This window comes from Pseudoalteromonas sp. KG3 (genome assembly GCF_030436385.1).
Lineage (GTDB): Bacteria > Pseudomonadota > Gammaproteobacteria > Enterobacterales > Alteromonadaceae > Pseudoalteromonas > Pseudoalteromonas prydzensis.
In genome coordinates, this window is the sequence record NZ_CP098523.1 from 3,341,372 (window position 1) to 3,456,714 (window position 115,343).

Here is a 115,343-nt window from a genome sequence, read left to right on the forward strand (position 1 = left end):
CTCAGCTTCTTTATCCGCATTTTTGATTTCTTTAAGTGCCTGCTGAGCGCTGTTACTCACAGTTTGTGATGTGCTGCTCATTTCTGTGGTTGCAGTGGCGGCTTGCTCTACTTGCGCTTGTTGATTGCGAATAGCTTGGCTTGACTCACCAGTAATTGCTGAGGTTTCTTCTGATGCGGCAGCAAGCTGTGTAGAGCGCGATATAATGCCTTGGATCAAACTGCGTAAACTTGTTATTAATGTATTACAGCTGCGCGATAGCTCACCAAATTCATCTTTTGCGCTATCATCAAGGCGCTGTGTCATGTCACCACTGGCAACGATATCGAGAATACGATTAACTTCAGCTAATGGTTTGATGATGCGATTGACCGTAATATAAGCCACAATGATAGCTAACAGAGTGGCGCTGATCATACCAATCCAAGTCCACAGGTTTGCTGCAGCAACATCACTGCTGACCTCTTTTTGTAACTCAAACGCGACATTACTGGCTTGGCTAACTAATTCATTGAGTTGTTTTAATGCAGTTGTTGTCGCTTGCTCTGCTTGAGCGAGCTCTGCTTCGGTGGTCGCAATGACATCAATTAAACGTTTTTTGTTGGCCGAAATACTATTATTGCCGAGAATGTTATCGCGAATAGAAGTAAAATAATTATTTAGGTCATTGTATAAACCGGGCTCTACAGCTTCCACCGCTGGTCTCAGTAGGTTTAAGCTACGTTCAATTTCTTCTAAGTAATAAAGTTGCTCATTTTTAACGATATCTAAGGTATTCTGAGTTTTCACTGTCAGCATATCAGTGCTATTTGTTACTAACGATAAAAAGTTATTTTCTAATTTATTAGCAGCTTGATACGCTCTACTATCATTAGCTTCTAAGCCATCTATATCGATGATATCTAACACTACTGAGTTAGCGTCCTCCGCCGCAAGCTCAATGGCTTCTAATTGCGCACGCAGTGATTTATTGAGCTTTAGTTGATTACTTTTATCTTGTAATAAATTTTCTACCGATTTAATAAAGCGTTTGTAAGTTTGCTCAACGTTTTGGCTACTTTTATTAAGTTCTGGGTTGTCGTGAACAACTTGCTGTAATTGTAAGTAAGATTTATCAAAGCGTTGTTTTTGTTCTAATACAGATTGTTGAATTGGCGCAAGTTCGGCGACTGATTCGGTGTAAAAACTTGCTTGCGCAGCTTTACTCATTAAAATAAATTCAACTTGCAGATCTGAGCTTTGCTCTAAAGCAGGCAGCGATAATTGATTGACTTGCTGTGCTGAATTATTAATATTTGCGATTCTGAACAGTGAATTACCCCCAATTAAAAGAAGCAATAAGGTGATACAAATAAATCCACCCCAAATACGCTGGCTGACAGTTAAGTTCATATAAAATTCCATAAAGAGAGTAGCAATTAGACTTTATCGGCTTTATTGCGGATAAGTTAAGTAATTAAATTTAATTACTTTTAACATTCATAACAACAAATCTAGCAGAAGATGAATTATTTTTCAGGTTATTTAGATAGAATTAACTGAATTAATACTGAATCGTTGTTTGTTTTTTAATTCCAACAAGGTCATTGCTCCACCCCACACGCAGCCTGTATCCAAAGCGTGGATATTTGCATGATTAGTTACCCCTTCAAGTGCTGCCCAATGACCAAAAACAATATGTTTCTTAAAACTGTCAAATCGTGGATGTTTAAACCAAGGGATCATTACATTAGAGTCAGTAATGCCACCTTTAAAAGTCAGCTCTAATTGTTCATCAAGGGTTAAAAAACGCATTCGTGTAAAGTAATTTACTATATAGCGAAACTGTTCAAATTCAGTAAGTTGCTCATTCCAAACCGGTGGATGCTGATCATACATATGCTTAAAGTAGTCACGTGCATCTGCACCTTGATAACAGTGTTGTGCAAATTGTGCATACTGTAGAGCTTGCTTAATAGACCAAGCCGGATTGAGGCCCGCATGGCTAATAAATACTTGTTCTTGCTTAAGCCATAGCGCGAGTGGTTGCTGCTGCAACATGGCGATATAAGCAGGTAGCTTTTCTGAGCTCAGTAGGGCGGCGAGTTTATCTTTGGGGTTAGCTGGTTTGTTTAGCATGTAGTTGGCAATAAGGTGCAGATCATGATTCCCTAAGGTCACAGTGATACTATCTTGGTGTGTATATAAGTAATCTAAACAGGCGAGTGAGTCGGGGCCACGGGCGACAATGTCGCCCACTAAATAGAGGTGATCTTTACTTGGGTTGAAGTCAACTTGCAGCAATAAAGCCTGAAATTCTTGATAACAGCCTTGTAGATCACCAATTGCATAGTTTGCCATTATTTAATGCAAAATATTAGGCTGTGCTAAACGAAAAACGTTAATGGGTGCATCAAATTCAGTGCCGAATTCATTTTTCAAAGTGTAATAACCTTGCATGGTGCCTACTGGCGTATCCAATACAGCGCCGCTGGTGTATTTGTAGCTTTCGCCAGGACCAATCGTTGGTTTTTCACCGACCACACCTTCACCTTGTACTTCGACTTCTTTACCATTTGCATCAGTGATCAGCCAATAGCGGCTAATTAGCTTAGCACTGCATAAGCTGTGATTTTTAATGGTAACTGAATAGGCAAATACATACTTATCAAGCTCAGGTTGTGACTGGCCTTCAACATAAAATGTTTCTACTGAGACTTTAATGGGTGAACCCAAATTACTGCTTGTTGTCATAAATCCAATTAGCTATATCAATAAATTGTTGTAACGAAAGGCTTTCCGCGCGTAAGGTGATATCGATCCCGATACTTGTTAATTCATCCGCAGTGACTAAATTAGCTAAGCTGTTACGCAGTGTTTTACGACGTTGGTTAAAAGCCTCTAAGCACACAGTGTTAAGAATTTTAGTGCTTTTTGCTGTGCGTTGCTCAGGTTTCTTCGGAATTAAGCGAATAACGGCGGAATCAACTTTAGGTGCAGGTTTAAAGCACTCCGGGGGTACTTCAATAACAGGCATGGCATTGCAGTAATACTGCGTCATCACACTTAAGCGGCCGAAAGTTTTGCTACCGGGGCCTGCTACCATGCGTTTTACCACTTCTTTTTGCAGCATAAAGTGCATGTGCTCTATGTTGTCAGCAAACTCAAATAAGTGGAATAGCAATGGTGTTGAAATATTGTACGGTAGATTACCAAACACTTTTAATTTACGCTCATCTTTCATCAAGCTTGAAAAATCAAACTTCATGGCGTCGCCTTGATGCACGCTAAGCTTTGGCCCTAAAAATGGGTGTTCAGTTAAGCGTTGGGCTAAATCTTTATCGAGTTCAACAACCGTTAAATGACCGCTTAATTCGCTCACAGGCTCAGTGATAGCCCCAAGGCCTGGACCGATTTCAACTAAGTTATCTTGCGGTTTAGGATCAATTGCACTGACGATTTTATCGATGATCATTTCATCGCATAAAAAGTTTTGCCCAAAACGTTTACGGGCGCGGTGTCCTAAATGTATTTTATCTGTCATTGATTTTGTGCTTTTTCATGGGCGAGCTTAATTGCTTCGCGGATCGCTAATTCAAAACTACCAACATCAGCATCACCACTGCCGGCTAAATCAAGCGCGGTACCGTGATCGACTGAGGTGCGTATAAACGGTAAACCAAGAGTAATATTCACTGATTTACCAAAACCTTTGTATTTTAGCACAGGTAAACCTTGATCGTGATACATTGCTAACACTGCATCTGCTTGCGATAGATATTTGTCTTGAAACAAGGTGTCAGCCGGTAAAGGCCCAATTAAGTTCATTCCTTCGCTGTTCAGTTTTTCTAGCGTAGGGGTAATAGTGTCAATTTCTTCACGGCCTAAATGGCCATCTTCACCCGCGTGAGGGTTAAGGCCACACACTAAAATACGTGGTTTATCGATACCAAATTTAGTTTGCAAATCGTGATGTAAAATACCAGCCACTTTACTCAGACGTTCACTGGTAATTGCACGCGATACATAAGCCAATGGAATATGCGTTGTCACAAGGGCAACACGTAACCCTTCAGTGGCTAATAGCATAACTACATCAGGCGTATTTGACTGCTGTGCAAAATATTCGGTGTGACCGCTAAATGAAATACCGGCTTTATTAATAATACCTTTATGGACCGGGCCTGTTACAACTGCTGCAAATGTCCCATTCATATTCATTTCACAGGCGATGCGCAAAGTATCAAGCACATATTGACCATTGGCATCATTTAATACGCCCATTTCAACGTCGGCACCTAGATCAACTTGATGCAGGTAAACACTGCCAGCAGGAGCAAGTGCTGCTGGGGCATTCTCATCAAACGGGATCAAGTTGATTGTTAAACCAAGTTGTTTGGCTCGCTGCTGTAATAATTGTTTATCAGCAATCACTACCAGCTGTGCTGGCCAGTCATGTTGAGCAAGTTTTAACAGTAGGTCAGGGCCAATCCCGGCAGGTTCGCCGGGAGTAATTGCAATACGTAGAGTCATTGGTTATTCATCAATTGGGAAAATTTCAACATGGGCTTGTTCACGCATTTCTTGCTGCCAGTTAAAGCTTTCTTCTTTAAATTTACGATTAAATAGCATGCCGTGGGCGCGGTTGCGTTTCGCTATTTCGGTTTTATCAGCTACGCGTTTATCTAATAATTGCACTATATGCCAACCAAATGTGGTTCTAAATGGTTCACTTATCTCGTTTTTATCAAGCGATAACAGGGCATCTCTAAACTGCGGTACATAGGTTGTAGGATCTGTCCAATCGTACTCGCCGCCTTTAAGTGCAGAACCTGGATCTTCTGAATATTCTTTCGCAAGCTCGCCAAAGTCAGCAGTGCCAGCACGTAACTCTTTAGCAAAGCCATTAAGCATTGTGCGGGCTTTTTCTTCGCTTAAGATAATTGATGGCTTGATCAAAATATGACGAGAGCGTACTTCAGTTGTTTCAACAACTTGGCGGCCGCGAATATCTTGTACTTTAATGATATGAAAGCCAGCGCCAGAGCGAAGAGGGCCGATAATAGCATCTTTTTTGGTGCCTTTTACCGCTTCAGCAAATAGTGATGGCATTTCATTAATGCTCATCCAGCCTAATTGACCACCTTCAAGTGCCTTTGAACCACTTGATGAAGAAATCGCGATACGCTTAAATTCTTTGCCTTCTTGTAAAAACTCGATAACTTTATCTGCACGGGTTTTTGCGCTTGCAATTTCGTCTGCGGTAGCGTTGTTAGGAATATCAATTAAAATATGACCAATATCGTACTCTTCAGTATTTTGACCTTGGCTTTCCATTATTTTTAATAGGTTATCGACTTCTTGCGGGCTGATGTAAATACGACGGTCAACGTTTGCACGCATTACTTGTTGGGTGGTAATTTCTTTACGAATTTCTTCACGGTAAGATTGAAAACTCTCACCTGCGGCCTCGATTGTACGACGTAAATCTGCGATCGAACCACCTTGCTCTTTGGCCATGCTAACTAAAGTTTGATCAAGTTGGCTATCCGAAATTTCTAAGCCCATGCGATCTGCCATTTGCATCATCAGTGTTTGATTTACTAATCGTTCCATTGCTTGGATACGCAAAGTTTCATCGGATGGCAATTCTTGACCTTGTTCTTTGGCTTGCGCTTTTACACGGTTAACAATAGTGTCAACTTCACTTTGTAAAATAACCCCTTGGTTTACAATACCCACCACCTTGTCTATTTCAACAGGGGCTGCGAAGACGCTTTGACATAAGCCAAGCGTTAATAATGCGGATGCTAATAGTTTTTTTAAATTCATACTTTTTCTAATACTCTTGCTAATAGTACGATAATACTAGTTATTAAGAAAATACGGTCTACGATAGCCAAAAATACCTTGTTGTAATAATTTTTGTGCATCATAACGGCTTTTACTACCTAACCCTTTTAAGACAATATTAAATCCAATACTTGAATCAAAAGTGGCTTGTTCTTGGCCTATCGCTTGATTTAAATCAGTTTCAATTTGACGACGGGCAGTAACTTGAAAGGCCCAACAGCAAGATTCATATTGCAATCCACTGAATACCTCGATGCTACGCCCGCTTTCTAAATCGCGGTGATAGCTACTTACAAATTGCCATTGCTCACTTAGCGGGAAGCTAGTAAATAAGCCAACTTGCTCGATTGTATTGCCTGAGACATCATTTGCATAGCGATGGTTCAATTGTACCAGCTGATTATCGTCACCTTTATAATCTAAGGTCACATTCGACTGGATGATTTGCTTACCATCAGTGTCATATTGGATCCCGCCAGATAAATACCAACGACGGTGCCAATGTAACATGGTTTGCGCGGCAAACAAGGCATTATAGTTAGTATCTGAATCTAAGTTTTGTGCGGTTGGCTTGGCTGAATCGCTTAAGTAGAAGATTTGCCCGGCACTAAAGTTAAACAGTTCTTCGCTATTATCGTTAAATAATCGCGTAGTGGCGCCAAGTGTAAATTGATTTGCAGCAGCTATACGGTCGACACTTGAGAAACGGCTATCACGAAACAAACCAAAAAAGTCATCTTGTAATTTAGTGGTGTCATAGAGGCCGATATCGGATTGATCTTTGTCTGGTGTGTAAAGGTACTGTACTTGCGGCTCTAACGTTTGAATACCATTGTCGATCATGCTGGTATCACGTTCAAAATTTAGTTGGCTATATAAACGTACTTTAGGCAGGGTACGCGATACTGTTTCAGCATAGTCAGTATTCGATAAATCGCCTTCTTGATTATAATTAGTGTGCAATACACTAAACTCAGACAGAAACGACCAAGCATGCTCTTGATAGCCATAGCTGGCTTTAGGTTCGATATGTACCCGAGTTGCTTTTTCTATTATTGCCGTATCATTGGTAAAATGGCTTAATTCACCATTGAATGTTAATTCAATATCGCTAAAGCGAAACGGTGTGGTTTGCGAAAAGCTAATTTGCGGTAACGCAGCATAAGATTCGGTATGATCGCCCAAAACTTCAAAGTTTTGGACTTTAATATCCGTGCGCCATGTTTCACCTAAGTAAGACAGTGAACCAGTACGATAAAGTTGCGTATCTGTACGTGTTGCGTAATTCGAGCCTAAATCAGTGAGATAGTTATCATCACTGACATTGGTTATATCTATAGCTGCACGCCAGTTTTCATTAAAATAGCTTTGTTGTTGCCAGTGAAATAGAAAACGTTCTTCGAGTTCTGGCTCAGAGTCATCTTTATCTAAATACTCTAGTGCAACCAATCCTTCGTTACTATCGCTTAAATATCTAAATTCGCCTTGTAATTGCAGGCCTTTTTTTGACATATAGCGTGGTGTTATGGTGGCATCGTAATTGGGCGCTATATTCCAATAGTAAGGTGTGATGCTTTCAATACCATAACGGTCGGAACTGGAAATATTAGGCGTTAATAGGCCTGACTTTCTTCGCTCATCAATTGGAAAAGTAAAATACGGTAGGTACAGCACTGGCGTATCCATAATGCGCAACACCATATCATGGGTTTCACCCCAGCCTTCTTCACGAGAAAGTAAAATTTCTTCAGCTTGAATTGCCCATAATGGCGTTTCATTTGGGCAGGTAGTAAAGCTTGCGTTCAGTAGCTCTAGGCCAGACTGGTTTACTGTGAGCTTCTCTGCACCGCCGTGGCCTTGTTGTTCGGTTAATTTATAATCGGCACCGAGCAAACTGATTTCAGAACTATTTAAATCAGCATTGAGACCAGAGCTATTTACTTCACTGATAGTATCACGGTAAGTAATAGGGCCTGTTGCATTAAGTAACCCACGCTGTTTGTCAATTAGCGCACTTTGTGCGGACAAACTCATAGTAAGGGTGTTAATATCAACATTACCGGTAAATTCTGCGCTTTGGGTACCAAGCAATTCAATATCATCTGATTGGATATCGACCATGCCTAAATCAAGGCCAGCAAGCGGTTGCCAAGCTCTGGTTTGCATTGAATTGCCACAAAAGTTGTGTGTCAGTTCAGTTTCGGCAAGCGATGGTGCGCTGATCACACTTAGCATCATTATGCCCCAGGTTTTGCTCATTTATTAACCTTAATACGCTGTCGTTGAATATAAGAGTGACATAATAAAGGAAAACAATGGCAAATACAGTAATTGACTTAGTGAAAAATAGATATCTTACGAAATGAACCGTTATAAAAGTTTACAGCAGTTTTTAAATCCGCACTTCGAAGATGAAGTATATCAGCTTGCTGCGATCACTGGAGATGCGAGTTTTCGCCGCTATTTCCGTTTAAATCGTGGCCAAGATAGCTATATCGTGATGGACTCAGATCCCACTAAGCTGGATAACACTCCTTATATAGAACTCAATAAAGTTTTTTCTGAGCATGGCTTCAAATTACCAAAAATATTACATGCCGATGAAAAGCAAGGGTTCTTCTTATTAAGTGATTTAGGCAATGTACATCTTGCTGATATGCTCAATGATAAAGAACGCATTAACCATTATAAACATTTAATAAAACTCAGCGCACAGTGGGCAAAAATGCCTGCAGTTGAACACATGAAAGATTTTGATCGTGCGTTTTTAGAATTAGAACTGAGTATTTTTTTACAGTGGCTAGTTGAAGCGTTTCTACAACTGCAAATCAGCCCTGCGGAGCGCAAATTATGGCAAACTAGCTGTGAATTACTGATTGCTAACGTGCTTGCCCAGCCAAGAGTGACAGTGCATCGCGATTTTCATAGCCGTAATATAATGCGTAGTGAGCAGCAATGGGCGATTATTGATTATCAAGACGCAGTGCAAGGCCCTGTTTGCTATGATCTGGTTTCGCTACTGCGAGATTGTTACTATAAGTTACCTCACGACGAGCTTGAATGCCTGCTTGAGCATGCATTTAGCGAATTTGAGCAACAAGGACTGATCAGTAATATTAGCTTTGCAACCTTTAAACAGTGGTTTGATTTAACCGGTATTCAGCGTCATTTAAAAGCCGCGGGTATTTTTTGCCGGTTGAATTTACGTGATGGTAAATCCGGTTATATGGACAACGTACTGCCAACTCTAAATTATATTAGTGATGTTGCCCAAGATCACCCGTCCTTAGTGGAGTTGGGTCAGTGGATCAACAACACCATTATCCCAGCCACGATAGTGGCACTTGATAAAGCATCAGATAAATAATGAAAGCGATGATTTTAGCCGCGGGTCGCGGTCAGCGCATGATGCCATTAACCGCAGAATTGCCTAAACCGATGTTAAAGGTGCAAGGTAAACCATTAATTGAACATCATATTGAACGCTTAAAAAGAGCTGGGATCACTGATTTTGTTATCAACCTTGCGTGGCAAGGCGATAAAATTCGTGATTACTTTGGCGATGGTTGTCAATTTGGTGTGCATATTGAATATAGCCAAGAACCCGAGCAGGGGCTGGAAACCGCAGGCGGTATTATCCAAGCTCTGCCTTTACTCGGCGAGCAATTTATTGTTATTAATGGCGATATATTTACCGACTATGATGTGAGCTCATTGCTACATATTCACTTAGATGATGGGGAAGGGCACATAGTGTTAGTTGAAAATCCGCCTCATAACCCAGATGGTGACTTTACGTTGCGCCATTTAGATGGCAATAGCCCGAAATATACATTCTCAGGTATTAGTCGTTTTCATCAGCAATTTTTTGCCGGAATTGCTCCAGGTTCTCATCGCTTAGGGGCACTGTTAAGAGAAAAGTTGGCTGAGCAGCTTGTTTCAACTGAGCTGTATATTGGTCGCTGGGATGATATTGGTACGCCTGAACGACTCGCGCAATTGAATAATTCGTTAGCAGCGCAACAAAATGAGTCTTTCAGTCATTCACAGATTAAAGGAGCACCTTATGTGGGGTAAAATTTTAGGTGCCTGTTTTGGCTTTATGTTTGGGCGCATTATAGGTTTATTTATAGGCTTATATTTGGGCCATATGTTTGACAAAAGTTTAAAACAAAATTTTGATAAAGCCGGTGGTTTTTCAAGTTTATTTAAAGGTGACGATGATATTCATCAGCGCCAAGCATTATTTTTCACCAGTTGTTTTGGGGTAATGGGGCACATTGCTAAATCAAATGGACGGGTAAGTGAAGTCCATATTCGTGCGGCCAGTTTGTTTATGGATGAAATGGGCCTCAAAGGCGATGATCGTAAAGAAGCACAAGATGCTTTTAAAGCGGGAAAAGACAGCGACTTTTCGCTCAAAGAAACTGTCTTTGATTTTAAAGAACGTTTTGCTCGTCGCCATGATTTATTGCAGTTATTTCTAGAAATTCAGATCCAAATGGCGTTTTCTGACGGAGTGCTTGCTGCACAAGAAAAGGAATTGCTGCAAGAAGTCAGCAAATTATTGGGGATATCTAAAACTCATTTTGCGTTTGTACTTAAGCGTTACCAAGCAGAATTTTCATTTCGTCAGCAACAGCAACGCTATCAACAACAGCAGCAACGCCAACAAGGGCAAAGTAGTAGTTACCGAGAGGGCTCAGGGCATCATGTGCCGCCAAATAGTGGCATGAATCGTACTCAAGCTTTGGCACTGTTGGGGTTAAATAATGAAGCAACTGAGCGCGAAATAAAAGTAGCGTATCGTAAGTTAATGGCTCAGCATCATCCAGATAAGCTGGTTTCACAAGGGTTACCTAAGCACATGATGGAATTAGCGGTAAAGAAAAGCCAAGACATTCAAGCTGCTTACGAGTTTTTAAAAAAGGCGGCGTAAAAAACCGTCTACTTCTTTGGTGAGGCGTTCATGTTGCTGCGGCTCTGAGCGCAAACCAAATAACTCACGTTGGCGGTAATCATATTTACTGTGACGTTTTACCCAGCGTTTTCTATCTTCCACACTGAGTAATAAACCCGGGTTATCAACACTATAGTAAACATCCAATAATGGTGGACTAATTGTCGATACAATGGCGTTAAGTTGTTGATTACGTTTGCTGTTTGGTAAATAACTACTAATGCTGATAAATGCATCTATATTGGTATTTGGATATTCACCATAGTGCTCAAGTAACACTGCGGCACTCGCGCCTTGGGCAATGACCACTATTTTACCATCTTCATTCAATGCACTTTGATACAAGGCATTAAAGCGTGCAATTAAGCTCTGTTTGTAATTATCGATTATCGCATTGCTTATTTGAGCAATCGCATCAACATGTACAGGGGCTTTGAGGGGAGCTTCAGAAGCGGCCGATTCGCTGTTGTCTGCTTGGTTATTCTCAGCTGGCTCACTTTGGGAGTTTTCCGGATCAGCAGGCACAGCTTGCCAGTCAATATCAGGTACCGTCATCGCCAATGTGGCATAGCCTAAATCATTAAGCTGGGTACGTAAAAAGTTAATGCCGTCATTATTGGTAGGTAAATGCTGCCAGTCAGGAATGATCAATACCACACCTCGCTGCTGGGCACTCATATGTTCACGATACAAACTCAAAAATTCAGTGTCACCCGCAAGCAGCGGCTTTAGTTCATCTTGCGGCATTAAACGTGATAAATCACTACTGACAACAGTCGACCAGGGCGTTGGTGCTATAAAGTCGGCAGCTTGAATAGGCATCGTCAGTGCAATACCTATAGCCAAGCTCATTAATTGCGGTATTTTAAATTGTTTACCAGTAAACATATCAGCCACCAAGATGAATCAATAAGTCGTTATCGGCTTAAATGGCTAAAAGTTTAGGCTGATTTTAGAGTTTAAAAGTCAGGCTCAGCCGTAAATGTCATGACTTGACCTGTTACCGGGTGCGCTAGTTGCAACATTTGAGCATGTAATTGTAGCCGTTGTGCAGCAGCTAATGCATCGTCATGAGCATAGAGCCTATCGGCTAGAATTGGGTGCCCTAGTGATAGCATATGTACACGTAACTGATGAGAGCGTCCGGTGATTGGGGTGAGTTCGACCCGTGTTGCTTGCGCTTCATATTCAATAACGCTGTAGTGGGTTAAAGATGGCTTACCATTTTCATGATCAACCATTTGTTTTGGCCGATTAGGCCAATCGCAGATCAGCGGTAAATCGATGGAACCAGTTAAAGGTTCAAGTTTTCCATAAACCCGCGCTATATAACGTTTAGCCGTTTGACGCTCTTGAAACTGCATACTTAAATTACGATGCGCGGCTTTATTCATCGCTAAACAAATGATGCCAGAGGTTGCCATATCTAAGCGGTGTACTATTTTAGCGGTAGGAAATACGCGATTAACGCGCGCAATCAAGCAGTCTGCGTGCTTAGGATCTTTTCCTGGTACGGTTAGCAGTTCACTGGGCTTATTCACAATCAGCAAATCATCATCTTGAAATATAATGCTTAAATACGGATCTAATGGGGGATTGTAGTTGATTAACACGGCCGACCTCAGTGATTTATAAGCGCGCTATTTTAGAGAAATCGTCGCTTATATACAATGAGTTGTTTTTCAGACAAAAGAAAAGCGCGAACTATCTCTAGTCGCGCTTGCGGAATCTTCTAATTTTGCATCCTGCAATTGAACTTAATCAACTCCTAAACTTTACAAATCCATGTGATCACGCTGTTACTTGTTCGTTCTGCGTGATGAAGGCGCTCCGAGCCTATCTCCTGTGTGCATCCTTGTCATCCCTATTGGTAACCGTCTATTACCGATCCTTTACGCATCATCCTGATGCTATCCTTTAATTAACAGTTCCATTGCGTTACCCTTTAGGGCCTGTCCATTTGTCCACTTCTATAACATCCTGTCTAACAACCCTCTTGCGAGCCATGTTGTTCGTCCTTTTCGCATCATCTTGACGCTGTCCATTTACTTACTATCCTTAGTGCTACTCATCCTGAGCCTGTCCGTGAGTCCATTTTTTCCTAACGTAACCTAAAATTCGAGGTTTATGAGTAATCAATCCTTGTCCGTTTACTCATTTAAGCGTCACTGCTTAACCGATGAAATAAGTATAGAGGGAATTTACAAACAAAATAGGCTGAAAATAGTAACGAAAATAAAGTCATTTTTTTGTAATTTAATGAAAGCTCTATTATTTCATGTGGTTAGTGTATTTTAAGAATGTTTTTGTAGTGCGTTATACTCAATAGCTGTCATAACCGTGAGATATATCGCACAACTGATTTCCATAATGGGCGTGGTCATCTTTGATTACCATTTAATGAGTGCGTAGATCTGAGGGACACGTTATCATTGCATGATAATAGTTATTATTAATATGGAAGCGATTTATGAAAAAGACATTAGCAATTTTAGTTGGCTTAGTGGTTACTGCCCCAGTATTGGCAGAGGAGGCCGTTAATATTTATTCTTTTCGTCAACCGTTTTTGATTCAGCCAATATTAGATGACTTCACAGCGCAAACAGGCATTAAAACTAATGTGGTATTTGCTAAAAAAGGTTTGATTGAGCGACTCAAGCGTGAAGGAAAACATAGTCAAGCTGATTTAGTGCTCACGTCAAATTTTAGTGATTTAATTCAATTAGAGGATCTCGCGTTAACCCAGACAATTAACAGTGAGGCTGTGAATGCCAATGTGCCTGTTAGCTTTCGAGATGCTGATGGTCAGTGGATTGCGTTAACTAAACGGGTACGAAATGTTTATTCATCAAAAGAGCGCGTGGGTGCATTACCGCATTTAAGCTATGAAGAACTGGCCTTGCCTAAATACAAAGGTAAAATTTGTACTCGCTCAGGTAAGCACCCTTATAACTTAGGGCTAGTGGCATCAATGATTGCCCATCATGGTGAAGCTCAAACCAAAAGCTGGCTTGAAGGGGTGAAAGCAAATTTAGTGCGTAAACCACAAGGCAATGACCGTGCACAAGTAAAAGCAGTAAAAGAAGGCCTATGTGATTTGGCGCTGGGCAATAGTTATTACTTTGGCAAAATGATTGAAGATCCAGAGCAAAAACCATGGGCTGATGCTGTGCACATTAACTTTCCTAATCAAGATAACAGAGGTTCACATATTAATGTCTCTGGTGTAGTTATGACCAAGTACGCTAAAAACCCAGAAAATGCCTTGAAACTTATCGAATATATGACCGACAATAAGGCACAAAACATGTACGCTTCGGTCAATATGGAATATCCGGTAAAACCGGGCGTTGAATTATCAAGCTTAGTAGCATCGTGGGGCAGCTTCAAGGAAGACAGTTTACCACTTGATGAAATTAGCAAATATCGTCCTTTAGCACTTAAGCTAATTGATGAGGTGAAGTTCGATCTTTAATGCGTTTTAAATTCTCGCTGTCACGATGGCAGTTTTTTGCGTGGGTTATTGGCATAGTGCTAATAACCCCGTTATGTTTTTTGCTGTTTGAATCTCTGCAAGGTGATTCCGAGGTGTTTAGTCATCTCTGGGATACAGTGCTGTGGGATTATACTCGCAATACACTATTACTTATTTTAGGAGTTGGCGCTGTCAGCTGTCTAATCGCTTTGCCATTGGGTTGGTTAACAGCTTATTGTGATTTCCCTGGCCGCAGACAGTTTGAATGGGCGTTAATGCTGCCCTTAGCAATGCCCACGTATATTATCGCCTATGTGTATACTGACTTGTTTGATTATGCTGGACCGGTGCAAATAACACTGCGAAACTGGTTTGATTGGCAATCCCCCTCCGATTACTGGTTCTTTGATATCCGTACCTTACCGGGTGCAATTATGATGATTGCTTTAGTGCTGTATCCATATCTGTATTTGATTTTTAAAACGGCACTACGCGAGCAATCATTTAAGTTAGTACAGGCGAGTCAGTTAATGGGCTTATCGCCAAGGCAAAGTTTTTATAAGGTCAGTTTACCGCTGGCGCGAGGTGCTATTGTGGCGGGCCTTGCGCTGATCAGTATGGAGGCAATGGCCGATTTTGCCACGGTAAATTACTTTGCAGTCAGCACGTTAACAACGGCGGTATACGATACGTGGTTAGGCTATTACTCATTAACAGCAGCCGCAAAAATATCAGCAATTATGCTGCTTATTTTATTCTTAGCACTGGCGATGGAGCGCTACAGTCGTCGCAACCAAGCGGTATTTGAACGCCAATCTGGCGTTAATAGTGAAACGCTTTATAACTTAACAGGTAAAAGTGCTTGGCTCGCAACGGGGTTTTGTTGTGCTGTGCTGTTTTTTGCCTTTGCATTACCGGTTGCAGTGTTGATTGGTTATGCAGTTTCTTACGCTGAGCAAGCATGGAATAGCGCCTTTTTCCTTTATGCGTGGCAAAGTTTTAAGATCGCGATGATTGTTAGTGCAATCACAATCGTACTGAGTTTATTTGTGGTGTTTTATCAACGTATCGCTAAGCAAGCCTATCCGCTTATTCCAGGGCGTTTAGCCAGCACCGGTTACGCGCTGCCCGGTACCGTATTGGCCATAGCAGTGTTGTTACCTTTAAGCTTATTCGATGATAAATTAAACATTTGGTTAGAGCCGATGGGCTTTTCACCGGGCTTATTATTGAGCGGTACTTTATTTGCTATTATTTTTGCTTATGTAGTGCGTTTTTATGCCATTGCCCACGGCGCCGTTGAGGCAAGCTTTATGCGTATAAGCCCCTCTTTGGATATGGCAAGTCAATCAATGGGTAAAAGCCAAGGGCAAACATTACGTAAGGTGCATATTCCGTTATTACGGCGCGGCATTCTAACCGCCGCACTGTTGGTTTTCATTGAGTGCATGAAAGAGTTACCAGCCGCTTTGTTACTAAGACCGTTTAATTTTGAAACGCTAGCCACCCATGTTTTTCAGTATGTTAGTGATGAGCAATTAGAGCTAGCCTCAATTTCAGCGTTAGCAATCGTGGTGGTGGGGCTTGTGCCTTTGTATTTTGTTAATCGCTCAATGGAGCAACGTAGCTAAATGAGAAGTTAAATGAGCAGTTTAGTGTTAGAAAATTTATCGTATCAGTATAACGGCACTGCAGTCATTGAGGGCTTGGATTTAACCGTCGCAAAAGATGAAATTGTCTGCTTACTTGGTGCCAGTGGGTGTGGCAAAACGACGACCTTAAAAGCGATTGCAGGGCTCATTACAGCACAGCAGGGTAAAGTCTTTATTGATGCTAAGTTGATCAGCGATGAACAGCGGTTTTTAGCACCTGAACATCGTAATATTGGTATGATGTTTCAAGACTATGCGCTATTCCCACATTTAACGGTGGCTGACAATATTGCCTTTGGCTTAACAAAAATGAGCAAAGCACAAAAACAACAACGTGTTAATGAAATGCTTGAGCTGGTGCATTTAGTTGGTTGTGCTGAACGTTTTCCTCATCAACTATCCGGTGGTCAGCAGCAACGTGTTGCCATTGCCAGAGCGCTTGCTTATAACCCGAGTTTACTGTTATTAGATGAACCGTTTTCAAATATTGATACCCAAGTGCGCTTTGAGCTTATTGCTGATATTCGGCGCATTATCAAAAATCAGCAAGTATCCGCAGTGTTTGTCACCCATTCCAAAGAAGAGGCGTTTGCATTTGCAGATACATTGGCAATTATGGATTGCGGTAAAATTGTTCAACAAGGCACGCCGGAGCAGCTTTTTAACACGCCAAACTCAAAGGTAGTTGCAGAATTTCTTGGTCAGGGCATATACTTAGACGCAGAAGCATTAACAGCAACTGAATATACTACTGCTTTTGGGCGAGTTGAATCATTGCTTGCACAAAGCCATGCAAAGCATGTTGGGCAACTCTATGTTCGCCCACATCATCTTGAACTAATGCCTTTGCAACCACAAAGCAGTCCTGCAAACACGGTGACTATATTAAACCGCCGATTTGTTGGCTCACACTTTGTGTATAAGGTTATCATTGCTGGGCAAGAAATTGATGTTGCTGCTCAGTTGGGTCAATCATTTTTAGTAAATGACGATGTAACTATAAGAATAACACCGCACACGGTTAACTTTTTCGCTGAATAACTACATTCACGTTCTACCGTGTAGGACTTTTGAGTTAAGGAAATACCATGGCGCAAGCGCAGTCAGGGATTTGTGCTGAAGCAAACTTGCACGGTTTACATTTATTTTTTAATGTACTTGATGGCCACGATGAGTCATTACGCAAAAAATTAAAATATGTGAGTGCTATTCAAGATGAGTTTTCAGATCAGTTCTCTGAATCTATGCTCTCTAGTGTGGTGGCTGTAGGGGCGCAGTATTGGCCGCATATTTTGCCTGAGTTTCTGCCGAGTCAATTACAGAGTTTTCCTAATATTACCCATAGCGATCATGTTATGGGTGCACAGCCGTTTGATTTGTTTGTGCAAATTCGCTCCGACCGAGAAGATGTCAATCATCTGTTTGCATTACAAATACTGAAATTATTCTCCCCTGATGTTGAACTCGTTGAACAGGTAAGAAACTTTCGTTTTCTTGATGGCCGTGATTTTAATGGTTTTATCCTCGGTGGTGACACACCACATGGCCGCCAAAAACGCCTCACTGCGTTAATTAATAAACCGGATCACTTTGAAGACCAAGGCAGTTATGTGCATATCCAACGTTATAAACATGACTTGAGTGTATGGCAAAATCTACCATTGAGTGAACAAGAACAAATAATGGGCCGTACGCGCTTAGATAATAACTTAATTTTCCCCGCAGTGGAAAATAGCCATGCAGTACGCACTGAGCTTAAAGATGAGCAAGGTCAACCACTGCAGTTGAATCAAAACATGCCTTATGGCGATGTGTATGAGCAGGGAATATTGGCGATCAGTTATGCGGCGCAGGGTAATGCGTTTGAGCAAATGTTATTGAGTCGATTGGGGCAGGGCGATTGCTATGACCACTGGCTCGATTTTACGCAAGCTGATATGGGTTCAGCATTTTTCGCCCCATCAATTAGCTTTTTAAAGCAGCTATAACTGTTTAAACCGTATCAAATAAAACGCGCACCCGCTCGAGTGTTACATCAATCTCGGAAATTTTTGCTGGGGCGATAAAAATCGTATCGTCACCGGCGATAGTGCCAAGTACACCATCTGCTTTACCTAATGAGTCTAACAATCGAGCGATCAGCTGTGCAGCACCTGGGCTGGTACGAATGATGATCATCATTTCGTTATGCATAATATCAATCACTAACTGGCGTAACGGGCTTTTTGCCGTTGGAACACCCATTTCCGCAGGCAAACAATAAACCATTTCTTGTTTGGCATTACGTGTGCGAACTGCGCCGAACTTGCTTAACATGCGGGAGACTTTACTTTGGCTGATATTATCAAAGCCCTGTTCTTTTAAAGCATCGACTATTTCGCCTTGAGAACCAAAATTTTCTTCTTTTAAAAGTGCTTTAAAGGCTTTAACTAACGCTTCTTGTTTATCTTGTGGTTGCATGTTGTTGTTCTGCTCTGTTATTTGATGACCTAAATTCTACACAAAAATGCATATTTATGCAGTAGTTGTTTAGCTTTGCTTACTCTTTGGCCTTTGTAAATAAAAAAAATTTACAACTATGGTCGAAATTATATGCAAAATAAGCAGGATAAATTTGTCTTTAGGCGCTAATTTCTTTATCTTAGTGCCACAAATATTTTCTACCTTAAATTACGGAGAATTCCAATGAAAGTTGCTGTATTAGGTGCTGCTGGCGGTATCGGTCAAGCGTTGTCTTTATTATTAAAAACAGGCTTACCAGCTGGTTCTGAATTATCACTTTATGATGTTGCTCCAGTTGTTCCTGGTGTTGCTGTTGATCTTTCTCACATCCCAACTGACGTTAAAGTTGCAGGTTTTGGTGCTGATGCACTAGATCAAGCATTAACGGGTTGTGATATCGTGCTTATCCCTGCTGGCATGCCACGTAAGCCAGGTATGGACCGCGCTGATTTATTCAACGTAAATGCTGGTATCATTAAAACATTAGCTGAAGGTATTGTTGCTAACTGCCCTAAAGCATTAGTAGGTATCATCACTAACCCAGTAAATGGCACTGTGCCAATTGTTGCTGAAGTATTCAAAAAAGCGGGTACTTACGATGCGAAACGTGTTTTCGGTATCACTACTTTAGATGTGATCCGTTCTGAAGCGTTTATCGCTGAGCTTAAAGGTGTTGATGTTGCAACTGTGAAAGTACCAGTAATTGGTGGTCACTCAGGTACAACAATTCTACCGCTTCTTTCTCAAGTTGAAGGTGTTACTTTCACAGATGAAGAAGTTGCTGCATTGACTCCTCGTATCCAAAATGCCGGTACTGAAGTAGTTAACGCTAAAGCGGGCGGGGGTTCTGCTACATTATCAATGGGCGCTGCTGCTGCTCGTTTTTGTATGTCGCTAGTTAAAGGCTTACAAGGTGAAGACGTAGTCGATTACGCATACGTTGCTGTTGAAAATGGCGATGCTGCATACTTTGCTCACCCAGTACGTTTAGGTAAAAATGGCGTAGAAGAAATTCTTTCATACGGCGAGCTAAGCGCATTTGAACAGCAAGCTAAAAATGATATGCTTGATACGCTTAAAAAAGATATCCAAGAAGGTGTTGATTTCATCAACGCATAATCTTGATTTACCTCGGCAGTTCGTTGAGGTAAAGATTAAAAAAGCCTGCATTTGCAGGCTTTTTTGTGCTCGAAGGGTTGTTGTTCGCTAATAATTACGATCAACAGCAATACGTGCCAAGCTGATCAAGGCTTCTTTATATGGCGATTCATCTAATACCGCTAAACAGGCAATCGCCTTGTCAGCTTCTTCGTTGGCTTTATCCATTGTGAATTCAAGCGCTTTAGTTTCGTTTAGGGCTGTTAAAATTGCCTCTAAATGATCCATACCGTTATTGTGTTCAATGGCATCGCGAATTAATTGTACTTGCTCTGCACTCCCGTGACGCATCGCATAAAGTAGTGGTAGGGTTGGCTTACCTTCAGCTAAATCGTCACCAATATTTTTACCTAACTGCTCTGCATCTGCATTGTAATCAAGTACATCATCGACTAACTGAAAAGCGGTGCCTAAGTGCATACCATATAAGTTAAGTGCTTTTAAAGTTGCTTCGTCTTGCTCGGTAATGATTGCAGCAAGACCGGTTGCAGCTTCAAAGAGCTTTGCTGTTTTCGAGTAAATAACCTGCATATAACTGTCTTCAGTGGTATCAGGATCATTACAATTCATTAGTTGTAACACTTCACCTTCGGCAATTACATTGGTGGCATCGGCAAGTATTTGCATCACTTGCATTTTACCGAGGCCCACCATCAGCTGAAATGAGCGAGTGTAAATAAAGTCACCAACCAGTACGCTTGCAGCGTTACCAAACTCAGCATTTGCTGTAGGTGTACCGCGGCGTAAATTTGATTCATCGACGACATCATCATGCAATAATGTGGCAGTGTGAATAAATTCAACAATAGTTGCTAAAGTGACATGATCTTTGCCTTCATAGCCAAGCGCCTTAGCCGCTAAAATAGCCAACATAGGGCGAACACGCTTGCCGCCGCTGTTAACTATATATAAGCCGAGCTGATTGACAAGTGCTACATCAGAGCGCATTTGTGCGTAAATTAGTTGATTGACGTCATTCATATCGTTTTCGATTAACGCCTGGATAGCTTTTATATCCATTGATCTCCGAGCCAATTTTAATGGGTATACGGGGCTGATTGTACAACAAAAAACAGCTTTGCTCGACAGTTTGTGACGATTCGCTGAAAAAACACGGTTAAGCTGCTTAATTTAACCTTAATTTGCCAAGATAACTTTTTAATTTAAGAAATTAACGTCAATTCAACATGATTGTTTTTTATTCTCAGAGTGCGTTTATCTGTGGTGTAATTTATTTGTCATCAAACGCTAAAAAGGCTTGGCATAATGCCAATTTAATATAAAATAGAGGAAAATATTGAATCGCTCTCAATGCAGCTATTTTTTATTCATTTAATTAATAAAACAGGCTTGCTAGTTTTTGCACATTAGCGTAAACTTCGCGCCCTATTGAATAATATTTTAGTTGCGTCGATTTGAGGGCGCACAGACGGAGTTAATTATGTACGCGGTTTTCCAAAGTGGTGGTAAACAGCACCGTGTGACTGAAGGTCAAACAATTCGTCTTGAGAAATTAGACGTTGAGACTGGTGCAGCAGTTGAATTTGATTCAGTACTTTTAGTTGCTGATGGTGAGAAAATCGAGATCGGTGTACCGTTCGTAAACGGTGGTAAGATAACAGCTGAGGTTGTTTCACATGGTCGCGGTGAGAAAATTAAGGTTGTTAAATTTAGACGCCGTAAGCATTCTCGTAAGCAAATGGGCCATCGTCAATGGTTCACAGAAGTTAAAATCACTGGCATTAGCGCTTAATTAGAGGTACTTAGAAATGGCACATAAAAAAGCAGCTGGTAGTACTCGTAACGGTCGCGATTCAGAAAGCAAACGCCTTGGTGTTAAGCGTTTTGGTGGCGAATCAGTTCTAGCGGGTAGCATCATTGTTCGTCAACGTGGAACTAAATTCCATGCTGGCACAAACGTAGGTATCGGTAAAGACCACACTATCTTCGCAAAAGCAGATGGTAAAGTTCAGTTTGAACAAAAAGGTCCTTTAAACCGTAAATACGTAAGCATCGTATCTGAGTAATCAGAATCGGTTCTTAAAAAACCCCGCCTTTGCGGGGTTTTTTGTTTTAAGCAAAAATATATACCTAAGCCAAGCCTGCAATCAGCTTGGCTTAGGTATATAATAGTGAAATTAACAAGCCAATCCCTAAAGTGAGTAATCATGAAGTTTGTAGATGAAGTAGAAATTCGCGCAGAAGCTGGAGACGGTGGTAGCGGCATCGTATCTTTCCGTCGTGAAAAATATGTCCCAGATGGTGGACCTGACGGCGGTGACGGTGGAGATGGTGGTAGTGTTTATCTACAAGCTGATGAAAACTTAAATACCCTTATCGATTATCAGTTTGAGCGTTTTCATAGAGCTGAACGTGGTACTAACGGCCGCAGCCGTAACTGTACAGGTAAAAAGGCTGATGACCTCTATGTAATGGTGCCTGTTGGTACTCGTATCACTGATGTGGATACGCAAGAAGGCTTGGGTGATTTAACTCAACATGGTCAAAGGATTTTGGTTGCAAAAGGCGGTTTCCACGGCTTGGGGAATGCGCGTTTTAAATCAAGTACTAACCGAGCACCTCGTCAAAAAACGTTGGGCACACCAGGTGAAGTACGTAACCTTAAACTAGAGCTATTATTATTAGCTGATGTAGGTTTATTAGGTTTGCCTAATGCTGGTAAATCGACCTTTATTCGCAGCGTGTCTGCTGCACGTCCTAAAGTGGCTGATTACCCGTTTACTACGCTTATTCCAAATTTAGGTGTGGTACGCCCTGAAGCAAATAAATCATTTGTTATTGCTGATATTCCAGGCTTGATCGAAGGGGCTTCTGATGGTGCTGGTTTAGGCATTCGCTTCTTAAAACATTTAGAGCGTTGTCGTGTATTACTGCATATCATTGATGTGATGCCAGTTGATGGTTCAAATCCGGTAGATAATGCCTTTGCTATCATCAATGAGCTGCATCAATATAGCCCTAAGCTGGCTGAAAAGCCGCGCTGGTTAGTGTTTAATAAAATTGACTTGTTACCAGAAGAAGAAGCTCAGGCGCTGTGTGAGAAAATCGCAGAAGAGCTAGGTGAGACTGAAAATATCTATCATATTTCAGCTATCAATAAATTAAACACGCAGCCGTTGATCCATAATATTATGACTCTGCTTGAAAGCATGCCGAAAGAAAAGTTTGTACCAATTGAAGATGAAGAAGTTGAATTCAAATGGGACACTTATCATAAAGATGCAACTAAGAAGAATGACGACGATGACGACTGGGATAGTTGGGATGATGACGACTATGACGTTGAAGTTATCTATGAGCGTTAATAATAAATAGAATATTATAAAAGGAGCGGGTGCTCCTTTTTTCTTGTTTAATGAAAAAGTATTAGGTGTTAATGTGAAAATTTCAATGATTGCAGCTATGGCTAACAACCGTGTGATTGGTCAAGATAATAATATGCCATGGCATTTACCGGCTGATCTACAACACTTTAAAGCAGTCACTATGAGTAAGCCGGTGATCATGGGGCGCAAAACGTTTGAGTCAATTGGTCGTCCATTACCTGGTAGACGCAATATAGTTATAAGCGGTAATGCCGATTACGAAGCTGCTGGGGTTGATGTGGTTTCATCGCCAGAGGCCGCTATTTCATTGGTTTGTGAGCTTGATGAAGTGATGGTTATTGGTGGTGGTAACGTATACCAGCAATTCTTAGAACGTGCAGATACCCTCTATTTAACGTTTATAGATCTTGATGTTAAAGGGGACACTCAGTTCCCTGATTATGAGAAAGTAGCCAACTGGCAAGTTGTAGAAGAGCAACATAATCAACCTAATGAAAAGAATTTACATGCATATACCTTCGTTACATTGGATAAAATTAAGTAACATTATTGCGAATAGGCTGATAGGTTGGTACAATATTAGCCAACTAAGGTAGTTATAAAGTATTACACAAGGGTATATAATGATTAAATTGTCAACATTCCTAATCGCTTCGGCTGTTTTTTCTGGCTCTGTTTTTTTCAGTGCACCTGCTAAAGCAGACGATCAGTTAGCGGTTTCAATCTGTGAATACATAGCTGCAGATGATAAAAATCGCCTACGTGATAAATTAAAAAGTTCACGTGTAAAAATTCGTAATATTTACGATGCAGTACAATGTAATGGCCTTAATTTACTTCGCCATGCAATTGCTAGTAATGCAGCAGATGCGGGTGAGTACGTTGTGAAAAATTTATCTAAAAGCTCTTTAGAAGATGGTGCTGATATCGCATGGGCTGAATCAAATGGCCATGCAGGATCTGCATTGATACCTGTAATTAAAGATCGTGCAGGTTTATAAAAGCAAATTTTGTTGAAAAGCCGCGTTTATCGCGGCTTTTTTGTATTTGAAACAAAAGTTTAACAGATTCGACCTCTATTGTATTTTTATCTGGTAGAATAGGCAGGTTATAAGCAGTTTAAGCAGTGAACAACTATGTTAAGTCCTTTTTATCAGCAACATGCTGATCATATCTCTATATCGCGTGAGCAAGGCTGTCGTTTCGCAAAATGTGTTGCCGATGATTACAACCCACTACACGATAAAGATGCAAAGAAATTTTGTGTCCCTGGAGATTTACTATTTTCATTGGTATTGAGCCGTTATGGTATCAGTGAAAAAATGGAATTTACCTTCGCAGGCATGGTTGATGAGAATACTAAACTCACCTTCCCTGAGGGCGCCGATGAGTTTGATATTACCAGCGGCGAAAAAGTCATGCTAAAGGTAAAGCGTGAAGGTAACACCAGTCAGTGTCAAACACTCACCGACAGTCTAATAAAAAATTACGTTGAGTTTTCCGGCACAACTTTCCCGCATGTGATTATTCCACTTATGGGCAAGCAAGATGTGATGATCAACCCAGCTCGTCCTATGGTTATCTATGAGTCAATGTTAATTAACCTTGATACTTTAGATATTCATGCGCCTACTTTAGAGTTTGCTGAGCCGAGTTTTGAATATACGGGTAAACGTGGCAAAATTACCTTACGCTTCAACTTACTTGAAGACGGTAAAAAAGTAGGCAGTGGTGAAAAGCACATGTTAGTTTCTGGTATTCGTGACTATTGCCAAGATACTGTTGATGATCTTATTTCGTTTTATAATCAACGTAAAGAAACGCTCAAGCCAGCTTAAACATTTAGCAAGCTTAAAAAGGCGCCGCAAAGCGCCTTTTTTGTTGCTCATTTTGTGCGTACAATAGCGCCATTATTAGTTATTTCAAGTCTATGCCATGTCTGCTGCAACCTTTAGTGATCTCCACCTTAACCCTTTACTGCTTAAAGCGCTTGAGCTAAATGAATATCAAACGCCTACGGCTATTCAACTACAAACAATTCCATTAATTTTAGCCGGTCACGATGTGATGGGCAGTGCGCAAACGGGCACAGGTAAAACAGCGGCATTTGTGCTTCCTTTACTGCATAAACTGTTAACCAGTAACAAAAAAGATGAGCAAGGTACTGCACGGGTATTAATTTTAACGCCAACCCGAGAGCTTGCTCAGCAAGTATTTTCCAGTTTTGAGAAATACGCACAAGGGTCTGATATTAAAGGCGCATTGGCATATGGCGGCGCAAGTATTGGACCTCAAGTAAAAGCAATGAAAGGCGCGCAAGTTGTCGTAGCAACGCCAGGGCGATTACTTGATCACATCATTAAAGGCAGTATTAAACTATCAAGTGTTGATTCACTGGTATTTGATGAAGCTGACCGCATGTTAGATATGGGCTTTATTGATGAAATTAAGCGTATTTTACGCCATGTGCCAAGCGATCGGCAGACCTTATTATTTTCAGCAACGTTTGATGACAGTGTGTTTGAACTCAGTAAAAAATTACTGAAAGACCCTAAGTTAGTTGAAGTTGATAAGCGTAACTCAGCTGCTGTTGAAGTTGAGCAAATCATTTACGCAGTTGATGAAGACCGTAAACGTGAACTTGTTTCGCATATGATTGGCATGAAAAACTGGCGCCAAGTACTGATTTTTACCCGTACCAAGCAAATGGCCGACAAGCTTGCTAAAGAAATGTGTAAAGACGGGCTTAAAACAGAGTCAATCCACGGTGATAAATCACAAGGTGCCCGAGACAGAGCGCTACAAAACTTTAAAGAGGGAACCACCCGCGTATTAGTGGCAACCGATGTTGCTGCCCGTGGTTTAGATATTGTCTCACTAAAATATGTGATTAACTTTGAGTTGCCGTATATAGCAGAAGACTACGTTCACCGAATAGGTCGTACAGGCCGAGCTGGCGAGCAGGGGCTAGCTATGTCACTCGTGAGTTTAGATGAGCAATGGCTACTTGAAGAAATTGAAGTGCTGCTTGATACCCGTTTAACGCCGCAGTGGTTAGCGGGCTATGAGCCCGATCCAAATAAAAAGCCAAAAGATAATCGTAAAAATAACAATAAATCGCGAAAAGAGCGGGATAAAAAACGTATTACAGGACAAAGAGCACCCAATAGACGACGTAAATAAAAGCTTTCAGTTTTTAGCTATCAGCTGTCAGTAAAGCTCTAGCACGGCGCTAAAACGAGCGCCGTAGCTTTATTGTTTTATATGCTAAATTCAGTAGTCAAAAGTATTAATAATAAAGCGCGATATAACTTTACTAAGCTAGAGTGCCCTCTAAAAAGATAAATTTTTAAATTAAAATCGCAGCTAAAGGTTCTTACTTCAATTTAGTGTAGTTATTTCATATGGTTTATCTGCGGATTCTTTCGTAACCATAATAAGCTTAAACCCTTTACCAAATGCATCAATTACCTGCCAGTCAATACGAATTAATGCGTCTTGAACTTTATCAGCATTGAAATCGCCTGTGGCAACAACGTAGTAAAACATCTGATCTGTTTCTGTCTCAACCTTTATTGCTCCACTAATGTCCAATGATGTATTAAACTTTTTATGGTATTCACTTAGTGTTTTACCTCTCCTTTGGCTTTTATCATGTTTATTAACATAAGGGTAAGCTGTAGCAGGAAGATTGCTAATATCCTTTTTATCAAGAATTTCCTGTAAATAACTGACGTTTGAACTTTTAGCTTGGGAGTACTGTTTTAATGCGGCACAGTTCGCTTTCAACATCTGTAACAAATGAAATTCGCTCACTGCTATATCATCAGAAGCGGTTTCTTCTACTTGTTTACAGGTAGAAAAGTGTACATTCTTCTCTGAACGTAAAGTTAAATCATAATTTAATTTAATGCTCTGGTAATCCATCACAATTTCAGATTCTAAACCTGTAAAATAATTAGTAAATAATTTAGGTTTTATTTCATTAGCAGATAATTTTGAGCAGCTAACACAGATAAATATCGATAATACTAATGATAAGTTTTTCACGGTGTCGTTACCTTTATGCTGTTAGCCGCAGATAGCTTTGCTCTTACGTAGTTATTTCTTTCTGCGCTGAGTTGAGGACGATAGCTTTCTTTAGCTGCTTTAATCCAATCTCCAGTTTTGATTGCTTTATCAAACTCAGTAAACTTCGTGACAATTTTTACTGCACCTAAGTTAAAAATCATATCAAATAATGCGACTTGTATATTTTTGTCTAATTTATCAAAATCATCATAATAACCATTAGACTTTTTATATAGAGTAGAAAGCTCTCTGTAAAAAGAATCCATATGTTTGTCTAGTTGGCGTGTAATTTCTACATCTTTAATTATGAGTGTAGTAAATTGCTTATACCATTCAGCTTTATAATTTCTTTTTTGTTTAGCTATCGTTTCAAATTCTTTTTGCTTTTCTAGAGGAGTTGCAGGAGGACCCGGTTGATTGTTAACTACTTTATTCATTGGGAGCAGGGTTGCAGCTTGTTTGTTTTTTATCATATGACCTACGCCTGTGGTTACATAGCCCTGAGAGTCTAGATAAAAGTGATTAATTTTCTTCTCATATTTTATAATGTTTTTAATTACTTCTGCTTTTACCTGTGGATTTAACGGCATTTAAAATTCCTTTTAATAGTATTACCTAATTAGCATACAAGAATACTTGGAATTACCTAAAAAAACAACAATCATGAACACTAGTTCACTTAAAAATGATGGACAGGCTCAAGTTTAACTCTATTAAGCAATCTGCTTTTCAGCTAGATTCAATTCCATTGTCGCTTTTAATAAACGATAAAGGTTTATTGACGCATCAATTTCTTCTTTACGGTTAGTTAAGCTTTCAATGTTTAACCCCAGTGGAACATCTAAATGGGCGCAACTTTTTAGAATAGAGTCTAAATTTTCGCGGCAAATACGCACTGATTCACTAAGTGGATTTTGTGAATCTAACATACGCCATTTGGTTGCCTCAGGTACTGAAATACCAAGCCACTGCATAAACTCAAGTGTTTTTTCACTGCCGCATGGTGTAAACGTTAAGATGATACGGTTTGGTTTAATCCCCTGTGCTTTACAGCTGCGTGCGTAACTGGTGATCAAATCAATGGTCGCTTGGGCGTTGTAAACTGCTTGTGAGATGAAAAATTGACACCCTTGTGCGGTTTTTTTAAGTAGGCGTTCATGCTCGTTACGTTTACTCGCATGGCGCTCGGCAATGGTGACTCCACCTAAAAAGAAGTCATCCGCTTGCTCTGCCAGTACTTTATAAGCATTGGGCAGGCTTAATTTTATATCACCGGCTGATGATGGGCTGCCAACTAGCACTAAGTTCTTTAAGTCATAGTCGTTTTTAGTCTCATCAAGCCACTGTTTAAACTCCGCTTCGCCACGCTGTGCAACACTTTTATACGTGATCACATCAAGGTGCGATAAGCTACGTAACAAGTGGCTGTATTCACGTGGATCAACCGTTTTTTTAAACGGAAAAGGGCGTGGCTTATCAGTGCGGCTGCTTTCATCTTGAATGTCGTAAATAATTACGCCATCGTATTCAATTTCATGTAAACGGTCCAACAGCTTTTGAGCGATTGTTTCAAGCTGCGCTTTATCAGTACCAATACGTGGCGGGGTAGTACCAATTAAGTACACACCTTGATTGGTATCTTCAATTTTCTGTTGTAGTGATAAAGCCATAATCCTCATTCCAGCTAATTAGTTTCTATAGCAAACAATATAACAGCCATTTAGACGTCTAGATAGATTTTTCTGGTGAGTTTTTTTCAATAAACATGAATTTTATTCATATTGAACTGGTGTTGCTAGTGCGTTTATACACAACTGTTTACATATTTTATTGTGCTAGGGGTCTTATATTACCTTGCTTTGTTGCATAATCAGGTGACTAAAAACAAGAAATATATTCAACTAACAAGGGATAACAATGAAATTTAAATTATTAGCAACCAGCCTTGCGGTAACGCTTGCGCTGGGCGGCTGTGCGAGTAACAGCGGCTCTAACATGGTCAAAGAAGTTGAGATTGAACAGTCAACGGTTGCCAGCAGCAATGATCGGGTGTTCTCACAGAATTATTTATTAGAAGAGCTTGATAACGGTTTACGCGTTATGGTGGTTAAAACTGATTACCCTGATGTGGTATCACTACAAATTCCGGTGTCAGTCGGTTCTCGTAATGAAGTGGAAGCGGGCAAAACTGGCTTTGCACACTTTTTTGAACACATGATGTTTAAAGGCTCTGAAAAATTCCCGCAAGATGTATATTCAGACATTCTAAAAAATTCAGGTGTCGATAACCGCGCTTACACCACTAATGATTACACTAATTATCACTTAAACTTTTCAAAGCAGCACCTTGATAAGGTACTTGAAATTGAAGCCGATATTTTTCAAAACCTCACTTACTCAGAAGAGCAGTTCCGCACTGAAGCGCTTACTGTAAAAGGCGAATACCTTAAAAACAATGCCAGCCCAGTGCGTAAGTTGCTCTCTGCTGTGCGTAATGAAGCATTTGAAAAACATACCTATAAACACACCACCATGGGCTTTTTTGAAGATATTGAAGCCATGCCTGAGCAAATGGCGTACGGTAAAGAGTTTTTTGAAAAGTTCTATAAGCCTGAATATGTATCGCTGGTGATTGTCGGTGATGTCGATCCGCAAGCAACCATAGCAATGGTTAAAAAGTATTGGGGTAAGTGGCAAAAAGGTGACTATGTTGCCGATATTCCAACTGAGCCGAAGCAACAAGCAGCCAAGTATGTCCATGAGCAAAACGAAGGCCTACCAGGACATTGGTTATTGGTTTCATACAAAGGAACTGCGTGGCAACCAGAGCAAAAAGACCGTGCAGCACTTGATTTATTGTCACAACTTTATTTCTCAAGCAACTCTGACTTATATCAAGAGCTAGTAGTTGATAAACAAATCGCTAGCCAAATGTTTAGCTACAACCCAGATACAAAAGATCCGGGCTTACTACACGTATTTGTAAAAGTTGAAAATGAAGCTGATTTAGCTAAAGCGCGTGATGCCATCAATAACACTTATGCAAAAGCACGCACTGAGCTGGTTGATAGCCAAAAATTAGCCGATTTAAAGTCAAACTTAAAATACAGCTTTATTAATGGCTTAGATTCTTCTCAAGCAATAGCTTCAACCCTTGCAAGCTACATGCATTTTGAGCGTGATCCAGAAGTGGTCAATCAATTATATGCAACGGCCGACAGCATCAGTGCGCAAGATATTCAAGATATTGCTAATAAGTACTTTGTCGATAGTAGCCGAACAACTGTAACTATGTCAGCGCTTGATAAAATTGCTGGTTTTGAGCAAGAAGTTGATTTAAACAGCCTAGTTGCTAGTAAGCAGACAGTGCAAGAGCATCACTTTAAAGTGCTTGATAAAACCAACAGCTCACCGTTGATTGATATTAATTGGCTATTCCATACAGGTGCGGCGGCGGATCCTAAAGGTCAAAAAGGCGTGGCTGCGCTAACTGCTGCAATGCTTGCTCAAGGTGGCTCAGAATCTAAGAGCTATAACGATATCAAAAAAGCACTGTATCCACTGGCTGGCAGCTTTGGTTATCAAATTGATAAAGAAATGATTTCTTTACAAGGGCGAGTACATAAAGACAATGCGCCGCAGTGGTACGCATTAGTTAGTGAGCAGTTACTTAACCCTGGTTTTAGAGAAGACGACTTTAAGCGTTTGAAGAAAGAGCTGATTGACGGTATTAAATCGGGCCTTAAAGCATCTAACGATGAAGAGTTAGGTAAAGAAGTGCTTTATCATAAGCTCTATCAAGGTCACCCGTATGAAAGCTACAATTATGGTGATTTGTCAGATCTAGAAGCCCTGACATTGGATGATGTGAAAGCGTTTTACGCAAAAGAGTTTACTCAAGCTAAATTAACTGTCGGTTTAATTGGCGCAGTGCCTGAATCACTAAAAGCTACCATGTTTGCAGATTTAAGCGAATTACCTAAAGGTCAGCAAAGTCGTTTATCAATCCCTGATGCGCCAGCGCTAAAAGGTCATCATGCAACGATTGTTGAAAAGTCAGCACAGTCAACCGCGGTATCGTTTGGCTTCCCGATTGATACCATTCGTAGCAGTGAAGACTGGACGGCATTGTGGTTAGTGCGTTCATACTTTGGCGAACATCGCAGTTCAAATGCATACCTGTATGAGCGTATTCGTCAAACGCGTGGTATGAACTACGGCGATTACGCTTATATCGAATACTTCCCACGTGGTATGTTCCAAACCAAGCCGGATGCTAACCTTGGTCGTTCTGAGCAGATATTCCAAGTTTGGTTACGCCCGCTGCGTTCAAACAACGATGCACATTTTGCAACTCGTACCGCTTTATTTGAACTTGATAAACTGATCAAAAATGGCATGACAGAAAAAGATTTTAACGCAACGCGTAATTTCTTAATTAACTTTGTGCCACAAATGGTCGCCAGTCAAAACCGTCAACTAGGTTACGCACTTGATAGCGAGTTTTATAACACGGATTCGTTTGTGAAGTATGTTACGACTAAGCTTGAAAAGCTGACCTTGGCTGATGTCAATCGTGTGATTAAAGCTAATTTACAAACTGATGATATCCAGTATGTGTTTATTACCGGTGATGGCAAAGACATGCAAAAACGCTTAGCGTCTGAGCAAACATCGCCTATGGTGTATAACGCAGAAAAGCCAGCTGAGCTGGTGGCAGAAGATAAAGTGATTGCTGATTACAAACTAGCAATTCCTGCGAAAAACATTGAAGTACTTGCAGTAGATGAAGTGTTTCAATAAGTGTAATTAAAAGCTGAATTGAAGTGCCTCAATTATTGAGGCACTTTTTTAGTGATAGTCACTTTTTATTTAGCCATTTCTCCATTGCTTGATCGTAAGCCTCTGTGACTTTTGTATTGGGACAATCAATCGCTTGTATATAGCTATCAGGTAAATCACTTTTTGGTATAACACCAGCCCCCATAGATACTTTCTTAAAGCATCTATCACCGTAGCGATAGATAGAAAGCTGCATACTTTGTTTTTCAATTTTTAATGGATCTATGCTGTTTGCTTTGTGTGCCTTTGGCACCGAAATGCGCTGTGGTTGAGTGGACGTATTCGATTGAGATTGCGTTGCCGGTAATGTAGTTTGTTGTTCTTTAAGTATATGTTCCAAGCCTAGTTTTAGATCTATCTTTTTGTAGTTGTTAGTTTGTTCATCAGTTGTAGTGGGCGGCGATTTCTTTTGCTGTTTAATTTTAACGCTGGGGCTTATGCTCGTAGCTGATGTTTTCGGTTGCGTTTTTGGGGAGGTCGCTTCGATTTGTTGTTTTGGCTTGCTAGGGATAGGCTGCTGCGGCTTTTTAGCCACAGGTAAAGATTTAATGTTAGAGGGGACAGTGATCATATATGCTTTAATTGGAGCTGTTTTTTGTTGTTGTAGTTTTGGTATTTTAATGGTTGTAAAGATTAAAAGAATTATCCCGTGGAGCAGTAATGAAATAATCAGAGGCCAGCGCCACGTTGTCACATTACATTCCTTATTTGTGCTAGCTATACGATAACTATATGACCTTTTAAGGAACAGAAAGTTTCTAACCAAGGGTTAAATTTATTTAATAAAGTTGTGGATCAAGCAGGAAAGTTATATCTAATAACCAGAACAAATAATTACAGTGTTAACACATACGTGATGAAATCCGTTAAACTGAAACAAAGTACACCCAGTATTAATTTAAGGCCGTCCTATGCGTCATGAAATTTGGCAACAGCTTCGCACAGAAGCAAAAGAAGTCGTTACCCGTGAACCTCTGTTAGCAAGTCATGTGTATTCATGCATTCTAAATCATGAGTGTTTAGGATCTGCGTTGAGTTTTATCGTTGCCAATAAGTTATCTGATGCTGTGGTATCTGCATTTACTATACGTGAATTGTTTGATCAGGCTTTTGTTGAGTGTGATCGCATGTTGACTCATGTGGCTCATGATATAAAAGCGGTTAAAGATCGTGACCCTGCTGCCGATACTTATTTAACTGTGATCTTAAATTTAAAAGGTTTCCATGCAATTCAAGCACATCGACTCGCCCATTGCCTTTGGTTACAAAACCGTAAAGAGCTCGCTCGTTTTATTCAAAGCCGTACCTCAGAAGTATTTGGCGTTGATATCCATCCCGCTTGTAAAGTCGGCCATGGTATTATGTTTGACCATGCAACTGGTATAGTCATTGGTGAAACTGCGGTAATAGAAGATAACGTGTCAATTTTACAATCAGTAACGCTTGGTGGTACTGGTAATGAAAAAGGCGATCGTCACCCGAAAATTCGCGCAGGTGTCCTAATTGGTGCTGGGGCTAAAGTGCTCGGCAATATCGAAGTCGGCGAGGGTGCACGAATTGGTGCTGGCTCTGTTGTATTAAGCGCGGTACCGCCACACACCACAGTTGTTGGTGTACCAGCTAAAATTGTTGGCAAGCCAAATTGTCCCTGTCCAGCGCAAAGTATGAATCAGAACTTTTTAGAAGTTGATGAGCCACAAAACGAATCACACACCAGTGCCATGCTCTAAGTAAAAAAACTTAAAAGGAATTAAGCATGAGTAAACATAATCCATTTTCGCTAGCTCTGGCATTTATTACAGGTGTTGTTTTAACGTGGGGCTACTTTACGTGGAGCTCTGACGAAGCAGCTCCTGTAACTACCACAAAAACACAGGTACTTGAACAAGAAGTCAAAATAATGCCTGCCAGTACCGCAGCTGCAGAGCTAGATACAGTATCCCAGTCTCAGCAAGTGGCGGATATTACCTCGACTGCCCAAGATGCATCAGCGCAAACAAAGGATGAACAACCGCTTGAGAAGCAACTGCAGCAACTTAAGCATGAATTAGCGCAGCAACGAGCGCTGGTTAAACGTTACCAAACACAAGCTCAAGCCCCCTCTGATTTTGAGCAAGCTTTATTAGATAAGTTTGAGCAGCAAAGCCGTAATGAAGAATGGGCATATCGCACAGAAACAGCCATGAAAGATTTTTTGCAAACCGCAGATCTAAGCATCAGCCCTGAGCTGGTGAGTGCGCAGTGTAAAAGCTCGGTGTGTAAATTTGAACTTGCAGCACCAAAAGATAATGATGACTTTACTCACACCCAATGGCGCGAGCTTAATGATCAGTTGGTCAAACAGGATTTTTGGCAACAATTTACCGTTAGCACCTCTAAATCCAGCGATCGCGACTTTTCTTTATTGCTTGCTACCGAATCGGATTAACTAACAATAGATTGAATTACTCCATCGGCTAATTCTGTGGTTAGCGCATCGCCTTGGTTCACTTGCGACGTTGACTTTATAACCTTTCCTTGCTCATTTTTGGTAATGCTGTAACCACGAGCTAGCACGTTCAGTGGGCTTACTGATCCAAGACGACTCGCTTGCAGTGCCAGCGTATTTTGGCTGCTACGTAATTGCTGTTGCATACTTTGTTGTAAACGCGCTTGTAATTGTTGTAATTGATGACCCGCTTGAGTGAGTTTTCGATCAGGTGAGCGCTGCATTAAACGCGGCACTAAATTATTTAAGTGGCGTTCATACTGGTAAATACGCAGCTGCATTGCTTGCTGTAGTGCTAAAGACAGCTCATCTAAACGCTGTGCTTGTTGATTTAATTGATTGCGCGGATGGCACAATGTTAAACGGTGCTCAAGAGCGGTGGCTGTGCTTTGCTTGGCTGATAACTGATGTTTAAACGCATTTGCTAAACGCTGTAATTGTTGTTGAATTTGGTTGTAGAGTTCACTGCTATTAGGGCTGACCAGCTCTGCCGCCGCAGATGGAGTAGCAGCGCGGACATCTGCCACATAGTCACTGATAGTGGTATCAATTTCATGCCCGACGGCACTAATTATAGGTAGCTTACTGGCGTAAATAGCACGTGCTAGCAGTTCATGGTTAAAGCACCATAAGTCTTCTAATGAACCACCACCGCGACCTAAAATAAGCACATCCACTTCATTACGGGCGTTGGCCAAATTAATTTTATCAATCAATTGTAAGTGGGCGTCTTTACCTTGCACCATAGCGGGGTAGATAACCACTTCAAGCTGTGGTGCGCGGCGTTTAAGTACCGTTAAAATATCTTTAATTGCGGCGCCGGTTGCTGATGTAATTACCCCCACGCGATGTACAACACTTGGTAGTGGCTGCTTGTATGCAGAGCTAAATAGACCCTCAGCCGCGAGACGCATTTTTAATTCATCAAACTGTTGCTTTAATTGGCCTTCACCTGCCGCTTCCATGTGTTCAACAATCAGCTGGTAATCACCACGCGGTTCATATAAAGATACCCGAGCGCGCACTGTTACTTGTGCGCCGTTTTCTGGACGATAACGTTGGCCGCGATTATTGCCACGCCACATGGCGGCTTTAACTTGGGCACGATCATCTTTAAGCGTAAAATACCAATGCCCAGACGCAGGCGTAATGAAATTTGAGATCTCACCGGTTAAAATTAACGATGCGAAACCTTGTTCAAGCACGGTTCTAATTTCTCTGTTTAGCCTAGAAACGGTATAAATCGTTTGCTGCTGGGATGTTATGGCCATAAAGCGACTCTTAAAAACGACGATGGCGGTATTTTATCATAAATAATTGTGAAATCTTATTTACTCGTGTCCATAACGCTGATAAAATTTGGCCGCAATTCCTTATACAAGATCCACATGTGAGAAGTTGCCAAAATGCTTAGAATTGCTAAAGAAGCTCTTACCTTTGATGACGTACTTTTAGTACCAGGTCATTCTACTGTTTTGCCACACACGGCAAACATTTCAACTCGCTTAACGCGTGGTATCAAACTTAACTTGCCGCTAGTTTCAGCATCTATGGATACTGTTACAGAAGCACGCTTAGCGATCGCGCTAGCGCAAGAGGGCGGTTTAGGTTTTATCCACAAAAACATGACAATTGAAGAACAAGCTAAAAACGTACGTAAAGTTAAAACGTACGAAGCCGGTATTGTTTCTTTTCCTGTTACTGTGACAGCGGATTTAACGATTGCAGATGCGATTGCACTTGCTGAAGAAAAAGGCTTTTCAGGTTTTCCGGTAACGGATGCTGAAAACGGCCTTGTTGGTATTGTGACCAGCCGCGATATGCGTTTCGAAACTAAGCTTGAGCAACCTGTTTCAACAGTAATGACTAAAAAAGAAAAGTTAGTGACTGTTAAAGAGGGCGCAGCTCGCGAAGAGATCTTAGGTTTAATGCACGAACACCGCATCGAAAAGATTCTTGTTGTTGATGATGCCTTTAAATTAAAAGGCATGATCACCGTAAAAGATTATCAAAAAGCTCAAGATAAACCACATGCATGTAAAGACGAGCAAGGCCGTCTTCGTGTCGGTGCTGCTGTCGGTGTAGGCCCAGGCACTGATGAGCGTATTGCTGCATTAGTTGAAGCGGGTGTTGATGTATTATTAATAGATACTTCTCATGGTCATTCACAAGGTGTTATCGACCGTGTTGCAGAAACTCGTCAAACATACCCTGATTTACAAATTGTAGCGGGTAACGTTGCTACTGCTGAAGGTGCGATTGCCCTTGCAGATGCTGGTGTTGATGCAGTTAAAGTGGGTATCGGCCCAGGTTCAATCTGTACTACACGTATTGTTACCGGTTGTGGTGTACCACAAATTACCGCTATTTCTGATGCAGTTGAAGGCTTAAAAGGCCGCGACATTCCAGTGATTGCTGATGGTGGTATTCGTTTCTCTGGTGATATCGTAAAAGCACTTGTTGCTGGTGCATCATGCGTCATGGTTGGCTCAATGCTAGCGGGTACTGAAGAAGCGCCAGGTGAAGTTGAACTTTACCAAGGTCGCTACTACAAATCATACCGTGGTATGGGCTCACTTGGCGCGATGAACCAAAAAGAAGGTTCATCAGATCGTTACTTCCAAAAATCAAATCAAGCAGACAAGCTTGTTCCTGAAGGTATTGAGGGTCGTGTGGCTTATAAAGGCCCAATCGCGACAATCATCCACCAACAAGTTGGTGGCCTGCGCAGTGCAATGGGTTTAACCGGTTGTGCAACGATTGAAGAGTTAAACACTAAACCTCAATTTGTACGCGTTACTTCAGCTGGTATGGGTGAGTCACATGTTCATGATGTGCAAATCACCAAAGAAGCACCTAACTACCGCTTAGGTTAATCAATATACTTTATTGAAATTACTGGGCTAGCTTTTGCTGGCCCTTATTTATTTTTAGTCATTCAGGTTACCTGAGTGCTAGTTCTTGACTAACGAGACCCTCAATGAGCAAAGACATTCACGATTCACGAATTCTTATTTTAGACTTTGGTTCGCAATACACGCAATTGATCGCCCGCCGTGTGCGTGAAATTGGTGTTTACTGTGAGCTGTGGGCATGGGACGTAACGGAAGAGCAGATCCGTGAGTTCAATCCACAAGGTATTATTTTATCTGGTGGCCCTGAGTCAACAACCCTTGAGAATAGCCCACGTGCTCCTGAGTATGTGTTTAATGCTGGCGTACCAGTACTTGGTATTTGCTACGGCATGCAAACAATGGCTACTCAGCTAGGCGGCAGCGTTCACAGCTCTGATAAAAAAGAGTTTGGTTATGCGCAAGTTGAAAAAGTAGGTGATTGTGCATTATTTGATGCGATTGAAGATCACATTACAGACGGTGGTAATGGCGTACTAGACGTATGGATGAGCCATGGCGATAAAGTAATGGAAATTCCAGATACCTTTAAAACCACAGCTAAAACATCTACTTGTCCGCATGCGGCAATGTCTAACGAAGAAAAGCGTTTTTATGGCGTACAATTCCACCCAGAAGTAACTCACACTCATCAAGGACAACGTCTACTTGAACGTTTTGCAATTGATATTTGTGGTTGTGAAAAGTTATGGACTCCTGCCAAAATCATTGATGACGCAATTGAGCGTATTAAAGAAACGGTAGGCGATGACGAAGTGATCTTAGGTTTATCTGGTGGTGTTGATTCATCAGTGGTCGCTATGCTTATCCACCGCGCGATTGGCGAGCGTTTAACCTGTGTATTTGTTGATAACGGTTTACTGCGTTTAAACGAAGGCCAACAAGTAATGGATATGTTTGGCAACAAGTTTGGCCTAAACATCATCAAAGTAGATGCTGAAGAGTTATTCTTAGCAGACCTTGCTGGTAAATCAGATCCAGAAGACAAGCGTAAAGCGATTGGTCATACATTTATTAAAGTTTTTGATGAGCAATCTAAAAAGCTTAAAAATGCAAAATGGTTAGGTCAAGGTACTATCTACCCAGATGTTATCGAGTCAGCAGCGTCTGCAACAGGTAAAGCACATGTGATCAAATCTCACCACAATGTGGGCGGTTTACCAGATGATATGGAAATGGGCCTAGTAGAGCCACTGCGTGAATTATTTAAAGATGAAGTACGTAAAATTGGTTTAGAGCTAGGTTTACCGTATGACATGCTTTACCGTCACCCGTTCCCTGGGCCTGGTCTAGGTGTGCGTGTACTTGGCGAAATCAAAAAAGAATACTGTGATTTATTACGCCGTGCCGATGCTATCTTCATTGAAGAGCTACACAAAGCTGAGCTTTACCACAAAGTAAGCCAAGCATTTACTGTGTTCTTACCGGTGAAGTCTGTTGGTGTAATGGGCGATGCGCGTAAATATGACTGGGTTGTAAGCCTTCGTTGTGTTGAAACTATCGACTTTATGACTGCTCGTTGGTCACATTTACCGTATGAGTTCTTAGGCCTGGTTTCAAACCGTATCATTAATGAAATCGACGGTATCTCGCGTGTTGTTTACGATATTTCAGGTAAACCACCGGCCACGATTGAGTGGGAATAACCGTTAGATAGTTTTTCTAACTGATTATAAAAACGGCGAATTAGTTAACTAATTCGCCGTTTTGTTTATTTAAAAAGCAATCAAACTAAAAAAGTAATTTTTTTCTTTACCTTTAGCGAAAGGTCTCTATAATTCGTCGTCATTGCAGGGGCGTAGTTCCAATTGGTAGAACAGCGGTCTCCAAAACCGATGGTTGGGAGTTCGAGTCTCTCCGCCCCTGCCATTTCTTCTTTACATCGTTTTTATTACTTCTTATATTGTTCTAGTGTTTAAATCTACTGAGTTGTTATGCATCCACGATACGCAGCTATTTTTGGTATAGAAAACCTTGAACTAAATCAGCATTTTCGATCTGATCCAATAGTCGAGCAAGTGGGCGATCAGGCAGTCACAGCACAGCCAGTAACTATTGAGCTCAATACACAATTATTCGCAGACTTACAGCGTGCTGTTGCGCCATTACAGATAAAGCAGATTGTGCAAAGCGATAATCTTGCTTGGCATAATGGGTTGCTTAGCATTCCGAGCTCACAGCTTACTGCCGATAATAAACGCGCACTCTGGGCGCTGATGAGTACACACCTTGATAACCTTTAAACCTGTTACTGAAGCATCGATAGATGCGCTAATGGCCATTGAGAACGTATGCCATAGTCATCCTTGGGGACTCAATACCATGCAATCATGTTTAGCTGGGCGCTACTTTAATTTAGCCGCATTTAAGGCTGAACAAATGGTTGGTTTTTATATTGGTGAAAAAGCAGGGCCTGATTTTACCTTAATGGATATTTGCGTTGCGCCACAGTTTCAGGGGCAGGGCATTGCTAAACAATTGCTTAATGCGTTTATTAGTTATGGTGAACAGCACAGTGCTGAAAACTTATTTTTAGAAGTGCGTGAAACCAACACCCGTGCCATTGCTTTGTATGAGCAGGCTGGCTTTACTGAAATGTCGGTGCGTAAAAACTACTACCCCAGTGATGATCCGGCAAAAAATGGCTATGAAGATGCTATCTTAATGGGCATGACTCTGCTATTTGGCTGAGCTCAGATGAACTTCATCCACATATTATAATTCAGTTAGCGGCTCTTGCTGCAACGTGTACTTAATCGACTCTATTAAACTCAGCGCTAAATAATCACGTCGGCTCTGATCGCGACCCCGTAAGTTATCCTCAAGTGCCGCAGCAGCATGGTGAATATTGTTAAACCCAAAACATCCTGCACTGCCTTTTAAGCTGTGTGCAAGCACCCTTAGTTGTTCCCACTCATTGGCACTGTGCAGTTGTGTTACCTGAGTTAAATAATCGGGTAATTTGGAACGGTAGTCGTTGTTGATTTGTTGAAACCTTTCGCTATTGAGTAGGTTGTCCCATTTATTTTGGGTGTCTTTTTCAATATTTAAATAGCTAACCAGCACACTTTCTAAAGCATCTTTGTCGATTGGTTTAGCGAGTGCCTCATCGCAACCCGCTTGCAGATAAGTATTTACGTCATGTTTCATCACGTTCGCAGTGAGGGCGATGATGGGACCGTCATAGGCTGCGTGGCGTAACATCTGAGTGGCTTCTAAACCACCCATTACAGGCATTTGCATATCCATAATGATCAGTTGATAGTCGTTTACTAGTGCCATTTCAACCGCTTCTGCGCCGTTGTTAGCAATGTCCGGTTCAAGCCCCCATGTTTGCAACAGTAGTTTGATCAATACTTGATTATCGGGGTTATCTTCTGCGACTAAAATATTGGCATCAAAACTGTTTTGTGCAAATGAAAGTTGTAGATCTTTTTCCGGAGCGAGTTGGCTTTGCTCTGTTAGCATCACAGGAGGAAAATCACTGTTAGTCGCTAAGTTACAGGCAATTTGCACGCTAAAACAACTACCTTTACCGAGCGTACTTTGTACATATACATCACCACCGAGTAGTTGCGCTAAATTTTTAGAAATACATAAGCCTAATCCTGTACCACCAAAGCGTCGTGTGGTGGTGGCATCAGCTTGTTCAAACGGTTTAAATACTCGCTCAACTTCATGTTCGGACATGCCAATACCGCTATCTTGAATTGCAAACTCAATCAGCTGTGAATCGCTGTCATAAGTAATATCTAAAGAGATCAAGCCTTGCTCGGTAAATTTCACTGCATTACTGGCAATATTGATAAGAATTTGTTTTAAACGGGTGCCATCACTATTAATGATGCGCGGCAGTGGTAAGTGAAAGTTGATATTACAGTTGAGCTTTTTCTCTTGTGATAACGGCCGAATAATTGAATCTATATCATGGACTAATTGCACGATATCCAGTGGCTCTTTTTCCACTGCTAGCTTTTCGGCTTCGATTTTGGATAAGTCTAAAATATTATTAATTAGCTCAAGCAGGTGCTTTGAATTACGTAATATAGTACTGAGATGTAAAGCATCACCGCTGGTTTTATTGCTATGTAACAGCTGCTCGGTAAAGCCCATAATTGCGGTTAGTGGCGTGCGAATTTCATGGCTCATATTAGCTAAAAAGCGGCTTTTTAATTGGTTGGCTTGCTCAGCTTGGGCAATGGCAACCTCTAGCTGACTGTTCATGGTTTCAAGTGCTTTGGTACGGCTTTCAACTTTATCTTCAAGGTGATGTTTGTATTCTTCAAGTTCGTCTTGATAATGGCGAATTTGATTCACCATGTGGTTAAAGTCGTTAAATAGCACGCCCATTTCATCGTTATTGTGCGCGGGTAAATACACTGATAAATCGCCATCACCCACCCGATGGCTGGCAGCACCGAGCAACTCGATTGGGTTAAGCAGTAAATTACGTACCACAATAAATATCAGCATCGGTAGGGTGATCACTGAAATGATCACAATTAACGCAGTAATTAAGCTGATTGCTTTACCCGATTGGTACAGCAAAGCTTTCGGAATAGTAGAGACATAATAATAACCACCGCTCATTTGGATGGCGTAAATCATCCGCTCGACTTTGTCGATACTTGATAATTCTATGGTTGAAAGCTTACCCAGATCAGCGAGTTTATGGATCTGTTCAAGTTCATATTCACTAATATATTGACCGCGTTTATCGTAGTCTGAACTAAATAATATTTTGCCGTTATTGGTTAGTAGTAAATTGAGCGTGTTGTTATAGGGAGCTTCTAAAATACTGGTATTTAAAATCGATGGCTCGACGTGTACAACAATAAAACCAAGCTGTTGTGGGCGTTTTAAGTAGTAATCGGCACTGTAAATACGTTGAATAAAATACAAGCTGGTGGTGCCATCTGGTTTTTGCACCATAAACTGTTGTTGGCGTAGGTTACTTTGTAATACTTGCGAAAAAAACGGGTAACTGGTTGGGGCGGTATTTAAATTACTGGAGTAATAGGCATCACTTTGGCCGTTTGGTGAAATCAAATTAACACTAATAATGTCAGGGTAAGCCTCTGAGTAACTAGCAAATACGTCCATTAGCGCGCCTAACCTGCGAGTGTAATTACCGTTGTCGCGCAAGTCATCGGCTAAAAAGTCACTGAGTACCGGAGAGGTTGAAAGCAATTTCGTGGTTGAGTGGAAAGAATCAATGTAGTTAAACATTTTTTGCTGTTGTTGTTCAACAAAGCGACTGACTATAAGCTCAGCTTGCTTTTGCGTAGAGCTGGTTACGTTGGTGAGAGTAAAACCACCTAAAAACAGTAACGGCAAAATCACCAACGGCGTGATATACCATAATAATCTTATACTTAGCTTACTGGTTTTCATACCCAAACAAAATATCCTCCATGCAATCTTCCAATAGTATGCGTTAGCGTAAAATTACACAAGTTTAGTACGTTGACTACTGCAAAGAGCCTGGCTTTATTTGAAACTAAATTATCGGCTAATTACTTACAATCGTTGCTTTTTTGGCTAAGACAAACAAGGTATAATGCTGGCAATTCTATTTTCAAATTACAGTGCGCAGCAAAGCCCTTTGCTTAGGGTTGTGTTAGTGGCGCCTTGTTATGACTTAAAGCGGCTTACATGTCTAATTTATTAAACGAAATCAATACGCGACGCACGTTCGCTATCATCTCTCACCCGGATGCTGGTAAAACCACTATCACTGAAAAAGTACTGTTGTTTGGACAAGCTATTCAAAAAGCGGGGACTGTTAAAGGCCGTGGTTCTAACCAGCATGCGAAATCAGACTGGATGGAAATGGAAAAAGAGCGTGGTATCTCGGTAACGACCTCTGTAATGCAGTTTCCATATAACAAAGCGCTCGTTAATTTACTCGATACTCCAGGACACGAAGACTTCTCTGAAGATACCTATCGTACACTTACCGCTGTAGATTCATGTTTAATGGTTATCGATGCGGCAAAAGGTGTAGAAGATCGTACCCGTAAATTGATGGAAGTAACGCGCTTACGTACCACGCCAATCGTTACGTTTATGAATAAATGTGACCGTGATATACGCGACCCAATGGAGCTGTTGGACGAAGTTGAAACTGAATTAAACATCGCGTGTGCACCAATTACTTGGCCTATCGGTTGTGGTAAAGAGTTTAAAGGTGTTTACCACATTCATAACCAAGAAACGATTTTATATAAAACCGGACAAGGTCATACAATTCAAGAAGTACGTAGCATCAAAGGTCTTGATAACCCAGAGCTTGATGAAGCGATTGGTGAAGAACTTGCAGAGCAATTACGTGAAGAGTTAGAGTTGGTTATTGGCGCTTCGCACGAATTTGATTTAGCGCTATTTTTAGCCGGTGAGTTATCGCCTGTGTATTTTGGTACGGCATTGGGTAACTTTGGTGTTGACCATGTACTCGATGGTTTGACTGAATGGGCGCCAACGCCATTACCACGGGAAACAGAAGACCGCACAGTGCATGCCACTGAAGAAAATTTCACGGGTTTCGTATTTAAAATTCAAGCCAACATGGATCCAAAACACCGTGACCGTATTGCGTTTATGCGTATCGTATCAGGCAAGTACAGCCAAGGTATGAAAATGAATCATGTGCGTATTGGTAAGCAAGTAAGCATTTCTGATGCGGTGACCTTTATGGCCGGCGACCGTGAACGCGCAGGAGACGCTTTCGCAGGCGATATTATTGGTTTACACAATCACGGTACGATTCAAATTGGCGATACTTTCACGCAAGGCGAAAAGCTTAAATTTAGTGGTATTCCAAACTTTGCGCCGGAGTTGTTCCGTCGTATTCGCTTACGCGATCCATTAAAACAAAAGCAACTGCTTAAAGGCTTAGTACAGCTTTCTGAAGAAGGAGCAGTACAAGTATTTAGACCGCTTATCAATAACGATTTAATCGTAGGTGCGGTAGGTGTACTACAGTTTGATGTGGTAGTGGCACGCTTAAAAGCAGAATATAACGTAGATGCGCTGTACGAAAGCGTGAATGTAAATACAGCTCGCTGGGTAAGTTCGACAGACGTGAAAAAATTTGAAGACTTTAAACGTAAGTGTGAGAGCAACTTAGCACTTGATGGCGGCGATAACTTAACTTACATAGCGCCAAGCCGTGTAAATCTTAATTTATCAATAGAGCGTTACCCTGAAGTGACGTTTAACCACACGCGTGAAAACTAAACTCAAAATTTAATTAAAGCCCGCAATGGCGGGCTGACAAAGGTAACAAATTACATGAATATTCGTACGCTTTTAATCGATAAAGCCATTGCTGCAATGACCGCAGCAGGCCTACCAGCAGATACTAACCCTGCGGTTACACAAAGTACTCGTCCACAATTTGGTGATTACCAAATTAACGGGGCTATGGGCGCGGCTAAAAAAATGAAAAGCAACCCACGTGAGCTTGCACAAAAAATTATTGATAACTTAGATGTTAGCGACATCGCCGAAAAAACTGAAATCGCAGGCCCTGGTTTTATTAATATTCACCTCAAGCCTGAATTTTTAGCAAGCAGCGTACAAGCTGCAAATCAAGATGCAAAACTTGCTGTTGCAGAGCACGCACAGCCGCAAACCGTTGTAGTTGATTACTCATCACCAAATCTTGCTAAAGAAATGCACGTAGGTCACTTACGTTCAACCATTATTGGTGATGCCGTTGTGCGCGCACTTGAATTTCGTGGTGACAAAGTTATTCGTCAAAATCACATGGGTGATTGGGGCACGCAGTTTGGTATGTTGATCGCTCACTTAGAAGATCAAATAAACCAAGGTGTTGACTTAGACTCAGTGGCACTGGCTGATTTAGAGACGTTCTACCGCGATGCTAAAAAACGTTTTGATGATGAACAAGGTTTTGCCGATAAAGCACGTGACTACGTTGTAAAACTGCAAGGTGGCGACGCGCACTGTGAAAAACTGTGGAAGCTATTTATTGCCACTTCAGTAAAACATTCAGAGGAAGTCTATAAGCGTTTGAATGTAACCCTAACTGCTGATGACATCATGGCTGAAAGTGCTTATAACAGTGAACTGAATAACATTATCACATTATTAAAAGATAAGAATATTGCGGTTGAATCGCAAGGTGCGCAAGTGGTGTTTTTAGACGAACTTGCTAACAAAGACGGTGAACCTTCGGTGTTTATCGTACAAAAATCGGGTGGCGGTTTCTTATACGCGACAACTGATTTAGCTGCCTGTGATTACCGTTCAAACAAGTTAGGCGCAGCGCGTATTTTAATCTTTGTTGATGCGCGTCAAAGCTTGCACTTCAATCAAGTAGAGCTTACAGCCCGTAAAGCGGGTTTACTACGAGATGAAACCAGCTATGAATTTTGCCCATTCGGCACCATGATGGGTGAAGACGGCAAACCATTTAAAACCCGTACTGGCGGCACTGTTAAACTTGCTGACTTACTCGAAGAGTCAATAGTTCGCGCTACAGCTAAACTTGCAGAGCGTGAATCTGATTTAACCGATGCAGAGCGCACTGAAATCGCACGTAAAGTAGGTATTGGCGCGGTTAAATACGCTGATTTATCGAAAAACCGCACCAGCGATTACATCTTCAACTGGGATACCATGCTTAGTTTTGAAGGCGCAACGGCTCCTTACTTACAATACGCTTATACTCGCGTACGTAGTATTTTCCGTAAATCGGGCGTAGACGCTGCAAGCTTAAACGCGGATGTTGCTATTATCGAGCCGCAAGAAAAAGCACTCGCACTTAAATTGCTACAATTGGAAGAAGTGCTAGATCAAATGATCAGTGAAGCAACCCCGCACGTATTGTGTAGTTACTTATACGAGCTTGCCAGCCTTTACATGACATTCTACGAAGCTTGCCCAGTGCTTAAAGATGGCGTAGAGTCAAGTGTACGTGACAGCCGTTTAGTGTTGTGTAACTTAGTGGCGGATACGCTGAAAACAGGCTTAGATCTACTCGGTATCGAAGTCATGGAGCAAATGTAATCTGTTGCGTGTAGCTCGCTTTGACGGCGTTGTCGTGCTTTTTTAGCCTAAGTCACATACAAACACGTATGCTCCTTGGCATAAAAAAGCACTCCGTCTTGTCAGCACTCCTACACTTGCAGATATATAGTTTGGCACTGAGTTACTGACCCTAATCACATACAAGATCGTATGCTCATAGGGATAAGTCGAGTGTCCGCCTTGTCTTAGGCTAAACTACTTAGGTGGACTCTTGCAGCGTGTAGCTCGTTTTGACGGCGTTGTCGTGCTTTTTTAGCCTAAGTCACATACGAAGCGTATGCTCCTTGGCATAAAAAACACTGGGCCTTGTCAGCACTCCTACACTTGCAGATAATTTTAGGTGCTAGGTGCTAGGTGCTAGGTGCTAGGTGCTAGGTGCTAGGTTTAGTTTGACGCGCAGCTGCAATCGTTTAATTTTGTAGCTGATAGCTGATAGCTTTTTAGAGGGAATTTTATGAAACTCGAAGATATTCGTCGTGAATACCTGCAAGATGCGTTGAGCGAAGAGACTTTGCTTGATGATCCATTTAAACAGTTTGAAACTTGGCTTGAGCATGCGGTAGCAAGTCAGCTGCCCGATCCAACAGCCATGGTGGTGGCAACGGTTGATGAAACTGGCCAGCCCTCACAGCGTATTGTGTTATTAAAACATCTAGATGAAAACGGCTTTGTATTTTTTACCAATACCGGCTCACGTAAAGCACAAGAGCTCAAAGGGAATAACAAAATCTGTTTGCATTTCCCGTGGCACCATATGGAACGCCAAGTGATTGTTTATGGCGAAGCACAACCATTACCTACTGCGGCGGTGGCGAAGTACTTTTTATCACGCCCTAAAGAAAGCCAATTAGCGGCATGGGCGTCAGCGCAAAGTCGACCGGTATCATCGCGTAAAGTGCTGATGGAAACTTTTGCCAATATGAAAAACAAATTTGCTAAGGGTGAAATCCCACTGCCTGATTTTTGGGGCGGCTATTGTGTAGTACCGACTAAAATTGAGTTTTGGCAAGGTGGCGCGCATCGCTTGCATGACCGTTTTATGTATCATCGTCAAGCTGATAACAGTTGGCAAATTACCCGTTTAAACCCATAAGCTGTTATGGCGTTTATTGATTCACACTGCCATTTAGACTTTACTGAATTTGATGCTGAGCGCGCACAACTAATTAAGCAATGTCAGCAGCAGGGGATCGAAAAGCTAATTGTGCCGGGGGTTACCTTGGCGCAATCTCAGGCTTTAATTGCGTTTGCTGCTCAGCATACAAACGTTGGTATTGCAGCCGGTTTACACCCTTACTTTTTAGCGCAGTATCAGCATAATCATCTGATGACATTAACTGAATTTGCAGAGCAACATCGCTCACAGCTTATCGCTATTGGTGAGTGCGGAATTGACCGCAGTATTGATGACTTAGCCTTACAAACACAGATATTTGAGCATCATATCGTGCTTGCTAATCAGCTTGAGTTGTCCTTGATTGTGCACCACCGACAAAGTCATGACTTAATAGCCCAAGCATTCAAGCGTTGCAAACCTAAGTTCGGTGGGGTTATTCATGCTTTTTCAGGTTCAATGCAACAAGCACAGTATTACATTAAGCACGGCTTTAAGCTGGGCGTGGGTGGGGTGATCACTTATCCGCGAGCGCAAAAAACCCGTAGTGTTGTTGCTGCATTGGCGGCTGAGCATTTAGTGCTGGAGACAGATTCACCCTCAATGCCACTGGCGGGGTTTCAAGGGCAAGTTAATACGCCATTGCAGCTGCCTTTAATATTTGCACAACTGTGCGAGTTAAAGCAGCTTAAAGAGCAAGAGAAAGGTATTTTTGAACAACAACTTTATGAATCGTGTTCAGCACTTTTTCGAATATAACGATTAACCTGCCAGCGTTTTAATCCACGCCCAAGTTGCCAGGTAAAAATACAGGTGATCACTAACATCAATAGAACTTGGCGGCCTAAGTCATGAAAACTGCTATGGCTAGTTGCCACTGCTGAACGCGTTAAATAGGTGATTGTAACAAAACCCAGCGGGCGATTATCATCACTAATAATCGGCTCAACAAACGGCGTTTTTAGCTTGCTAATACCCGGGGTTGAATTCGGTAGCTTGCCTAGTAAATGGTGCTTTTGCCAATTATCGCTACTGGCAATAAGGACACCTTGCTGATCGTAAATCGTTGCCGCTAATACAAACTCATCTTTGCTAATACTATTACATAAGGCGGTGAGCTCAGGTTTGTTTTTTTCAAGCATCGGTGTTTTTGCATTAAGTGCCATAAAGCGGGTTAAGCTTTTTGCTGTGCTGTCGGCATTATCATAAAGTAATTGATGGCTTTGAAAACTACTATTAACCGCTACCCAAGTCAGTAACAAAAAGCATGCCGCAGCAATGCTTAATCGCACTAGGCGTTGCCTAAGGGATGCTGAAATAGGGTTTTTAAGATGGTTATTTTTCATAGTCACCGTTTGCGCTGCTGACAGCTTTTACTTTTGATGTTACAACTAGGCCTAACTATAACCTTAAATCCCCCTCAATGGCGAGTTAACTGTTATTTTACAGGGGAGACATTAGTATCATTTTTGGAGTCATCATGACATTGGAGCGCATTGCGAGCCTTTCATCAGAGCAATTGTCAATGCAGTTGTCGTTAGGTAAATGGTATCACTATCAAGATGCCTTAGCAGAGCAAGTGAGCTTACCGAGCGATCCGCAAGGGGTGTTTAGTATTGCATTTGCTGGCGATTTTAACGGTCAGCAATTAGCGAGTATTGTGCAGTTTTTGGCGCAACAGCAATTTATAGTCACCGCAATATGCCGTTATCAACCCGATCAAAATCTAACGCCGGCATTGTGTTTTTACTCTGATACCGCAAAAACGAGCATTAACCCTCTAGTAATGAATGAATTTGCGCATCCACACGGTTTTCAGCTTGTACAGGTCAGTAAGCCACCAAGTTTAACTAATCCAGGCCTACTGGTAATGGATATGGACTCAACCGCTATTACCATTGAATGTATTGATGAAATAGCTCGTCTAGCTGATGTGTATGACGAAGTGGCTGCAGTAACCGCACAAGCGATGGCTGGTAAGTTAGATTTTAGTGAGAGCTTACATCAACGTGTTGCCAAGCTTGAAGGGATTGAACAAAGCTTAATTGATCAGCTTAAAAATAACTTACCACTAATGCCTGGCGTTAAAGAGTTATGCCGAGTGTTAAAGCAACATAATTGGTACTTAGCGATTGCTTCGGGTGGTTTTGTGCCTTTTGCCGAGCAAGTGCAGCAGCTGATTAATTTAGATGAAGTTCATGCCAATATTCTAGAGTTTAAAGATGCAAAACTCACAGGTAAAGTACTTGGTACTATTGTCGATGCCCAGCAAAAGGCAGTGGTGCTGCGCAACTTACAGCAGCAGCTAAGTTTGCCACTACAACAAACTGTGGCAATTGGCGATGGCGCTAATGATTTAACCATGATGGCGGCAGCCGGGCTCGGAGTCGCAGTTCACGGTAAACCTAAAGTGGTTGAGCAAGCCCAAGCGGCTATTTGCCAAGGCTCACTATTACAGCTGCTGTATTTATTAACTATTCCTCAGGCTGAGTAATTAACTGAGCCGTTTTAACCAAATCTGTTTACGCTTATTCATTTGTTCTATCAGTTCAGTTGATAAATCTAAATGACTAAGCGTTTCGTCGGTTATATCAACCATGTCACCAACGCCTGCGACCGACCACAGCGCTTCTTCAAGATCTTTGGCTTTATGTAATGCATATTGGCTTACATATTTTAGCTCGTTAGCTAAGTAATCGGTATCAGGGCGGCCAGTACGCGAAATATAAACACGCATAATAAATAGCAATTCAGATTTTAGCCCTTTCTTTAAAAAGAGCAACTGAGGGGCAAAGTCGTCAGTCGCAGTGCATTTACTTTTTACAGCATCTTCGATGCTCGATTTTTTCGGATCAAAACGAATAAATAATGTGAAAGGCAGTGGCGGATCTTGGCGGCTACGATCTTTGATTGCAGGGGTGATCACCTCTGTGATTTGCTCTGGTGGTAAAAACGCATCAATGCTGGTGGTTTCATTAAGCAAACCATAATTTTGTAAAATAATATGCAGTGGGCTCGGGTATAAGCCTTGACCGATTGCGCCGGTTTTAAAATGCGCCGCCTCTTTATGTAAATAAAACGGAAATTGGCAGACACTTTTCGTCACCATATTCCTAAGCGCAGTTGAAAGCCCCGGTACTTTGGGAGCTTCTTCGGATACCTTTAATTTATCTTTGTTATTTTCAATTAACTGAGTGAAAAATTTCACCCCTTCATGAGGGTTATCAGCAATTCGTGAGGCTTTTAAATTGATGGTAGTTAATGATTTACTGACAGCCATCACTTCGTATTTTAATTTGCTAAGAGTGTGCTTTTTAGTGATCTTTTGTAGTTCAGGTAAGCTTAATTCAACAATATCACCTTTTTGCAATGTAACCGGTTTATCGCATTCAATTTGCAATCCCATGGCCGAAAAATCACGACTATGGGCGGTTTGTATTTGCTCATCTTTAGTGGTTAATAGCGCATCTGTTTTATACAAGTAACGCTTGTGTGAGCGCAGGTTCACGTATTCTAAATCTACAGTTTCAAGTTTGGGAGGAGTTTTATGTTTACCGTGACCAAAACGTTTGAGTTGATTAACGATACTTTTATCATAACTAAAACTCTGATAATGAGCCTGTTCGGCTGCGGTACCAATGGCGGTTAAGATCAGCAAATATTTTACGTCTTTGATCATCCCTTGTACGCGCGGCGAAGGTGGTTTATTCAACTTCTCAATATCTTTGCCAGCGGTATTTGGTAAACTCAATGGTATAAATGAGTCCTCAGGATGGCTTGGCATTAACTGCACTTTAAAGCATTGCCAACTATCTTTTTGGCTACCAAAACCAAAAAATAACGCGCTGAACTGCGGCTCTGCTGCCAACTCGCTGCGTGTTGCCGAGTAGTAATATATTTTTCCTGCCACCACATGGGTAAAGGTGTATAAATATTCTTCTTTTACTTGCGCTGGGGTGCTTAACAGCTCGGCTAAACGTTGTTGATTTAAAATAGTGTACAAACACGATAGCTTACGTTCATCACAAAAATAGCGCTGAATGAAAATATTGTTTTCAGTAGTTAGCACTAAACTCGGGTAGAGCTTGTCATTTTGCTGGCTAAAAAAGGTGAACAAGGATGTAACACGCGGAATATAATACTGTTCGTAACCTTTTGACACGACGGCGTCTAAGGTGTTATCTAAATTCACTTTATAGCGGCGTTTGTTGCCATGAATAAAGCTTGCTAAAAACTCATCGAATTTTGCATTATTTTCGATAAAAGTACGTTTTAAGCGAATATGATTATACTCTGCAGATATTTTTTCAACCGCCACAATTTCGTATTGAATACCGTTTTTTAAACCCAGCTCAAAATCTTGTTCAAGGCCCACTAAGCGCAGACCAAGCAATTGGCCTTTTTTGACTTGATAGCGTGGCGACAGTTTGATTTTGGCGCCACTTAAAGAAATATCAGAGGTCGTGGCTGCAATAGTGTCGTCTTTGCTCAGCTCCACCGTGATCTTGATTGAATAGTTCATCCGCTCTTCGCGGCGGCTTTCATAAGAGGCAAATTTAATTACCTGACAATCTAATTGTTGTTTGTTTTGTAGTTCAGGTTGTTTTGCTTGTTCAGCCGCTTTTTTTTGCATTACGCGGTGGTTGTTATCGGTATTCATAACGGCTTCATACACAGCAAGGGTATAACCACCGTGGCGTTTTATGGCTTTTTCGAATACTGCAATGGCAGTTTCATCCATAAAGTGCTGTTTGCCGTCATACTCATAAGACTTAACTTGACCTGTTACTTGACCACGTAAATCGATAAAACGAGCAATGGGTTGCGAGAGGCGTGACATTTCCATCTTGATCAAGAACTGCTCAGGCTTGGTCAGGCCCGCTGTTTTTGATTTAAAGATCGTGTCAAATTTGGCATTACCTAAATACGATTTAAGTTCGTCAACCAAACTTTCGTACTTCAGTAGAATGTCTTCAGTCATTTATAAAACCATCACCGTCTATTCTAAAAAGTTGGTATACTACGTGAGTATTTATACACTCTCTTGGACGCTGGTTTGCAGCATAGTGAATGTAATAACTACCCTTTTTAGTTTTTATTATTTGAATTCAAGTATGAAATTGCCAAATTAATGGCTCATTACTTTAATTTTAGGATCAAAAAGTCCAAGCAAAAAAGATTAAGCAAAAAGTATGCCCTAAACATAAAAGTAAATAACATTGCTTTTATATAACTCGATTGTGGCGTTGATTTGCCTAGTTGGCAAGGTCAATATTCGACAATACAGTACAGCATGGCAAACTAGTATTAACATAAATTAATTCAAAATGATGAATATAGGCAAAGTTAATGGCAAAAGCGGCAAAAATAGAGTTTGTTTGTACCGAATGTGGTATGAACTATCAGCGCTGGCAAGGGCAGTGTCGCTGTGGCGCATGGAACACCTTAGCTGAATTTAAACCCTCTGCGGGGCAAAGTAAAAAAGCAGCAGCGCGCAGTGTTGTTGGTGGTTATGCCGGTGGTGTGGGCGGTGGCTCTAAAAAAATTAACGACATCACAACCACTGAAGCAGAAAAACAACTCACTGGTATTGGTGAGCTTGATCGGGTGCTATCTGGTGGCGTGACTACCGGCTCTGTAAATATTATTTCCGGTGACCCTGGAGCGGGCAAAACCACGTTATTGTCGGATTTAGTGGCACGCATGTCACAACGTATGCCATCACTTTATTGCACCGCGGAAGAGTCGTTATCACAATTTAAAAACCGAGTTAATCGTCTAAAGCTCGATTACAACCCTGACGAACTGTATTTATTATCAGAAACCAGTGTTGAAACCATTATCGAAGAGCTTGAAAAAAATAAAATCAAGTTTGCGGTGATCGACTCCATTCAAGCGGTTGTTACGGATACCGCCAACGGCAGCCCAGGCTCACCATCGCAAGTTAAAAGTGCTGCGCAAGCGCTGACACAGTACTGCAAGCAAAACGATGTCACTATGTTTATCATCGCCCATGTAAATAAGAATAATGAAATCGCAGGGCCGCAAACTTTAGTGCACATTGTTGATGCGCTATTACACATAGACACCAACGACGGGCAAATTCGTACTTTACGCGCCAATAAAAACCGTTTTGGTGATATCGACACTGTGGGTATTTTTAGAATGTGTGAGCGCGGTATGCTCAGCGTAGATAACCCAAGTGAAATCTTTTTATCGGGCTCGAGCACGGATTCACCTGGTTCTACAATTACCTGTATTCGTAAAGGTAACCGTAATTTGTTACTCGAAATTCAATGTTTAACCACTGAAACCGAAGCTGAATTTCCACAGCGTGTGTGTGTAGGTTTAAATATGAACCGCATAAAAATGTTGACCGGTATTTTGCGTAAACACACTAAAACCAAAATCTTCCACGATACGTTTTTTAATATTGTAGGCGGGCTGAGGATTGATGAAACTGAAACCTGTATCGATTTAGCGCTAGTAACTGCTTTGCTCAGCAGCTTAAATGAATTTGTGGTGCCACGTACAACCTGCATAATGGGCGAGCTGAGCTTAAATGGCGATGTACGGCCAATCGATAGTGGTGTGCCGCGCGTTAAAGAAGCCGCCCAGCACGGTTTTACCGAAATATTTATTCCATTTCGCAACTACCATAAATCAATGGAAGGACTGGGCGCTAAAATTACGCCAGTTAAAACAGTGCATGAGCTACTGAGTTTAATTAATTAGCGGCCCCAATAAACGCAAGCCCTTACCAAAGCGATTATTGAATGATACGCTTAGGAAAATTTTTAGTATAAAGCATGGCCATAATCAGCTTGGCTATAAATAGAATAGTAATAAGGAAATAGAATGAAAAAACTCGCAATTGTTGCCGTTGTTGTTGCCGCAGCTATCGGTGGTGTTAGCTACGCAAATCACGCACTGACACAGGAAGTGAAAGTAGAAGTTGATCGTCAGCTAGCACTGATGAATCAACAAATGGGTATGACAGCCAGCTATGAAGATATCTCAGCGAGCGTATTTGGGCAAAGCGTAGAAATCTCTAATATGGTGATCACAGGCTTTGATCAGCAAGCTGTCGCTAATATTGCGAGCATTGAAGTATCAGGATACGAAACCGATAAAATCGCGCCACGTACCGAGCTGACGATTAAAAACTTTACCTTTAGCGAGCACTTCTTAGCACAGCTACCGCCGGATGCTAATAATAACCTTGCCTCAGCCAGTTATGACTTACACACCTTGATGAATTACGATGAAAAATCAGGGGATAGCGATATTGCCTTCGACCTTAATGCCAATAAAATTGTCGCGCTTAAGTTTAACTTAGGTTTAGCTAAATCAACCGCACTAATGAATGCGTCGTTAGCGCTTAGTAAAATGCAGCAAGAGTTAGGCGCACAACAGCCAACTTTAGAGCAGCAGCTACAGCAACAAACCATTATGATGGAAGCACTTTCAGAGCTTGAACCGCGCAGCATTGAAATAGCCTTAAACAATGAAGGCGAATTTAAAGCGTTAGTAGAGCAAGCCCTTGAAAAGCAAGGCATGACGCTAGAGCAAATGCAGCAAATGGTCGACATGCAGTTACAACAAGCACCAGTCAGCGAAGAGCTAGGTGAAGCGATTAAAAACTTCACGCAAGGCTTAGGTTCATTAACCGTCTCAGCAAGCTTGCCAGAAGGGCAAACCATGACCGAAATTAACCAACAGATCTTCACCCTCATGGGACAACCAGAAGAGCTAGCAGAGTTTATTAATCTTAAAGCCAAGGGCGAATAATAGCTGTCAGCTATCAGCTATCAGTAAGCGGTAAGTTTAAGGCCGCGATAGTTTTGAGTTATTTGAAAGCGCGAGTTAATCTCGCGCTTTTTTTTGTTTGAGGGACTAGGTTTTAGGCGCTAGGCATCAGGAAAAACCAGAGTAGATCGGTGTTAAATTTAACGCTGTAGGTTGTGATTGAGAGTGACGAAAGTAAATAGTGAAAGAGTAAAACTGAGTGATGGTTTCAAGGTGGAAGCCGACATTGATATAGGTTTAGGATAATGACTTATTGAATAATCAAGCTGTTGTTTGTTCCCATATTCAGAAAAATGAGCGACGCGCGCATCTTTATCTGCTTTATTTTCCTGTATTCATTAACAGTTTTGAGTTTTTTAACAACTCGCGGGTTTATTTCTTGTAATTTACAATAACAAAAAAACAACAAAGATAAATCCCTTGATTTACATTTAGATACAGAGTTAGACTGAAAGTATTAAAAAAATCAAAGGATTTTCTGTCTGCAACTTGTGGGTTTAGATCCTTTGAATAAGCTGTTAGGCAATAAACTAATGGAAGCTTGATGCTCAATAGTAGGTTTTTCGATACAGATAGAAGCGTTCAAGAGCGGTGGTTTCGAATGAAATTCCACAGAAGTTTTGGGCGGCAGATAAAAGCTTTTTTCTTGTGGCGACTTTACCGTAAGTTGGAAAAAGAATTTAAAGCAAAAGATAAAGTTATAAACGGAGCTATCGAAACCACAGTAAAAGAATGCAAGAAGGTCAACGAGGATCTGTTTCCTGCGACAAAGCAGTTTTTAAATATTGGCCTGTATTTCTTGCTTGCTGAGAGAGATATCCAAGCTTTAAAAGCTGATGCTTTCGCTCATCCTAATGAGACAAAAAGGAATATTGCGTTACGTGCACTGCTTTTAACCATTTATGAGTGGGATATGGGAAAAGTTACTGGACGGCGAATGCAGTTTATATACGAATCGACAGGATTGTCTGATTCTTCAAAGAGTATGGTTGTCGATGCCCTTAAAAAATTAAAGAAAGCAAGAAAAGCAATTGAAAATGAAATCTCTGAGGCAAGGCACAACACTATTGCCCATAGAGAGGCCGACGCTCTACATCAGTATGAAATTATCTCAGAGCTGAAGGTCATGGATTTTTCCATAGCTTTGACTGGTTTGTACGAAGCGTCAGATGTGCTGTTGAAGTCTTTGGTAAAAGCAATGCTTGAAATTGGTACGATGGAAAGCCTGTTTAATCAGGTGACTTATCGAAAAAAGTAACCTAACAAGGCGCTGCTGCCGACAAGCGGCAGAGCGCAGCGTTAGAGCTACAAGGAAATTATGAGTATATCTAAACTATTTTTTATTCTTTTAACTTTGGGACTTACGGGATGTGTTAATCCTCATGTTAAGCCTAAATTATCAGCTACCGAATTAACTAATGGCGGCATCGTTTATTTTTCAACAGCTTCAATTGAAGAATGTACAGTACATAGTGTTTATTTGGCTCTTAAAAAAGAATCGGATGAAAAAATATTAAATTTAGCTAAATCACAGTTTTTTGTAACTAATCGATATGTAGAAAAAGATTACCCAGAATCAAGAGGCTTATTTCAAATAGTATCATTGCCTGCTGGTTCATATGATTTTTGGTTCGAGCAAAGGCATCCAATGTTAGATGTAGATTATGAAGAGGTTTTATCTCCATTTAAAATTGAAAAAGGTGAAGTTAAATATCTCGGTGAAATACGAGTGGATGGCTGCCTCGATATAGCAGTAAATATAGGTGATGAATATGACAGAGATACAAATAAATTAAAGTTGCTTTATCCTGATATAGGTCAATTAAAACAATCAAAAGAGCTTATCAAACTCAAGCAGTAATGTAGCTCTAACACATATGAGCCTTAACTCTGTCATTAGGCACTAGTATTTTTTTTGACCGTCAATTCTAATTCAATAAGTAAATTCGTTTACTTCGTCTGTCGGTGCGGCTGTTAAGTAAGTAGCTTACGGCAAATAGATAAAGGATCGCTGCGCAATAATCCTTACGCTATTAGCACAGCATTTACTTATTGCCCTCTAAAGTGCAGCGCCTCTTAACCTCTTTGTGAATAATTCAATTAAAGATCTTTTGCACAAAGAGAAGGGAATGAGAAGTAAATGAGGATGAACTTGAAGGCTAATATCAGCATGCGTTAAACACATTATATTAATAAGATAGCCTATAACTCCTCAAAAAAGCCAATCAAAAACCTGTAAAACGCCAATTAAAACGCCAATTAAAACAACAGCAAATCCTCTTTTTATATTTTACGTGAAAGTCAGTTGTCGATTGAATCAAAATAGGGCCCGGCTATGGTTAATGCATCAATAAAAATAAATTAAAAACGAGTAATTCTACATGCTCGTTAGCTGTGTTTCCTAAATTGCTTACTCAGTGCTACTATAGTGATACATTTTTGTGGAGGTTATTATGAGAGTCGAGTTAGTAACAACATTGAAACGCCAAGCGACGAAAATATTATCTGAGCTGCATTTAACCAAAGAGCCCGTATTAATCACCGAACATGGGCAACCGTCAGCGTATCTTGTTGATGTTGATGACTTCGAATTTATGCAAAAACGTATGCAAATCCTTGAGGCGCTAGCTAAAGGTGAGCAGGCAATAAGTAGAGGAGAAACTATGTCTAATATTGCAGCTAAAGAGAAAATGAATAAATGGCTGAAATAATCTGGACAAATCCTGCTCTGGAAGATCTAAACGATATCGCTGAATATATTGCATTGAGCAACTTGCTGTCTGCTAAAAAGTTGGTGTCGAAAATCTTTGATAAAGTTGAACGCCTTGAAGAGTTCCCTGAGTCAGGGAAGACACCGATTGAGTTATCTAATCTGAATTACCGTGAAGTGATAGTTAACCCTTGTCGTATATTTTACAAAATAGCCAGTGATAAGGTTTTTATTTTACACATCATGAGACAAGAGCGTGATTTACGTAAGTTCTTGTTGCAAATGTAGCTTACACTAATCGGGTAGCCTGAGTTCTCTCCACATCATCGATCATGCGCTTTTTATTAACAGGAAGTGCAATGGGCGGTTCATCTCCCGTAATAAATATAGATCCAAATATCTCTAAATGACACTAAACTTTGTGAAGCTAAGTAGTCATTGCCTAGCGCAATCTAAATTCTTTTTGCTAAATAGTGGGAGCGCGTATTGTATTTTGTCACTCAAAATAAAAGCCGTGCTTGACTTAACAAGCACGGCTTTTATTATTTCTGACCGCTGACCGCTGACCGCTGACCGCTGACCGCTGACCGCTATTAGTGAAGAATACGCGCTCTAATAGTGCCTTCTACGGCACTTAACTCTTTTAGTGCGACTTCTGAGTGATCAGTATCTACGTCGATAACTACATAACCAATCGCTTCGTCGGTTTGTAAGTACTGTGCGGCGATGTTGATGCCATGCTGAGCAAACGCTTGGTTAATTTGAGTTAACACGCCTGGGCGGTTGTGGTGTACGTGCAATAAACGGCTACGGTTAGCAAGCTCTGGTAGTGATACTTCAGGGAAGTTAACAGCAGTAATCGTTGAGCCGTTGTCTGAGTATTTAGCTAGTTTACCCGCTACTTCAATACCAATGTTTTCTTGCGCTTCTTGGGTTGAACCACCGATGTGCGGCGTTAAAATGACGTTGTCGAATTCGCGCAGTGGTGAGATAAATTCTTCGTCGTTTGATTTTGGTTCAACGGGGAATACGTCGATGGCAGCGCCGCTGATTTTTTTATCACGTAGTGCTTCTGCTAGGGCGTCAATATCAACCACAGTGCCGCGTGAGGCGTTGATCAAAATTGCACCTTGCTTCATCACTGAAATTTCCGCGCTACCAATGAGGTTTTTAGTTTGCGGTGTTTCAGGCACATGTAAGCTGATAACATCAGCGCGTTGCAGTAGCTGCGTTAGGTTATGCACTTGGGTGGCATTACCTAGAGTTAGCTTGTCTTCAATATCGTAAAACTCAACGTTCATACCGATGTTTTCAGCCATGATACCTAGCTGCGTACCAATGTGGCCGTAACCAATAATACCTAGCGTTTTACCACGGGCTTCAAACGAGCCATTGGCTGTTTTTAACCAACCGCCGCGGTGAGCAATAGCGTTACGCTCTGGAATACCACGGAACAATAGTAAAATCTCACCCAGTACTAGCTCAGCAACAGAGCGGGTGTTAGAAAATGGTGCGTTGAAAACCGCAATGCCGCGTTCACGAGCTGCGTTTAAATCAACTTGATTAGTGCCGATACAAAAGCAGCCAACAGCGACCAGTTTTTCAGCGGCATCTAATACCGCTTCGGTAATATGAGTGCGAGAACGCAGGCCTACAAAGTGCACATCTTTGATGCGCTCAAGTAGTTCGTCCTCAGGTAATGAGGTTTTTACATAATCAATATTGCTGTAGCCGTTGCGTTTTAGCGTTTCAACAGCACTTTGATGCACACCTTCAAGCAAAAGGATTTTAATTTTGTCTTTTGCTAACGATACCTTACTCATATCCTCATCCTATTTATCTAATTTGCGGCCCATTTTTGGTACCGATAATCACTTTATCTGCGCCACGCTGGGCAAATAAGCCATTGGTTACTACGCCAACAATTTGGTTAATTGTCAGCTCTAAATCTTTTGCTTGGCTGATAGACAAGTTATGCACGTCTAAAATAACGTTGCCGTTGTCTGTCACTACACCTTGACGATAAACCGGATCGCCGCCTAGTTTTAGTAATTCACGGGCAACATAACTGCGTGCCATAGGAATAACTTCTACCGGCAGTGGAAATTCACCTAAGGTGTCCACTATTTTTGTTTCATCAACAATACAAACAAATTGTTTAGCCACTGCTGAGACGATTTTTTCACGGGTCAATGCAGCGCCGCCGCCTTTGATCATTTCGTTCAGTGCGTTGATCTCATCGGCGCCATCAATGTATACATCTAGGCTATCAACATCGTTTAATTCATATACTTCAATGCCAAGGGCTTTGAGTTTCTCGGTTGAAGCATCAGAGCTTGAAACTGCACCGGCAATGGTGTCTTTTACCGTGCCTAAGGCATCAATAAAGTGGTTTACCGTCGAACCGGTACCCACGCCTACTATGGTGCCTTCTTTTACAAATTCGAGTGCAGCCCAAGCTGCTGCTTTTTTTAATTCATCTTGTGTCATTGTTATATGCTCAATAGGTGAAAGAGATTGCCATTAGTATATAAATAAATTGCTTACCAATGGTAGATTTTCTGTGGTGTGATTATGTAATTTAATGGTACGTCCCACGATTCAACCGGTAAACTTTTAACATGCTGGCATTGATGTGCAAGGCCAATTAGTTGTGGTTTTTGCCAGTTTTCTTTTTCGTAGCGCGCCAGTGTTTTATCATAAAAACCACCCCCCATCCCTAATCGGTTGCCGTTATCATCAAATGCCACTAATGGCATCAGCAGATAATCAAGCTCCGCAAGTGGGCATATCTGACTACAATTTAACTTGGGCTCCAAGATACCATAGCGGTTTGGCTTCATGGGTGAATTTTCTTCATAGCGCTGAAAGTACAAAGTAGTGCCATTAAAGGGGTGGATAACCGGTAGGTAAAGATGGTGTTTTTTACTCCAAAGGTCTTTTATTAACAATGAGGTATCAAGTTCTGCGTCATTGCTAAAATAAATGCCTATATGGGCGTTTTGGGTCTTTTTTTGTTGTTTTAAGTGTTGAATAAAATTCACTTTAAGTGATTTTGCCGCAATTTCTTGCTCAGATTTTGACAGTAAATTACGTGCTTTTCGGATTTGTTGGCGGATCTGTGCTCTTTTTTCACTCATTATTATTTTTATGTACCTGTTATTTTTTACTAAACGCTGAGTAAATCAGGAAATGCAAACGATAATCCCAATACAACGAGCAAGATAACGACCATAGCAATAAGAGAAAATAACAATATGTTACTGCGTTTTTTAATTGGTGTGGTTAATTCTTCGTCTAGTAGTATATCATCAGTTTGCCAATCTTCGTCTTCGTCAGCCGTTGCTTGTTGTTGATTTGCGGGGAAGCGCTGTTCTAGGTCATCGAGTTTTTCTTCGATGCGAATTAAGCTGCTAGTAATGTAATCAAGGGCATTAAAAATTCGTTCATCGCGTTGGCTTGATGTTTCACTGTTGCTGGTGCCTGTACTGCTCTCTACAGCTGCCAGGTTACTTTTGATGCCGACACTGGCAAGTATTTTGGCTTGTTTTAGCGCTTTTTCTTTCTCACAAGGGGCAAATAATGGCTTGTTCTCAAAAAAAGCGGCGACTTTTGCGGTTGGGGCTTTGAGTCTAGTTGCCAATTGGCTGATCGCGTGTGCTTGGTCTGTATCTTTGGCTAGACCTGCAAACATGACACGGAAGTTTTCTGCCATTTTTGTTTTCCAAAACGTAAAATCAATGGTTTGAGTATATACCTAAACGTTTACATGTTGCCAAAAAAGCCCGTAATAAAACGGGCTTTTTTAATAAAATGAGTCTGCGCAATGCTTAATACTTTGCCGCTTCACCTTCTTTAGGTAATGATTTTAAAATAAAATCTCGTAAATCATTGTTCGAGCTTTCTAAGTCAGCATGGCGTAAATACATCATGTGACCACTGCGGTAGCCTTTAAAACTCAAACGATCACGCATTTTGCTACTTGGATCAAGTTGCCACATAGTGTACTTGGCATCAAAGTAATTGGTTGCGCCATCAAAATAACCCGATTGGATCATTACATTGAGGTAAGGGTTTTGCGCCATAGCTAAACGTAAATTTTCACCGGTGTTATTATTGCTGCGGTCCCACGGGTGAACATTACCAAACAAGTTATATTTAACATCTGTTTTATAGTTTAATTCATCGCGTAAATAGTGATTAATCGCTGGTGTAAATGAATGCAGCCAAGAGGTAAGCTCAGCCCAATAATCAGGAGACTCACCGGCATCACGTTTATCAATACCTAAGTAGCGAGAATCTAAACGACCCACTGTTTGACCGCGTTCACGTAGTAACTCTTTCCAGAAAAAGTTAGTTGGAATGTCTAAGTTATTTTGCGCAACAAACTTCTCAGATACGCCAGCATATAAAGCCATTTGTTTGATGATGGCTTGTTTTTCGTCAGCGTCAAGAAAGCCACCTTTGGCAATCGCAGGCAATAGTTTATTAACTGTAAACGCTTCTACTTCAGGCAGTAACTCGTCTAAGTCTTTTGCTTGTAGGGCTGGGCTAAGTGCTTTGTGATACCAAGCTGTTGCTGCAAAGTAAGGAAGACGGTTTGCAGCCTCTACAGGTCCTTCGCGCTTAATGCCTATCTCAGTCGGAGACACTAATACCACACCATTAATGTACATCCATTGGCGGTTTTGCAGCTCGTGGGCAAGGCCAGATACACGAGTTGTGCCATAGCTTTCGCCAATTAAAAACTTAGGTGAACGCCAGCGCTCGTTACGTGACACAAAAGTATTTAACCATTCCGCTAAATATTTTATATCGGCATTTACACCAAAAAACATCTTTTGTTGCGCTTCTTTACTTGGCAGTTCGCCTTTGTCGTTTTCAAGTACGCGAGAGTAACCAGTATTGACTGGGTTAACGTAAACGATGTCGGCAACATCAAGCACTGAATAAGGGTTGTCTTTTATACCATAAGGTTGAATAGGGTAGCCTTCGTCATCAATTTTTAACACCCGTGGGCCAGTATAGGCAATGTGCATCCAAACTGAAGCAGAGCCTGGGCCGCCATTAAATGAGATCAGCAATGGGCGCTTCGTTCTATCGTCCACTTTATCGCGGGTGTAGTAGGTGTATTGCAAGGTTGCAATCGCATCGCCTTTGTCATCCCACACCGGCTGCGTGCCTGTGGTTGCAGTGTATGAAAAGCGCTCGCCATTAATACGTGCTTTATGCTCCGTGACAACACTGCTTTCGACATCAATGCGACGTTGGTTTTCTGCATAACTGGTGGTACTAACACTCAAAGTAAGTACAGCCAGTGAGAAACTAATGATACTGATAAGCTTCATGGTGGATCCTTTAAACAATTGTTAACCCATTAAAGATAATTTTTATCTAAATAACAAAGGGAATGAGACTAGATACCAATATTAATCGGTAGGAGGTAGACAATAATATTATCAGCCGGGAATACACTGTGCTTTTATGCTTATTTTTACAGCAAGATATTTTGCTCAAGACAAAAATAGGGTATATTTCATACTTAGTTCTTACTTTATTCGTAAATAATTTATTTCAGCAATCTCCCGCTGTCGTGTTGAGAAGATATATGCAAAGAGTATTAGTGGTTGAAGATAGTAAAGTTGTCCAGCAAGTATTGCGGCACTTATCGGCTCATTATCTTGATGTTGCAATTGATTTTGCTTGGTCACTGGCACAGGGCAAAGAGTTTATTGCAAAACATCAATACACACTGGCTTTGGTCGATTTAACATTGCCTGATGCCATGAATGGCGAAGTTGTTAAATACACCTTAGAACACGAAATTCCCACTGTCGTGCTGACATCGACTATTGATGAATATAAACGCCAGCAAATATTAGAACTGGGTGTGGTTGATTATGTCATAAAAGATAATCGCGACTCTTATCACTATGCTATCAAATTAGTGGCGCAGTTATTACGTAACCAAGGTTGTAAAGCATTAATCGCAGATGATTCTTTACTGAGTCGCTCATTAATGAGGCAAATGCTCGAAAAACAGCTGTTTGATGTGCAAGATGCCCATGATGGTGAGCAAGCGCTAAAAATACTAAAAAATGATCCCGAGATTAAATTACTACTCACCGATTACGCAATGCCGACTATGGATGGCTTTGAACTTGTCAAAGCGGTGCGTAATATTCGCGGCCGTGATGATTTAGCCATTATTGGTTTGTCTGGGGCTGGTAAACATGGCTTATCTGCTCGGTTTATCAAATTTGGTGCAAATGACTTTTTAACAAAACCCTTTATGAATGAAGAGTTTCATTGTCGTGTATTGCAAACGATGGAGCAGCTTTCTCTTATCGCAGATATTAAAGAGAGTGCTTTTCGTGATGATTTAACTAACCTTTATAATCGCCGCTATTTTTACCAATTTGCCGAAAAACTGTTAAAAGAAACATCGCGCAATAATAGCTTAGCGCTACTTGATATTGATTTCTTTAAAACGATTAATGATAAATTTGGTCATGAAGCGGGGGATCAGGCACTAAAGCAAGTAGCGTCGTTACTACGCAGTTCGTTTAAAGGTTATACGGTTGCCCGGGTTGGCGGTGAAGAGTTTGCGGTTGTGTTAGCTGATGTAGGATTAGATCAAGCTTATTCGTTGCTAGATGCTTTTCGAGTTCGGTTATCAGAGTATGAGTTTGTAATAGATGGCCAAGCATTTGCAATTACAGTGAGCATTGGTTTAACCCAATTCCAAAATGTGACGTTAACCAGCGCCATGCGTTTAGCAGATAAAGCCTTATATCAGGCAAAAGAGCAAAACCGCGACTGTGTGGTACGGCAAAATTAGGCTGCTGCACCAGCACAGTTAAGATGTTAAAAAAATGCACCTACATGGTGCATTTTTTATGTCGATAATTTATTTTTATTATGTAACTACTTGTTTTTTAGTTATTTAAAATAGTGGCACAAAGGTTGGATTATCTTAGCAAACAGGATAACAATAAGCGTCCGAAGGGGGCCACTATGAAAATGATTAGTGCAATAATAAAGCCATTCAAATTAGATGATGTGCGCGAAGCGCTGGCTGATTTAGGCATTGAGGGGATGACAGTTGTTGACGTCAAAGGTTTTGGTCGTCAACGCGGTCATACAGAGCTGTACCGTGGAGCTGAATATCAAGTTGATTTTATTCCAAAAATCAAACTTGAAATTGCTACTCGTACCGAAAATTGTCAAAGGGTCGTTGAGACCATTACCAAAATTGCTTCAACAGGCAAGATTGGCGACGGCAAAATTTTCGTTTACGACTTAGATCAAATTGTCCGTATTCGTACGGGTGAATTAGATGAAGAAGCAATTTAAGGGGGCTTTATGGAAAACACGATAGTAGAACTCAAGTTTTCATTAGATACATTTTACTTTTTAATATCGGGTATTTTAGTGATGTGGATGGCGGCTGGTTTCGCCATGTTAGAAGCGGGCTTAGTTCGTTCAAAAAATACCACTGAAATTTTAACCAAGAACGTGGCGCTTTATGCTATCGCATGTACCATGTTCTTATTGGTTGGCTACAACATTATGTATGTGGACAACGCTGAAGGTGGCTTAGTGCCTTCGCTTGGTGCGCTAATTGGCACTCAAGCAGCTGATGCGGATCATTCATTAGAATCTGATTTCTTCTTCCAAGTGGTATTCGTGGCAACGGCTATGTCGATTGTTTCGGGTGCGGTTGCGGAACGTATGAAGTTATGGGCTTTCCTTGCTTTTGCCGTGGTATTAACTGGCTTTATTTACCCAGTTGAAGGCTACTGGACGTGGGGCGGTGGCTTCTTATCTGAAATGGGTTTTGTTGACTTTGCAGGCTCTGCTATTGTTCACGGCACAGGCGCTGCTGCTGCACTGGCTGGTGTACTAATGCTAGGTGCTCGTAAAGGTAAATATGGTAAAAATGGTGAGATCTACCCAATTCCAGGTTCTAACTTACCACTGGCTACACTCGGTACATTTATTCTGTGGATGGGTTGGTTCGGCTTTAACGGCGGCTCACAGTTACTCATCTCTGATGCTGAAAATGCCACTGCGGTTGGTCAAATTCTACTTAACACCAACGCTGCTGCAGCAACGGGTGCAATTGCAGCACTATTCGTCTGTAAAGTGTTATGGGGTAAAGCTGATTTAACTATGGTACTTAATGGTGCACTTGCAGGCTTGGTCGTTATCACTGCAGACCCATTATCACCATCACCTTTATTAGCTTGTTTACTCGGTATTTTAGGTGGCTCATTAGTGGTATTTAGCATTGTTGCGCTAGACAAAATTAAAATTGATGACCCAGTTGGTGCAATCTCAGTGCATGGTGTATGTGGTATTTTAGGTATTATTTTAGTACCAGTATCAAATGCTGAAGCAACGCTAGTTAACCAGTTAATCGGCTTAGTATGTATCTTAGGATTTGTATTTATTACTTCACTTATCGTGTGGGGAATACTGAAGAAAACCATGGGTATCCGGGTAACAGAAGAAGAAGAACTAAACGGCATGGATCAACACGATTGTGGTATTGATGCTTACCCTGAGTTTGTTTCGGTACGCAGTAACTAAGTAAAAATTTTTAAAATCATTGTGTGTTCAAAACAAAGTCCTAATTTCGATTAGGACTTTTTTTGGTTTCTAATAAACGTAAAACTTATTGATAAAATTCAGAATATTCAGGTAGGAAAATAATGATTTAGTGTCTATTCTTTAAATGACACTAATTACAATTGAAGGGCAAACTATGGATAACAAATTACTCTTGATCATTCTGTCGATTTTTTTACCTCCTGTGGCGGTATTCTTAAAAGCAGGAGTAGGTAAAGACCTGATCATCAATATTATCTTATGCTTTATCTTCTTTATTCCTGCGATGATCCACGCGCTGTGGTTATGCACACGCTAGTCACATAATTGGCGGCGTTTCAGTTACTGTTAACTTTACAGGTGTTAGTGTATCCTAACACCTGTAAATTAACCTCTGGATAGTAATAGCAACGTCAATGGCTGATAAAAAAGATCCCCGCTCTAGTAAAACTCCATCGAAACGCTCGGCCAACAAAGCCTCAACGACTGCGTCTAAGTCGGCGAAAAAAGCAGCGACTAGAAAGGCGCCGGCAAAAAATGTAAAAAAACGTGGCATTGGTCGTAAGATTTGGTCTATTTTTTGGAAACTTAGCTTAGCTGGCATTATTGCCATGGCGTTATATTTAATTTATTTAGATGCAAAAATAACCCGTCAATTTGAAGGCAATAAATGGCAGCTACCTGCACAAGTCTATGCTAGAGCAATGGGTTTTTACCCAGGACAGTTTTTATCTAGCCAAGAAGTGGTGTGGGAACTTGATAGGCTAAATTATTCATCGGTAAATAAGCTTAGCCGCACCGGACAATATGTAAAAGCGGGTGATAGTATTAAAATCTTCCGTCGTGAATTTGAATTTTACGATGGCTTAGAGCAAGCACAAGTTATTGAGCTGCGTTTTGCGGGTCAGAAACTTGCCAGTATTAAAGATAAATTTGGCAGGCGCTTAAATAGCGCTCGATTAGAGCCAGTACAAATTGCCCGTATTGGTAATGATTCCAAACAAGACCGTGAGTTTGTGCCGCTGGATAAGTTCCCGCCAATGCTAACAGATACATTATTAGTGGTTGAAGATCAGAATTTTTACCAGCACCATGGTGTATCGGTGTTTTCGATTATGCGTGCTCTATACAGCAATATTAAAGCAGGGCGCACTGTTCAAGGTGGCAGTACGTTAACGCAGCAACTAGCAAAAAATATTTATTTAACCCGTGACCGCACGCTGATCCGTAAATTCAATGAAGCATTGATCGCCTTGATTTTAGATTACCGCTATTCAAAAGATCAAATATTAGAAGCCTATCTAAACGAAGTATATCTTGGTCAATCGTATAACCAAGGTGTGCATGGCATGGGGTTGGCCTCTGAGTTTTACTTTTCTAAGCCAGTAGATGAGCTTGAGTATGATCAAATAGCGTTACTCGTTGCTATGGTCAAAGGCCCTTCATATTATAACCCACGCCGTTACCCTGAGCGTACTATGGAGCGTCGTGATTTAGTGCTGCGCTTAATGGTTGATAATAAGTTAATTGATACTCGCGAATACCGTGCTGCACTAAAACGCCCAATTGACATTGCACCAATGAAAGACAGCTTACCTAAATCGTACCCTGGTTATTTAGAGCTGGTGGATCGTGAGCTGAGAAAATTACTGCCAGACCAAGAAGTACTAGATGCTGGTGTGCGAGTATTTACTTATTTTGATCTACAAAAACAAGCCGCAATGGAAGAGGCAATTGAAAAAAGCCTACCGTATCTTGAAAAGCGCAGCACGACAGAGCAGCTTGAAGCAGCGATGATCTCAGTTAATGTAGAAAAGGGTGGGGTATCTGCACTGGTTGCAGGGCGCGATCCACGTTTCTTAGGATTTAACCGCGTTCTTGATACAAAACGCAATATTGGCTCATTAGTAAAACCAGCGGTGTATTTAACTGCATTGGGTTTACCACACTATAATTTAGCGACGCTGCTAGATGACTCACCAGTGCAAGTGACTAATGAGCAAGGCAAAGTGTGGCAACCAGAAAATTTTGACCATCAATATCGCGGTATGATGCCACTTTATAAAGCCTTTAGTAACAGTATCAATATTCCAGCGGTGAACTTGGGGCTAGATGTTGGGGTGGATAAAGTCGCTGATACACTCAATAAACTCGGCGCTAAAGAGCAAATATCACAGTATCCATCATTACTGCTCGGTGCCGTTGAAATGTCGAGCTTTGAAGTTGCTCAGCTTTATACCACGTTGGCGGCTGATGGCGAATATCGCCAATTAACATCTATTTCGGCGCTAACCGACTCAGTAGGGCGTGTGCTTTATCAGCATAATATCAGCTCAGCGCCGCGCTTTGATAAAGCCGCGGTGTATATGACTAAATATGCCATGAAACGGGTGACTAAAGACGGCACTGCAAAACGCTTAAATGCCCATTTTCCGTCGATTCAACTTGCAGGTAAAACCGGCACCAGTAATGACTTACGTGATAGTTGGTATGCAGGCTTTGATCAAAATACAGTAACGGTTGCATGGCTTGGTCGTGATGATAATAAAAGCACAGGCTTAACGGGCAGTGTTGGCGCATTGGAAACCTATATCCGTTACCTTAAACCGCTCAACCCTGAGGCAATCGCTGATACCCGGCCACCTTCTATTCGTTGGGCATTTATCGACGAACTAACCGGTAAACAAGCGCCTCCGGGCTGTGGCAAGGTCATTCAGCTACCACTGAGGGCCAGTGAATTTGAGCCAAGGCCAAGTTGCCAACGCTAGTGTATTGTAAATGTTAAATGAAAAACAGTCGCTTAAAGAAGTGTCTACCTTAACTGGAGCGTGTTGATATTTATCGATGGTTTCAATAACCAAACGTTTTGCCAGCATTGCTCTATCCCATAATGTTATACTGTAGCCTTCATATTTTTGCAAAGCGTGACCTCCAGAGGTCGCGTATGGCTGAGTAATACCAATGCTATTTAATTTGTCCATGCTCTAAAGCACATATGCTTAACATTAGTAATATTTGAACGAAACACATTTCACGCTCTACTTACTTGCTCCACAATGTCGTCATAATCTGAAAAAGTACGATTAGATAACTCTCTGTCTCGCATCCATGCCCATACTTGCTCAACCGGATTAAGTTCTGGTGAATAAGGAGGCAACGGTATCACCGACACATTTTTAATCCCTTCATTAACATTACCCATATGCCAGCTTGCGCGATCAACAATAACCACTGCGTGCCGTCCACATGGCGTAGCATCTGAAATGAGTTGTAAGTGTTGCTTCATTATATCCTTACTCAAATAAGGGGCTATAATCGCCTCTGTTTGCCCTGTTGCGGGGCATACTGCACCAAAAATATGAGTGGATAGAAATTGCTGTTGCTTCACAACACGTGGCCTAGTGCCTTTTTTAGCCCAAATTTTTGAGGTGGTATTTTGTTGCCCAAATCGCGCTTCATCTTGAAACCACACATCCACTCTATCAAGGGCCACGTGGCCTGGAATTGTGATGATCGTATTATAATGGAAATTTTTTAAAGTCTTCTTGTGCCTCAATTGACTGTTTAGGATGTTTAGAGCGAGACGTTATCCATGAAAGATTAAGCTCGCACATCAAACGGTAGACATTATTGAGTTTGTATTGGACACCAAATGTATCGTAAATGTATTTGCGTATATCTTCACCTATCAGCCTCCCACCTTCCTCTTTCACTGCGTGCGCACAGATGTAATCTTTAAGCTGGCACTTTTGTTTTAATGTTAAGCCACAAGGGCGACCTGATTGTTTTTTAATATCAAGCGCTTTAATTCCATCGGATAAGTATGCAGTAACCCACTCATTGACCAGTCGACGGCTAACGCGGGTAGTTTTAGCGACAACAGTACGATTTTTTACTTCGAGAAAGAGGCGAATAACCTCATAACGCGTTTTTAATCGGGCATCTCTAGTATACGGGAAGTTAGGAATAGTAGACAAGCTGGACTCAATGATAATGACAAATTTATGAGTATTAGAAAAAAGGAGATAATTAAAATAGCTCATGAATTAGATGTGTTTTGTATAAAGAGGAAACCCTCACGAGTAATGCGGCTAAGATAGTCATTCTTAAAATCGCGCTGTTTCGGTATATGAAAAGCAATAATGATAGTCATAATTTTGCTTTTACTTATCCTTCCTACCCGTGTGCCGTCAGTTAGCAATTGTTTTTTCACTGCGAGATGGAAATACGAAAAATCATTGTCATCGAAAAATAATTCGACTACTTCTTTATGCTTGTCTCTTGTTGCTCTAATTTTTATTGGTCGAAAATCGGATCTTAGAACAAGGAATTAGTTCAATTTTTATCTCTAGCTTAGCTAGATTATCGTAGCTATTATTAGTAATAACGGTTTTCTTAAGTTAATGATAAACAGGGGTTTTCATGATTCACATTATGAGCCTACCTCCCTGATAGCTTAAGATGTACTATTAATTATTAAGTGTATTTTACTTGGATTGCTGCCAAGGCTTTTAGTTCTATAACGATTTCTAGTTAATATTAGTCTTGGCATTTAGGAAGGTTGCTTTATTTCTGTGAAATCATTATAGCGGGTCCAGTTGCTGCTTACTTTTTATATCTTAAAGATCAGTCTAAACTACCCTTTCTATTACAATAAGTAGGCGTTTATTTACTGCTGTTTATTTTAATATTTATACTAAGCTAAATCAGTTTTAGCTATTAAGTATATCCGATGTTAATTTTTTGTTTTTTTTTGTGGGTTTTGAATGTATAGTTTTGTTTTATGCAATTTAAATAATCCCAATTTTTTGACAGTGTATAGTTACCTATATTAATTAAGTGTAATTTAGGTGTTTTTTGTTTACATTTAAGTTCCCTTTTATTAATGTGTAAGTACCTTTTATAAGGTTAAATAATTATAATTTAAACAGGGATACAATAAGAATGAAATCAATATTCAAGAAAAGCATAACAGCAATAGCTGTATCTGCTTCTTTAGGTTTGGCATTTCCTGCTGCTGCATCAGATGTTGTTGGTACAATCAATAACATTACTAACACAGCAGGGTACACAGTCAAAGTTAAAAATTCAGCAACGGGTCTGACTCGTACTCTTAATGTCTCAGCAGATGGAAGCTTTCGTTTTGCTTCTTTGCCTTCAGGTAATTATGAAATTCAAGTACTTAAAGGAGCAGCTGTTGTTGCTGAGGATCGAGTTCGTGTTTCGTTGGGTAGCAATTCAAAAGCGAACTTTGATCTAACAGAAGCCTCTGGGCCTGAGGTTATTCAAGTTGTTGGTGCTCGAATTTCTTCAATAGATCTTTCAACAGCTGACTCAGGCTTAATTATTACAGATGCTGAAATCGATAGAATGCCAATTAATCGTGATCTAACGTCTGTTGCGTTATTAGCACCAGGTGCAGTGAAAGGTGATAGTGCATTTGGTAACACAGCTTCATTTGGCGGTTCATCAGTAGCTGAGAATGCTTGTTATATTAATGGACTAGAGGTGACTAATACACGTCAAGGTTTAGGTTGTGGCGAGGTTCCTTTTGAATTTTATGATCAATTCCAAGTAAAAACAGGTGGTTACTCAGCAAAGTTTGGTCGTGCAACAGGTGGTACAATAAATACAACTACTAAAAGCGGTACTAATGAATGGGAATTCTCAGCTGTAGTGCAATATCAACCTGATTCACTGCAAGAAGAAGGATCTTTTTCTCGTGGTAAACAAGGGGCAGGGCAAGTTTTCAGAGATGAAAGGTTAGATTCAGATAATAAAGCAGATATAACACTTGCGGTTGGTGGTCCACTTATTGAAGATACACTTTTCTTTTATGGCTTAGTCAATCCTCGTGACACTGAGTCAACTTATACTTGGGGAGGAGATCAGTTCTCTCCAAATGATCAATACCGTGAAGAATCAGCTTCTGGTGGAGATAATTTATTCTGGGGTGGTAAGCTTGATTGGGATATTACTGAGAATCATCGATTAAGTTATTTTGCATACTCAAACCGTCGCGATATTGAACGTTCTGTCTATGAGTATAACAATGGCGTAGTTGGTGATCGTAAAGATGGTGCTTTACTTAAACGTGGCGGTGAAGCTCAAAGTATAAGCTACACAGGTGTTCTAACAGAAGATCTAGTAATTACAGCAATGGCTGGTAGCATTAAAACTGAGTATGAAACACAAGCTGAAAACTTAGTATGCCCAAGCATTACCGACTCTCGAGGTACATCAAACCCAATTACAGGATGTGGCGCAGGCGGTAGTTTTGGCGCTAATAATGATGAGAATACTCAATACCGTCTAGATATAGAATATGTTTGGGAAGATCATTCGTTTAGTTTTGGTATCGATTACCAAGAGCGTGAATCTGAACGTATTAGTCGCCCTATCGGTGGGCATAGTTACGATTATCGCACCCTAGCAGATAATGGTAGCTTTCAAGCAGATAATGGTGCTTTAACAAACAATACTGGCTCAACAATAGATTATGTTGAAGACCGTGTTTTTGATGGTGGTGGGAGTTTTGAATCAGAGTTAACGGCTTACTATTTGGAAGATCATTGGCAAGTTACAGATGATTTTGCAGTAACAGTAGGTCTGCGAATTGATGAATTTGATAGTTGGGGTACAACTGGAAAATTATTAACAAGCTTTAAAACAGATATTGCTCCGCGTTTAGGTTTTACATGGGATCCTACCAGTACTGGTGATACAAAAGTGTATGGTACATATGGTCGTTATTATCTTCCTGTTGCAAACAATACTATTTTCCGTGCCGCATCAGGTGTGAGTGATATAACAACTGCTTATACATATACAGGTGTGGATTCGACAACTGGGGCTCCAACTGGCCTTGCTCCTTTGGCTGATACTATCGGCAGTGGCGGGTTAGAAAATTCACAGCAGATAAGTGGTGTACCAACTATCCCTGAAAAAGACATTTTCCAAGCTCAAGAAGCGGATCCATTTTCTAAAGATGAATACATTATTGGAGTTCAACAAGCATTAAACGATGAGTATACTGTTGGTGTTAAAGGTATTTATAGAGAAGTAGCAACAGCTCTTGATGATTATTGTGGCCGTTATGCTTATCCTTTTTGTGTAATGATAAATCCAGGTTCTACATCAAGCTGGTATAAAGATGGTGTATATTGGAATGGTACTAGTAATGATCCAACAGATGAGATCACTGATGGTATACCTGACGCAGGTTCTTTAACTACTCATTCCGCAGAAACGATTGGTTTACCTAAAGCAAATAATGAGTACACTGCAGTTGAATTTAGCTTAGATTATCAAGCAGATACAATTCGCTATCAATTTGGTTATACTTGGGCTCGTAGTGTCGGTAATTTTGAAGGTGCGGTTAAATCTGATATCGGCCAAGCCGATGCTGGAATTACACAAGACTTTGATTTCCCTGCTGTAATGGATGGTTCACAAGGTTATCAACCAAATGATCGCCGTCATACATTCAAATTCTTCGGCAGTTGGGAACCAACGGAAGACTTAACTGTTGGTTGGAACGCCAGTTTACAAAGTGGCCGCCCGCAAAGTTTATTTGGTCAAGGTTACCCGTCAAAAGATCCTAACCTAAATGGTGGTTGGGGTGACACTTTCTATATTTATACCAATGAGTGCCCTGATACGAACGGTAATGGTGAATGTGATCAAGAAGAAAAAATTTATGATAAACATACTCGTGGTACCGCAGGCCGTACTCCTTGGACATTTAATCTAGATTTATCTGCAGCTTATGACTTTACTATTTCGGATATTGACATGCGTGCTTCGATTAATGTATTTAATGTTCTTAATAGCCAGTCAATCTCTTCTGCAAATGAGCATTATGAGCAAAATGAAGGTGAGCTTAACTCATACTATGGTGCTGCTTATACTTGGCAAACACCGCGTTACGTTCGCTTAGGTTTCGAAGCTCGCTTCTAAATCTAAAATCAACAATATTGATTTTCTAATAAAAAGCCCTTACGGGCTTTTTTATTTTCATCTGATAATGAAACTACGGTAAGCGTCTTGCAAAGGCACATGCCAATAACTCGTCAAAACTATTAGTTATTCCAATCTATGAACTCTACGCACTGCTATATATTAACTTTTTAGCTAGACTCAGCTTTATATAACAGCACATTAAAAATCACTTTAAATCACCGAATTTAATTGACGATTTTTCACTTTATCACCGACTGTTAAAGCAGACGTTGTTGCATGCACAAAAAGTAATAAATATTGGTGACACAAAAGAGGCACAACTAGACTTTTTGTTTTGGGTCTCAGAGCACAACCTTTTAAAAGTTCATCTTGCATTTAATGAATTTCAAACAACAGCGCAACAACCTCCATTAATTAAAAAAATTAATAAAGGCCTGCTCAGATCCAAATACAGGTAGGCACATTAATAGTTCAGAGTTTTTAAACATATAAATATTGACCCGCATGATCACACCGCAGAGCACTTTACTGGGCAGGCAACACTGGTTTAAATAGGCAACGAATAACAGCAAGCCTAGGCAACTTCACTGGTGTCACCATATAGTGGCGCTGCATCACTTTGCCTACTTCGCTGGTAACACCTGCCAACGACAACCAAAATAAGCAGCCTAGTCTGCTACTAATATTGCCCATAATAACTATAGCCCTGCGTTTAAGTTAACAATTAACTACGGATGTCATATTTTCTACTCTAGTTTGCTGCTTAAAGATAGTTGACAGGCAAAAGGAAAGACGCGACCCCATTCTTTCCTTTTAATCAAAATTTATTTCGAATGTTATATCTTTTACATAACTACTGTTAGCTAGCCCTTCAGCATAATCTGGGAGAGCAAGAACACCAGTAGAAAAACTGACAAAAAACTCTTCGACTTCATGCCTAGGTATCTGATAACAATCAACTCGTATTACAATATTTTTATTTGAAGTGTCTGGAAATTTATTAGCCAGTTGGCCATCTATGATAGCATCAAGACAGTTGTATAGCCGATCTTGAAAATCGTAAAGAAATCCATCTAAATCAAATTCAGCGTTAGCTTCTTCTACTAATACAACTAACCATTGGTCTTCAATTTTACCTTTAGCTACAAAATCTATAACTACTTTATTTAATTTCGTTTGTTCAGTCATCAACAATGCCTATCAACTTTACAGTTTTTCATTATAGTTGGTTCATTCTTAGGAAGCCCTGCTTTTTCAGCATTTTTTCCTCTTGGTATAACAGGCTCGCCATTATCGATAGCCTCTTTAACCTTTTCTTGACCTTTCGAAAGCTTTGCATCACCAGTTTTAGTCTCAACGACACCTTTGTCTTTTTTTACAAAATCTACCCTTGCTCTATCACCACGTTTAGTTTCGAGAGTTACTTGTTCACCAGCTATATCATCACCTAAACTATCACGAGTTTTTTGTTCGCCTTCCTTGCCTCTTTGCCTATTCTCTTGAAGTTGCTTAGCTCTTTTATTTGCTCTTTCGATAGTTTTAACCATCTGTTTGACAATGTGTCTTCGATGTTTACCATCGGGATCATTGTATTTATATGGGTTGTTGTCAACATAGGAATACCTATTAAAACTTGCTACTTCACCAGTAAAACCAACCGGATCATTACTCATAAACCGCCCAATAACTGGATCATAGTATCGTGCCTGCATATAACTCAAGCCTAAGTCGGTATCAAACTTATGGCCGGTGTAACCTATGTCGTCTTTAGGTGGCTCAATGCTTTCACCAAAGGGTTGGTAATGCATTCTTGAAGTGACCGTGCCGCTTGTATTCGATTCGGCGGCAGTGCTGCCTAAATAGTCACTGTGCAGGTAAGTTACGGTACTACCTTTTTTATTGGCTACCAGTTTGCCACCCAGGTAGTAATACTCGATATGTTGGTTATTGGCTTGGCGGTACATCAGCTTGCCGTTACTGGCATAAAAGGAGTAGCTGGTGCCGTTGGAGCCTTGTTCTTTTACCCGCTTGTTATTGCCATCATAGGTATACAGGTAACCGTCACTTTGCACCATTTGATTGGCGGCATTGTAAATAAACCCTCTGATGCCATTGTCGGTGACATTCCCTTTGTCATCGTAATTAAAATCGTAAATTTTACTGCCGGTGGTGTAGTCCAGTTGTTTAGTGCTGGTGTAAACATAGTTAATGGTTTTATTACCCAGCTTGTAATCGGTGATATTGCCCATGGCATCATAGTTCACATCCCCTGCGCCTAAATAACTGTCGGTGATTACGTCCAGGCGGTCTAGGCCATCGTAGCTCAGGCTCAGGTCATAGGCATTGTTGATTTTGTCATCCAGTACCGTCAGGTTATTGTTGGCATCGTAGCTAAAACCATGATTGATGGCGTAAGTGGTGCTGCGTTTATCGTAAAAGGTGCTGGGCAAACCGCTGTTGTTCTGACTCGAGGTATGGGCAAAGCCGTTACCGTAATTGTGCGATTTGACCATGCCATTGGCGTGATACGTGGCACTGGTGGCATAGGTGCCCGCCTTGGTGGCTTGACCCAGGGCATTGGGAGAATAGGTAATATGTACTCCACTGGGGTAAAGGGTATTAGCCAGGTTGCCGTTACTGCTATACCCATAATCTAAAACGAAACTTTGTCCATCAACAGATAGGGTTTCCAGCTCAATCAGGTTGGCAGAATTATATTCATAAGCCGTGACCACCGAGCCTGCGTTGAGGGTGGTTAAACGGCTATTGGCATCATACACATAGCTTTGGTCGGGGCTGCTGTCGCCAAACAGAATAGATTTAACATTGCCTAAATTGTCATAAGCGAAGATGGCTTTGTCGGTAGCACTGACTGTGGTGTCACAGGTCGTGGTACTGCTGTCAATAGAGCTGCCTCGCGCTTGCCAGCTCACCTGACCCAGCGCATCTTTAACAAAGGCGGTATTGCCTATATCCGGTCTTACCGTTTTACACAATTGCTGATAACTGTCGTATACCCGCGATTCAGTGATTCCGCCCTGACTCACCGAGCTCATATTGCCATAGATATTATAAGCCAGGCTGGTGTTCACACTGTGAGGCGAGATAATCAGGGTGGCCATATTTTGCTCTGGCGCACCATAAGCTAGGTAAGTGGTGGTGGTGACATTGCCTTTGTTGTCATTCACCTGCACTCGATTGTTTGATAAATAACGATAACTGATATTCCCTGATGTGGTGTTGTTATCAATTAACGTGGGGCGTCCTAAACCATCATATTGGTGAGTAACACCATAAGGCGTGTTACTACTAGAATTAGGTAGACTTTGATAAAGCGGGCGATTAAACGCGTCAAACTGTTGGCGAGAATAACGGGCAGTAGATGAAAATGTTTTATCCCACTCTTTAATCATCACCGGGCGCAGTAAACTGTCGTGATAGGTGATTTTTTGATAGTTGCCCCTAGTGACGGTTTTTTTTAGCATGTCAGCTTCAACATAACTTAGGCTGTCACTGCCCGCTGTTGTGGCATAAGTAATATTGGTGCTTGACCAGCGGCTATCACAAGGGTCAACTAAGATCATTCGGCCCAAGCTATCGTAACCATAGTTGATGCACTGCCCCATAAAATCTGTTTGCTGTGTTACCCAACCATTGTTGTCCACCACCTTGTAGGCGTATTGCGGCGTTGCACTTAAACTTTGCGGCGTTTTAATGGTTTGCGCAATACCGCGTTTGTAGTTGGAAAACTCTACCCAACGGTTTGTTCCGTTATAATTCACTGTGTAAGGCAACCCCGCATTCACGCCTGAAGTATGGTAACGGGTATTGCGTTTATACCAGCGCCCGAATGAACGATGCTCATAGGGGAGTGATTTGTAGTTACCGGTTGCGCTGTGATAAGTAGTTTCAGATGCAGGCGTCACAGGAAAGGTGGGGGTCGAACTGATAAGCGTTTGTTTAGGCAAGCCAATTAGCCAATTTGTTGTGTCGTTATAATAAAGTTGTTTTGTATAGCGTTTTTTACCATTGAAATTATTAGACTCACTGGTAATTTGCGGATTACCGTAGATATCAAAGCTATTGTAACTGGTGGTAAAGGTTTGTGTACCTTGGTCATAGACAGTGATTTTTTCTTGTGAGGTGTTAATTCGATAATGCTGCGGCTGAGTATTATCACCGGTAATACCACTTAATCCAATACGTTGACCTTTTAACTGAGTAATTTCTTTACGTCGCAATAAGGTGGTGCCGTTAGTATCAAAATTATCAATAGCTTCTAATTGCCCTTCTTTGTGGCTGGTATAGTCACGATTATAAAAATAAACGGTTTTACTGCCATCAGGTGCAACGACAGATGTGGTTTTACTGTTGAGGACGTGTGCCGTTGCAGGTATTCCTCTGCTGGTATTGGTATTATCCTTCGGCGAATAATACAAGTTACTCATGGTATTGCTGGCATTATCCCAATCTCCATGATTTTGAGAATAAGAGTATTGCCACGTTACGGGAGCAGTATTATCACTCGACAATGTTTTACTTTTAAGGGCTAAGGTCTGGTAACAAATAGACATATCTTTTGGCGCGAGCAAGGCTTGAACCTGACGAGGAACATTGCTACGACCATGTAGTGTATTTTTGATTGTAAAACTCGCTGTCATCCCATCTGGGTGCGTCATTGATATGGGATAAGATTGTGAATAAGACGTGCAACTTGTGTTGGAGGCAGGTTGTTGGTCTCCCAGCGAAGAAACAAGCAAGTCCCAATATTTACCATCCGGCCGATAGACTTTGCGTAATGATGAAGTGGCATATGTATACTGCCATGTTCGTCCGTTAGCTGTGACTGAAGTAATACGACTTGGATGGACACTGTCTGCATAAGAGAAATCAATACGTCGGCCATCGTTCGACGAGATATACGCCAAGTTAGCACCATTGTAGTGATAATTAACGGTGTTGTTGAAGCGATCTTTTACTTGTGTTACCAACATATAGGTATTGTAGCGCATTAAACCACCATTTAAGGGGCGGGCTTCAACGCGCTTTAACTTACCAAAGGTATAGGTTAATCCGTCAGGCGAACTAACAATAAAGGTTTCCCCAACCGGTTGACCATTCTCAGTCCTAGAGCCACAACTGACGCGCCAGTTTGACATGGTTACCTTACCATATGACCCTGGCGCAATAACGCCGTCATTAATGAGCAGTTTTTCATCCACTTTACTGGGTACATGCAAAGTGTCACCCGTCCAATACTGCTGAGCATCGTAGGTTGTGCCTAGATAACTGACTAATCTAGGCTCCAAATACCCAGAACACTCTTTCCCTTTTGCCCATGAGCCAGAGTAGCCTGAGGAAGATAGTGATTGAATAGTGTGAATATAAGGGATGTCGAGTTGCCAGTCTGCAAACTCAAGCTCATCCGCCCACGTGAACTTGGTTCCTCGAAAGGTGCGTCTTACCGCAACTTCGATGTTGTTGTTATCCGGCAAGCTTACGTCAACATGACTAAAGCTGATTGAGCCGGTATTTAAATCAATTCGTTCACCAAATAACTCCGTCGTATGAGGAGTTATGGAGTCGGTGGTTTTGAGTTTATTAAGCTCTTCTGTGCCAAGCTCACTCGAAAAACTGCTTGGCGTATCACCGCCGCCGTCACCAGGTGCAGCTATTGCTACAGGTTTTATCTCGCCAACATTTTGTGTTGTATCAGAGACTGGCGTTTCAAACGCAAGGTCATTTGATGTAGTTTGCGCAAATGCGGAAGGATTAAACAAACATAAAGCCGTTAGCAAAGTAGTAATACGAAACATACAATTTCCTTTTGTAAATTAAGTTAAGGGTATCCTAGCTGATAAATTACACATAAAAAATTAAAAGGCAACCACTCTGTTTCTGGTAAGGGGTGCTAATTGGTTCGCAATATACCTGAGCTCAATGAAATGGTTGGTTTTAGGCATAGGGATATCATAATAAGTGGATATCAAAAAGATTAGCATTTGATTGGATTGACAGAGCTTTAAAAGCGGCTTTTAATCGGTTGAAAATTTAGTTAGTGTGCATATCAGTTTTGTTTTTGGTTGGATGGAATTTAGTTTAATGTTCAACTCATGAGCCGCATATTCGAGGATTAAACCAACTACCTGCTCTTAGCACCAGTCAGGCATCCAATGGCAACAGAACATATACTCAACGGCAATACTAATAGTTTAATATTTAGCCAAGCAATAAAAGGGCCACTTTCCTTAGAAGGTCGCCCTTTTATTGGCTTTATGTAATCTACAACTTAAAGTTTTGCAAACGCGCGTTCGGCAGCGGCGATGGTGTCGGCGATTTCTTGCTCTGAGTGATCAGAGCAAACGAAGCCTGCTTCAAATGCTGATGGTGCTAAATAAACACCTTCTTCAAGCATTAAGTGGAAGAACTTTTTAAAGCGCTCTAAATCACATTGCGTTGCTTGTTGGTAAGTGGTTACTTTTTCTTGATCAGTAAAGAAGAAGCCATACATACCACCGGCGTAGTTAGTGGTCAGTGGAATACCGGCTTTTTTCGCGGCAGCTTCGAAGCCTTCACAGATAGCTTTACTTTTCGCTTCAAGCTCAGTGTGTAGGCCATCAACACACAAAAGCTCGAGTGCTTTTAAGCCTGCCGCCATGGCGATTGGGTTGCCTGATAATGTGCCTGCTTGATAAACAGGACCTACTGGCGCAATGTAATCCATGATCTCAGTTTTACCACCAAATGCGCCTACTGGCATACCGCCGCCAATCACTTTACCTAAACAGGTTAAGTCTGGAATGATGTTGTAATAGGCTTGTGCACCGCCAAGAGCAACGCGAAAGCCGGTCATGACTTCGTCAAAAATAAGTACTGCTTTGTATTCATCACATACCGCACGCAAACCTTCTAAAAAGCCCGGTACGGGTGGAATACAGTTCATGTTACCAGCAACGGGTTCTACGATAATGCAGGCGATTTCGTCGGCGTACTTGGCGAAAATAGCTTTTACTTCGTCAAGGTTATTAAACGATACCGTTAAGGTGTGCTTAGCAAAGTCTTCCGGAATACCGGGTGAGTTTGGTACACCCATTGTCAGTGCGCCTGAACCTGCTTTTACTAATAATGAATCTGCGTGACCGTGGTAACAGCCTTCAAATTTTAGTATTTTGTCACGGCCAGTAAAACCACGCGCTAGGCGAATTGCGCTCATGGTCGCTTCAGTACCTGAGCTTACCATGCGTACTTTTTCAATTGATGGCACTAGCTGTTTTACTTTTTCAGCCATGAAGATCTCGGCTTCAGTAGGGGCGCCATAGCTTAGGCCGTTTTCTACCGCATCAAGTACCGCTTGTTTGATGGCTGGGTGGTTGTGGCCCATGATCATTGGTCCCCACGAACCAACGTAGTCGATGTAACGGTTGCCATCGGCATCAAAGGTAAATGGGCCTTGCGCTTTAGTAATAAACAGGGGCGTGCCGCCAACGCCATTAAAGGCACGTACCGGTGAGTTTACGCCGCCTGGGATAGACGCTTGGGCGCGGGCAAATAAATCTTGGCTAATTGTCATGAAAAATCCTATTAATTGTACTGGTAGATTAACTATCGCGTTTACGGCTAAACCATGGCACAGCGACTTCATATTGCTCAACTTTGTCGGCAACATCTAAGGTCAATGCAAATAGTGCCATACGAATTAGCACGCCATTTTGTACTTGGCGGAAGATAGCTAAGTTATCGTTACTATTTAAATCGTTATCGAGTTCATTGGCTTCCATGCGGCTGTCGCGAGGCAATGGATGCATTAATACTGAGTTTGGTTTGCAGTGTGTATTGTAAATTGATTGGCTGATCCGAAAACCACCACGGTATTTATTGGCTTCTTCTTGCGAAGGAAAACGCTCTTCTTGAATGCGAGTTTGATAGACGATATCGGCGGCTAAATTGCCTTCCATTTTATCGACGATTTCAATTTTATGACCGGCATTATCAACAGCATCCAAAATATAGCTCGGCATTTGTAAACCATCTGGTGCCACCATCGAGAATTTTATATCTTTGTAATGACAGAGTAATTTTGATAATGAATGCACAGTGCGGCCATATTTTAAATCACCAACAAGGGCGATGTGCATGCCATCAATCCCTTGCTCAAAACGGTTTAACTCACGCTCTATGGTTAATAAATCAAGCAATGCTTGAGTTGGGTGCTCATTCGGGCCGTCGCCGCCGTTGATCACCGGTACCGAGCAGCCAGTAGCGAATTCAGCCACTGAGCCTGCATCAGGGTGGCGCATAGCAACAGCATCCGCGTACGCAGAAATAACGCGCGCGGTATCGTATAACGATTCGCCTTTGGCAAGTGCAGAGCTTTGCATGCCGGTAGTTTCACGAACTAGGCCGCCTAATAAATTAAAGGCGGTGCCAAAACTTACACGAGTACGAGTACTTGGCTCAAAGAATAGGTTTGCTAAGATCGCGCCTTCTAACACATTGGTGCGCTTTTGCTTTTTAGCATATGGCTCCATTTTTTTGGCTACTGCAAAAATACGTTCAATACAGTCGCGGTCGAGCTGATTGACAGAAAGAATATTTTCACCTTGGAAACTTAACATTGGGGTTATTCCTATCACATTGAAAAGGGGCGCGATCAACCATCAACGATGGGCACGCAATCGCGCGATACTATAGCAAATTTTTTATAAACTAGGTTTAGTTACCGCTAAAAATATGATGACTAACAGTAGTAACACAGGTAACTCGTTAAAAATGCGATAAAAACGATGGCTACGGGTATTACGGTCGTGTTTAAAATCAGCCAGCAACTTAAAACAAAAGCCGTGGTACAGATATAAAATAATCACTAATACCAGTTTGTAGTGCAGCCACATGCTGTGTTTGAACCACTCACGGCCGTATTCCATAATGGTTAATACACCAAATACCGCGGTTAATATGGCAAACGGAGTAACAAAATATAATAAGCGGCGTTCCATGACTTTAAGCATTGAATTGCATGATTTCTCTTCGCTCATGGCATGATAAACAAACAGTCTTGGCAGGTAAAAAATGCCAGCAAACCAGGCAATCATAAAAAAGATATGTAGGGCTTTGTAGACTAGTAGCGCGCTCATAATGTTCTCTATTGGGTTAGTTAAAGTAAGCTATTACGTATGGTGAGGATATGGCGGATCTGATCCCAGCGCATAATTCCCATAATTTGTTGATTATCGAGTAAGTTATAGATATACACAGCGCCACTGCGTTTATCTTTTAATATATCAAACGCATCAGCAAGTGTGGCTTGGCTGCTGATCCCTTGCAGGCTGATATAGTTAATAGCAATGTTTTGATCCGACATTAAACTTAAATCATATTCCGCAAGCCGGTAGCCATTTTCAGCATCATAAACAATCAGCGGTGTTTGGCTATCTACCGCATTTAAGGTACTTTCGATTTGTTGTTTATCATCTGAATACAGTAGTTTAAAGTTTTCATCCATTTCGTCCATTACTCCCACCTTTTGCAAAGCTTCGGTCGCTGGCGATACTTGGTAACTTAAGCCTTGAAAGTCCAGTTGCTGTAAAAATATTGAGCGATTACCAAATATTTGTAACGCAGTAACATAGGCGGTTGTAATAACCAGCATAGCTGGGACGATGATCTCTTGGCTTGAGGTAAGCTCCATTACCGTCGTTAACGCAGCAAGCGGAGCATGTAAGGTGGCAGCAAGTAACCCCGCCATTCCTAATACGCTGTAGGTGCCCGCTATATCAACTCCAGGGCTAATAAATTGTGCAAAAAATGCCATTAAGGTGCCCATTAGTACCCCGAGCCCGATCACAGGACCAATAATGCCACCGGGAATACCTAAACCAATAGCAAATAGGGTGGCGAGTAATTTAGCGATTAAAATAGTGGTAAGCAGTTGAACATCTTCAGGTGTTTCTACGGCGAGTGTTATTGCACTCATCCCCGACCCCATCGCTTGGGGTACTAAATAAGCGATGCCGCCGGCAATGAGACCTGCTAATAACAGTCGTGGGAACATACTTAAGGGTTTAAAAGTTCGAATGATCAACATTAAATTTTGGTTAAATGCATAGGCTACAGCGCCAAGTGCGATACCAAATAGGATTAAAAATGGATAGTGCCAACCGCTAAGGGTGGTGATGGTAATAAGCTCTAATTCAGAGGCATTACCAAATACGAATTGAGTAGCCAAAGCACCGGTAACAGCAGCAAGCATAATAGGCACAAAGATATGCACTTTGTACTCACGCATCACGACTTCCATTACAAAAATTACCGCCGCTAATGGGGTGTTAAATGAGGCTGCAATGCCCGCTGCAACCCCACAACCACTGAGGGTTCGCATAGCGTTGTAAGGTAAATGCAGTTTATCGGCTAAGATACTTGCGCCGGTTGCACCCATATGCACGGATGGTCCTTCACGGCCGACAGAAAAACCACTGATCAATGCTAATGCACCACCAACAAATTGATTAACTGTGTTATACAACGGCATTTGTCCATAATGGCTTTTAATTCGATGAATAACGAATGGAATACCTAATCGATAATGTTTAAAACCAGTGAAAGCCGCAAACAGAGCAATTAAAAAGGCTGCAATAATAGGCATTAACACCCGTTCAAGAGGCGGTAAAGTGGTGAAGTCGTCAGGGTTATCAAGGAACAAGCCTTGAAAAAATAGAATGGTTAAACGAAATAGAATGATCAAAAACGCCGCAATTAATCCAGCACTTACGCCAAGTAAGCACAATTGCACCGATGTTTTTGGCTTTGCCAAGCGACGCCTAAGCGTTTCAAGCCACATGCTTTATTCCTCGCCACCTATTCCAGCGGGCAGTTTATCAAAAGTGTCACAGTAAGTCCTTTTGATTTTCATTTAGAGTTTAATTTAAATCAAATCGATACCAGTTAGTTAGGTTGCTGTACGCAATACCGATGGCAATGTATTAAAAAGCACTAACGAATGCTATTGCCAAAATCAACTGGGCTTTTTTAGTGGCTGAGGGTCATTGGTTGATGGTGGCTTTTTGATTGATTGCCTTCGTGCGCTTATGGTCGAACATTCTAGCATCAGCCTTATTGAGTAATTCATCTAAGCTGGTGGCTTCGTCTGGGTAAATTGCGTAACCGATACTAGCACTTACTGAGAAATTCCCTTGCGTAGATACTATGGGTAACTCAATGGCGTCTATAAATCGTGTCAGGGCTTTTTTAACTTGGTTGCTTGTTTCAATATGGGTAATGATAATTACAAACTCATCTCCGCCAATACGGGCTACACAGTCTGTTTTTCTAGCTGTGTCGAGTAAGCGCTTGGCTATTTCAACCAATACAAAATCACCGACTAAGTGACCATGAGTGTCATTAATTGGTTTAAATTTATCTAAGTCAAAATATAAGCAAGCGACTTTAGTGCCAGTGCGTTCTGTGCAGTCAAATTCATGCTCCGCAAACTTGCACAGTGCATTACGATTAGCGAGGCCAGTGAGGTGATCTGTTTGTGCTAACTGGAGAAGTTTATTTTCAGCAATCACACGCTTTGAGATATCAAAATTGATCCCTACCATGCTATTGCCGTAAATTCGGCCATCAGCATTTAGGTAGCGGGTTTCTCCGCTAGGTAAAATAATCTGAAATTCGGCATGAAACTCATCTTGATTGGCTACTGCACTTTTTAAGTTTTTGATGACTTCATCGTAGTCATCGGGATGTATGCTGTTCTCCCATACTGAGTAGTTACCATTAAAGGTTTCCCTATCAACACCATAGAGTTCGAACATCCAGTCATCCCAAATCAACTCATTGGTCTGAAAGTTCCATTCCCATATGCCAATATGTGCCGCGTTAGCTGCCATTGACATCCGATGATGCAATTTTTCAAGTTCTAGCTTGGCGACCCGCAGTTCGGTAATATCTTCGGATACAGCCAGTAAAAATTTTGCCTTACCACGGTTATCTTTAATGGTAATTTTACGAGTGCGTAAATAACGGGTGTGGCCATCAATGGTGATCGGCTCTTCATCGATTGTCATGCCTTGGCCTGAACTTAAAACTGAGCGGTCAGCTGCCGAAAAAACGCAGCTTCTTGTACTGGAAATAAATCAGCATCACTGAGTCCAATCAGCTCATCGCGTGTTTTACCAAGTAGCTGCTCGCCAGCTTTATTTACATGGCTAAATGACAGTTGCTCAGCTTCTTTGACGACTAACATAATTGGCAAAGTGTCGAAGATAGTTTGCGTAAACGCTTCTTGGTTTTGTATATTGGTTAAATCTTTAATGGTGGCGACGAATGACGGGTTGGCATGCTTTCTGATTGGGCTAATAGATACCGTAATTGGAAAGTCAACGCCATTGCTATTGCGCCCTTGTAACAATTGACTTTTACCCGCTTGATCGGCGTAGTTGTAGTGTGCTGTGTTGGTGGCATATTTTTGCGGCATCAACAGCGCAATGTTTTTACCAATTAATGCGTGTTGTTCAAAACCAAAAATAGTGGCAGTTGCAGGGTTTGCAAACTCAATATTGCCTAGTTTATCAAAACAAATAACCCCATCTTGCACAGTATTGAGCACCGCTTTTAATTTTGCGGATAATAAACTTCTCGCGCGTAATTCCATACTGCCAACCAGCAGCAAGCTTAATGTTAATAAAACAAACATGATAACTTGAGCAAGTTCAGAGCTGTTTTCATTAGTGAGATAGGTTGTATGATGTGCTGCAAAGACATACATAGACATCATGCTTATATAGTGCATTCCTGAAATTGCCGTACCCATTACCAAGGCTGCCAGCAGATTGACCCAGCTCAGCTTTATATGTGTTGTTAGACGTAATTCATTTATTTTTAAAGCAAGCCCAGATAGCACCACCGCGACGAGTACTGAAAACGAGAATAACCACGGTTCATAAGCCATGTGAGCAGGCATCAGCATCGCCATCATGCCTACATAATGCATACTACCAATACCTAAGCCCATCAATATGCTTCTGAGCCATAAATTGTTAAAACGCCCTAACGTAGGTGACATAACAATGTAGCTAGCAAATACACTTGGTAAAATAGACACCAGTGTTAATGTAATATCGTACTCTACGGGAATAGGGAGCTTATAGGCCAGCATGCCAACAAAGTGCATAGCCCAAATTCCGCCACCTAAAAAGCATGATGAAACGACCGTCCACAGTAGCGCTTCTTCTTTTAGTTGTGAGTCTTTAATTCGCGCGGATAATAAAAAGAAATATAGGAAGCGAACACCGCTGTTAAAATTGAGGCGATAACTAGATAGCTATCATATTGCGCAGTAATAACGGGTGCATTTAGCATTTCTGGGGTAACAAAATGAAGCTTTAAGTGGCTGTCCAAGATGGTCCCTCATCTTAATTAAAAAAATAAAGTGGGTGTATCTGAGTATGAACAACAAATATAGCCTAGAAATAGTGGCTTGACCATTTGATACAACTAACTATCTTAGATCTACATTAACTATTATAAGCAAACTCATCCCTATACTTGATTAAAACACTCGGGTATTAGATAATCGCAGCAATGTAGGTATAGAGGGTTATATTATGTCAGATGAATTACCCATTAAGTTCAGCGATGCAGCAGCTGTTCGTGTTAAACAGTTAATCGACGAAGAAGAAAACCCAGATTTAAAACTGCGTGTTTATGTAACAGGCGGTGGATGCTCTGGTTTCCAGTATGGGTTTACTTTTGATGAAAAGGCAAACCCGGGCGATTTAGAGATTGTCAAAAATGGCGTGACCTTAGTGGTTGACCCAATGAGTATTCAATATTTAGTTGATGGCGAGGTGGATTACACCGAGGGACTTGAAGGCGCACGCTTTTTTGTTGCTAACCCCAATGCAACGACCACCTGTGGGTGCGGCGCTAGTTTCAGCGTTTAAAGTATTGATTAAAGCCGCAGATTGCGGCTTTTTTATTGGCTAAAATTTAATACCCTCTAATTCTATTGCCTTAGAACGACTACCTACTCTATTATTCATACAACCATCTTACGCATTTACCATTGATAGCTAAAAGGAAATTTTGTGTTGAAAAAGCTTGCACAGCAATTAGAAGAAAAACCCTATATTCTCGCCATAGTCATTGTTGTTGCTATTTGTATCTGGATGGGCTCAGGCTCAAGTCATGCCAGTGATAAGCAGCCCCAAACGAATAGTGAGAAAGTAGCGAAAGTGCAAGTGGTGAAATTAGTTGCGCAAGAGATCAAAAAAACCTTGTCGTTTTATGGTAAATCAGAGCCTGATAAATTAGCGCGAGTGAGTGCTCGCCAAGCCGGAGAAGTAGACAAAATTTATGTCGAAGAAGGGCAGTTTGTTGAGCAAGGAACATTGATTCTAGAATTAGATAAATCAGATTTAGTCGCTCAGTTGGGATCTGCCACGGCATTGTTAAAGCAGTATACGGCTGAGTATGAAGGGGCACTTTCTCTTAGGAATCAAGGCCTGCAAGACCGTGTGCAAACCATGCGTAGCGAAGCAGTACTTGCGCAAGGTAAAGCACGTTTAGCTGGGCTGGAATTACAATTAGAGCGTACCGAAATTCGCGCGCCTTTTAGTGGCATTATTAATAAGCGCTTAGTTCAGTTAGGTGATTATGTTGCTATTGGTGATGCTATTTTAGAGTTAGTCGATCTTGATCCTTTAATAGTTCGTGCCGATGCAACGCAAAAAGAAATTACCGGTTTGCAAGTTGGTCAAGCTGTGCATGCCCATGTTTTAAATGACAAAACATATCCAGGTAAAATGCGTTATATTGCCTCGGTAGCAGATGACAGTACCAATACATTTCGTATTGAAGCCGCCTTTGCTAACCCTGATATGGAATACAAAGCAGGCTATTCAACGCAGCTTGATATCTCACTCGATTCTGCGCCTGCAATGTTATTAAGTCCCGCTTATATGGCACTTGATAGTGAAGGTAATATTGGTGTGAAGGTGATTAACGCTGAAAATCGCGTAGAATTTAAAAATGTCAGCCTTGCCAAATCAACTGCAGAGGGAGTATGGCTGTGGGGGTTGGGTGAAACAGCAAATGTGATCACGTTAGGGCAAGGGTTTGTCAGAGCCGGTGATATTGTTGAGCCCGTGTTTGTCGAAGCTGATACGACTGCGGGCGAGTAAGGCATGAAAAACTTAATAGAAGCGTCGCTTAATCACACGCGAACTGTACTGCTGATTTTTATTTTATTATTGATCTCTGGTTGGGTGACGTACCAAAATATTCCTAAAGAAGCGAACCCCGATGTCACCATCCCGTTTATTTATGTATCAATCATTCATGATGGTATTTCACCTGAAGATGCTGAGCGGCTACTGGTACGGCCGATGGAGATTGAACTACGCTCTATCGAAGGGGTAAAAGAAATGACGGCGGTGGCCAGTGAAGGCCACGCATCAGTAACACTTGAATTTATGGCGGGCATGGATCCAAAAGAAGCGCTCGCTGATGTACGTGATAGGGTCAGCCTTGCTAAAGCAAAATTACCGTCAGAATCAGAAGAGCCTGAAGTACATGAAATTCTCATGGAAGATCAGCAACCCACCATTACTTTAACACTCTCTGGTGACGCACCTGAACGAGGTTTATTAACCCTTGCCCGCAATTTAAAAGACGAGCTTGAGAGTATCTCTAGCGTATTGGAAGTTGATGTGGGTGGTGACCGTGAAGACATGGTTGAAATTGAAGTCGATCCGCTCGCGATGATTTCATATGGACTTGAGCCAAGCGATATTATTCAATTACTTTCTAATAACAATCGTTTAGTCGCAGCAGGCACCTTAGATACTGGCAAAGGGCGGTTTGCTGTAAAAATTCCTTCGGTATTTGAAACCATCCAAGATGTGATGGAGCAACCCGTAAAAGTGGTAGGTGATAGAGTCGTACGCTTTATGGACGTTGCTAAAATACGTCGTGCTTATAAAGATCCCAGCTCAATAGCGCGTATCAACGGCCGCCAAGCTGTATCGCTTGAAGTGAAAAAGCGTGCTGGTGAAAATATTATAGACACCGTAGCACAAGTGAAAGAGGTGGTGGCTCAAGCACAAAAAATGTGGCCTGAACATATTCGAGTTGATTACACCGGTGATATGTCGAAAGACGTGGAAATGATGCTGTCAGATCTACAAAACAACGTGTTATCAGCAGTATTGTTAGTTGTCATTGTCATTGTTGCGGTGTTGGGAGCACGTACCGCATTTTTAGTAGGAGTGGCGATCCCCGGTTCATTTTTGACCGGTATTTTGGTGATTTCCTTGTTCGGTTTAACCGTTAATATCGTGGTGTTATTTGCGCTGATCATGGCGGTCGGCATGCTGGTGGATGGCGCAATCGTGGTCACGGAATTCGCCGATAGAGCAATGAGCGAAGGCAAGACACGTAAGCAAGCTTATAAAATAGCTGCCGAGCGCATGGCCTGGCCAATTATTGCATCAACAGCAACGACACTTGCCGCATTTGCGCCGTTAATTTTTTGGCCGGGAATGATGGGCGAGTTTATGAAATATTTGCCTATTACTTTAATTGCGACATTATCGGCATCATTACTGATGGCATTGGTTTTTGTACCCACCATCGGCGGCTTGATTGGCAAAATTAGGCCATTAACACCACAACAAAAGCAAGACTTGGTGATTGCTGAATCTGGTGATTTAACTCAACTGCAAGGTTTTGCTGGGCGCTATGTGCGACTGTTAAATCGCGCCCTTGATAAGCCATGGTGGACCTTGCTCGCGGCTGTGGTGTTCTCAATTTTAGTATTTGTGGGGTTTGCGGTATCAAAGTTAGGGGTTGAGTTTTTCCCAGATGTTGAGCCAAACGGGGTGAACATTAAAGTACGTTCGTATAGTGATCTGTCTATTTATGAAAAAGACGTGGTCATGAAAGAAATTGAAACCCGTATTTTAGCCGTCGAAGGTATTAAAACCTTATATGCGCGCACCGGCGGGCAAGATCAAATCGGCTCATTTCGATTAAATTTAAAAGATTGGCATGAACGTCCGCCTGCTGAAGATATCATCACCAAAGTGAATGAGATCACCGCAAGCTTTGCCGGCGTTGAGATTGAAATGCGTAAGGATGAAAACGGTCCCGGGGGTGGTAAAGCACTGAGTATTGAGTTGAGCTCAAAATTTCCTGAGGTATTAAATCAACAAGCTAAAGTGATCCGCCAAGCTATCGAAAATGATGGCGCCTTTCGAAATGTAGACGATACAGCGTCAAAGCCTGGGATTGAATGGCAGTTAAAACTCAACCGAGCAGATGCTGCCCGATATGGCGCAGATGCAGCTATGCTTGGTGCAAATGTGCAGTTAATTACTAATGGCTTAAAGTTAGGCGAATATCGTCCTGATGATGTTGACGACGAAATTGATATTCGAGTGCGGTTTCCGCACGATAAACGTGATTTAAGTCGTCTTGAAACGTTACGGGTAAAAACCATACATGGCCAAGTCCCCATTAGCTATTTTGTTGAACGCCACGCCGCCCCAAAAGTAGACACTATTCGCCGTGTTGATGCCCATCGAGTAGTGACTATCAACGCCGATATGAAGGTCGGTGAGCAACTGGCTAAAGCTTTACCACGCTTGCAAGCACAACTAAAAGAGCAAGGGTTAGATCCTAGAGTTAAAATCAAAGTCCGTGGTGAAACCGAAGATCAAGATGAATCCGAGGCGTTCTTGAAAAATGCCTTTTTAGTTGCGCTGTTTGTGATGGGCATTATTTTAGTAACGCAGTTTAATAGTTTCTATCAGGCCTTTTTGATCCTAAGCGCGGTGGTATTTTCGACTGTTGGCGTGTTCTTAGGCTTATTAGTGTTACAACAACCCTTTGGTATTGTCATGTCTGGCATTGGAGTTATTTCACTGGCCGGCATTGTGGTGAATAATAACATTGTGCTAATAGATACTTACAACGTGTTAAGAGCGCAAGGGCTTGCTGCAAAAGATGCCATTTTAAGAACCGGCGCACAGCGATTACGCCCAGTATTGTTAACTACGGTGACAACTATTTTAGGGTTAATGCCAATGGTGCTACAGATCAATATTGATTTATTTAATCGTACAATTGATTTTGGTGCACCGTCAACGCAATGGTGGGTGCAATTAGCGACCGCTGTTGCGGGTGGTTTAACCTTTGCTACTATACTAACCTTAGTGCTAACACCTTGCTTACTGATGCTTCGCGAACGTCGCAGAGCCTAATGTTGGCTTATTTTTAGTCACTCACACACTGTGAGTGACTTGCATCATTAGAATAAAAAAGCCTAACACGAGTGTAGAAAGATTAAAATGTATATAAAGCCTTTCTTACCTTGCTTAATTGGTATCTTATTTTGTCTAAGAAAAAAGTACCAAATTAAGCAGAGGGCAACTGGCATAAGGAATAGTAATCGGAACATAAATGACTCTCTTTGGTGATGATTATACAGTTTATTAGCATAACTATTTAATTTTAAAGTTAAAAATAATTTATTGTAAAAAGGGTTCATTTCAATAAATTATTTGTTACATTAACGAGGAACTAATACTAGACTATTAACTTTAATGTTTGTTTTACAATAAAGTTAATAGCCTATAATAGCAATTACCCGCAATTGGTACTCGCCTAAAATTAGTTATTTCACATGAGTGTGAATAGTATATAATGTATCCAAGAGTGAGACGGGCAAAATTTCACTCTTAAATTAATTAAACTTTAAATCATCTAGTAGGAGATGTTTTTTATGATGGGTAAAACAGTTTCTTCTGAAGAAAACTCAAAACTAACTAAATGGCTTAAAACTAAGCGTCACGAGAAAGGTCATACAATGCGTAGCCTTGCTCAAGTACTTGGTACACCGCATTCATTCATTGGTAAAATTGAAAACCAAGAGCGCCGTTTAGACGTGATTGAATTTTTACGTTATTGTGATGCATTAGAAGTCGACCCGTACGAAGGTTTAGGCTTATTAAAAGAAGACTAATAGTTAGTTTTTTTAGTCAGTGCAGGGAAGCGCTTTCACCAGTAATTTATTCCCTACCACTTGCAAACTTCCCCCTCCAAAAACACTTTATGTATTCCCGTGATAGCTATTTTCTAACGCATACAAACGATGCCGAATTAGGTATAAAAAGATCAGTGATGGCAACACCATCAAGGCTGTTAAAATAAAGAACAATGACCAATTGCCACCTAGCCAATCATCAATTACTACGCCGCTATAACTCGATAGCAATGTTCGCCCTAAATTCCCCAATGATGCAAGCAACGCATAATGAGTAGCACTAAAGGCTCTGTCGCAGAGCATTGATATAAACGCTACCATAGCCACTAACGACCATGCCTGAGTAAACCCATCCACCACAATTGCCATCGCATACAAATGCTCTTGAGGGCCAGCTAGTGCAATCCAAGAAAACATTAAGTTGGATGCTGCCATGGCTACACCACTTATAAATAAGCCTTTAACGATGCCATATTTATGATTAAAAATACTGCCTAAAAATGCAAAAACGATGGTGATTAAGCCTGTTCCCAGCTTTGAGTAGTTGGCAATTTGTGTATTGCTAAAGCCGACTTCTTTATAAAACACAATCGACATACGGGCTAAAAATGCTTCACCAATTTTGAATAAAAATATAAAAGCCAGCAGCGCGAGTGCTGTTTTTACGCCATTTCGCGCGAAGAAGGTTTTAAATGGGTCGAGTACCGTCACCGCCAGCCATGCCGTCACTTTCGTTAATTGCGTCTGCTTACCCAGAGCGAGCTTTTGTTGGTAAATGCGTTCTAACTCAGCATGTACCGCCTCACGATTTGATTCAGGCTCTTTCGCCCAAAACACACAACTCATAAGTAGTAACATTACAATAGCTAAAAAGTAATACACTTGCGGCCAGTCAATGCTTGGCATATCCGCCATATAAAAGGGAATTGCGCCAAGTAGCGCATAACCGCTCCACCAACCAGAGGTTGCCATGGCCGCCGCTGCGGTGGCTTTATGACTCTCATTTTCATCTAAGGTCTCGATACGAAATGCATCAATAGCGATATCTTGAGTGGCAGAGGCGACAGCGATGAGGAGGCATAAAGCTGCAGCGACACCTAAGTGGGCGGTAATATCGAGCCCGGCTAATAAAATAACACCGAGTAAAATAAAGCTCTGGCAAAGCAGTATCCAGCTGCGGCGCTGGCCAAGCCAGCGATAAAGAATGGGTAGTTTGATTCGGTCAACCAAAGGAGACCATAAAAAGTTGATGCTGTACGCGCCAAAAACAATGCCAAATAAACCAATCATACTGCGGCTAAGACCTTCGTCTTTGAGCCAGGCTGACATTACTGAGCCAATCAGTACCCAAGGAAAGCCACTGCTCATGCCAAAAATAAACACATTTATAAGTCGTTTATCTTTAAAGTAAGAAAAATATTCTGCTATCGACAAGTTTTTAGTCATAATGCCTTCAATGGCAAAGAGAGTTAGGCACTCTCTTTATTATAGTTATAATGGAGTCGGCTCTAATACGGTCATATTTAAAATAATAACAGGGGTTTTTGGCACAAAATCATAACCAATCTTTTCGTTAAAACCGGTTTCAACTTGCATGATTTTATCAAGCGTTTCATAGCCCTCCATTACCATGCCGAACACGGCAAAACCCCAATCTTTACCTGGGTTTAAGTGGTCGTTATCATCCATGTTAAAGAAAAATTGACGCGTTCCTGAGTGTGGTTGGCGGTCTTGATAGGCCATAGCAATGCTGTACATATCATTTTTTGAACCATTGCCACTTTCATTAAAGATAGGATCGCCTTCATAAACGCCATCGTAATTTCTATCGTAACCACCGCCTTGAATAACAAAATCACGCTCGTTTTCTACATCACGTTCCACACGATGAAAAACAGTGCCTTTGTAACTGCCATCCATTACGTAAGTTAAAAAGTTATTGACGGTGATAGGGGCTTTTGAGCGATCCATCTCTATCACTATTTTGCCCATCGTGGTGGTGATCTCTACTCGAGGGAACATATTGTTTTTCTGAACAAAACGTCCTTCAGTTGCCGCTATAAGTGGTTGGCTCAGCAATAATAAAGCAGCCAATAAAAATACACGTTTCATGATTAACCTTCTAAAAATGCGAGTAATTCAGGGTCTGATACCATGCGGGTTATTAGCTGCTCAGTCAACTTATTGAGTTGACCTTCAATTTTGGCTCGGTCATGACCAAGCGGCCCTTCAAGGCTCGCATTGCCACGGTAAATTTTACTAAAATTACTGCTGCTACGAATAACCCGTACACCGAGTTCAATTTTTGCGTCGCTAGTATGAGATACCATCTTTTCAGTCACCACTGCTTGTAAAGTATGAATATCCACTTCAAAGCGAGTCGTTGCTAAATTTGAAATGCTAGCGCCGTTGCGGCTCAGCGCGCTATCAAGCGCACTTTTGATTGCCTCTGTGAGTCCTTGACTGGCAATGGTTTGAGTTTTATCTGAAGTGATCAATTTTAATGTTGCAGGGTCACCACGTAAATCAATCACACTGGTGCTTAAACTTTGATTAATAGCGCTTAACTTGCCACTTTTATAAACCGGATTTAAGATCAGTTGATTAGGCTGGCTACTACAAGCCGATACTGATAATAAAGCACAGCAAGGTAAAATGTATTTCATCATGGTTATAGCATTCCATTATTTTTAGTCGCACTTAATACTACAAATTTTTTATTTGAACCAAGCAACTCACAATTACCAAACATACGTTTTAGTTTGTCATGGTAGTCGAGATGACGATTACCGATAATACGCAATTCACCACCATTTTTTAAGGTGTCTTTGGCTTGCTTAAACATTTGCCATGCAATGTGATCGGTAACTGCTTGCGCTTGATGAAAAGGCGGGTTACATAACACCATATCAACACTTTCACGCTCAAAACCAGTTAAACAATCGTTTTCAATAAATGTACATTGCTCAAACTTGTCTTCCATATTAAGTTCAACAGTCAGCCGTGCAGATTCTACTGCCATGTACGATTCATCAACAAATGTCACTTGCGCATTAGGGCAGCGTGACAGTGTCATTAGCCCAACTACGCCATTACCACAGCCTAAATCAATAATGCTTTTTGCTTTATTGGTTTGTGGCAAATAGTCAAAAAAGAACCGCGCACCAATATCCAGTGAATCACGTGAGAATACATTGGCATGATTACTAATGGTAAAGTTAGTGCCTTCAAGCGGCCAGCTTACTGGGAAATCAGCGGCTTTATAACCACCTGCTGCATGGCCAATAATAAGGCGCGATTTTTTCACCGCTAAACTGGTTTTTGTTTCGCCAATAAATTGCTCAAACGCTTTAATAGTCGAGTTGTGCACATCTTTGGTTTTTGCTGCACCAATAACAGGCGTGCCGGGTGCCAGTACTTCGCTCAGTTCAGACAATTGATATTGTAAAAAAGCCAATGTACGTGGCACTTTTAAAATAACTAAATCAACCTGCTCAGGTAAAGCCGATAAACTATCAAGCTGACTAAAAGCGATTGTGGCAATTTTATTCTCTGCTAAGTTATAGGCAGCAGCTTGATGACTAATATAAGAATCATTGACTGAACAAACCGTTAACTGGCGTTTGCTAAAATAACAAGACAGTGCGCCAAAGCTATCATTTAAGATCAGCAAAGAGCGACAATCAGGATAATGTTCAGTAACATAGTCGATTAAGTATTCGTCTGCTGAATCCCAAGCTTGTAAGCTACGGTTTTTTTGATCTAACGGAAAACGTTCAAGTGTAAAAGTTGTATCGCCGAGCTGTGCTTGCGTGGTCATAATAGTTTAGTGATCAGTAATCAATTGATAGGTAAATTCTAACATGCAACGGCAAAAGGCCAACCCCCATATGTTACCAAATGGCTTTTCTTATCAAAGAAGGGCGCTGAGCGCACAAAAAAGCCTCGATTTATTTTATCATCTGCAGCAAAACTTAAACTGGCAGCAACCCAACACCACCGTTTACGGGCGAACAGGCCCAATCCCACGCTTGCAATGTTTTATCAGTGATAATGACATTGAATATGGCTACTCTCACAGTAAATTAGTGGTTGAGCCTTGGCCTGCTATTTTATTGGCTTTACGCAAACGCTTAGAGGCGCATTTACAACAGCCTTTTAATTCTTTGCTGGTAAATTATTACCGTGATGGTAATGATACTATGGGGTGGCACAGTGATGATGAAATAGAACTCGGTTTTCAGCCAACTATTGTGTGCATCTCTTTAGGTGCAGAGCGGGTGTTAAAACTCAAACATAAGGCCAGTAATAAAGTAACCGATTTACTACTACACAGTGGCAGTTGTTTGGTAATGAATGGCGACAGCCAACGAGATTACCAACACGCGATTGCCAAGCAAACCACGTTAGCTCACCCACGTATCAGTCTGACGTTTAGGTATATTTTACCAAAGCGCAGCTAGCCAATTTACAGACTTAGTTGTTATAGTAGAGCAATAAATCAGTTTTAAAGTGAGCCTTTATGTCAATGCAACAACAAATAGAAAGCAAATTAGCCGATGGGCTAGCGTGTAAGCATCTTAATGTGGTGAACGAAAGCCACATGCATAGTCGTGGCGAAGACTCGCACTTTAAGGTGATTGTCGTCAGTGAAGAGTTCAGCGGAAAGCGCTTATTACAACGCCATCGGCAAATTAATGAAATTTTAAAAGATGAGTTAGCTAATCATATTCATGCCTTAGCAATTCATACCTTTACTCCTGAAGAATTTAGTGAGCAAAGCGGTCAAGTTGCAGACTCACCAAGCTGTTTAGGCGGCTCTAAATTAGATTAACGGCCAGGTCTGAGAGCTCACCAGACTCATCAGACCTGTATTTTTACAATTAGCCTTTAAACTAGCGCTAATTTTTATTGAGATAGATATAGGATGATCAATGGTCATTAAGCCTAAAATTCGCGGTTTCATTTGTACTAATGCCCACCCAGTAGGCTGCGCAGCGCACGTACAAGAACAAATTAACTACGTAAAACAGCAAGGCGCATTAAAAAATGCCCCTAAAAATGTACTCGTTATCGGTGCTTCAACAGGCTATGGCCTTGCATCGCGTATTACTGCTGCATTTGGCGGTGGCGCTAAAACTTTAGGTATCTTCTTTGAAAAAGAAGGCACAGAGCGTAAAACGGGTTCTGCGGGTTGGTATAATACTGCGGCATTTCAAGCTGCAGCAGACGCTGAAGGTTTATGGTCTAAAAATATCAATGGCGATGCGTTTTCTAACGAAATCAAGCAAAAAGCCATTGATACTATTAAAGCTGATTTAGGTAAAGTTGATTTAGTTATTTACAGCTTAGCATCGCCGCGTCGTACTGATCCAAATACTGGTGAAGTGTACTCTTCTACCCTTAAGCCAATTGGTAATGCAGTTACAACTAAGAACTTAAATACATCAAAGCGTGAAATTGACGAAGTTACCGTGGAAGCGGCAAGCCAAGAAGACATCGACAACACCATTAAAGTAATGGGCGGTGAAGATTGGGAAATGTGGATTGATGCGCTTAAAGAAGCCGATGTCCTTGCTGATAACTTTAAAACCACTGCTTATACCTATATTGGTAAAGAGTTAACCTGGCCAATTTATGGTCACGCGACAATCGGTAAAGCAAAAGAAGATTTAGACCGTGCAACCGTGGCTATTAAAGAATCGACGAGTGCATTAAATGGTGAAGCCTATGTGTCATCACTAAATGCGGTAGTAACGCAAGCAAGTTCTGCAATTCCTATCATGCCACTTTATATTTCTGCGTTATTCAAAGTAATGAAAGCCGATGGCACGTATGAAGGCACCATTGAGCAAATTCATGCTTTATTTACTGAAAACCTATACGGTGATTCACCGCGTTTTGACGATGGCGGCCATTTATTCCAAAACTACAAAGAGTTGGAAGATGACGTACAAGCACGTATTCAAACTGTGTGGGATTCAGTTACCACTGCAACAATTGACGAACTAACGGACTACGTGGGCTACCACAATGAGTTTTTACGTTTATTTGGTTTTGGTATCGACACTGTTGATTACGAGCAAGACGTCGATGCAATTGCACCGATTGCAAATATGATTGATTAATTCAGCCATGTTTATTTAAAAAAAGTCGCTGCGGCGACTTTTTTTATGACCAAGCGTTTTTCTCTACTATTTTTGTTTAATTTCCATCCTTGCTCGCGAGCAATAGCACTTTGGTCTATATTGAATTTTATTCAAATGCGGCGATTGAGCTAAATAACCACTCTTGTCGTATAAATTTCATATTTACACTCGCATAGTAGTCACGATTAATGTTAAAATTCGCGCAATATATGTGAGGAGTTTAACTGCGTTGCTTGTTTTGAGATTAAAACAGGTAGTTCTTTGATATCTTGAATTTAGCTTAGATCATCGAAATAGCGACGTGGTTGGTACGATTTTTCAGTTTCTTTCCGTTAATGTAGTGCAAGTGCGTATGATCAACATAAAAAAAGGTCTGGACTTACCCATAGAGGGCGCGCCTCAGCAAGTTATTCATGATGGTTCTACCGTCAAACGTGTAGCTGTGCTAGGTGAAGAGTTTATTGGTATGCGTCCAACCATGCATGTTCGTGTGGATGACCAAGTCAAGAAAGGCCAGGTACTTTTTGAAGATAAAAAGAACCCAGGCGTATTATTTACTGCCCCAGCTGCTGGTACAGTAAAAGAAATTAATCGTGGTGCAAAACGTGTGCTGCAATCTGTTGTTATTGAAGTAAACGGCAGTGAGCAAATCACCTTTGACTCTTTCTCAGCTGAGCAGCTTTCGAGCCTCGATCGTGAAAAAGCCAAAGAAGTACTTATCCAGTCTGGTCAATGGACGGCACTTCGTGCTCGCCCATTCAGTAAAGTAGCAGCTGTGGATGCAAATCCTAGCTCTATCTTTGTGACGGCTATCGACACTAATCCTCTTGCTGCAGATCCTGCGGTGATTATTGCTGAAAATGTGCAAGCATTTGAAGCGGGCTTAGCTGTGGTATCTCGTTTGACAGATGGTAAAGTATTTGTTTGTAAACAAGCTGGTAGCCAAGTACCTAGCTCATCAATCCCTCAAGTAGAAGTACATGAGTTTGGTGGCGTACATCCGGCTGGCCTTGTTGGCACACATATCCATCACTTAGACCCTGTGTCTGCAAGCAAACAAGTTTGGCATATTGGTTACCAAGACGTTATCGCCTTTGGTCACTTATTCCTAACGGGTGAAATCTCGACTGATCGAGTCATTTCTCTTGCTGGCCCTCGTGTTAAGAATCCTCGTTTAGTGAAAACTCAACTGGGTGCTGCTTTAGATGATTTAGTTGCTGGTGAATTAGAAGATGGTGATAACCGCGTTATCTCTGGCTCTGTTTTAGCAGGTGCTACGTCACAAGGTCCACAAGCCTTCTTAGGTCGTTACCATGTTCAAGTATCTGTATTACTTGAAGGGCGCGAAAAAGAATTGTTTGGCTGGATCCGTCCAGGTAGCGACAAGTTTTCTGTAACACGTACTTTCTTATCTCACCTTGCGCCAAGCCGTTTATTTAAAATGACAACGTCAACAGGTGGTTCAAAACGTGCCATGGTGCCAATTGGCAACTATGAACGTGTTATGCCTTTAGATATTTTACCAACACTATTATTACGTGACTTAATTTCACGTGACTTAGATGGTGCAATCTCATTAGGCGCACTTGAACTTGATGAAGAAGATTTAGCGTTATGTACCTTCGTTTGTCCAGGTAAATACGAGTATGGTTCAATCCTACGCGATTGCTTGACTACGATCGAGAAGGAAGGCTAGAGAGATGGGTTTAAAGAAATTTCTAGAAGATATCGAGCCGCATTTTGAAGCCGGTGGTAAACATGAAAAATTTTATGCGCTGTATGAAGCAGCAGCAACTATTTTTTATACCCCTGGTTATGTAAATAAAGGCGCGACACACGTACGCGATAACATCGACCTAAAACGTATGATGATTTTAGTGTGGATGGCGACGTTCCCTGCCATGTTTTTTGGTATGTTCAATATCGGTCATCAGGCCGCGGGTGCTTTAGCACAAGGTTTTGAACTGGCAAATTCTTGGCAAGTTGGCCTGTTCCAGATGTTTGGTGGTACATTAACCGCTGAATCCGGCTGGGGCGCTAAAATGTTCTACGGGGCATGCTTCTTCTTACCTATTTATGCAGTAACATTTGCTGTAGGTGGTTTTTGGGAAGTATTATTTGCCTCAGTGCGTAAGCATGAAGTTAACGAAGGCTTCTTCGTAACATCGGTGTTATTCGCACTTATCCTGCCAGCGACTATTCCATTATGGCAAGTTGCGCTAGGTATCACGTTTGGTGTAGTAATCGCTAAAGAAATCTTTGGTGGTACTGGCCGTAACTTCTTAAACCCTGCTCTTGCTGGTCGTGCGCTTTTATTCTTTGCATACCCTGCACAAATTTCAGGTGACACAGTATGGACTGCAGTAGATTCATTCTCTGGTGCAACTATGCTAGGTCAAGCGTTCGTAGGTACACTTGATTACAGCAATATGGCGCTTTGGTGGGATGCATTCTACGGTTTCATTCAAGGTTCAGTAGGTGAGACATCTACACTTGCGCTATTAGTGGGTGGCTTATTCCTAATCTACGTGCGTATCGCTTCTTGGCGTATCGTGCTAGGTGTATTCTTGGGTATGGTTGCTACAGCATTTTTATTAAATGCAGTTGGCTCTGATACTAACCCAGCATTTGCAATGCCTTGGCATTGGCACTTAGTATTGGGTGGATTTGCTTTTGGTATGTTCTTTATGGCGACAGATCCAGTGTCTGCGGCATTTACAGATAAAGCAAAGTTCGCATACGGCGCGCTAATTGGTGTAATGGTTGTAATGATCCGTGTAATTAACCCTGCATTCCCTGAGGGTATGATGCTAGCAATCTTATTTGCTAACTTATTTGCACCATTATTCGATCACTTCGTAGTGCAAGCTAATATCAAGCGGAGGTTGGCACGTAATGTCTAGTAATAACGAATCAATCGGCAAAACGCTCACCGTTGTTGTGGCACTATGTTTAGTGTGTGCAATCATCGTATCGTTTGCTTCAGTTCAGCTTCGCCCTTTACAGCAAGCTAACAAAACGCAAGATATTCAAAAGAATATCTTAGCTGCAGCGGGTATTGATGCTGTTGAAAACATCTCTGATACGTTCAACGCAAAAATCGAAGCGCGCGTTGTAAACATGGAAACCGGTGAGTTTGTTGAAACTGACCCTAATACATTTGACTTTGAGAAAAGTAAATTTGACCAAAAAATTAGTTTTGCACTAAAAGCAAACGGTATCAAAGATATCGCAGGCATTCAGCGTATGACTAAAGAGTCACCAGTTTACATCTCGAAAAAAGCTGACGGTTCAACGGATGCTATCATTCTACCAATCCAAGGTTACGGCCTTTGGGGTGTGATGTATGGTTTCTTAGCGCTTGAAAGCGATGGCGAAACAGTTAAAGATATTAACTTCTATAAGCACAATGAAACACCAGGTCTTGGTGGGGAAATTCAAAACCCACAATGGACTGCAACATGGGAAGGTAAAGAGTTACCAGTCGATGTTGTAAAAAGCGGTGCTAAAAATGATCATCAAATTGATGGTTTATCAGGTGCAACTTTAACTTCAAACGGTGTTGATCACGCAGTTGACTTTTGGACTGGCGATAACGGCTTTGGTCCTTTCCTTGCGAGAGTACGTGAAGGAGCGTTGAAATAATGGCTGATACTAAAGAAATGAAGTCGGTCCTATTTGGTCCGGTACTGGCAAATAACCCAATCGCACTACAAGTACTGGGTATTTGTTCTGCGCTTGCGGTAACGTCGAGCTTAAAAAATGCCTTAATCATGTCAATCGCATTGACTTTGGTAACGGCTTTCTCAAGCTTCTTTATCTCAATTATTCGTAACCAGATCCCATCATCTGTACGTATTATCGTGCAAATGACTATCATTGCGTCACTAGTAATCGTTGTTGACCAAGTACTACAAGCCTTCTCTTATGCTACGGCAAAAGAGTTGTCGGTATTCGTTGGTCTAATCATTACTAACTGTATCGTAATGGGTCGTGCTGAAGCATACGCGATGAAGTCGCCGCCAGTTATGTCGTTCCTTGATGGTATCGGTAATGGTTTAGGTTACTCAGTAGTGTTACTTACAGTTGGCTTTATTCGTGAACTATTTGGTAAAGGCACATTATTTGGTGCTGAAATCATCCCTCTTGTACAAGATGGTGGTTGGTATCAGCCTATGGGTCTATTGATTTTACCACCTAGTGCATTCTTCATCATTGGTTTATTCATTTGGGTACTTCGTACTTATAAGAAAGACCAAGTAGAAGCGAAAGGATAAGGGGCAGACAGTGGAACATTATATTAGTTTATTCGTAAAAGCAGTTTTCATTGAAAACTTAGCTTTAGCCTTCTTCCTAGGTATGTGTACTTTCCTTGCAGTATCAAAGAAAGTAACAACGTCTATCGGCCTAGGTGTGGCAGTTATCGTGGTATTGGGCATTTCAGTACCAGTTAACAACTTGGTTTATCATGCGGTTCTTGCACCTGGTGCACTTGAGTGGCTTGGTTACCCTGAAGCGGATCTTAGCTTCTTACGTTTCTTGACCTTTATCGGTGTTATTGCAGCACTAGTACAAATTCTTGAAATGGCATTAGATAAGTTCTTCCCAGCACTTTATAACGCGTTAGGTATCTTCTTACCATTGATCACAGTTAACTGTGCAATCTTCGGTGCAGTATCTTTCATGGTTGAACGTAACTATAACTTCAGTGAATCTGTGGTTTATGGTATCGGTTCTGGTGTGGGTTGGGCGCTAGCAATTACTTTACTTGCTGGTATCCGTGAGAAAATGAAATATTCAGACGTGCCAGATGGCCTACGTGGTTTAGGTATTACCTTTATCACGGTTGGTTTAATGGGTCTTGGCTTTATGTCATTCTCTGGTATTTCACTTTAATAGGTAGCGAGGATAAATCATGAGTTATGAGATTTTCTTAGGCGTTGGTGTTTTCATCGCTATCGTTGTACTGCTAGTTTTAGTCATCATTGGTGCTAAATCTAAGTTAGTTGCAAGCGGTGACATCATCATCGGCGTAAATGGCGATCCAGACAAAGCCATTACAACATCAGCAGGTACCAAGCTTTTAGGCGCGTTATCTGAATCAGGTATTTTCGTATCATCTGCATGTGGTGGCGGTGGCTCTTGTGGTCAATGTCGTGTACACATTCACTCAGGTGGCGGCGATATCTTACCAACTGAACTTGACCACATCTCTAAAGGTGAAGCCCGTGAAGGCTGTCGTTTAGCGTGTCAGGTAAATGTTAAAAACGACATGGAAATTGAACTTGAAGAGTCAATTTTCGGTGTTAAAAAATGGGATTGTGAAGTTATCTCTAACGATAACAAAGCAACCTTCATTAAAGAGCTTAAGCTGCAAATTCCAGATGGCGAGTCAGTGCCGTTTCGTGCCGGTGGTTATATTCAAATTGAAGCGCCACCGCACCACGTTAAATACGCTGATTTCGATGTACCTGAAGAGTACCGTGGCGATTGGAACCATTTTGGTTTCTTCAAGCTGGAGTCTAAAGTAGACGAAGAAACAATTCGTGCTTACTCAATGGCGAACTACCCAGAAGAAGAAGGCATCATTATGCTTAACGTGCGCATCGCTGCGCCGCCACCAAGAGACTTAAGCCTTCCATGTGGTAAAATGTCATCGTACATTTGGTCACTTAAAGAAGGTGATAAAGTAACTATCTCTGGTCCATTTGGTGAGTTCTTCGCAAAAGACACTGACGCTGAAATGGTATTCGTAGGTGGTGGTGCTGGTATGGCGCCAATGCGTTCACATATCTTTGACCAACTTAAGCGCTTAAACTCTAAGCGTAAGATGAGTTTCTGGTATGGTGCACGTTCTAAACGTGAAATGTTCTACGTTGAAGATTTTGACGGCCTAGCGGCTGAAAATGACAACTTTGTATGGCATACCGCGCTTTCAGATCCACAACCAGAAGATAACTGGGAAGGTTACACTGGCTTTATCCATAACGTGTTATTTGAGAACTACCTTAAAGATCACGAAGCGCCAGAAGATTGTGAGTTCTACATGTGTGGTCCGCCAATGATGAACGCTGCGGTTATCACTATGTTGAAAGACTTAGGTGTTGAAGACGAAAATATCTTACTAGATGATTTCGGTGGTTAATACCAAAACTAATTAAAATTAGTTAAAATACTAGCCTCGTAACAATCACTGTTACGAGGCTTTTTTATATTCTTAACTTAACTGAGTAGGCTGCAATGAATAGAGTTTTTCACCCACAAGGCATTATTGCCTTATTCTTTTTAACCCTCACTTTACTCATTAGTGGCTGCGGCCAAAGCGATGAACCGCAAGAGCTTTACCTTGAAGGTAAAACGATGGGCACTACCTATCATATAAAGGTGTTTGCTAATCAAGAAAAGTTGGATTCACTGAATTTACTTCCAGAGGTTACGCAGCTGCTTAAAGACATTAATCAATCTATGTCGACTTATATAGCTGATTCTGAGATCAATACCTTTAATCGTTTGCCAGCAGGGCAAGTTATGCCAATTAGCAGTGACTTTAGAGCGGTTGTTAGTGAGTCTATTCGCTTAGGGGAGTCAACCAAGACGCTTGATGTAACCATGGGCCCATTAATTGACTTATGGGGGTTTGGTCCTGATAAAAAACCAACAAAACGTCCAACCGACGCAGAGTTAACCGCGATGGTTGCACAAATTGGCGTTGATAAATTAATACTAACTGAGCAAGGTTTAGCAAAAACCATCGATGGTTTGGAGTTGTCGTTTTCAGCTACTGCAAAAGGCTATGGCATAGATAAAGTGGCTGAGTTATTAGAAAGTCACGATTTAGCTAATTATATGGTTGAAATTGGTGGTGAGCTTAGAGTTGCTGGTAAAAAACCAAATGATCAAGATTGGCGTATCGCTATTGAGCAGCCGGACGCAGAGCCTGGAGTACGCAAAGTACATAGAGTATTAGCGCCGGGTAACAACGGCATTGCCACATCGGGTGATTATCGTATTTTTTATGAAATGGATGGCATAACCTACAGCCATTTGATTGATCCAGCAACCGGTATGCCGAGCCGTCATGATTTAGTCTCGGTTACTGTGTTACACCCATCAGCCATGACTGCAGACGGCCTTGCAACAGCACTCACGGTAATGGGCATGGAGAAAGCTAAGGCCTATGCTGAAAAAAATGACCTACCAGTTTACTTAATTGGTAAATCAACAGATGGTTTAGTGGCTTATTCGAGCCCTGCATTCAAACCCTATTTGTAGCCGAGCACAAAGCCGTTTATAATACACACAGCTTGGTGATTATCACCAAGCATTATTTTATTGCTGATCAATAGGGGCTAAGCAATGTCACTTTTTCTTCTTACATTTGGTTTATTGCTTTTAATAGTCGCAGCGATGGCTGTGGGCATGATGGTACAAAAGAAATCTATGGCCAGCAGTTGTGGTGGTTTAGGCTCTGTAGGCATTGATAAGGCCTGTGATTGTGATGATCCATGCGACAAGCGTAAAAAGCGCATGGAAAAAGAGCAAGTTTGGAAAGAAAACCAAATTTTATAGTCTCATTAAGCTATATTCAGGTTAATAAAAAAGCGCCATACTAGGCGCTTTTTTATGGCTGTTACAATTTGATTAATTGCTCCCCCAAAACGGCATATTTTGCAGTGCCTTGCTCTCGTAAGATAAATGCGGCTGCACCATGGCGTTCAGGGATTGCAGAGTGCGTATTGCCACATTGATAGCTTACCCAATCGGTTTGATTATTAAGCAGTGTGATATCTCCTGAAAAACAGCTGTAGCCTTGGCTTAATAGTTGACGATACTTCACGCTGGTAAGATCTAATGGCTTAGTTAATGGGTAAACTTTGCCGCTATCAAAGTTGAGCGTTTGCGCATCTAGTTGAGTAAATCCTTGGCGAATGCTACTTATATCACCCAACTCATTTATTTTTGGATAACGGCCTTTGGCATTAATAGCAATGTCTGTGATATAGCTGCCTTGTGCACTGGTGACTGTTACATCATCAATGAGTAAATCCACCCATGCATCTTTAGCATTAAACGGGATCGCTTGATATGTAGCGATTTTTTGCTGCTGCCATTTACCCGATACTAATTCATCTATCATTTGGACATATAGCATTCGGTTAACTTTGCGAGCTACTTGGCGGTGTGGATCATTCGGATATGCTCCAGACTCGATGAGTATGGTGCTGATCCCCATTTCTGAAAACGTATCTCCAAAGCTACGATAAGAGTAACTATCGTTATATTTAGCTAGATGGCCCGGAATTTGTTGGTTTATAAGTTGGCTTAATTGCGCAATCAATTTCATGGCATTACCACGACTTTCATTGATCTCACGCTGTGTATTATAGGCCGGAGCTAATACTGAAATAGTCGCAGGTAGGCCTTTTTCTCCCGCGCCATAATAGGCGTTTTGATCGTGTAGGTTAAATGCAAAATCGGGCTTAAATGCTTTAGCTGCAGCCATTAATAACTGGCCTTCAGGTGTACGCTGTGCTTTAGCATCACGATTTAAGTCGACTCCTTGTGCATTAAAACGGGTTTGTAGCTGTGCACCATCAGGGTTGACCATGGGAATGATCATCAGTGATAGCTTAGTTTGCCAATGCTTACGCCATTGCTCATTTTCAGCAGCGAGGGTATAGCTTAAAAAGTCCATTAATGCGACGCTTGCCGTATTTTCATCGCCATGCATTTGGCTCCACAGCATGACTTTAATGGGGCCTGAGCCAATATAAAATGCATCAATGGATTTACCCAAGAATGATTTTCCTAGGTTTTTTCGCTCCAGAGCGCGGTGCTTCGCCAGTGAATCAAGTATAGGTGCAAGATCAGCCTGTTTAATCGCTGTTTTGTCTAAGCCATCAATAGAGTGTGTGGCGATGGGGGCCGCAGTTAAAGTGAATGAGCAACTAATTAAGCCAAGTAGAATGGTTTTACGGAACATAGTGATATCCTGTTATTCTTATTTTTCAATGTAATAAGAATATAATATTTAACTGGATCGGTCTAAATTTATTTTCATTTAAAACAAGTACAGCTTTTCGAAATGTGATGTTTCATCGGGTATATTTTTAATTACTTGTTTATCATCAATAATAATTAATTTGTAGACGGTTTTGTGTACAATTTGGCTGATTTTTATGGCTGAAATTTAGACTAAAGTCTATGGGTTAATTTTTTTCATCTATCAGATTTATTTTTATCAGTTGTCAGCTTTGAGCTATTACACTAAATTTAGTTTCAAGGAAGCGAAATGAACAAGCCGCTTACAAAGAATCTTTATAATTGTGTGTGAAGATGTTGTCAAAGGCGGTTCAAGTTTAGTGGCTACTAAGCTTGGACTGTTTTTATTTTACTGCCACATGATTAGATGAACAGATTGTTCGTCAACAAATTTACAATGTGTACTGAACTACACTAAAACTGAATCTTTATAATTGTGTGTGAAGATGTTGTCAAAAAGACAGTTCAAGTTTAGTTAAACTGAGCTTGAACTGCTTTTATTTTACTGCCACGCGATTAGATGAACTTATTGTTCATCAGCGAATCTACAATATGTATTAAACAATACTAGAACCGAATCTTTATAATTGTGTGTGAAGATGTTGTCAAAGGCGGTTCAAGTTTAGTGGCTACTAAGCTTGAACTGTTTTTATTTTACTGCCACGCGATTAGATGAACTTATTGTTCATCAATGAATTTACAATATGTATTAAACAATACTAGAACTGAATCTTTATAATTGTGTGTGAAGATGTTGTCAAAGGCGGTTCAAGTTTAGTGGTTACTAAGCTTGGGCTGTTTTTATTTTCTTTAATCTACAATTATCACAATGTTTTTTATAAAGCGCCTTAAGGCGCTTTTTTTATGGCTAAAAGCCTCGCTTAGCTAAAAATTTAGCCGACTTGGCAGTTTTTCACTTGTAGCTTGTGTTGACTTTGTTATAATCCTCTCGAAATTTCAGTAATTACTGAAACTTTATTGATGCAAATCATATCAACAAAGTGAATAATAGCGTAGCGCTGTTATTTGCGTGTTACTAAATCTGTAAGGTCAGTACGTTTGAACTCAAAAAAGTGTCCACAAGCAACTCAGCAAACAACGTTTACACGTTGCCAGCTGCGTGCGCGTGCATTTTTTGCCGGACGTGAATTGTTCTCTGCATTAGTAATTTTATTAATTAACTCCGCCATGTTAGTAAATGGTAGTGTTGAAGATGCAACAGAGTTAAAGGGGTTATTAACTGAAGGGGCTGTAGAGTCATCTTTAATTAATGTATTGAGCTTTTTAGCGTATCCCGTTGTTTCATGCCAGTTGCTAATTGGTTTATGTTGGTTGATTTTTCACTTTTTTCCAGCGCGTCGTGCTGGAGTTATTTTACGTAAAGCTGCCTTTGCTTTTCGTGCTCCTAAAACATCACTTGTTGTACACAGCGCTCATGGCTGTCGTGCTCCACCCCTTGTATTTGGTTGAACGCTACGCGTTATTAATGACCAAATTGGGTTAGTCGCTTACTAATTTCATTGCTTCACTAATAATGCTCAGCCGCAGTGTGTCTGCGATTCGGCCACCCCTATTAAATTTCCTTAATGTTTAAATTTGTAGCTACACGTTTAAAGCACGTTAGGAATAGTTTAAATCGTTGTTCTGACCTATTGGTATTCTTGGGTAAGGCAGCACACGTCTAATTTTAGGTTGTAGGATAGTCCTTTGTTAATTCGAAACCTCTGTAATATTGCTCTGGGCACCACTGTGCTCGCACTAACTGGCTGTAAAGGCGGGGTGCTTGATCCCAAAGGGCAAATTGGGATAGATGAAAAAAATCTGATCATTATAGCCACAGTGCTGATGCTCATTGTGGTTATTCCCGTCATCGTGATGACCTTGTATTTCGCATGGAAGTATCGCGATGGCCAAGATCAGCAAATTTATGCGCCAAAATGGGCTCACTCAGGAAAAATTGAAGCCGCAGTCTGGGCCATTCCTATTGTGATAGTAATTGTCTTAGGTGTTATTACTTGGCAATCAACGCAACAGCTTGACCCTTATAAACCGCTTGAAGGTAAAGGTAAGCACCTAACTGTTGAAGTCGTGTCGCTGAATTGGAAATGGCTGTTTATTTATCCTGAGCAAGGTATTGCGACGGTGAACGAATTAGTTTTCCCAGCCAATGTACCGGTGGAATATAAAATCACCTCAGAAAGCACCATGAATTCATTTTTCATCCCACAACTAGGTAGTCAAATCTACTCGATGGCGGGCATGGAAACTAAGTTGCATTTAATTGCCAATGAGCCCGGTACGTTTAAAGGTTTTTCAGCTAACTACAGCGGCGCAGGCTTTACCGGTATGAAATTTAATGCCATCGCTATGCCAACGCAAGCTGACTTTGATAGCTGGGTAAGCAAGGTGAAAAGCGAGTCAAACACGCTTTCTAAAGCGGATTATGATGCACTGGCGCAACCGAGTGAAAACAACCCTGTGACTTATTTTGGTGATGTAGAAGAGGGCTTGTTTCACACTATCGTTATGAAATATATGCAGGCTCATGGTGATATGAACAAGATGCACAAAGCAATGCCTGAGCATAGCGGCCATGCAAATCACACAATGCACAGCGAGGGTGAGAAATAATTATGTCGTTACTTGGAAAATTAACATTAGATGCTATTCCGTTCCATGAACCTATTTTGATGGTGACAATGGCGGTAGTTGTGATTGCTGCAGCACTGATTGCGGCTTTAGTCACAAAATATAAAAAATGGGGTGTGCTTTGGCACGACTGGATCACCTCAATCGATCATAAACGCTTAGGTGTGATGTACATCATTCTTGCCTTGATCATGCTGTTTCGTGGTTTCTCCGATGCCATTATGATGCGAGCACAATTGGCGTTAGCCACAGGTGGCGCAACAGGCTATTTACCGCCGGAGCATTATGACCAAATTTTCACCGCGCATGGGGTGATCATGATCATCTTTATGGCAATGCCATTTATGATTGGTTTAATGAACATTGTCTTACCACTGCAAATTGGTGCGCGTGATGTGGCATTTCCATTTTTAAATAACTTAAGTTTTTGGTTAACTGCCGGTGGTGCAATATTAATTAATATTTCATTGTTCTGCGGTGAGTTTGCGAAAACAGGTTGGGTGGCCTATCCGCCGCTATCGGAGATGTCTTTCAGCCCTGGGGTCGGGGTCGATTATTATATTTGGGCGCTGCAGATATCCGGTATTGGTACACTGTTAACGGCGGTAAACTTTTTAGTGACTGTGTTTAAAATGCGTGCCCCTGGTATGCGTTTAATGCAAATGCCTATTTTTACGTGGACATGTACGTGGGCAAATATCTTAATTGCGGCATCATTCCCAATCTTAACGGCAGTGTTGACTATGTTAACGCTGGACCGTTATTTAGATTTCCATTTCTTTACTAATGAAGCGGGCGGTAACGCCATGATGTACATCAACCTGTTTTGGGCTTGGGGTCATCCTGAAGTGTATATCTTGATTTTACCTGCGTTTGGTATTTTCTCTGAAGTTATCTCGACCTTTACCGGTAAACGTTTATTTGGTTATAAATCTATGGTTTATGCCAGCGGTGCAATTTCTATCTTAGGTTTTATTGTTTGGTTACACCATTTCTTCACTATGGGATCCAGTGCCAACGTTAACGCCTTCTTTGGCGTAATGACCATGGTCATTGCGGTGCCCACCGGCGTAAAACTGTTTAACTGGTTATTTACTATTTACCGTGGCCGTTTACGCATCACAGTTCCTGTGCTTTGGACGCTTGGTTTTATGGTGACCTTTACCATAGGCGGAATGACCGGGGTACTACTGGCAATTCCAGGTGCTGATTATGTATTACACAACAGCCTATTCCTGATTGCGCATTTCCATAACACCATCATAGGTGGTGCGGTATTTGGATACCTGGCTGGTTTTGCATTTTGGTTCCCCAAAGCAATGGGCTTTAAACTGCACGAAGGGTGGGGTAAGGCGTCTTTCTGGTGTTGGTTAATTGGTTTCTTTGTTGCATTTATGCCGCTATACGTTCTTGGTTTCTTAGGTATGACGCGTCGCTTAAACCACACAAATAATCCAGATTGGAATATTTGGTTGTACATTGCTTTTGTTGGTGCAGTGATCATTATGTTCGGTATCTTATTCCAAGTTGTGCAGCTTATTGTCAGCTTTAAAAACCGTGAAGCACTAAAAGATACAACTGGCGATCCGTGGAATGGTCACACGCTTGAGTGGTCAACATCGTCACCATCACAGTATTACAACTTTGCTACTATCCCACATGCGCATGACATTGATACTTGGACTGATATGAAAGAAAAAGGCCAAGCGTATCAACAACAAGCAAGCTATGCGCCTATTCATATGCCAAAAAATACTTCGGCAGGGGTGATGATGAGTGCCTGTTTTACCACATTCTGTTTTGCCATGATTTGGCATATTTGGTGGTTGGCAATTGTCGGTGTTATTGCTGGCATCACGGTATTCTTTAAGCGCTGTTACACCAGTGATGTTGATTACTACGTGCAACCAGAAGAAATTCTTGAAATTGAAAGTGCACATAATAAAAGTGCAACAACATTTAACCAAGGTAAGGAGTTCAGCGCATGAGTTCGATCCCTGCTGATATAAATATCATCAATCATGATGTTCATGCGCATGAACATCATGATACGGGTGGCGATACGGTATTTGGTTTTTGGCTTTACCTAATGACTGATTGCTTGTTATTTGCCTCATTTTTTGCAACCTACGCTGTGCTTTATATGAACACTGCCGGCGGCGTATCTGGCAAAGATATTTTTGAACTGGATTTTGTAGCGGTTGAAACTGCTGCGTTACTACTGAGTAGTATTACCTTTGGTTTTGCGATGATTTCAGCGCATGCGCAAAAAAAAGCCGCTACCTTAACTTGGTTGGCTGTAACTTTTGCCTTTGGCGTGGTGTTTATCTCCATGGAAGTCTATGAATTTCATCATTTAATTGCTCATGGTAATGGCCCGCAGCGCAGCGCATTTTTAACTTCTTTCTTCTCGTTAGTGGGTTTGCATGGCCTGCACGTAACTGCTGGCCTAATTTGGATGGCGACGATGATGATTGAAGTATCACGTCGTGGTTTAAAGCCTGCTACTGTCACCCGTTTAAGCTGTTTAAGTTTGTTCTGGCACTTTTTAGATGTGGTGTGGATCTGTGTATTTACCGTTGTTTACTTAATGGGGGGGATGTAATGAGTCATAGTGAATCACATGTATTAGATGAGCTACATGTACAAAGCCATAGTGATGCTTCACATGGCAGTGTTAAAGACTATTTAATTGGTTTTGTTTTATCAATTGTACTGACCGCGATCCCATTTTGGGCGGTAATGAGCGGCACTTTATCAAAGCCAACAACCTTTGCCTGTGTTGTGGTGATGGCCATTGTGCAAATTTGGGTGCACTTAAAATACTTTTTACACCTGAACTTTAAAACCGAAGATGGTAAAGCCAGTTCGCTATCGTTCATCTTCAGTGCGCTGATCATCGTGATGGTGGTGGGGCTGTCGGTGTGGATCATCTACGAATCGAACGCCATGATGATGTACTAGCCCCAGCTAGTACATTGTTAATAGCAAAGAATAGGGGACAGCAGATGTTTCGTCGTTATTTAAAGGTCACTAAACCCGGTATTATTATGGGTAATGTGATCTCAGTTGCGGGTGGGTTTTTACTTGCTTCGCGTGGTGATATTGATGGCTGGCTAATGCTTGCTACATTAGTTGGTTTATCGCTGGTAGTAGCCTCTGGCTGCGTAATCAACAATGTGATTGACCGTGATATTGATATTCGCATGGCGCGCACGCGAACACGGGTAACTGTAACGGGCGAAATGTCTGCCAAGACTGCTTTGCTACATGGTACAGCACTTGGCGTATTAGGTTTTGCTCTACTAGTGATTTTTACTAACTGGATTGCAGTGTTTTTTGCTGTGTTTGGTTATGTTATTTACGTGGGTGTTTATAGCTTATATATGAAGCGTCGCTCAGTATATGGAACATTTGTAGGCAGCTTATCTGGTGCTGTACCGCCAGTCGTTGGTTATTGCGCCGTGACGGCACAGTTTGATATTGGTGCATTGATTTTATTAGTAATGTTTAGTTTATGGCAAATGCCACACTCATACGCGATTGCTATTTTTCGCTATAAAGACTACCAAGCCGCACGTATTCCAGTGCTGCCAGTAGCGCACGGTATTGATAAAGCAAAGCACCATATTGTTTTGTATATTGCCATATATGCGTTAGTAGTGATGTTATTAACCATTGGCGGTTATACCGGTATGGCTTTTTTAGCCGTTGCTTGCACCACTAGTTTTTGGTGGCTGTTAATGGCGCTAAGAGGTTATCGACGTAACATTGATATTAGTGGTTGGGCGCGGCAAGTGTTTGCGTTTTCAATCCTGAATATTACTGCATTGAGCATTGCTATGGCTGTTGATTATCAAAATATTGCACCGCACCTGCTTGCATTTAACTAATTACTAAACCGAGTTAATTCCAAAGTTAACCAAAGGCTCTAAGATCTCCGAGGAGCCTTTT

The 115,343-nt window shown here is 41.3% G+C and carries 99 protein-coding genes and 1 tRNA gene (1 of these 100 cut by a window edge); 61 read left to right on the top strand and 39 right to left on the bottom strand.

The window, feature by feature from the left end; genetic code table 11:
• From NDQ71_RS15700 to lptD, 7 genes are all read right to left on the bottom strand, one after another.
• Nucleotides 1–1,392, bottom strand: the 5' portion of a protein-coding gene (locus NDQ71_RS15700; RefSeq protein WP_192541061.1) for a methyl-accepting chemotaxis protein. It extends 624 nt beyond the left edge of the window; 1,392 of the gene's 2,016 nt are visible here — the first part of the coding sequence; its start codon is at nt 1,390–1,392; its stop codon lies off the left edge, out of view.
• 132 nt (nt 1,393–1,524) lie between these two features.
• Nucleotides 1,525–2,340: a symmetrical bis(5'-nucleosyl)-tetraphosphatase gene (locus NDQ71_RS15705; protein ID WP_192541062.1), complete on the bottom strand. Its 816-nt coding sequence runs from the start codon at nt 2,338–2,340 to the stop codon at nt 1,525–1,527.
• A 3-nt stretch (nt 2,341–2,343) separates the two neighbouring features.
• Entirely contained in the window at nt 2,344–2,733 is a 390-nt protein-coding gene (apaG, locus tag NDQ71_RS15710) for a Co2+/Mg2+ efflux protein ApaG (RefSeq protein ID WP_064665540.1), read from the bottom strand.
• Nucleotides 2,717–3,523, bottom strand: a complete 807-nt coding sequence (gene rsmA, locus NDQ71_RS15715) for a 16S rRNA (adenine(1518)-N(6)/adenine(1519)-N(6))-dimethyltransferase RsmA (RefSeq protein WP_192541063.1) — start codon at nt 3,521–3,523, stop codon at nt 2,717–2,719. Before rsmA ends, apaG begins: the two co-directional genes overlap by 17 nt.
• Nucleotides 3,520–4,512, bottom strand: coding sequence for a 4-hydroxythreonine-4-phosphate dehydrogenase PdxA (pdxA, locus tag NDQ71_RS15720; protein WP_064665542.1), 993 nt, complete (start codon nt 4,510–4,512; stop codon nt 3,520–3,522). The genes rsmA and pdxA overlap by 4 nt, the downstream gene beginning before the upstream one ends.
• A 3-nt stretch (nt 4,513–4,515) precedes the next feature.
• Complete coding sequence (gene surA, locus NDQ71_RS15725) at nt 4,516–5,811, bottom strand: peptidylprolyl isomerase SurA (protein ID WP_192541064.1); 1,296 nt, start codon at nt 5,809–5,811, stop codon at nt 4,516–4,518.
• A gap of 36 nt (nt 5,812–5,847) precedes the next feature.
• Nucleotides 5,848–8,091 (bottom strand): LPS assembly protein LptD, encoded by a 2,244-nt coding sequence (lptD, locus tag NDQ71_RS15730; protein ID WP_192541065.1) that lies wholly within the window; start codon nt 8,089–8,091, stop codon nt 5,848–5,850.
• A gap of 103 nt (nt 8,092–8,194) precedes the next feature.
• On the opposite strand from lptD, the gene NDQ71_RS15735 reads away from it, so the two are divergent.
• From NDQ71_RS15735 to djlA, 3 genes are read left to right on the top strand one after another with little or no spacing between them, the layout of a single operon-like run.
• Nucleotides 8,195–9,199, top strand: coding sequence for a phosphotransferase (locus NDQ71_RS15735; RefSeq protein ID WP_192541066.1), 1,005 nt, complete (start codon nt 8,195–8,197; stop codon nt 9,197–9,199).
• On the top strand, nt 9,199–9,909 hold the full coding sequence (gene murU, locus NDQ71_RS15740) for an N-acetylmuramate alpha-1-phosphate uridylyltransferase MurU (protein ID WP_064665546.1): 711 nt from the start codon (nt 9,199–9,201) through the stop codon (nt 9,907–9,909). Before NDQ71_RS15735 ends, murU begins: the two co-directional genes overlap by 1 nt.
• The gene (gene djlA, locus NDQ71_RS15745; protein WP_064665547.1) at nt 9,899–10,771 is read left to right on the top strand and encodes a co-chaperone DjlA; all 873 of its coding nucleotides are present in this window, start codon (nt 9,899–9,901) and stop codon (nt 10,769–10,771) included. Before murU ends, djlA begins: the two co-directional genes overlap by 11 nt.
• Here djlA and NDQ71_RS15750 read toward each other — a convergent pair.
• Nucleotides 10,754–11,680, bottom strand: coding sequence for a DUF3530 family protein (locus NDQ71_RS15750; RefSeq protein ID WP_192541067.1), 927 nt, complete (start codon nt 11,678–11,680; stop codon nt 10,754–10,756). The genes djlA and NDQ71_RS15750 overlap by 18 nt on opposite strands.
• A 71-nt stretch (nt 11,681–11,751) precedes the next feature.
• On the bottom strand, nt 11,752–12,405 hold the full coding sequence (rluA, locus tag NDQ71_RS15755; protein WP_192541068.1) for a bifunctional tRNA pseudouridine(32) synthase/23S rRNA pseudouridine(746) synthase RluA: 654 nt from the start codon (nt 12,403–12,405) through the stop codon (nt 11,752–11,754).
• 857 nt (nt 12,406–13,262) lie between these two features.
• On the opposite strand from rluA, the gene NDQ71_RS15760 reads away from it, so the two are divergent.
• The 4 genes from NDQ71_RS15760 to NDQ71_RS15775 are packed head-to-tail and all read left to right on the top strand — an operon-like array spanning nt 13,263 to nt 17,907.
• The gene (locus NDQ71_RS15760; RefSeq protein ID WP_192541069.1) at nt 13,263–14,267 is read left to right on the top strand and encodes a Fe(3+) ABC transporter substrate-binding protein; all 1,005 of its coding nucleotides are present in this window, start codon (nt 13,263–13,265) and stop codon (nt 14,265–14,267) included.
• Entirely contained in the window at nt 14,267–15,898 is a 1,632-nt protein-coding gene (locus NDQ71_RS15765) for an iron ABC transporter permease (RefSeq protein ID WP_192541070.1), read from the top strand. Before NDQ71_RS15760 ends, NDQ71_RS15765 begins: the two co-directional genes overlap by 1 nt.
• A gap of 12 nt (nt 15,899–15,910) precedes the next feature.
• Nucleotides 15,911–16,960 carry an ABC transporter ATP-binding protein gene (locus tag NDQ71_RS15770; protein ID WP_064665552.1) on the top strand — a complete coding sequence of 350 codons (1,050 nt, stop codon included), beginning with the start codon at nt 15,911–15,913 and terminating at the stop codon, nt 16,958–16,960.
• A gap of 47 nt (nt 16,961–17,007) precedes the next feature.
• The gene (locus NDQ71_RS15775; protein WP_064665553.1) at nt 17,008–17,907 is read left to right on the top strand and encodes a Dyp-type peroxidase; all 900 of its coding nucleotides are present in this window, start codon (nt 17,008–17,010) and stop codon (nt 17,905–17,907) included.
• A 4-nt stretch (nt 17,908–17,911) separates the two neighbouring features.
• On the opposite strand, the gene argR is transcribed toward NDQ71_RS15775, so the two are convergent.
• Nucleotides 17,912–18,379: a transcriptional regulator ArgR gene (gene argR / locus NDQ71_RS15780; RefSeq protein WP_064665554.1), complete on the bottom strand. Its 468-nt coding sequence runs from the start codon at nt 18,377–18,379 to the stop codon at nt 17,912–17,914.
• Nucleotides 18,380–18,604: 225 nt separating this feature from the next.
• Between argR and mdh the strand changes: the two genes are divergently transcribed.
• On the top strand, nt 18,605–19,540 hold the full coding sequence (gene mdh, locus NDQ71_RS15785; protein WP_301561818.1) for a malate dehydrogenase: 936 nt from the start codon (nt 18,605–18,607) through the stop codon (nt 19,538–19,540).
• A gap of 87 nt (nt 19,541–19,627) precedes the next feature.
• Here the strand turns inward: mdh and ispB are convergent, their stop codons facing one another.
• The gene (gene ispB / locus NDQ71_RS15790) at nt 19,628–20,599 is read right to left on the bottom strand and encodes an octaprenyl diphosphate synthase (protein ID WP_301561819.1); all 972 of its coding nucleotides are present in this window, start codon (nt 20,597–20,599) and stop codon (nt 19,628–19,630) included.
• A gap of 421 nt (nt 20,600–21,020) precedes the next feature.
• On the opposite strand from ispB, the gene rplU reads away from it, so the two are divergent.
• From rplU to NDQ71_RS15825, 7 genes are all read left to right on the top strand, one after another.
• On the top strand, nt 21,021–21,332 hold the full coding sequence (gene rplU / locus NDQ71_RS15795) for a 50S ribosomal protein L21 (RefSeq protein ID WP_006794538.1): 312 nt from the start codon (nt 21,021–21,023) through the stop codon (nt 21,330–21,332).
• A gap of 16 nt (nt 21,333–21,348) precedes the next feature.
• Nucleotides 21,349–21,606, top strand: a complete 258-nt coding sequence (rpmA, locus tag NDQ71_RS15800; protein ID WP_064665557.1) for a 50S ribosomal protein L27 — start codon at nt 21,349–21,351, stop codon at nt 21,604–21,606.
• Between the two features lie 141 nt (nt 21,607–21,747).
• The gene (cgtA, locus tag NDQ71_RS15805) at nt 21,748–22,905 is read left to right on the top strand and encodes an Obg family GTPase CgtA (protein ID WP_064665558.1); all 1,158 of its coding nucleotides are present in this window, start codon (nt 21,748–21,750) and stop codon (nt 22,903–22,905) included.
• 73 nt (nt 22,906–22,978) lie between these two features.
• The gene (gene folA, locus NDQ71_RS15810; RefSeq protein ID WP_192541074.1) at nt 22,979–23,470 is read left to right on the top strand and encodes a type 3 dihydrofolate reductase; all 492 of its coding nucleotides are present in this window, start codon (nt 22,979–22,981) and stop codon (nt 23,468–23,470) included.
• A 79-nt stretch (nt 23,471–23,549) separates the two neighbouring features.
• On the top strand, nt 23,550–23,927 hold the full coding sequence (locus NDQ71_RS15815; protein ID WP_301561820.1) for a DUF3718 domain-containing protein: 378 nt from the start codon (nt 23,550–23,552) through the stop codon (nt 23,925–23,927).
• A gap of 135 nt (nt 23,928–24,062) precedes the next feature.
• Nucleotides 24,063–24,764, top strand: a complete 702-nt coding sequence (locus NDQ71_RS15820; protein WP_301561821.1) for a DUF3581 domain-containing protein — start codon at nt 24,063–24,065, stop codon at nt 24,762–24,764.
• A 97-nt stretch (nt 24,765–24,861) separates the two neighbouring features.
• On the top strand, nt 24,862–26,109 hold the full coding sequence (locus tag NDQ71_RS15825) for a DEAD/DEAH box helicase (RefSeq protein WP_301561822.1): 1,248 nt from the start codon (nt 24,862–24,864) through the stop codon (nt 26,107–26,109).
• Between the two features lie 198 nt (nt 26,110–26,307).
• On the opposite strand, the gene NDQ71_RS15830 is transcribed toward NDQ71_RS15825, so the two are convergent.
• The 3 genes from NDQ71_RS15830 to NDQ71_RS15840 form a co-directional block, all read right to left on the bottom strand.
• Nucleotides 26,308–26,976: a hypothetical protein gene (locus NDQ71_RS15830; RefSeq protein ID WP_064665565.1), complete on the bottom strand. Its 669-nt coding sequence runs from the start codon at nt 26,974–26,976 to the stop codon at nt 26,308–26,310.
• Entirely contained in the window at nt 26,973–27,587 is a 615-nt protein-coding gene (locus NDQ71_RS15835; RefSeq protein ID WP_084448042.1) for a hypothetical protein, read from the bottom strand. Before NDQ71_RS15835 ends, NDQ71_RS15830 begins: the two co-directional genes overlap by 4 nt.
• 123 nt (nt 27,588–27,710) lie before the next feature.
• On the bottom strand, nt 27,711–28,667 hold the full coding sequence (locus NDQ71_RS15840) for a methylenetetrahydrofolate reductase (protein ID WP_192541079.1): 957 nt from the start codon (nt 28,665–28,667) through the stop codon (nt 27,711–27,713).
• Nucleotides 28,668–28,914: 247 nt separating this feature from the next.
• On the opposite strand from NDQ71_RS15840, the gene NDQ71_RS15845 reads away from it, so the two are divergent.
• Complete coding sequence (locus NDQ71_RS15845) at nt 28,915–31,800, top strand: pitrilysin family protein (protein WP_301561823.1); 2,886 nt, start codon at nt 28,915–28,917, stop codon at nt 31,798–31,800.
• Nucleotides 31,801–31,858: 58 nt separating this feature from the next.
• Here the strand turns inward: NDQ71_RS15845 and NDQ71_RS15850 are convergent, their stop codons facing one another.
• Nucleotides 31,859–32,533, bottom strand: coding sequence for a hypothetical protein (locus NDQ71_RS15850; protein WP_283711256.1), 675 nt, complete (start codon nt 32,531–32,533; stop codon nt 31,859–31,861).
• A gap of 217 nt (nt 32,534–32,750) precedes the next feature.
• Here NDQ71_RS15850 and cysE point away from each other — a divergent pair, with 217 nt between their 5' ends.
• Together cysE and NDQ71_RS15860 are read left to right on the top strand one after the other, a co-directional pair.
• A complete protein-coding gene (gene cysE, locus NDQ71_RS15855; RefSeq protein ID WP_301561824.1) occupies nt 32,751–33,569 on the top strand; it encodes a serine O-acetyltransferase in 819 nt (272 codons plus the stop codon).
• A gap of 26 nt (nt 33,570–33,595) precedes the next feature.
• Nucleotides 33,596–34,267, top strand: coding sequence for a hypothetical protein (locus tag NDQ71_RS15860; RefSeq protein WP_301561825.1), 672 nt, complete (start codon nt 33,596–33,598; stop codon nt 34,265–34,267).
• Here NDQ71_RS15860 and xseA read toward each other — a convergent pair.
• The gene (gene xseA, locus NDQ71_RS15865) at nt 34,264–35,598 is read right to left on the bottom strand and encodes an exodeoxyribonuclease VII large subunit (RefSeq protein WP_192541083.1); all 1,335 of its coding nucleotides are present in this window, start codon (nt 35,596–35,598) and stop codon (nt 34,264–34,266) included. The two genes, NDQ71_RS15860 and xseA, sit on opposite strands and share 4 nt — an antisense overlap.
• 135 nt (nt 35,599–35,733) lie before the next feature.
• On the opposite strand from xseA, the gene guaB reads away from it, so the two are divergent.
• The 5 genes from guaB to rimI all read left to right on the top strand — a co-directional run bounded on the left by guaB (nt 35,734) and on the right by rimI (nt 39,930).
• Complete coding sequence (gene guaB, locus NDQ71_RS15870; RefSeq protein ID WP_192541084.1) at nt 35,734–37,203, top strand: IMP dehydrogenase; 1,470 nt, start codon at nt 35,734–35,736, stop codon at nt 37,201–37,203.
• A gap of 104 nt (nt 37,204–37,307) precedes the next feature.
• Nucleotides 37,308–38,885: a glutamine-hydrolyzing GMP synthase gene (gene guaA, locus NDQ71_RS15875; protein ID WP_064665574.1), complete on the top strand. Its 1,578-nt coding sequence runs from the start codon at nt 37,308–37,310 to the stop codon at nt 38,883–38,885.
• Nucleotides 38,886–39,031: 146 nt separating this feature from the next.
• Nucleotides 39,032–39,108 (top strand) — tRNA-Trp (locus tag NDQ71_RS15880).
• Between the two features lie 65 nt (nt 39,109–39,173).
• Nucleotides 39,174–39,482, top strand: coding sequence for a hypothetical protein (locus NDQ71_RS15885; protein WP_301561826.1), 309 nt, complete (start codon nt 39,174–39,176; stop codon nt 39,480–39,482).
• On the top strand, nt 39,469–39,930 hold the full coding sequence (rimI, locus tag NDQ71_RS15890) for a ribosomal protein S18-alanine N-acetyltransferase (protein WP_301561827.1): 462 nt from the start codon (nt 39,469–39,471) through the stop codon (nt 39,928–39,930). The genes NDQ71_RS15885 and rimI overlap by 14 nt, the downstream gene beginning before the upstream one ends.
• A 24-nt stretch (nt 39,931–39,954) precedes the next feature.
• On the opposite strand, the gene NDQ71_RS15895 is transcribed toward rimI, so the two are convergent.
• A complete protein-coding gene (locus NDQ71_RS15895) occupies nt 39,955–42,633 on the bottom strand; it encodes an ATP-binding protein (protein WP_301562678.1) in 2,679 nt (892 codons plus the stop codon).
• Between the two features lie 261 nt (nt 42,634–42,894).
• Between NDQ71_RS15895 and prfC the strand changes: the two genes are divergently transcribed.
• The 4 genes from prfC to NDQ71_RS15915 all read left to right on the top strand — a co-directional run bounded on the left by prfC (nt 42,895) and on the right by NDQ71_RS15915 (nt 48,169).
• Entirely contained in the window at nt 42,895–44,478 is a 1,584-nt protein-coding gene (prfC, locus tag NDQ71_RS15900) for a peptide chain release factor 3 (RefSeq protein ID WP_301561828.1), read from the top strand.
• A gap of 54 nt (nt 44,479–44,532) precedes the next feature.
• The gene (gene argS / locus NDQ71_RS15905; RefSeq protein ID WP_192541104.1) at nt 44,533–46,275 is read left to right on the top strand and encodes an arginine--tRNA ligase; all 1,743 of its coding nucleotides are present in this window, start codon (nt 44,533–44,535) and stop codon (nt 46,273–46,275) included.
• Nucleotides 46,276–46,750: 475 nt separating this feature from the next.
• Nucleotides 46,751–47,389, top strand: coding sequence for a pyridoxamine 5'-phosphate oxidase (gene pdxH / locus NDQ71_RS15910; RefSeq protein WP_064665580.1), 639 nt, complete (start codon nt 46,751–46,753; stop codon nt 47,387–47,389).
• Between the two features lie 6 nt (nt 47,390–47,395).
• A complete protein-coding gene (locus NDQ71_RS15915; RefSeq protein ID WP_301561829.1) occupies nt 47,396–48,169 on the top strand; it encodes a TatD family hydrolase in 774 nt (257 codons plus the stop codon).
• On the opposite strand, the gene NDQ71_RS15920 is transcribed toward NDQ71_RS15915, so the two are convergent.
• Nucleotides 48,136–48,756 (bottom strand): AhpA/YtjB family protein, encoded by a 621-nt coding sequence (locus NDQ71_RS15920; RefSeq protein WP_064665582.1) that lies wholly within the window; start codon nt 48,754–48,756, stop codon nt 48,136–48,138. The genes NDQ71_RS15915 and NDQ71_RS15920 overlap by 34 nt on opposite strands.
• 134 nt (nt 48,757–48,890) lie before the next feature.
• Between NDQ71_RS15920 and serB the strand changes: the two genes are divergently transcribed.
• Nucleotides 48,891–49,904, top strand: a complete 1,014-nt coding sequence (serB, locus tag NDQ71_RS15925; RefSeq protein ID WP_192542992.1) for a phosphoserine phosphatase SerB — start codon at nt 48,891–48,893, stop codon at nt 49,902–49,904.
• On the opposite strand, the gene NDQ71_RS15930 is transcribed toward serB, so the two are convergent.
• The gene (locus tag NDQ71_RS15930; protein WP_301561830.1) at nt 49,905–52,391 is read right to left on the bottom strand and encodes a PilZ domain-containing protein; all 2,487 of its coding nucleotides are present in this window, start codon (nt 52,389–52,391) and stop codon (nt 49,905–49,907) included.
• 368 nt (nt 52,392–52,759) lie between these two features.
• Between NDQ71_RS15930 and radA the strand changes: the two genes are divergently transcribed.
• The 6 genes from radA (at nt 52,760) to NDQ71_RS15960 (ending at nt 58,217) form a co-directional block, all read left to right on the top strand.
• Nucleotides 52,760–54,145 carry a DNA repair protein RadA gene (gene radA / locus NDQ71_RS15935; protein ID WP_064665585.1) on the top strand — a complete coding sequence of 462 codons (1,386 nt, stop codon included), beginning with the start codon at nt 52,760–52,762 and terminating at the stop codon, nt 54,143–54,145.
• Nucleotides 54,146–54,268: 123 nt separating this feature from the next.
• Nucleotides 54,269–55,201 (top strand): hypothetical protein, encoded by a 933-nt coding sequence (locus NDQ71_RS15940; RefSeq protein ID WP_192542990.1) that lies wholly within the window; start codon nt 54,269–54,271, stop codon nt 55,199–55,201.
• Between the two features lie 619 nt (nt 55,202–55,820).
• Nucleotides 55,821–56,477, top strand: coding sequence for a hypothetical protein (locus NDQ71_RS15945; RefSeq protein ID WP_192542989.1), 657 nt, complete (start codon nt 55,821–55,823; stop codon nt 56,475–56,477).
• A 60-nt stretch (nt 56,478–56,537) separates the two neighbouring features.
• Complete coding sequence (locus NDQ71_RS15950; protein WP_192542987.1) at nt 56,538–57,080, top strand: hypothetical protein; 543 nt, start codon at nt 56,538–56,540, stop codon at nt 57,078–57,080.
• Nucleotides 57,081–57,672: 592 nt separating this feature from the next.
• Complete coding sequence (locus NDQ71_RS15955) at nt 57,673–57,930, top strand: type II toxin-antitoxin system Phd/YefM family antitoxin (protein WP_192542986.1); 258 nt, start codon at nt 57,673–57,675, stop codon at nt 57,928–57,930.
• Nucleotides 57,918–58,217, top strand: coding sequence for a type II toxin-antitoxin system RelE/ParE family toxin (locus NDQ71_RS15960; protein WP_192542985.1), 300 nt, complete (start codon nt 57,918–57,920; stop codon nt 58,215–58,217). Before NDQ71_RS15955 ends, NDQ71_RS15960 begins: the two co-directional genes overlap by 13 nt.
• A gap of 305 nt (nt 58,218–58,522) precedes the next feature.
• Here NDQ71_RS15960 and serA read toward each other — a convergent pair whose 3' ends face one another.
• From serA to NDQ71_RS15985, 5 genes are all read right to left on the bottom strand, one after another.
• Nucleotides 58,523–59,752 carry a phosphoglycerate dehydrogenase gene (gene serA, locus NDQ71_RS15965; RefSeq protein WP_192541507.1) on the bottom strand — a complete coding sequence of 410 codons (1,230 nt, stop codon included), beginning with the start codon at nt 59,750–59,752 and terminating at the stop codon, nt 58,523–58,525.
• A 13-nt stretch (nt 59,753–59,765) separates the two neighbouring features.
• On the bottom strand, nt 59,766–60,419 hold the full coding sequence (gene rpiA, locus NDQ71_RS15970) for a ribose-5-phosphate isomerase RpiA (RefSeq protein ID WP_192541508.1): 654 nt from the start codon (nt 60,417–60,419) through the stop codon (nt 59,766–59,768).
• Nucleotides 60,420–60,472: 53 nt separating this feature from the next.
• Entirely contained in the window at nt 60,473–61,069 is a 597-nt protein-coding gene (locus NDQ71_RS15975) for a 5-formyltetrahydrofolate cyclo-ligase (protein WP_192541509.1), read from the bottom strand.
• A gap of 29 nt (nt 61,070–61,098) precedes the next feature.
• A complete protein-coding gene (locus NDQ71_RS15980; RefSeq protein ID WP_192541510.1) occupies nt 61,099–61,644 on the bottom strand; it encodes a hypothetical protein in 546 nt (181 codons plus the stop codon).
• A gap of 115 nt (nt 61,645–61,759) precedes the next feature.
• Nucleotides 61,760–63,277, bottom strand: a complete 1,518-nt coding sequence (locus NDQ71_RS15985) for a S10 family peptidase (RefSeq protein WP_192541511.1) — start codon at nt 63,275–63,277, stop codon at nt 61,760–61,762.
• Between the two features lie 260 nt (nt 63,278–63,537).
• Here NDQ71_RS15985 and NDQ71_RS15990 point away from each other — a divergent pair, with 260 nt between their 5' ends.
• The 5 genes from NDQ71_RS15990 to mrcB all read left to right on the top strand — a co-directional run bounded on the left by NDQ71_RS15990 (nt 63,538) and on the right by mrcB (nt 69,310).
• The gene (locus tag NDQ71_RS15990; RefSeq protein ID WP_192541512.1) at nt 63,538–64,770 is read left to right on the top strand and encodes a diguanylate cyclase; all 1,233 of its coding nucleotides are present in this window, start codon (nt 63,538–63,540) and stop codon (nt 64,768–64,770) included.
• Between the two features lie 176 nt (nt 64,771–64,946).
• Entirely contained in the window at nt 64,947–65,285 is a 339-nt protein-coding gene (locus tag NDQ71_RS15995) for a P-II family nitrogen regulator (RefSeq protein WP_016708666.1), read from the top strand.
• 9 nt (nt 65,286–65,294) lie between these two features.
• Nucleotides 65,295–66,524 carry an ammonium transporter gene (locus tag NDQ71_RS16000; protein ID WP_192541513.1) on the top strand — a complete coding sequence of 410 codons (1,230 nt, stop codon included), beginning with the start codon at nt 65,295–65,297 and terminating at the stop codon, nt 66,522–66,524.
• 175 nt (nt 66,525–66,699) lie between these two features.
• The gene (locus tag NDQ71_RS16005) at nt 66,700–66,861 is read left to right on the top strand and encodes a YqaE/Pmp3 family membrane protein (RefSeq protein ID WP_084448088.1); all 162 of its coding nucleotides are present in this window, start codon (nt 66,700–66,702) and stop codon (nt 66,859–66,861) included.
• Between the two features lie 97 nt (nt 66,862–66,958).
• A complete protein-coding gene (gene mrcB, locus NDQ71_RS16010; RefSeq protein WP_301561831.1) occupies nt 66,959–69,310 on the top strand; it encodes a penicillin-binding protein 1B in 2,352 nt (783 codons plus the stop codon).
• Nucleotides 69,311–69,573: 263 nt separating this feature from the next.
• Here the strand turns inward: mrcB and NDQ71_RS16015 are convergent, their stop codons facing one another.
• Both NDQ71_RS16015 and NDQ71_RS16020 read right to left on the bottom strand, forming a co-directional pair.
• On the bottom strand, nt 69,574–70,035 hold the full coding sequence (locus NDQ71_RS16015) for an IS630 family transposase (protein ID WP_301561832.1): 462 nt from the start codon (nt 70,033–70,035) through the stop codon (nt 69,574–69,576).
• Between the two features lie 25 nt (nt 70,036–70,060).
• Nucleotides 70,061–70,519: a winged helix-turn-helix domain-containing protein gene (locus tag NDQ71_RS16020; RefSeq protein ID WP_301561833.1), complete on the bottom strand. Its 459-nt coding sequence runs from the start codon at nt 70,517–70,519 to the stop codon at nt 70,061–70,063.
• A gap of 967 nt (nt 70,520–71,486) precedes the next feature.
• On the opposite strand from NDQ71_RS16020, the gene NDQ71_RS16025 reads away from it, so the two are divergent.
• The gene (locus tag NDQ71_RS16025) at nt 71,487–74,501 is read left to right on the top strand and encodes a TonB-dependent receptor (RefSeq protein ID WP_301561834.1); all 3,015 of its coding nucleotides are present in this window, start codon (nt 71,487–71,489) and stop codon (nt 74,499–74,501) included.
• An 816-nt stretch (nt 74,502–75,317) separates the two neighbouring features.
• Here NDQ71_RS16025 and NDQ71_RS16030 read toward each other — a convergent pair.
• From NDQ71_RS16030 to NDQ71_RS16065, 8 genes are all read right to left on the bottom strand, one after another.
• Complete coding sequence (locus NDQ71_RS16030) at nt 75,318–75,692, bottom strand: hypothetical protein (RefSeq protein WP_301561835.1); 375 nt, start codon at nt 75,690–75,692, stop codon at nt 75,318–75,320.
• The gene (locus NDQ71_RS16035; protein ID WP_301561836.1) at nt 75,692–80,320 is read right to left on the bottom strand and encodes an RHS repeat domain-containing protein; all 4,629 of its coding nucleotides are present in this window, start codon (nt 80,318–80,320) and stop codon (nt 75,692–75,694) included. Before NDQ71_RS16035 ends, NDQ71_RS16030 begins: the two co-directional genes overlap by 1 nt.
• 473 nt (nt 80,321–80,793) lie before the next feature.
• Nucleotides 80,794–82,074 carry a glutamate-1-semialdehyde 2,1-aminomutase gene (gene hemL, locus NDQ71_RS16040; RefSeq protein ID WP_301561837.1) on the bottom strand — a complete coding sequence of 427 codons (1,281 nt, stop codon included), beginning with the start codon at nt 82,072–82,074 and terminating at the stop codon, nt 80,794–80,796.
• A 28-nt stretch (nt 82,075–82,102) separates the two neighbouring features.
• Nucleotides 82,103–83,119: an aspartate carbamoyltransferase gene (locus NDQ71_RS16045; RefSeq protein WP_192541516.1), complete on the bottom strand. Its 1,017-nt coding sequence runs from the start codon at nt 83,117–83,119 to the stop codon at nt 82,103–82,105.
• 84 nt (nt 83,120–83,203) lie between these two features.
• Nucleotides 83,204–83,638, bottom strand: a complete 435-nt coding sequence (locus tag NDQ71_RS16050) for a CopD family protein (RefSeq protein ID WP_016708673.1) — start codon at nt 83,636–83,638, stop codon at nt 83,204–83,206.
• A gap of 20 nt (nt 83,639–83,658) precedes the next feature.
• A complete protein-coding gene (locus NDQ71_RS16055) occupies nt 83,659–85,341 on the bottom strand; it encodes a chloride channel protein (RefSeq protein ID WP_064665601.1) in 1,683 nt (560 codons plus the stop codon).
• Between the two features lie 202 nt (nt 85,342–85,543).
• Nucleotides 85,544–86,569: a sensor domain-containing diguanylate cyclase gene (locus tag NDQ71_RS16060; RefSeq protein WP_301561838.1), complete on the bottom strand. Its 1,026-nt coding sequence runs from the start codon at nt 86,567–86,569 to the stop codon at nt 85,544–85,546.
• A gap of 14 nt (nt 86,570–86,583) precedes the next feature.
• Nucleotides 86,584–87,675 carry an MHYT domain-containing protein gene (locus tag NDQ71_RS16065; RefSeq protein ID WP_301561839.1) on the bottom strand — a complete coding sequence of 364 codons (1,092 nt, stop codon included), beginning with the start codon at nt 87,673–87,675 and terminating at the stop codon, nt 86,584–86,586.
• Nucleotides 87,676–88,108: 433 nt separating this feature from the next.
• Between NDQ71_RS16065 and erpA the strand changes: the two genes are divergently transcribed.
• The 4 genes from erpA to NDQ71_RS16085 all read left to right on the top strand — a co-directional run bounded on the left by erpA (nt 88,109) and on the right by NDQ71_RS16085 (nt 93,528).
• The gene (gene erpA, locus NDQ71_RS16070; protein ID WP_064665602.1) at nt 88,109–88,447 is read left to right on the top strand and encodes an iron-sulfur cluster insertion protein ErpA; all 339 of its coding nucleotides are present in this window, start codon (nt 88,109–88,111) and stop codon (nt 88,445–88,447) included.
• Between the two features lie 144 nt (nt 88,448–88,591).
• Nucleotides 88,592–89,686, top strand: coding sequence for an efflux RND transporter periplasmic adaptor subunit (locus NDQ71_RS16075; protein ID WP_064665603.1), 1,095 nt, complete (start codon nt 88,592–88,594; stop codon nt 89,684–89,686).
• Between the two features lie 3 nt (nt 89,687–89,689).
• Nucleotides 89,690–92,767, top strand: coding sequence for an efflux RND transporter permease subunit (locus NDQ71_RS16080; protein WP_064665604.1), 3,078 nt, complete (start codon nt 89,690–89,692; stop codon nt 92,765–92,767).
• A 521-nt stretch (nt 92,768–93,288) separates the two neighbouring features.
• Complete coding sequence (locus NDQ71_RS16085; RefSeq protein ID WP_016708680.1) at nt 93,289–93,528, top strand: helix-turn-helix domain-containing protein; 240 nt, start codon at nt 93,289–93,291, stop codon at nt 93,526–93,528.
• 87 nt (nt 93,529–93,615) lie between these two features.
• Here NDQ71_RS16085 and NDQ71_RS16090 read toward each other — a convergent pair whose 3' ends face one another.
• From NDQ71_RS16090 to NDQ71_RS16105, 4 genes are read right to left on the bottom strand one after another with little or no spacing between them, the layout of a single operon-like run.
• A complete protein-coding gene (locus tag NDQ71_RS16090) occupies nt 93,616–94,995 on the bottom strand; it encodes an MFS transporter (protein WP_301561840.1) in 1,380 nt (459 codons plus the stop codon).
• 45 nt (nt 94,996–95,040) lie between these two features.
• Entirely contained in the window at nt 95,041–95,661 is a 621-nt protein-coding gene (locus tag NDQ71_RS16095) for a peptidylprolyl isomerase (protein ID WP_064665606.1), read from the bottom strand.
• Between the two features lie 2 nt (nt 95,662–95,663).
• A complete protein-coding gene (locus tag NDQ71_RS16100) occupies nt 95,664–96,218 on the bottom strand; it encodes a YajG family lipoprotein (RefSeq protein ID WP_192541521.1) in 555 nt (184 codons plus the stop codon).
• 2 nt (nt 96,219–96,220) lie between these two features.
• Nucleotides 96,221–97,369 (bottom strand): methyltransferase, encoded by a 1,149-nt coding sequence (locus tag NDQ71_RS16105; RefSeq protein ID WP_192541522.1) that lies wholly within the window; start codon nt 97,367–97,369, stop codon nt 96,221–96,223.
• A 43-nt stretch (nt 97,370–97,412) separates the two neighbouring features.
• On the opposite strand from NDQ71_RS16105, the gene NDQ71_RS16110 reads away from it, so the two are divergent.
• The 11 genes from NDQ71_RS16110 (at nt 97,413) to nqrM (ending at nt 107,267) form a co-directional block, all read left to right on the top strand.
• A complete protein-coding gene (locus NDQ71_RS16110) occupies nt 97,413–98,012 on the top strand; it encodes an alpha-ketoglutarate-dependent dioxygenase AlkB (protein ID WP_064665609.1) in 600 nt (199 codons plus the stop codon).
• Between the two features lie 59 nt (nt 98,013–98,071).
• Nucleotides 98,072–98,383: a BolA family transcriptional regulator gene (locus NDQ71_RS16115; RefSeq protein WP_064665610.1), complete on the top strand. Its 312-nt coding sequence runs from the start codon at nt 98,072–98,074 to the stop codon at nt 98,381–98,383.
• Nucleotides 98,384–98,483: 100 nt separating this feature from the next.
• Entirely contained in the window at nt 98,484–99,677 is a 1,194-nt protein-coding gene (gene fabV, locus NDQ71_RS16120; protein ID WP_064665611.1) for an enoyl-ACP reductase FabV, read from the top strand.
• A 373-nt stretch (nt 99,678–100,050) separates the two neighbouring features.
• Nucleotides 100,051–101,394: a Na(+)-translocating NADH-quinone reductase subunit A gene (locus NDQ71_RS16125; protein WP_064665612.1), complete on the top strand. Its 1,344-nt coding sequence runs from the start codon at nt 100,051–100,053 to the stop codon at nt 101,392–101,394.
• A gap of 4 nt (nt 101,395–101,398) precedes the next feature.
• Nucleotides 101,399–102,601 (top strand): NADH:ubiquinone reductase (Na(+)-transporting) subunit B, encoded by a 1,203-nt coding sequence (locus NDQ71_RS16130; RefSeq protein WP_192541523.1) that lies wholly within the window; start codon nt 101,399–101,401, stop codon nt 102,599–102,601.
• The gene (locus tag NDQ71_RS16135; RefSeq protein ID WP_301561841.1) at nt 102,594–103,343 is read left to right on the top strand and encodes a Na(+)-translocating NADH-quinone reductase subunit C; all 750 of its coding nucleotides are present in this window, start codon (nt 102,594–102,596) and stop codon (nt 103,341–103,343) included. Before NDQ71_RS16130 ends, NDQ71_RS16135 begins: the two co-directional genes overlap by 8 nt.
• Nucleotides 103,343–103,975: an NADH:ubiquinone reductase (Na(+)-transporting) subunit D gene (locus NDQ71_RS16140; protein WP_301561842.1), complete on the top strand. Its 633-nt coding sequence runs from the start codon at nt 103,343–103,345 to the stop codon at nt 103,973–103,975. Before NDQ71_RS16135 ends, NDQ71_RS16140 begins: the two co-directional genes overlap by 1 nt.
• A gap of 10 nt (nt 103,976–103,985) precedes the next feature.
• The gene (gene nqrE / locus NDQ71_RS16145) at nt 103,986–104,594 is read left to right on the top strand and encodes an NADH:ubiquinone reductase (Na(+)-transporting) subunit E (protein ID WP_064665616.1); all 609 of its coding nucleotides are present in this window, start codon (nt 103,986–103,988) and stop codon (nt 104,592–104,594) included.
• A gap of 19 nt (nt 104,595–104,613) precedes the next feature.
• A complete protein-coding gene (gene nqrF, locus NDQ71_RS16150) occupies nt 104,614–105,843 on the top strand; it encodes an NADH:ubiquinone reductase (Na(+)-transporting) subunit F (protein ID WP_064665617.1) in 1,230 nt (409 codons plus the stop codon).
• A 95-nt stretch (nt 105,844–105,938) separates the two neighbouring features.
• Nucleotides 105,939–106,970 carry an FAD:protein FMN transferase gene (locus tag NDQ71_RS16155; RefSeq protein ID WP_301561843.1) on the top strand — a complete coding sequence of 344 codons (1,032 nt, stop codon included), beginning with the start codon at nt 105,939–105,941 and terminating at the stop codon, nt 106,968–106,970.
• 84 nt (nt 106,971–107,054) lie between these two features.
• Nucleotides 107,055–107,267 carry a (Na+)-NQR maturation NqrM gene (gene nqrM, locus NDQ71_RS16160; protein ID WP_064665619.1) on the top strand — a complete coding sequence of 71 codons (213 nt, stop codon included), beginning with the start codon at nt 107,055–107,057 and terminating at the stop codon, nt 107,265–107,267.
• 61 nt (nt 107,268–107,328) lie between these two features.
• Here the strand turns inward: nqrM and NDQ71_RS16165 are convergent, their stop codons facing one another.
• Complete coding sequence (locus tag NDQ71_RS16165; protein WP_301561844.1) at nt 107,329–108,681, bottom strand: M14 metallopeptidase family protein; 1,353 nt, start codon at nt 108,679–108,681, stop codon at nt 107,329–107,331.
• 1,118 nt (nt 108,682–109,799) lie between these two features.
• Here NDQ71_RS16165 and NDQ71_RS16170 point away from each other — a divergent pair.
• The 6 genes from NDQ71_RS16170 to cyoE all read left to right on the top strand — a co-directional run bounded on the left by NDQ71_RS16170 (nt 109,800) and on the right by cyoE (nt 115,282).
• Complete coding sequence (locus tag NDQ71_RS16170) at nt 109,800–110,210, top strand: hypothetical protein (RefSeq protein WP_192541527.1); 411 nt, start codon at nt 109,800–109,802, stop codon at nt 110,208–110,210.
• A gap of 237 nt (nt 110,211–110,447) precedes the next feature.
• Nucleotides 110,448–111,371: a ubiquinol oxidase subunit II gene (gene cyoA / locus NDQ71_RS16175; protein ID WP_064665622.1), complete on the top strand. Its 924-nt coding sequence runs from the start codon at nt 110,448–110,450 to the stop codon at nt 111,369–111,371.
• 2 nt (nt 111,372–111,373) lie between these two features.
• Nucleotides 111,374–113,377, top strand: a complete 2,004-nt coding sequence (gene cyoB, locus NDQ71_RS16180) for a cytochrome o ubiquinol oxidase subunit I (protein WP_301561845.1) — start codon at nt 111,374–111,376, stop codon at nt 113,375–113,377.
• Complete coding sequence (gene cyoC, locus NDQ71_RS16185; RefSeq protein WP_301561846.1) at nt 113,374–113,994, top strand: cytochrome o ubiquinol oxidase subunit III; 621 nt, start codon at nt 113,374–113,376, stop codon at nt 113,992–113,994. The genes cyoB and cyoC overlap by 4 nt, the downstream gene beginning before the upstream one ends.
• On the top strand, nt 113,994–114,353 hold the full coding sequence (gene cyoD, locus NDQ71_RS16190) for a cytochrome o ubiquinol oxidase subunit IV (RefSeq protein WP_192541531.1): 360 nt from the start codon (nt 113,994–113,996) through the stop codon (nt 114,351–114,353). The genes cyoC and cyoD overlap by 1 nt, the downstream gene beginning before the upstream one ends.
• A 44-nt stretch (nt 114,354–114,397) precedes the next feature.
• Nucleotides 114,398–115,282, top strand: a complete 885-nt coding sequence (cyoE, locus tag NDQ71_RS16195; protein ID WP_064665626.1) for a heme o synthase — start codon at nt 114,398–114,400, stop codon at nt 115,280–115,282.
• Nucleotides 115,283–115,343 lie beyond the last annotated feature (61 nt).

Excerpts from the sequence above, each read along its gene's own strand:
- NDQ71_RS15705 (WP_192541062.1), bottom strand. The coding sequence starts at position 2,340 with ATGGCAAACTATGCAATTGGTGATCTACAAGGCTGTTATCAAGAATTT.
- apaG (WP_064665540.1), bottom strand. The coding sequence starts at position 2,733 with ATGACAACAAGCAGTAATTTGGGTTCACCCATTAAAGTCTCAGTAGAA.
- rsmA (WP_192541063.1), bottom strand. The coding sequence starts at position 3,523 with ATGACAGATAAAATACATTTAGGACACCGCGCCCGTAAACGTTTTGGG.
- pdxA (WP_064665542.1), bottom strand. The coding sequence starts at position 4,512 with ATGACTCTACGTATTGCAATTACTCCCGGCGAACCTGCCGGGATTGGC.
- surA (WP_192541064.1), bottom strand. The coding sequence starts at position 5,811 with ATGAATTTAAAAAAACTATTAGCATCCGCATTATTAACGCTTGGCTTA.
- lptD (WP_192541065.1), bottom strand. The coding sequence starts at position 8,091 with ATGAGCAAAACCTGGGGCATAATGATGCTAAGTGTGATCAGCGCACCA.
- NDQ71_RS15735 (WP_192541066.1), top strand. The coding sequence starts at position 8,195 with ATGAACCGTTATAAAAGTTTACAGCAGTTTTTAAATCCGCACTTCGAA.
- murU (WP_064665546.1), top strand. The coding sequence starts at position 9,199 with ATGAAAGCGATGATTTTAGCCGCGGGTCGCGGTCAGCGCATGATGCCA.
- djlA (WP_064665547.1), top strand. The coding sequence starts at position 9,899 with ATGTGGGGTAAAATTTTAGGTGCCTGTTTTGGCTTTATGTTTGGGCGC.
- NDQ71_RS15750 (WP_192541067.1), bottom strand. The coding sequence starts at position 11,680 with ATGTTTACTGGTAAACAATTTAAAATACCGCAATTAATGAGCTTGGCT.
- NDQ71_RS15760 (WP_192541069.1), top strand. The coding sequence starts at position 13,263 with ATGAAAAAGACATTAGCAATTTTAGTTGGCTTAGTGGTTACTGCCCCA.
- NDQ71_RS15765 (WP_192541070.1), top strand. The coding sequence starts at position 14,267 with ATGCGTTTTAAATTCTCGCTGTCACGATGGCAGTTTTTTGCGTGGGTT.
- NDQ71_RS15770 (WP_064665552.1), top strand. The coding sequence starts at position 15,911 with ATGAGCAGTTTAGTGTTAGAAAATTTATCGTATCAGTATAACGGCACT.
- NDQ71_RS15775 (WP_064665553.1), top strand. The coding sequence starts at position 17,008 with ATGGCGCAAGCGCAGTCAGGGATTTGTGCTGAAGCAAACTTGCACGGT.
- argR (WP_064665554.1), bottom strand. The coding sequence starts at position 18,379 with ATGCAACCACAAGATAAACAAGAAGCGTTAGTTAAAGCCTTTAAAGCA.
- mdh (WP_301561818.1), top strand. The coding sequence starts at position 18,605 with ATGAAAGTTGCTGTATTAGGTGCTGCTGGCGGTATCGGTCAAGCGTTG.
- ispB (WP_301561819.1), bottom strand. The coding sequence starts at position 20,599 with ATGGATATAAAAGCTATCCAGGCGTTAATCGAAAACGATATGAATGAC.
- rplU (WP_006794538.1), top strand. The coding sequence starts at position 21,021 with ATGTACGCGGTTTTCCAAAGTGGTGGTAAACAGCACCGTGTGACTGAA.
- rpmA (WP_064665557.1), top strand. The coding sequence starts at position 21,349 with ATGGCACATAAAAAAGCAGCTGGTAGTACTCGTAACGGTCGCGATTCA.
- cgtA (WP_064665558.1), top strand. The coding sequence starts at position 21,748 with ATGAAGTTTGTAGATGAAGTAGAAATTCGCGCAGAAGCTGGAGACGGT.
- NDQ71_RS15815 (WP_301561820.1), top strand. The coding sequence starts at position 23,550 with ATGATTAAATTGTCAACATTCCTAATCGCTTCGGCTGTTTTTTCTGGC.
- NDQ71_RS15820 (WP_301561821.1), top strand. The coding sequence starts at position 24,063 with ATGTTAAGTCCTTTTTATCAGCAACATGCTGATCATATCTCTATATCG.
- NDQ71_RS15825 (WP_301561822.1), top strand. The coding sequence starts at position 24,862 with ATGTCTGCTGCAACCTTTAGTGATCTCCACCTTAACCCTTTACTGCTT.
- NDQ71_RS15835 (WP_084448042.1), bottom strand. The coding sequence starts at position 27,587 with ATGCCGTTAAATCCACAGGTAAAAGCAGAAGTAATTAAAAACATTATA.
- NDQ71_RS15840 (WP_192541079.1), bottom strand. The coding sequence starts at position 28,667 with ATGGCTTTATCACTACAACAGAAAATTGAAGATACCAATCAAGGTGTG.
- NDQ71_RS15845 (WP_301561823.1), top strand. The coding sequence starts at position 28,915 with ATGAAATTTAAATTATTAGCAACCAGCCTTGCGGTAACGCTTGCGCTG.
- cysE (WP_301561824.1), top strand. The coding sequence starts at position 32,751 with ATGCGTCATGAAATTTGGCAACAGCTTCGCACAGAAGCAAAAGAAGTC.
- NDQ71_RS15860 (WP_301561825.1), top strand. The coding sequence starts at position 33,596 with ATGAGTAAACATAATCCATTTTCGCTAGCTCTGGCATTTATTACAGGT.
- xseA (WP_192541083.1), bottom strand. The coding sequence starts at position 35,598 with ATGGCCATAACATCCCAGCAGCAAACGATTTATACCGTTTCTAGGCTA.
- guaB (WP_192541084.1), top strand. The coding sequence starts at position 35,734 with ATGCTTAGAATTGCTAAAGAAGCTCTTACCTTTGATGACGTACTTTTA.
- guaA (WP_064665574.1), top strand. The coding sequence starts at position 37,308 with ATGAGCAAAGACATTCACGATTCACGAATTCTTATTTTAGACTTTGGT.
- NDQ71_RS15885 (WP_301561826.1), top strand. The coding sequence starts at position 39,174 with ATGCATCCACGATACGCAGCTATTTTTGGTATAGAAAACCTTGAACTA.
- NDQ71_RS15895 (WP_301562678.1), bottom strand. The coding sequence starts at position 42,633 with ATGAAAACCAGTAAGCTAAGTATAAGATTATTATGGTATATCACGCCG.
- prfC (WP_301561828.1), top strand. The coding sequence starts at position 42,895 with ATGTCTAATTTATTAAACGAAATCAATACGCGACGCACGTTCGCTATC.
- argS (WP_192541104.1), top strand. The coding sequence starts at position 44,533 with ATGAATATTCGTACGCTTTTAATCGATAAAGCCATTGCTGCAATGACC.
- pdxH (WP_064665580.1), top strand. The coding sequence starts at position 46,751 with ATGAAACTCGAAGATATTCGTCGTGAATACCTGCAAGATGCGTTGAGC.
- NDQ71_RS15915 (WP_301561829.1), top strand. The coding sequence starts at position 47,396 with ATGGCGTTTATTGATTCACACTGCCATTTAGACTTTACTGAATTTGAT.
- NDQ71_RS15920 (WP_064665582.1), bottom strand. The coding sequence starts at position 48,756 with ATGAAAAATAACCATCTTAAAAACCCTATTTCAGCATCCCTTAGGCAA.
- serB (WP_192542992.1), top strand. The coding sequence starts at position 48,891 with ATGACATTGGAGCGCATTGCGAGCCTTTCATCAGAGCAATTGTCAATG.
- NDQ71_RS15930 (WP_301561830.1), bottom strand. The coding sequence starts at position 52,391 with ATGACTGAAGACATTCTACTGAAGTACGAAAGTTTGGTTGACGAACTT.
- radA (WP_064665585.1), top strand. The coding sequence starts at position 52,760 with ATGGCAAAAGCGGCAAAAATAGAGTTTGTTTGTACCGAATGTGGTATG.
- NDQ71_RS15940 (WP_192542990.1), top strand. The coding sequence starts at position 54,269 with ATGAAAAAACTCGCAATTGTTGCCGTTGTTGTTGCCGCAGCTATCGGT.
- NDQ71_RS15945 (WP_192542989.1), top strand. The coding sequence starts at position 55,821 with ATGAAATTCCACAGAAGTTTTGGGCGGCAGATAAAAGCTTTTTTCTTG.
- NDQ71_RS15950 (WP_192542987.1), top strand. The coding sequence starts at position 56,538 with ATGAGTATATCTAAACTATTTTTTATTCTTTTAACTTTGGGACTTACG.
- NDQ71_RS15955 (WP_192542986.1), top strand. The coding sequence starts at position 57,673 with ATGAGAGTCGAGTTAGTAACAACATTGAAACGCCAAGCGACGAAAATA.
- NDQ71_RS15960 (WP_192542985.1), top strand. The coding sequence starts at position 57,918 with ATGGCTGAAATAATCTGGACAAATCCTGCTCTGGAAGATCTAAACGAT.
- serA (WP_192541507.1), bottom strand. The coding sequence starts at position 59,752 with ATGAGTAAGGTATCGTTAGCAAAAGACAAAATTAAAATCCTTTTGCTT.
- rpiA (WP_192541508.1), bottom strand. The coding sequence starts at position 60,419 with ATGACACAAGATGAATTAAAAAAAGCAGCAGCTTGGGCTGCACTCGAA.
- NDQ71_RS15975 (WP_192541509.1), bottom strand. The coding sequence starts at position 61,069 with ATGAGTGAAAAAAGAGCACAGATCCGCCAACAAATCCGAAAAGCACGT.
- NDQ71_RS15980 (WP_192541510.1), bottom strand. The coding sequence starts at position 61,644 with ATGGCAGAAAACTTCCGTGTCATGTTTGCAGGTCTAGCCAAAGATACA.
- NDQ71_RS15985 (WP_192541511.1), bottom strand. The coding sequence starts at position 63,277 with ATGAAGCTTATCAGTATCATTAGTTTCTCACTGGCTGTACTTACTTTG.
- NDQ71_RS15990 (WP_192541512.1), top strand. The coding sequence starts at position 63,538 with ATGCAAAGAGTATTAGTGGTTGAAGATAGTAAAGTTGTCCAGCAAGTA.
- NDQ71_RS15995 (WP_016708666.1), top strand. The coding sequence starts at position 64,947 with ATGAAAATGATTAGTGCAATAATAAAGCCATTCAAATTAGATGATGTG.
- NDQ71_RS16000 (WP_192541513.1), top strand. The coding sequence starts at position 65,295 with ATGGAAAACACGATAGTAGAACTCAAGTTTTCATTAGATACATTTTAC.
- NDQ71_RS16005 (WP_084448088.1), top strand. The coding sequence starts at position 66,700 with ATGGATAACAAATTACTCTTGATCATTCTGTCGATTTTTTTACCTCCT.
- mrcB (WP_301561831.1), top strand. The coding sequence starts at position 66,959 with ATGGCTGATAAAAAAGATCCCCGCTCTAGTAAAACTCCATCGAAACGC.
- NDQ71_RS16025 (WP_301561834.1), top strand. The coding sequence starts at position 71,487 with ATGAAATCAATATTCAAGAAAAGCATAACAGCAATAGCTGTATCTGCT.
- NDQ71_RS16030 (WP_301561835.1), bottom strand. The coding sequence starts at position 75,692 with ATGACTGAACAAACGAAATTAAATAAAGTAGTTATAGATTTTGTAGCT.
- NDQ71_RS16035 (WP_301561836.1), bottom strand. The coding sequence starts at position 80,320 with ATGTTTCGTATTACTACTTTGCTAACGGCTTTATGTTTGTTTAATCCT.
- hemL (WP_301561837.1), bottom strand. The coding sequence starts at position 82,074 with ATGACAATTAGCCAAGATTTATTTGCCCGCGCCCAAGCGTCTATCCCA.
- NDQ71_RS16045 (WP_192541516.1), bottom strand. The coding sequence starts at position 83,119 with ATGTTAAGTTTCCAAGGTGAAAATATTCTTTCTGTCAATCAGCTCGAC.
- NDQ71_RS16050 (WP_016708673.1), bottom strand. The coding sequence starts at position 83,638 with ATGAGCGCGCTACTAGTCTACAAAGCCCTACATATCTTTTTTATGATT.
- NDQ71_RS16055 (WP_064665601.1), bottom strand. The coding sequence starts at position 85,341 with ATGTGGCTTGAAACGCTTAGGCGTCGCTTGGCAAAGCCAAAAACATCG.
- NDQ71_RS16060 (WP_301561838.1), bottom strand. The coding sequence starts at position 86,569 with ATGACAATCGATGAAGAGCCGATCACCATTGATGGCCACACCCGTTAT.
- NDQ71_RS16065 (WP_301561839.1), bottom strand. The coding sequence starts at position 87,675 with ATGCACTTTGTTGGCATGCTGGCCTATAAGCTCCCTATTCCCGTAGAG.
- erpA (WP_064665602.1), top strand. The coding sequence starts at position 88,109 with ATGTCAGATGAATTACCCATTAAGTTCAGCGATGCAGCAGCTGTTCGT.
- NDQ71_RS16080 (WP_064665604.1), top strand. The coding sequence starts at position 89,690 with ATGAAAAACTTAATAGAAGCGTCGCTTAATCACACGCGAACTGTACTG.
- NDQ71_RS16085 (WP_016708680.1), top strand. The coding sequence starts at position 93,289 with ATGATGGGTAAAACAGTTTCTTCTGAAGAAAACTCAAAACTAACTAAA.
- NDQ71_RS16090 (WP_301561840.1), bottom strand. The coding sequence starts at position 94,995 with ATGACTAAAAACTTGTCGATAGCAGAATATTTTTCTTACTTTAAAGAT.
- NDQ71_RS16095 (WP_064665606.1), bottom strand. The coding sequence starts at position 95,661 with ATGAAACGTGTATTTTTATTGGCTGCTTTATTATTGCTGAGCCAACCA.
- NDQ71_RS16100 (WP_192541521.1), bottom strand. The coding sequence starts at position 96,218 with ATGATGAAATACATTTTACCTTGCTGTGCTTTATTATCAGTATCGGCT.
- NDQ71_RS16105 (WP_192541522.1), bottom strand. The coding sequence starts at position 97,369 with ATGACCACGCAAGCACAGCTCGGCGATACAACTTTTACACTTGAACGT.
- NDQ71_RS16110 (WP_064665609.1), top strand. The coding sequence starts at position 97,413 with ATGCAACGGCAAAAGGCCAACCCCCATATGTTACCAAATGGCTTTTCT.
- NDQ71_RS16115 (WP_064665610.1), top strand. The coding sequence starts at position 98,072 with ATGTCAATGCAACAACAAATAGAAAGCAAATTAGCCGATGGGCTAGCG.
- fabV (WP_064665611.1), top strand. The coding sequence starts at position 98,484 with ATGGTCATTAAGCCTAAAATTCGCGGTTTCATTTGTACTAATGCCCAC.
- NDQ71_RS16125 (WP_064665612.1), top strand. The coding sequence starts at position 100,051 with ATGATCAACATAAAAAAAGGTCTGGACTTACCCATAGAGGGCGCGCCT.
- NDQ71_RS16130 (WP_192541523.1), top strand. The coding sequence starts at position 101,399 with ATGGGTTTAAAGAAATTTCTAGAAGATATCGAGCCGCATTTTGAAGCC.
- NDQ71_RS16135 (WP_301561841.1), top strand. The coding sequence starts at position 102,594 with ATGTCTAGTAATAACGAATCAATCGGCAAAACGCTCACCGTTGTTGTG.
- NDQ71_RS16140 (WP_301561842.1), top strand. The coding sequence starts at position 103,343 with ATGGCTGATACTAAAGAAATGAAGTCGGTCCTATTTGGTCCGGTACTG.
- nqrF (WP_064665617.1), top strand. The coding sequence starts at position 104,614 with ATGAGTTATGAGATTTTCTTAGGCGTTGGTGTTTTCATCGCTATCGTT.
- NDQ71_RS16155 (WP_301561843.1), top strand. The coding sequence starts at position 105,939 with ATGAATAGAGTTTTTCACCCACAAGGCATTATTGCCTTATTCTTTTTA.
- nqrM (WP_064665619.1), top strand. The coding sequence starts at position 107,055 with ATGTCACTTTTTCTTCTTACATTTGGTTTATTGCTTTTAATAGTCGCA.
- NDQ71_RS16165 (WP_301561844.1), bottom strand. The coding sequence starts at position 108,681 with ATGTTCCGTAAAACCATTCTACTTGGCTTAATTAGTTGCTCATTCACT.
- cyoB (WP_301561845.1), top strand. The coding sequence starts at position 111,374 with ATGTCGTTACTTGGAAAATTAACATTAGATGCTATTCCGTTCCATGAA.
- cyoC (WP_301561846.1), top strand. The coding sequence starts at position 113,374 with ATGAGTTCGATCCCTGCTGATATAAATATCATCAATCATGATGTTCAT.
- cyoD (WP_192541531.1), top strand. The coding sequence starts at position 113,994 with ATGAGTCATAGTGAATCACATGTATTAGATGAGCTACATGTACAAAGC.
- cyoE (WP_064665626.1), top strand. The coding sequence starts at position 114,398 with ATGTTTCGTCGTTATTTAAAGGTCACTAAACCCGGTATTATTATGGGT.